This window comes from Pseudomonas sp. W4I3 (assembly GCF_030816195.1).
Lineage (GTDB): Bacteria > Pseudomonadota > Gammaproteobacteria > Pseudomonadales > Pseudomonadaceae > Aquipseudomonas.
The window spans coordinates 1-115,343 of record NZ_JAUSXS010000001.1; the positions used below are offsets into that span (position 1 = coordinate 1).

Consider the following 115,343-nt stretch of genomic DNA (forward strand, 5'->3'; position numbering starts at 1 on the left):
TATTTTTCGACCACCCAAAACAAAACCCCTGTCTGCGTTAGCAAACAGGGGTTCTGGAATTTAATCTTGACGATGACCTACTCTCACATGGGGAAACCCCACACTACCATCGGCGATGCATCGTTTCACTGCTGAGTTCGGGATGGGATCAGGTGGTTCCAATGCTCTATGGTCGTCAAGAAATTCGGGTACTGAGTCGTGGCCAGACGGCCTCGCTTCAGCAAATTGGGTATGTAATAGAATTTGGTGTTTGTAAGCGTCGAACTTTCGGTTCATCTCGTCTTCACACACCGCAATCTGGTCTCTCTCGAGTCGCAAATTGCTTGGGTGTTATATGGTCAAGCCTCACGGGCAATTAGTATTGGTTAGCTCAACGCCTCACAGCGCTTACACACCCAACCTATCAACGTCGTAGTCTTCGACGGCCCTTCAGGGAACTCAAGGTTCCAGTGAGATCTCATCTTGAGGCTAGTTTCCCGCTTAGATGCTTTCAGCGGTTATCTATTCCGAACATAGCTACCCGGCAATGCCACTGGCGTGACAACCGGAACACCAGAGGTTCGTCCACTCCGGTCCTCTCGTACTAGGAGCAGCCCCTCTCAAATCTCAAACGTCCACGGCAGATAGGGACCGAACTGTCTCACGACGTTCTAAACCCAGCTCGCGTACCACTTTAAATGGCGAACAGCCATACCCTTGGGACCGGCTTCAGCCCCAGGATGTGATGAGCCGACATCGAGGTGCCAAACACCGCCGTCGATATGAACTCTTGGGCGGTATCAGCCTGTTATCCCCGGAGTACCTTTTATCCGTTGAGCGATGGCCCTTCCATACAGAACCACCGGATCACTAAGACCTACTTTCGTACCTGCTCGACGTGTCTGTCTCGCAGTCAAGCGCGCTTTTGCCTTTATACTCTACGACCGATTTCCGACCGGTCTGAGCGCACCTTCGTACTCCTCCGTTACTCTTTAGGAGGAGACCGCCCCAGTCAAACTACCCACCATACACTGTCCTCGATCCGGATAACGGACCTGAGTTAGAACCTCAAAGTTGCCAGGGTGGTATTTCAAGGTTGGCTCCACGCAGACTGGCGTCCACGCTTCAAAGCCTCCCACCTATCCTACACAAGCAAATTCAAAGTCCAGTGCAAAGCTATAGTAAAGGTTCACGGGGTCTTTCCGTCTAGCCGCGGATACACTGCATCTTCACAGCGATTTCAATTTCACTGAGTCTCGGGTGGAGACAGCGCCGCCATCGTTACGCCATTCGTGCAGGTCGGAACTTACCCGACAAGGAATTTCGCTACCTTAGGACCGTTATAGTTACGGCCGCCGTTTACCGGGGCTTCGATCAAGAGCTTCGCGTTAGCTAACCCCATCAATTAACCTTCCGGCACCGGGCAGGCGTCACACCCTATACGTCCACTTTCGTGTTTGCAGAGTGCTGTGTTTTTAATAAACAGTCGCAGCGGCCTGGTATCTTCGACCGGCATGAGCTTACGGAGCAAGTCCTTCACCCTCACCGGCGCACCTTCTCCCGAAGTTACGGTGCCATTTTGCCTAGTTCCTTCACCCGAGTTCTCTCAAGCGCCTTGGTATTCTCTACCCAACCACCTGTGTCGGTTTGGGGTACGGTTCCTGGTTACCTGAAGCTTAGAAGCTTTTCTTGGAAGCATGGCATCAACCACTTCGTCGTCTAAAAGACGACTCGTCATCAGCTCTCGGCCTTAGAATCCCGGATTTACCTAAGATTCCAGCCTACCACCTTAAACTTGGACAACCAACGCCAAGCTGGCCTAGCCTTCTCCGTCCCTCCATCGCAATAACCAGAAGTACAGGAATATTAACCTGTTTTCCATCGACTACGCTTTTCAGCCTCGCCTTAGGGACCGACTAACCCTGCGTCGATTAACGTTGCGCAGGAAACCTTGGTCTTTCGGCGTGGGTGTTTTTCACACCCATTGTCGTTACTCATGTCAGCATTCGCACTTCTGATACCTCCAGCAAGCTTCTCAACTCACCTTCACAGGCTTACAGAACGCTCCTCTACCGCATCACTTACGTGATACCCGTAGCTTCGGTGTATGGTTTGAGCCCCGTTACATCTTCCGCGCAGGCCGACTCGACTAGTGAGCTATTACGCTTTCTTTAAAGGGTGGCTGCTTCTAAGCCAACCTCCTAGCTGTCTAAGCCTTCCCACATCGTTTCCCACTTAACCATAACTTTGGGACCTTAGCTGACGGTCTGGGTTGTTTCCCTTTTCACGACGGACGTTAGCACCCGCCGTGTGTCTCCCATGCTCGGCACTTGTAGGTATTCGGAGTTTGCATCGGTTTGGTAAGTCGGGATGACCCCCTAGCCGAAACAGTGCTCTACCCCCTACAGTGATACATGAGGCGCTACCTAAATAGCTTTCGAGGAGAACCAGCTATCTCCGAGCTTGATTAGCCTTTCACTCCGATCCACAGGTCATCCGCTAACTTTTCAACGGTAGTCGGTTCGGTCCTCCAGTTAGTGTTACCCAACCTTCAACCTGCCCATGGATAGATCGCCCGGTTTCGGGTCTATTCCCAGCGACTAGACGCCCTATTAAGACTCGCTTTCGCTACGCCTCCCCTATTCGGTTAAGCTCGCCACTGAAAATAAGTCGCTGACCCATTATACAAAAGGTACGCAGTCACCCAACAAAGTGGGCTCCCACTGCTTGTACGCATACGGTTTCAGGATCTATTTCACTCCCCTCTCCGGGGTTCTTTTCGCCTTTCCCTCACGGTACTAGTTCACTATCGGTCAGTCAGTAGTATTTAGCCTTGGAGGATGGTCCCCCCATATTCAGACAAAGTTTCTCGTGCTCCGTCCTACTCGATTTCATGACTAAGAGATTTTCGCGTACAGGGCTATCACCCACTATGGCCGCACTTTCCAGAGCGTTCCGCTAATCTCAAAGCCACTTAAGGGCTAGTCCCCGTTCGCTCGCCACTACTAAGGGAATCTCGGTTGATTTCTTTTCCTCAGGGTACTTAGATGTTTCAGTTCCCCTGGTTCGCTCCATACACCTATGTATTCAGTGTAAGGTAACCATCTTATGATGGCTGGGTTCCCCCATTCAGACATCTCCGGATCAAAGTCTGTTTGCCGACTCCCCGAAGCTTTTCGCAGGCTACCACGTCTTTCATCGCCTCTGACTGCCAAGGCATCCACCGTATGCGCTTCTTCACTTGACCATATAACCCCAAGCAATCTGGTTATACTGTGAAGACAACATTCGCCGAAAATTCGAATTTCTCAGTTAAGAGAACTCACAAATTTTACCTTAGCCTGATCCGTTACCAGTGAAAGTAACGTTCAGTCTATCTTTCTATCACATACCCAAATTTTTAAAGAACGAACTAGTCAAAGACTAGAAATCAACATTCACCATCACAACGATGGAATGCTCATTTCTAAGCTTTATACCGACAGAAGCAGTAGTGGTGGAGCCAAACGGGATCGAACCGTTGACCTCCTGCGTGCAAGGCAGGCGCTCTCCCAGCTGAGCTATGGCCCCGTATTTCTACAGGCGTTTCCCACACAAAATTGGTGGGTCTGGGCAGATTCGAACTGCCGACCTCACCCTTATCAGGGGTGCGCTCTAACCAACTGAGCTACAGACCCAATTTCGGGCTGCTTCTTTCGTCTTCTTCAATGAATCAAGCAATTCGTGTGGGAACTTATGGAGCAGCTGATGTCGTCGATTAAGGAGGTGATCCAGCCGCAGGTTCCCCTACGGCTACCTTGTTACGACTTCACCCCAGTCATGAATCACACCGTGGTAACCGTCCTCCCGAAGGTTAGACTAGCTACTTCTGGTGCAACCCACTCCCATGGTGTGACGGGCGGTGTGTACAAGGCCCGGGAACGTATTCACCGCGACATTCTGATTCGCGATTACTAGCGATTCCGACTTCACGCAGTCGAGTTGCAGACTGCGATCCGGACTACGATCGGTTTTGTGGGATTAGCTCCACCTCGCGGCTTGGCAACCCTCTGTACCGACCATTGTAGCACGTGTGTAGCCCAGGCCGTAAGGGCCATGATGACTTGACGTCATCCCCACCTTCCTCCGGTTTGTCACCGGCAGTCTCCTTAGAGTGCCCACCATTACGTGCTGGTAACTAAGGACAAGGGTTGCGCTCGTTACGGGACTTAACCCAACATCTCACGACACGAGCTGACGACAGCCATGCAGCACCTGTCTCAATGTTCCCGAAGGCACCAATCTATCTCTAGAAAGTTCATTGGATGTCAAGGCCTGGTAAGGTTCTTCGCGTTGCTTCGAATTAAACCACATGCTCCACCGCTTGTGCGGGCCCCCGTCAATTCATTTGAGTTTTAACCTTGCGGCCGTACTCCCCAGGCGGTCAACTTAATGCGTTAGCTGCGCCACTAAGAGCTCAAGGCTCCCAACGGCTAGTTGACATCGTTTACGGCGTGGACTACCAGGGTATCTAATCCTGTTTGCTCCCCACGCTTTCGCACCTCAGTGTCAGTGTTGGTCCAGGTGGTCGCCTTCGCCACTGGTGTTCCTTCCTATATCTACGCATTTCACCGCTACACAGGAAATTCCACCACCCTCTACCACACTCTAGTCAGTCAGTTTTGAATGCAGTTCCCAGGTTGAGCCCGGGGATTTCACATCCAACTTAACAAACCACCTACGCGCGCTTTACGCCCAGTAATTCCGATTAACGCTTGCACCCTCTGTATTACCGCGGCTGCTGGCACAGAGTTAGCCGGTGCTTATTCTGTCGGTAACGTCAAAACAATCACGTATTAGGTAACTGCCCTTCCTCCCAACTTAAAGTGCTTTACAATCCGAAGACCTTCTTCACACACGCGGCATGGCTGGATCAGGCTTTCGCCCATTGTCCAATATTCCCCACTGCTGCCTCCCGTAGGAGTCTGGACCGTGTCTCAGTTCCAGTGTGACTGATCATCCTCTCAGACCAGTTACGGATCGTCGCCTTGGTGAGCCATTACCTCACCAACTAGCTAATCCGACCTAGGCTCATCTGATAGCGCAAGGCCCGAAGGTCCCCTGCTTTCTCCCGTAGGACGTATGCGGTATTAGCGTCCGTTTCCGAACGTTATCCCCCACTACCAGGCAGATTCCTAGGCATTACTCACCCGTCCGCCGCTCTCAAGAGAAGCAAGCTTCTCTCTACCGCCCGACTTGCATGTGTTAGGCCTGCCGCCAGCGTTCAATCTGAGCCATGATCAAACTCTTCAGTTCAAACATCTTTGGGTTTTTAAGAAACCCTAAACTTGGCTCAGCAATCGTTGGTTACATCTTTGATTTCTCGCGGAGTAACTTGTGATGCTGATAATCTTGTTGACTATCAGTCTGACTCCACAAGCACCCACACGAATTGCTTGATTCAGTTGTTAAAGAGCGGTTGGTTAAGACCTTTCGTCTCAACCGAGGCGCGCATTCTACAGCAGCCTCATTTGCTGTCAAGTGGTTATTTTCAGAAGTTTTCGAAGAATTCTTCAACAACTTCAACCACTTGCGCTTGCGATCTCTCGTAAGCGGGAGGCGAATTCTACAGCGTTACACGCTGCTGTCAACACCTTTTTTTCAACTTCCTTTTGGCTTCGATGAACTGAAGCAACCTGCTGCCGAAACCTACTTAACTCATTGTTTACCAAGGAGTTTTCCGTTTCGACTGCGCCGGAAGTGGGGCGAATTATAGAGAGATATAATTCGCCGTCAAGCACTAATTGAAGACTTATTCGGATTTGAGCGTAATACGCGCAAATGCCTTCTTCCCCGCCTGGCAAACGTGAGTCGCGCCTAGCTCGTATATAAAGGTGCGATCAACCACCTCACCATCTATACGCACACCGCCCGAACCGAGAAGATCACGCGCAACCGCTGAGTTCTTCACGAGGCCCGCCTTATTAAGGACGGCAGCGATCGGCATTGCTTCAGCCGCAGTCAGCTCGATCTCCGGGAGGTCGTCCGGCAACTCGCCATCCTTCATCCGATTACCCGCCGCACGGTGAGCATTGGCCGCAGCCTCTTCACCATGAAAGCGCGCCACGATCTCTTCGGCCAGCTTGATCTTCACATCACGCGGATTGGCACCCGCCTCGACATCAGCACGCAACGCATTGATCTCATCCATCGAGCGAAAGCTCAGCAATTCGAAGTAACGCCACATCAACGAATCCGGAATGGAAACCAGCTTGCCGTACATCACGCCAGGCGCTTCCTGAATACCTACATAGTTACCCAGGGACTTGGACATCTTCTTGACGCCATCCAACCCCTCCAGCAACGGCATGGTCAAAATGCACTGAGCCTCCTGACCGTATGCACGCTGCAGCTCACGCCCCATCAGCAGGTTGAACTTCTGATCCGTGCCACCGAGCTCAACGTCCGCACGTAACGCCACCGAGTCATACCCCTGGACCAACGGGTACAGAAACTCATGGATCGCGATCGGCTGGTTGGTGGAGTAGCGCTTGTCGAAGTCATCGCGCTCAAGCATGCGCGCGACGGTGTACTGCGACGTCAGGCGAATGAAATCCGCTGGCCCCATCTGGTCCATCCAGGTGGAGTTGAATGCTACCTCGGTCTTGGCCGGATCAAGAATTTTGAATACCTGGGTCTTGTAGGTCTCGGCGTTATCGAGGACCTGCTCGCGAGTCAGCGGCGGACGGGTTGCGCTCTTGCCGCTCGGGTCGCCGATCATCCCGGTAAAGTCACCGATAAGAAAGATGACCTGATGACCCAACTCCTGGAACTGACGCAGCTTATTAATAAGCACGGTATGGCCAAGGTGCAGATCCGGCGCGGTTGGGTCGAAGCCAGCCTTAATACGCAGGGGCTGGCCACGCTTGAGCTTTTCGACCAGCTCAGCCTCGACCAACAGTTCTTCCGCACCACGTTTTATCAGCGCTAGCTGCTCTTCAACCGACTTCATAACAGACCCGCAAGGCTCAGATTCAAAAGGGAACCAACCATACAAGATCAGGGACTAATTACAAGTTTTGCCCTGCGCACGGACACCATTGCGCAAGCCCAGCGTTCGCGAGCTTGCACCACAGATGATTTGGTTATATTTTATACAGTTATTTCATCTTCATCATGTCATTCATCTTTTCCATTTCATCTTCAAAGTCAAAATACCTATGACCACTGAACCGTCTAAAGCGCCGCCGCTTTACCCGAAGACCCACCTGCTCGCCGCAAGTGGTATCGCCGCCCTACTCAGCCTGGCACTCCTGGTATTCCCTTCCAGTGACGTAGAAGCCAAACGAACATCCCTAAGCCTCGACTTGGAAAGCCCTGTTGAGCAACTGACACAAGATCAAGACGCTTCAGACGCGCAACAAGCCACAAATACTCCTAGCGAGTCTCCGTTCGCGCAGATCGAAAACACGCCCGAGGCAACTCAGGAAGCCATCCAGGAAAAGCCCGCAGAAGTCGCTAGCAAGAACCCTCAGCATCGCGAAGTCATCGTTAGCAAAGGTGACACACTCTCAACGCTGTTTGAAAAGGTCGGATTGCCCGCGGCCACCGTCAATGACGTCCTGGCCACCGATAAGCAAGCCAAGCAATTCACCCAGCTCAAGCATGGCCAGAAGCTTGAGTTCGAGCTGACGCCCGACGGCCAGCTGAACAACCTGCACACCAATGTCAGCGACCTTGAAAGCATCAGCCTGAGCAAGAGCGCCAAGGGTTTTGCCTTCAATCGCATCACCACCAAGCCGGTCATGCGCTCCGCCTACGTACATGGCGTGATCAATAGCTCACTGTCGCAGTCCGCCGCCCGTGCAGGTCTGTCCCACAGCATGACCATGGACATGGCCAGCGTCTTTGGCTACGACATCGACTTCGCCCAGGACATTCGCCAGGGTGATGAATTCGATGTGATCTACGAACAGAAAGTCGCCAATGGCAAAGTCGTTGGCACAGGCAACATTCTCTCCGCGCGCTTCACCAACCGCGGCAAGACCTACACCGCAGTGCGTTACACCAACAAACAGGGCAACACCAGCTACTACACCGCTGATGGCAATAGCATGCGCAAGGCGTTCATCCGTACGCCAGTGGACTTTGCTCGTATTAGCTCGCGTTTCTCCATGGGTCGCAAGCATCCAATTCTGAACAAAATTCGCGCCCACAAAGGTGTCGACTATGCCGCACCGCGTGGCACGCCAATCAAGGCAGCGGGCGACGGCAAGGTCCTGTTGGCCGGGCGTCGCGGCGGTTATGGCAATACGGTGATCATCCAGCACGGCAACACCTACCGCACCCTGTATGGCCACATGCAAGGATTTGCCAAGGGCGTGAAAACCGGTGGTAACGTGAAGCAGGGTCAAGTGATCGGCTATATCGGCACGACCGGCCTCTCCACCGGGCCGCACTTGCACTATGAATTCCAGGTCAACGGTGTACACGTTGATCCTCTGGGTCAGAAACTGCCAATGGCCGACCCGATCGCCAAGGCAGAGCGGGCGCGCTTCATGCAACAAAGCCAACCGCTGATGGCCCGCATGGATCAGGAACGCACCACCCTGCTGGCTTCGGCGAAGCGTTAAGGCATGCCGCGCTATATCGGTGTGATGTCCGGGACCAGCCTCGATGGCCTGGATATCGCCCTCATCGAGCAGAATGCGGCGATCAGCCTGATCGCCACTCACTACATCCCGATGCCTGTCGCCCTGCGCGCCGAGCTGCTGAGTCTGTGCGCCAGCGGCCCGGATGAAATCGCCCGTTCGGCAATCGCCCAGCAGTCGTGGGTGGCACTCGCCGCTCAGGGCATCCATGCCTTGCTGGAACAGCAAAACCTCAAGCCCGAGAACATCCGCGCGATTGGCAGCCATGGGCAGACCATCCGCCATGAACCTGCACGGGGCTTTACGGTGCAGATCGGCAACCCGGCGTTGCTCACCGAGCTGACCGGCATCACCGTGGTCAGCGATTTCCGCAGCCGCGACGTCGCCGCAGGCGGTCAGGGCGCGCCCTTGGTGCCAGCCTTCCACGAGGCACTGTTCGGTGAAAGTACCGGCCACCGCGCCGTGTTGAATGTCGGAGGGTTCAGCAACCTGAGCCTGATAGAAACCGGCAAGCCTGTATCGGGCTTCGACTGCGGCCCTGGCAATGTGTTACTGGACGCGTGGATTCATGACCAGCGCGGTGAGCACTTTGATCGTGACGGGCAATGGGCGGCCACTGGCAAGGTTCAGCCGCAGTTACTCAACGCGCTGCTCAGCGACCCTTTTTTCGCGACCAAAGGCCCGAAGAGCACCGGACGGGAAGTTTTCAACCTGCGCTGGCTGCAGCAACACCTCGGCGCGCTGCCGGCGTTTCTTCCTCAGGATGTGCAAGCCACATTGCTGGAGCTGACCTGCCTGACCATCGTCGAATCGTTGCAAAGCGCTCAACCCCACACCGAAACCCTGTTGATCTGCGGCGGTGGCGCCCATAACGGTACGCTGATGAAACGATTGGCCGCGCTGCTACCGTCCACACGGGTGAGCAGCACTGCGGTTTATGGCGTAGACCCGGACTGGGTGGAAGCGATGGCCTTCGCCTGGCTGGCCCATTGCTGCCTCGAAGGCATCGCCGCGAACCGCCCCAGCGTCACAGGTGCTCGCGGGCTGCGCGTGCTGGGCGCGATCTACCCCGCTTGATCCCAGACAGCAAAACGCCGCTTGGCCTATCAAAGCCAAGCGGCGTTTTTGTCTGCGTACTGACCAGGCTTTCGATCAGATCGAGAACGAAGACCCGCAACCACAGGTCGTCGTGGCGTTAGGGTTCTTGATCACGAAACGCGACCCCTCAAGCCCTTCCTGATAATCCACCTCAGCGCCAGCCAAGTACTGGAAGCTCATCGGATCCACAACCAGGCTCACGCCCTCGCGCTCAACGATGGTGTCGTCATCGGCCACATCTTCATCGAAGGTAAAACCGTACTGAAACCCTGAACAACCGCCGCCCGTAACGAATACGCGCAGCTTCAAGCGATCATTACCCTCTTCATCGACCAGGCTCTTCACCTTGTGCGCAGCACCGTGGGTAAATTGCAAAGCCGTGGGGGTGAAGGATTCAACGCTCATGCTGATAATCTCCCGGCGTAACGCCGCCATATGCGTAATGGCCGGTATTATCCGCTTCTCCTAGAAAAGCGGTCAACTATTATGGGGGACAGTGGCAAGCTTCAAGCTTTTAGCTTCAAGCTTGGCGCTGACGACTTGAAGCTTGCCGCTGCCCTTAAGGCAACATACCCGCGTGGGACAAGCCCAACTTCTCATCCAGACCAAACAGGATGTTCATGTTCTGCACCGCCTGGCCCGATGCGCCCTTGACCAGGTTATCGATCACCGACAGCACCACCACCAGGTCGCCATCCTGCGGACGATGTACCGCAATCCGGCATACGTTGGCACCGCGCACGCTGCGGGTTTCAGGATGGCTGCCTGCTGGCATCACGTCGACGAACGGCTCGTTGGCGTAACGCTTTTCGAACAATGCCTGCAGGTCTACCGAGCGGTCGACAATGGTCGCGTACAAAGTGGAGTGAATCCCGCGGATCATCGGCGTCAGGTGCGGTACGAAGGTCAGACCCACGTCCTTACCCGCAGCACGGCGCAGCCCCTGACGAATTTCAGGCAGGTGGCGATGCCCTTTGACGGCATAAGCTTTCATGCTTTCCGACGTCTCGGAGTACAGCGAGCCCACCGCAGCACCGCGACCGGCGCCGCTGACGCCCGACTTGCAGTCCGCGATCAAACGCGAGGCATCCGCCAAGCCGGCTTCCAGCAGCGGCAGGAAACCCAACTGGGTCGCAGTCGGATAGCAACCCGGCACCGCAATCAGGCGCGCCTGCTTGATCTGCTCACGGTTGACTTCCGGCAAGCCGTACACAGCCTCCCCCAGCAACTCCGGCGCGCCGTGCGGCTGGCCGTACCACTTGGCCCACTCATCGGCATCCTGCAGGCGGAAGTCCGCGGACAGATCGATAACCTTGGTGCCCGCCGCCAGCAGCTCACCGGCCAACGCGTGCGCAACCCCGTGCGGCGTGGCGAAGAACACCACATCACAGGCGCCCAAGGTGTTGATGTCAGGCACACTGAACGCCAAGCCGTCGTAGTGGCCCCGCAGGTTCGGGTACATATCGGCCACGGCCAGGCCAGCCTCGGAGCGTGAAGTGATGACCACCACCTCAGCCTGCGGATGCTGAGCCAACAGACGCAGCAATTCGACACCGGTGTAACCCGTGCCGCCGACGATACCGACCTTGACCATAAACCTGCCCTCAACGAACCCACTGGAAAGCCGTCGATAATAGGGGCCGCATCGTCCTGCGACAACCGCCAACGTGACGTATGGGCGCATGAACTACTACTATCTTCGCTACCGTGAACCTGGGAATAACTAAAAATGCTTTATCTATGGGTCAAAGCCTTTCATATCGTCAGCATCGTCTGCTGGTTTGCCGGGCTGTTCTACTTACCACGCCTGTTTGTCTATCACGCGCAGAGCGAAGACACCGTCAGCAAGGAGCGTTTCAGCGTCATGGAGCGCAAGCTGTACCGCGGCATCATGGGCCCGGCGATGGTTGCCACACTGGTCTTCGGCATCTGGATGCTGGCGCTCAACCCCGGCATTTTCCAATCGGGCGCGTGGATCCACGCCAAGCTCACCCTGGTCGTCCTGCTGATCGGTTACCACCACATGTGCGGTGCCCAGGTGAAACGCTTCGCCCGTGGCGAAAACACCCGCAGCCATGTCTTTTATCGCTGGTTCAATGAAGTGCCCGTTCTGATATTGCTGGCTATCGTAATTTTGGTCGTGGTCAAACCGTTTTAACGTCACTTACTCGGGGAACTTCCAATGTCGCTGCCTGCCCTGCTTGAACAACGTCTGCGCCTGCCGGTGGTGGCTGCGCCGATGTTTCTGATTTCCAACCCGCAACTGGTATTGGCCTGCTGCCGTAACGGAGTGGTCGGCAGTTTCCCGGCGCTCAACCAACGTGAAAGCAGCGGCTTCAAGGCCTGGCTGGAGGAAATCGAAGCGGGCCTGGCGCTGCTGGATAACCCCGCACCTTATGCCGTGAACCTGATCGTGCACAACAGCAACCCACGGTTGGAAGCCGACCTGGCTATCTGCGTGGAACACAAAGTGCCCATCGTCATCACCAGCCTCGGCGCGGTGAAGGAACTGGTCGATGCCGTGCACAGCTATGGGGGCCTGGTATTTCATGACGTCACCACGCGTCGCCATGCGGAAAAAGCCGCTGAAGCGGGCGTCGATGGCTTGATTGCAGTCGCTGCCGGCGCCGGTGGTCATGCCGGCACCTGGAGCCCCTTCGCGCTGGTTGCCGAGATACGCCAGTTCTTCGACAAAACCTTGCTGCTGGCCGGCTGTCTCAACCACGGCCGGGAAATTCTCGCCGCCCAACTGCTCGGCGCGGACCTGGCGTATTTCGGTACGCGCTTTATCGGCACTACCGAAAGCCACGCACCGGATGCGTATAAAGAGATGCTGCTCACATCGCGCGCCGCCGACATCGTGCACACTCCGGCTGTTTCCGGCGTACCTGCAAGCTTCATGCGTCAGAGCCTGGAAAATGCCGGTTTTGATCTTGCTGCCCTTCAAGGAAAAGGTGAGGTCAATTTCGGCTCCAAGCTCAAACCGTTGAGTGATGAGGCCAAAGCATGGAAGACTGTATGGTCTGCCGGCCAAGGCGTCGGTGAGATCCATGATTTGCCCGGCGTGGATGAACTCGTTGCGCGCCTGGATGCGGAATACCGCAAGGCACGCGAAACCGCGGCGCAATTGCGCTGGCCACGTTGACCCGAATGCCAGGCCTTCTGATTGGAAGGCCTGTATACCCCCTCCCTGATTAGTGACAAGGATGCCCGCATGAGCGACAGCCGTTTCAAGATTGTGTTTGATGGAGCCTTGCGCCCGGGTGTCGAAAGCACCACTGCCAAACTGAACCTCGCCGAGCTGTTCAAGAGCGATGTCGACGCGATCGAAAAACTTTTCACCGGCCGCCCGGTCGCGCTCAAGCGCGATCTGTCCCGCCCGGACGCCGAAACCTATCTCACCGCCTTGCAGAACGCTGGTATCGAGGCACGTATCGAAGCCGAACAACCCGTAGCTTTCAGCCTGGCCGAAACCCACGAAACCGGCTCGTCTGCCTCGGACTTCTCGCGCGACGCCGCATCGCCTTATGCACCGCCACGCGCCGCCGTCGGTGAGGACTTGCCAGAGCACTCCACGCTCAAGGTCTTCACCATCCACGGGCGTATCGGCCGCCTGCGCTATCTCGCCTGGACACTGGCACTGACCGTCGCGATGCTTGTAGCTGCGGGCATCATCAGTACCGTGGGGTTCGCGGTGGCCACGGCCTCCCCGACGATTGCGATCATTCTCGGCTCGCTGCTGGGTTTCGCGCTGTTTGTTGCGCTCGTCGTCGTGAGCGTGCAAATCGGTGTGCAGCGGCTGCATGACCTGGGCTGGTCTGGCTGGCTGTACCTGCTGAACCTGGTTCCACTGGTAAACAGCGTTTTTCCTCTTCTGCTGCTGGTATTGCCGGGTAACACCGGCGCCAACCAATACGGTGCCCCGCCTCCGCGCAACTCCACCGCCGTTAAAATCCTCGCGTCGTTGTGGCTGGCGTTCATCCCATTGATGCTCATCATCGTGGTAACCCTGGGCATGAACGGCTACCTGGACCAGCTCGAAGCCAACATGGACAGCGGCTATGAAAGCAGCTCCATCACCACCGATGAAGATGGCGACCAAAGCGTCATCGTCGATGAAGAAGCCGCGCAAAGTGCTGACGATGCGGCCGAACCTGTAGACTCTCCAGAACAGTGAAGAAACGCCCGCCGCCTGTGACGCCTCTGTCACAGGCCCGGCGGCGTTGCGATGGAGAAAGGCATGACCCGTTACGCTCTGATCACCGGTGCCTCCAGCGGTATCGGCCTGGCTCTGGCCGAAGCCCTGGCTCGCCGTGGCCGCAGCTTGATTCTGGTGGCCCGCCAGCGTGATCAGTTGGAAAGCATTGCGATCGAATTGACTCAGCGTTTCGGCGTCGAGGTGCTGTTTCGTGCCTGTGATCTGGGCGAGCCGCTGCGGTTGTCAGGCTTTTTGCTGGAACTTGAGGAAGGTGAACGGCAGATCGACCTGCTGGTCAACTGCGCCGGTATTGGCACCAGTGGGCCGTTCCTGGCTCAGGACTGGATGACCGAGCAGGACCTGATCGAAGTCAACATCCTCGCCCTGACCCGCATGTGCCATGCGCTGGGCAACGCCATGGCGCTGCAGGGCGGCGGGCAGATCCTCAATGTGGCTTCGGTCGCAGCTTTCCAGCCAGGCCCGTGGATGAGTAGCTATTACGCGAGCAAAGCCTATGTACTGCACTTCTCCGAAGGCTTGCGCGAGGAACTGAAAACCTGCGGCATCAAGGTCTCGGTACTGTGCCCAGGCCCCACGCGCACCGCCTTCTTCGGTACCGCGCAGATGGACACGGCGAAACTCGACCGCAGCCAACAGTTGATGAGCCCCGAAGAAGTCGCGCTCTACACGGTGCGGGCGCTGGAAAAGAACAAGGCGATCATCATTCCCGGGCGCCGCAACCGCTGGCTGACCTTCAGCCCACGCCTGAGCCCGCGCTGGCTGACCCGCAAAATTGCCGGCGCCATCAACAAGGCCTATTGCCCGCGTTGAGCGCCTGAGTACACTCACCCTCACTTTCACAATGGAGAAACAGCTGTGGATACTCTGTTCACCAAGATCATCAACCGGGAAATACCCGCGAACATCATCTATGAAGATGACCAGGTACTCGCTTTCCACGATATCGCCCCGCAGGCGCCGGTGCATTTTCTGGTTATCCCGAAAAAACCCATTCGCACCCTCAATGACCTGACCGAAGACGACAAAGCCCTGGCCGGGCATATTCTGTTCACGGCCCAGCGCCTGGCAGTGGAGCAAGGCTGCGAAAAAGGCTTCCGCGTGGTGATGAACTGCAACGAAGACGGCGGGCAGACCGTTTACCACATTCACATGCATGTGCTGGGTCAGCGCCAGATGAACTGGCCGCCGGGCTGAGTGCACCGGGGCAAATTGACTCAGCGCAAACGCGACGTCCTCTCTTGCGGTAAACTGACCACCGAGATTCTTCCCGGAGGTCAGCATGACTACCCAACGTCACTACTCGCCGATTGACCGTCTGTTACTGCAAGCCGATACGGCCATGCGTACGCTGCTGCCGTTCAGTGGCCAACCGTACCGTCCGTCACCCGCCATCGTGCAGCCAGAGGCACAGATGAGCGAGACCGAGACCCGCCATGTCGCCGGCCTGATGCGCATCAACCATACCGGTGAAGTCTGCGCCCAGGCGTTGTACCAAGGCCAGGCCCTGACCGCCAAGTTACCGCAGGTACGCGCGGCCATGGAGCATGCGGCCGAGGAAGAGATTGACCACCTGGCCTGGTGTGAACAACGCATTCGCCAGCTCGGCAGTCATCCCAGCGTGCTGAACCCGCTGTTTTATGGTTTGTCGTTCGGTATTGGCGCCGCTGCCGGCCTGATCAGCGACAAGGTCAGCCTTGGATTTGTCGCAGCGACCGAGCGTCAGGTCTGCAAGCACCTGGACGAACACCTTGAACAGCTGCCGGCCGAGGACGAAAAGTCCCGGGCCATTCTTGAGCAGATGCGCAGTGACGAAGAACACCACGCTGAAAGCGCACTGGATGCCGGCGGCTTCCGTTTTCCTGCGCCGGTAAGATTCGGTATGAGCATGCTGGCCAAGGTCATGACCAAGAGTACTTACCGCATCTGAAGCTTCACCCTCTGTAGGAGCGAGCTTGCTCGCGAAAAACCTGAGAACGTCGCGTAAAATCAGACACGCTGCGTTTTCGTTAACGCTCTTCGCGAGCAAGCTCGCTCCTACAGGGTTTTCGTCGATCAGTCGAGCTCGATGATCTCGTAATCATGGGTAATGGCCACACCGGCCGCGCCCAGCATGATCGACGCCGAGCAATACTTCTCGGCCGACAGCTCGATAGCCCGCTTGACCTGCGCTTCCTTCAGCGCCCGACCCTTGACCACAAAATGCATATGGATCTTGGTAAATACCTTGGGATCTTCAGTCGCGCGCTCGGCCTCAAGAAAGGCTTCGCAGCTTTCCACAGCCTGGCGGGACTTTTTCAGGATACTGACCACATCGAAATTGCTGCAACCGCCAACACCCAGCAGCAGCATTTCCATCGGGCGTACACCCAGGTTGCGGCCACCGGCTTCCGGCGGGCCGTCCATGACCACTACATGGCCACTGCCCGATTCACCGAGGAACATGGCTTCGCCCGCCCATTGGATGCGTGCCTTCATCGCCCAGACTCCACTGCTAAAAAAGGGTCGCCAGCTTAGCACAAGGCCCCGCAGCAGCAGCGCACGGCATGAAAACGATCAATAACAGCGTTTGCCGGTGAAATACGCTAATCGAGTCAGAATGTGTCTGGTAAGCTGGCGCCAAATCAATGGCGCATTGCCATCGTTCGTACAGCGTGCCTCAATGCCGGCGTCGCTGATAAAAACAAATCCAACCACATCGTGCAGTCTTTCGGGATACAACCATGGTTGCTCTTACTCCCACGCCCAAGATCAAGAACCTCGACAAGCTGCTGATGCATTGCCAGCGCCGGCGTCATCCGGCCAAGCACAACATCATTTGCGCGGGCGAGCGCTCCGAAACACTGTTCTTCATCATCAAGGGCTCGGTCACCATTCTGATCGAGGACGAAGACGGTCGCGAAATGATCATTGCCTACCTCAACACCGGGGATTTTTTTGGCGAGCTGGGGCTGTTCGAACAGGCCGGCAAGGAGCAACAGCGCAGCGCCTGGGTGCGTACCAAGGTGGAATGCGAAGTGGCCGAGATCAGCTACACAAAATTTCGCGAACTGGCCCAACATGATCCGGACATTCTGTACGCCTTGAGCGGGCAGATCGCCCAGCGCCTGCGCGATACCACGCGCAAGGTCGGTGATCTGGCGTTCTTCGATGTGACCGGGCGTGTCGCTCGCTGCCTGCTGGAGCTGTGCAAGCAGCCCGACGCCATGACTCACCCCGATGGGATGCAGATCAAGGTCACGCGCCAGGAAATCGGACGCATCGTAGGCTGTTCGCGGGAAATGGTCGGTCGTGTGCTCAAGGATCTGGAAGAGCGCAACCTGGTGCACGTCAAAGGCAAGACGATGGTGGTGTTCGGCACCCGTTAGCCTGGCAGGAAGCCTGCCAACATCTGACGGTACAGGGTGTCGAGCCGGCCCATCGCGTCCGGCACGGCAAAGGCTTCGTGCAGCGCGATATGGCTCTCGGCGCGCACGCGCTGTTCCAGGCCACAGGCTTGATTGAAACGATTGACCGCCGTAATCAACGCGTCGCGATCGTTATCCAGCAGTAAAGCACCGTGCACCAACCCTACCGGGCGACCACCGCTCTGCCGCCAGCGCTGGGCCGTGCCGACCATTTTGCGGCCGTTAAGATTGACGTTGTAACGACCGTCGCAGAACGCACCGTCGATTTCACCGACAGATGCCTCTCCGCCCAATTCAATCAGCAAGTCGCAGATAGGCTGGCACAAGCGCTGATAGCCGGTTTCGATACGCCCTTGATCACCCTCACTGCGCGGCGGCGCGTAGACCAGGGCGATATTGACCGTCGCGGCGGACTGCGGCACCGGCTCGCCGCCGGTTTCGCGCAACAACACCGGCCAGCCGGCCTCTGCCGAAACTTGGCTGGCCGCTTCAAAGGCCGGCAATCGGCTCAAACGGCGCGGCATGACCAGGGCTTGATCGTTGGGCTGCCAGAACAACAGCCCGAATTCCCGCTCGCCCGCGCAGACGGCGGCCAGCAAATCCTGCTCGGCGGCAAGGCCTGCTTCGACGGTCAACGACATTGGCTGGATCACTGTGCACCCACCTAGCTGAATAAACACAAAACCAAATGTGGGAGGGGGCTTGCTCCCGATAGCGGAGTGCCTGTCAGTACATCGACAACTGATACACCGCAATCGGGGGCAAGCCCCCTCCCACATATTGATCACATTTCAAATCAGTTCAGTCGAGAGTCGAACCGCTGACCGCCACACCACGCTCCGGGAAGAACAGACGCTGCAGTTCCGCCCCTGGGTTCTCGGCGCGCATGAACGTTTCGCCGACCAGAAAGGAATACACTTCGCTGATTTCCATCAGTTCCACATCGGCGCGGTTGACGATGCCACTCTCAGTGATCACCAGGCGATCACGCGGAATGCGTGGCAGCAGGTCGAGGGTGGTTTCCAGGCTGACGTCGAAGGTGTGCAGGTTACGGTTGTTGACGCCTACCAGCGGTGTATCGAGGGTTTTCAGCGCACGTTCCAGCTCGTCGCCGTCATGCACTTCGACCAATACATCCAGACCGACACTTTTGGCAACGGCTGCCAGCTCGGCCAGCTTCACGTCGTCCAGTGCCGAAACGATCAGCAGCACGCAATCGGCGCCCAGGGCGCGCGCTTCGACGATCTGGTAGGGATCAACCATGAAGTCCTTGCGAATCACCGGCAACTTGCACGCGGCGCGTGCCTGCTGCAGGAACAGGTCGGAACCCTGGAAGTAATCGATATCGGTCAGTACGGACAGGCATGTCGCCCCACCCTTCTCATAGCTGACGGCGATTTCCTGCGGCACGAAGTGCTCGCGGATCACGCCTTTGCTCGGTGAGGCCTTCTTGATCTCGGCGATCACCGCCGGCTGCTTCTTCCTGGCCTGATCGAGCAAGGCCTTGGCAAATCCTCGCGGGGCATCAGCTGCTTTCGCTTGGGCTTCCAGCTCGGCCAGGCTCACACGGGCGCGGCGCTCGGCGACTTCTTCGGCCTTGCGCGCCAGGATTTTCTCCAGAACGGTCGGAACACTCATGCTTCATTCTCCATCTTGAATACGGCGGTGAATGCTCCGAGTTCTTCAAGTTTCTCGCGAGCCAGACCGGTGTGCAGCGCATCGTGGGCCAAGGCGACACCTTCTTTAAGACTATAGGCGTGGTCGGCTGCGTAAAGTGCCGCGCCAGCATTCAGCACAATCATCTCTGCGGCTTTTTGACCGTTCTCGGTCTTGCGCCGCCCCAACGCATCGCGAATCAATTCCAGCGAGGCCGCCGGGCTTTCCACCGCCAGGCCGTGCAGGCTCTGGCTCTTCATGCCCAGGTCTTCGGGCTCGACCCAGTACTCGGTGACCTGGTCATTCTTCAACTCCGCCACGAAGGTCGGTGCCGCCAGGCTGAATTCGTCCAAGCCATCTTTGGAATGTACCACCAGCACATGCTTGCTGCCCAAGCGCTGCAGCACTTCGGCCAACGGCCGGCACAGCGCCTGGCTGAATACGCCGACGACCTGATGCTTCACACCGGCCGGATTCGTAAGCGGGCCGAGCATATTGAACAGGGTACGCAGGCCAAGGTCCTTGCGCGGGCCGGCCGCGTGTTTCATCGCGCCGTGGTGGGACTGGGCAAACATGAAGCCAATACCGACACTGTCAATGCAGCGTGCCACCTGTACCGGCGTCAGGTTCAGGTAGATCCCGGCGGCTTCCAGCAGGTCGGCGCTGCCGCTTTTGCCCGAAACCGCGCGGTTGCCGTGCTTGGCCACGGTGCAACCCGCCGCTGCAACCACAAACGAGGATGCTGTCGACACGTTGAAGATGTTCGCACCGTCGCCGCCAGTGCCGACCACATCGACCACGCCGTCGAGGGTCTTGAGTTCGACCTTGTCCGCCAGCTCGCGCATCACCGACACGGCGCCGACGATTTCATCGATGCTTTCGCTCTTCATGCGCATGGCCATCATAAAGGCGCCGATCTGCGCGTCCGAGCATTGACCGGTCATGATCTCGCGCATCACATCGCTCATTTCAGCGGTGCTGAGGTCCAGGTGGCCGACGATACGACCCAGGGCAGTCTTGATATCCATGGAAAGTCCTTAGCGCGTGCCGCCGCTCTGCTTGAGAAAGTTGGCGAACAGCTCGTAGCCCTGCTCGGTCAAGATTGATTCAGGGTGAAACTGCACCCCTTCGATGTTCAGTGTTTTGTGGCGCAGGCCCATGATCTCATCGACCGAGCCGTCTTCCAGTTGGGTCCAGGCCGTCAGTTCCAGGCACTCGGGCAGAGTGTCGCGCTTGACCACCAGCGAGTGATAACGGGTCACGGTCACGGGCAGGTTCAAGCCGTGGAAGACACCCATGTCCTTATGGAATACCGGGCTGGTCTTGCCGTGCATCACCTGGCGCGCGCGCACCACGTCACCGCCAAATGCCTGGCCAATGGACTGATGACCAAGGCATACGCCCAGAATCGGCAGCTTGCCGGCAAAATACTGAATGGCTTCCAGCGAGATACCCGCTTCGGTCGGCGTGCACGGGCCAGGCGAAACCACGATGCGTTCCGGGTTCAGCGCGGCGATCTGGGCGACGGTCAGTTCGTCGTTGCGCACGACCTTGACCTCGGCACCCAGCTCGCCCAGGTACTGCACAACGTTGTAGGTAAAGGAATCGTAGTTATCAATCATCAGCAACATGTGGGTTCAAACCTCTTGAATTCACTGATTTCGGATGACCGCCTTCCAAACGTGTGGCCCGCCGCCAGACGCACGTTCCGGTTGCCGGGCTAAGCCGGCAAGGGGCGTCAGGCAAGGGTGAAGAAGGCAAATCGGTACAGGTCCGGCCAGGCCGGCAGAGAAAAATGTCAGGCGCGCCAACGCCAACGGGCGTGTGCCTTGACTACTCGCATCAAGAGTTTGCTGATGATCAACACGGGGAGGGTCTCATTCATACGTTCAGGCACAGTAACGTAGCCTCGCCAGCGGTGCAATATGGCGCCGCAAATACGGGGAAGACTGCCTGACTGATAATTGGCGTCAAAACTTTCAGAACACTTTAGGCAGCGCTACAGTCTCTTGTGCAGACAAAAACAAAATCATGGATGGACTCATGCTCAAGACTTCGTATTTCACCCCTCTCGCCGGTTGCTTGTTGACACTGGCCTGCTCCCAGGCCCTTGCAGCCCCCTCGCCCTATTCGACCATGATCGTATTCGGTGACAGCTTGGCAGATGCAGGAACATTCGCCGACCCCGGCGCACCCGGCTCGACCTATCGCTTCACCAACCGCACCGGCCCACGGTATTTCGACGGCAGTGGCGAAAGCACTTCGCTGATTTCCTCGACTTTGCTGGGCAACAAACTGGGTGTCGCTCCTGGCGACCTGAATGCGTCCACCTCGCCGGCGCGCGCGGCGCAAGGTCAGGCTGACGGCAGCAACTGGGCGGTGGGTGGGTACACCACCGCGCAGGTCCTTGACTCCATCACCGGAAACTCGACCGTCACCAACTCCGACAACGGCGACGTGCTGCGTACCCGCCCCGGTTATCTGGCAGCGACGGGAGGGCGGGCCGACCCCACGCGCGCTGTATTTCCTCTCCGGTGGCGGCAACGACTTTCTCGATGGCCTGGTGCTCGACGCGCCGAGCTCGGCTGCCGCTGCCGGTCGCCTGGCTGACAGCGCCCAGGCCCTGCAACAGGCAGGCGCCCGCTATGTGATGGTGTGGATGCTGCCAAACCTGGGCCTCACGCCCGCCGTCAATGGCACCCCGCTCCAGGGGCCCACCACGGCGTTGAGCAATGTGTTCAATCAAACCCTGGTGCAGCGCCTGTCGCAGATCGATGCACAGATCATCCCGCTGAACATTCCGCTGCTGCTCAATGAAGCCTTCGCCGACCCCGGGCGCTTCGGCTTCGCCACAGACCAGAACCTGAACCAGACGTGCTTCAGCGCTGCCGCGTGCAGGAACCCTGTGTATGGCGTCGGCGGTACCAATCCAGACCCTACCAAGCTGATTTACAACGATACCGTTCACCCCACCGAAGCTGGCCAGCGACTGATCGCCGACTACGCCTATTCGCTGCTCGCCGCCCCGTGGGAAATCACCCTGCTGCCGGAAATGGCCCAAGGCACGTTGCGCGCCCATCAGGATGAGTTACGCAACCAATGGCAGGCAGACAACGGCAACTGGCAAGCCGTAGGACAATGGCGAGCGATCGTGGCAGCAGGTGGCCAGCGTCTTGATTTCGATGACCAGAACAGCTCGGCCAGCGGTGATGGCAGTGGCTATAACCTCAACGTCGGCGGCAGCTACCGACTCAACGAGGCCTGGCGCGTGGGTGTTGCCGCAGGCCTGTATCGCCAGACACTGGAAGCCGGCGCCAGCGATTCGGACTACAAGCTCAACAGCTACATGGGTACGGCGTTCGCCCAATACCAGCAGAATCACTGGTGGGCCGATGCCGCCTTGACCGGCGGCAAGCTGGACTTTGACAACCTCAAGCGCAAATTCGCCCTGGGCGTCAGCGAGGGTTCGGAAAAAGGTGACACCGATGGCTGGCTCTGGGCCTTGAGCGGTCGCGTGGGTTATGACATCGCCGCGCCGGGCAGCGACTGGCACCTGTCGCCGTTCATCAGCGCTGATTACGCGCGGGTCGAAGTGAACGGCTACTCGGAAAAAGACAGCCGCTCCACCGCCCTGACCTTCGATGACCAGCAGCGCGACTCCAAGCGCCTGGGCGTCGGCTTGCAAGGCAGCTACCGCATCACCCCGCAAACCCAGGTGTTCGGTGAAGTGGCCCATGAGCATGAGTTCGAGAACGACACTCAGAAGGTCAAGCTCTCGCTCAACAGCGTGCCAGGGCTCGACTTCAAGCTGGACGGGTACACGCCGCGCAGCAATTCGGACCGGTTGAGTCTTGGGGTGAGTCACAAACTGACGCAGGAACTGGCGCTAAGGGCGGCGTACAACGTGAGGAAGGATGACAATCTGACCCAGCAAGGGGTCAGTGTCGGTGTAAGCCTGGATTTCTAACGGAACCTTACAACCAACACAAAACCCATGTGGGAGGGGGCTTGCCCCCGATTGCAGTGTGTCAGTCTCAGTATCTCAAACTGAACCACCGCTATCGGGGTAAGCCCCCTCCCACATTTTTTATCGGCGCCAGCCGTTAATCCTGCGGCGTTTGCTCAGCCAACGCCACCGCACGGAACATTGCCCGGCGCTTGTTCAAGGTTTCCTCCCACTCCAGCGCAGGCACCGAGTCAGCCACAATTCCGCCACCGGCCTGCACGTGCAGCTCGCCGTCCTTGATCACCGCCGTACGGATGGCAATGGCGGTGTCCATGTTGCCATTCCAGGCGAAATACCCGACCGCCCCACCGTAGACGCCACGCTTGACCGGTTCCAGCTCGTCGATGATCTCCATCGCGCGAATTTTCGGCGCGCCCGACAAGGTACCGGCTGGCAGGATGGCGCGCAGCGCGTCCATCGCGGTCAAACCGGCCTTCAGCTCACCGGTGACGTTGGACACGATGTGCATCACGTTGGAATACCGCTCGATGACCATCTTTTCGGTCAACTTCACCGAACCGACCTCCGAGACACGCCCCGTGTCGTTACGCCCCAGATCAATCAGCATCAGGTGCTCGGCGATTTCCTTGTCGTCGCTCAACAGGTCTTCTTCCAGCGCCAGGTCCGCTTCTTCGGTGGCGCCACGTGGGCGCGTACCGGCGATCGGGCGCACGGTGATCAGGTTGTCTTCGACACGCACCAGCACTTCCGGCGAACTGCCCACCACGTGGAAGTCACCGAAATTGAAGAAGTACATATACGGCGTCGGGTTGAAGCAGCGCAGCGCGCGGTACAGGTCAATCGGCGCCGCCTTGAAGTCGATGGACATCCGTTGCGACGGCACGACCTGCATGCAGTCCCCCGCAAGAATGTATTCCTTGATGGTATCGACTGCGCGCTCATAGTCCGCCTGGGTGAAACTGGAGCGAAACACCGGGTCGGCGGCGGGTGGACGGCTGAGGTCCAAGCCACGGCGCGGCGTGATCGGCTGGCGCAGTTTTTCCAGCAGCGCTTCGAGGCTGGCATGGCCTTGCTCGAAGGCGTCCGCCTGGGAAGGGTCGGCCAGCACAATCGCATGCATCTTGCCGGCCAGGTTGTCGAACACCACCACGGCGTCGGAAACCATCAGCAGAATGTCCGGCACGCCCAGCGGGTCCGGATTCGGGCATTTGCCCAATCGCTGCTCCACGTAGCGCACGCAGTCATAACCGAAATACCCCACCAGACCACCGTTGAAACGCGGCAGGCCAGGGATGGTCGGCACGTTGTAGCGAGCCTTGAAGGCTTCGACGAAGGCCAGTGGGTCTTCTACGTCGTGGCTTTCAATCTCGATACCGTCATGAGTGATGCTGACATGATGGTCGTGCACCCGCAGTACCGTGCGGCACGGCAGGCCGATAATCGAATAGCGGCCCCACTTCTCGCCGCCCTGCACCGACTCCAGCAGATAGGAGTTCGGCTCGTCGGCCAGTTTCAGGTAGATCGACAGCGGTGTGTCGAAGTCGGCCAGGGTTTCACGGGCCATGGGGATACGGTTATAGCCGGCAGCGGCCAAACGCAGGAATTCTTCGCGGATCATCAGGTGCCTCGTGGTGTGAGGGTCAATCGGTCAGGTAGGCAAACGTGCCGCAGCGCGGCGAGGATCAGTCAGGCGCGCCAACGCCAGCGGGCCAGGGACTTGATGACTTTCATCCAGAGTTTGCGAGTGACCACCACGATGGCATTTCCAGTAGGGGACGGGTCGATGTCGGGCAACGTTATCTCAGCGCCCGCGCCCAAGCAACCGGGGATTAACAGGCGCAGGTCATCGATGACCAGCGCTGGCGATTCTTCTGCAATCGGCCGGCCGTGGTTGTAGCCGTAGCTCAAGGCCACGCACTGCACCCCCGCGGCTTTTGCCGCCAGCACATCGCTGCGCGAATCGCCGACGAACAGCGATTGGGACGCCGGAATATTCGCCATTTTCATCACGAAGAACAGTGCCGCCGGGTCGGGCTTCTTCTGCGGCAGGGTGTCGCCGCCGATGATCCAGCGAAAATACCGGCCGATCTTCATCTGGTCCAACAGCGGCGCGACGAAGCGCTCCGGCTTGTTGGTGATCAAGGCCATTTCCACGCCCTGCTTGCTCAACCACTTAAGGGTGTCACGCACGCCGGGATACACCACCGTCAGTTCGTGGCTGCTTTCATAGGCGGCGTTGAACAACTCCAGGGCGTGCTCGGCTTCCACTTCATCCACGCCGGTGGCGTCGATGTTGCCTGCCAACGCCCGCCGCACCAACATCGGTGCGCCGTTGCCGACCCATTCACGCACCGCCTCGATCCCCGCAGGCTTGCGCCCCAGTTTGAGCAGCATCTGGTCCACCGCCGCCGCCAGGTCGGGCACCGAGTCGATCAAGGTACCGTCCAGATCGAACATCACCAGCCGTGGCAATTTGCCGGGGAACAACTGCTCAAAGCCGCTCATGGACGCGCCAGCGCCAGTTCGGCATGCATCTTGGCGATCACTTCCTGGTAGTCAGGGGCGTTGAAGATCGCCGAGCCGGCCACAAAAGTATCGGCGCCCGCCGCTGCGATTTCACGGATATTGTTCACATTGACCCCGCCGTCGATCTCCAGGCGGATGTCCCGGCCCGACGCATCGATCAGCGCCCGCGCTTCGCGCAGCTTGTTCAGGGTGCCGGGGATGAACTTCTGCCCGCCAAAGCCTGGGTTGACGCTCATCAGCAAGACCATGTCGACCTTGTCCATCACGTACTCCAGCACGCTCAAGGGCGTGGCCGGGTTGAACACCAGGCCCGCCTTGCAGCCGCCCTCGCGGATCAACTGCAGGGTACGGTCGACGTGCAACGTGGCTTCCGGGTGAAAGGTGATGTATGTCGCGCCGGCGTCAATGAAGTCGCCGACGATGCGGTCCACCGGGCTGACCATCAGGTGTGCGTCGATGGGCGCGGTAATTCCGTACTTGCGCAGCGCCGCACACACCATCGGGCCGATGGTCAGGTTGGGCACGTAGTGGTTGTCCATGACGTCGAAGTGCACGAAGTCGGCACCGGCGGCCAGTACCTTGTCCACTTCTTCGCCCAGGCGGGCGAAGTCGGCGGAGAGAATCGATGGAGCAATGACGAAGGGCTGCATGACGCACCTTTTTGAGCTAAATCACGATGGCGCGCATTGTATACCTCATGCTTTGCCCTGCGCACCGTGACCTAACTCAACGGCTAGTACGCAGCGCGGTAGATTTTCTCGATATCAGCCGCGCTGAGCTGGCGCGGGTTGTTGCGCATCAGGCGCTCGATACCCGCGGCCTCGGCGGCCATCGCCGGGATAGCCGCCTCAGGCACGCCGAAACTGCGCAGGCCCGAAGGGATCTCCACCGCGGCGCACAGGCGCGTCATCGCCTCAACGGCCTGGTCGGCGGCATCGTTGACGCTCAGCGCGCTGACATTCACACCCATGGCCTGGGCAATGTCGCGCATACGCTCGACACAGGCCAGCTTGTTCCAGTGCATCACATAGGGCAGCAACAGTGCGTTGCTCACGCCGTGGGCGATGTTGAAACGGCCGCCCAATGGGTAGGCCAGCGCATGCACCGCGCCGACGCCGGCGTTCCCGAAGGCCATGCCGGCCATCAGGCTGGCGGTGGCCATATCGTCACGGGCCTGCAGGTTGGCCGGGTTGGCGTAAGCCTTGGGCAATGCCCCGGCAATCAGCTTGATCGCGCCAATCGCCAAGGCATCGGTGATCGGCGAGGCGTTCAGCGACAGGTAGGACTCAATGGCATGCACCAGCGCGTCGACGCCACTGGCGGCGGTGACGCTGCGTGGGCAGGTCAGGGTCATTTGCGGGCTGATCAGCGCGACATCCGGCAGCAGGTAGTCACTGACAATGCCTTTTTTCAGCTGGGCGACCTTGTCCGAAAGAATCGCCACATTGGTCACCTCCGAGCCGGTGCCGGCGGTGGTGGGGATTGCAATCAGCGGCGGGCCCTTGCGCGGTACCTGGTCGACGCCGAACAAATCCGCCAGTTCGCCGTGGTAACCAGCGTAAGCGGCCACGCTCTTGGCGATGTCGATGGCACTGCCGCCGCCCAAGCCAATCAGGCCGTCATGCCCGCCCTCGCGGTAGGCTTGCATGCAATCTTCGACAATGGCGATTTCCGGGTCGGGCAGCACGCGGTCGAAGATTTCGTACGCGCGCCCGCCCAGATGCTCAAGCGCCAGTGCGACCGTGCCGGACTTGACCAGCACGGCATCGGTGACGATCAGCGGGTTGTCCACATCCAGGCGCGTCAACTCGGCGCCGAGTTGCTCAATGGCGCCAGCGCCGGTCAGCAGTTTGTGGGCGATCTTGAATGAGGAAGTACTCATGTGCGCGGCCTCTTATTGAGAAATGGGCTGGCACAAGAGTAGCTCGGGATTTTGGGTTGCCTAGCATTCAGGATCCGAATAGTGATTTGCGCACCAATACAAATCCAATGTGGGAGGGGGCTTGCTCCCGATAGCGGTGAGTCAGTTGATGAATAAATCGACTGACAGACTGCTATCGGGAGCAAGCCCCCTCCCACATTTTGATCTTCAACAGGCTTTAGATTTAGATTTGGGCAGTGCGCAGCTTTTCGCTGCGGCCGCGCAGCCATTCCAGGGTCAGTAACAGCACCACCGAAAACCCGATCAGCAAGGTCGCCGCCGCCGCAATCGTCGGGCTGAGGTTTTCACGGATGCCGCTGAACATCTGCCTGGGCAACGTGGCTTGCTCTGGCCCGGCCAGGAACAGCGTCACCACGACTTCATCGAACGAAGTGGCGAAGGCAAACAGCGCGCCGGAAATCACCCCCGGCGCGATCAGCGGCAAGGTCACCCGACGAAACGCAGTCAACGGCGATGCGCCCAAGCTGGCCGCCGCCCGCACCAAGTTGTGATTGAAACCCTGCAAGGTCGCCGACACCGTGATGATCACAAACGGCACGCCCAGCACCGCATGCACCACGATCAGCGAGAAAAAGCTGTTGCCCAGGCCCAGCGGGGCAAAGAACAGGTAGCTGGCCACGCCGATGATCACCACCGGCACCACCATCGGCGAAATCACCAGAGCCATTACCAAGGCCTTGCCGGGGAAGTTGCCACGGGTCAGGCCAATCGCCGCCAGCGTTCCGAACACCATGGCCAGCAGCGTGGCCGCCGGGGCGACGATAATGCTGTTCTTCAGGGCGCGCATCCATTCGGCGGACGCGAAGAAGTCCTGATACCACTGCAGCGAAAAGCCCTGCAACGGGTACACCAGAAAACTGCCGCTGTTGAACGACAGCGGGATGATCACCAGCACGGGCAGGATCAGGAACAGCAGGATCAGGCCACACAGAATCCGCAGGCTGTAGAACCACAGCCGCTCCACCGGGGACATATAAGGGCTCAGCATCGCAAGGTCTCCTCAGCTCAGGCGCAGGCGGCTGGCGCCCACCAGCCGGTTGTAGATCAGGTACAGCAGCACCGTCGCCAGCAGCAGCAAGCCGCCCAACGCCGTGGCCATGCCCCAGTTGATGCTGGTGTTGGTGTAGAAGGCCACGAAGTAGCTGACCATCTGGTCGTTCGGGCTGCCCAGCAAGGCCGGGGTGATGTAGTAACCAATCGCCAAGATGAACACCAACAGGCAACCGGCGCCGACGCCGGCGTAGGTTTGCGGGAAATACACGCGCCAGAAGCTGGCGAACGGATGGCAGCCCAGGGAAATCGCTGCACGCATGTACGTCGGCGAGATGCCTTTCATCACGCTGTAGATCGGCAGAATCATGAACGGCAGCAGGATATGCACCATCGAGATATACACGCCGGTACGGTTGAACACCAACTCCAGCGGCGCATCGATCAGGCCCATGCCCATCAGCGCACTGTTGATCAAGCCACCGGATTGCAGCAATACGATCCACGCCGCCACCCGTACCAGAATCGACGTCCAGAATGGCAGCAGTACCAGGATCATCAGCAGGTTGCTTTGGCGCGCCGGCAGGTTGGCCAGCAGGTAAGCCAGGGGATAGGCCAGCAGCAGGCAGATGACCGTAATGACCAGGCCCATCCAGAAGGTGCGGGCGAAGATATCCAGATAGATCGCCTGGTCGGGCGTGGCCGGCGCGATTTCGCCGAGGTCGTCGATACGGTGATCGACGGCCGCCAGCAGGTAGTAAGGCGTCAGGTTGCTGGTATTGCGCCGGATCGCCTGCCAGTACGCCGGGTCGCCCCAACGCTCGTCGAGGCTTTCCAACGCAGCTTTATAAGAGGCCGGCGCTTCGGTAAACGGCAGCGCCCGCGCGGTTTTGGTCAGCAGGCTGCGATAACCGGCCAGTTCCATGTTCAAGCGTTTGGACAGATCGCCCAACGTCTGGTTTTTGCGCGCTTCGCCCAAGTCTTCAGTAAGCGCCTGGTACACCGACTCGCCGGGCAGGCCACGGCCATCCCAGGCGGTCACCGCCACCACCGTACGCGGCAAGCCGCCCACCACCTCCGGGTTGCCGACGCTTTTGTAGAGCAGCGCGATAATTGGCACCAGGAACACCAGCAGCAAAAACAGCACCAATGGCGCAATCAAGGCCTGGGCCTTCCAGCGGTTGAGCCGCTCGGCACGGGCCAGGCGCTGCTTGAGGGTGGGAATGGCGAGGGCCATGGCTGAACTCCGAATCTTGGAAATAAATGCAGATCCCTTGTGGGAGGGGGCTTGCTCCCGATGGCGGTGGTTCAGCCAGTACATGTGTCAGCTGACAGACCGCCATCGGGGGCAAGCCCCCTCCCACATGGGTTATTTAGCCGCCCATGAATTGAAGCGCTGCTCAAGTTGCTCGCCGTTATCGGCCCAGAAGCTCACATCGATCTGCACCTGGTTGGCGATGTTTTCCGGGGTGGTCGGCATGTCCTTGAGCACGTCTTTGGCCAGCAACGGGACGGCCTGGGTGTTGGCCGGGCCGTAGGCGATGTTTTCGGAGTAGGTCTTCTGCTGCTGCGGCTGCACCGAGAAGGCGATGAATTTCTTCGCCGCTTCGGCGCGATCCTTAGCCAGGCCCTTTGGAATGGCCCAGGCGTCGAAGTCGTAGATGCCGCCGTTCCACACCACTTTGAGGTTGCTTTCTTTCTGCACGGCGGCAATGCGGCCGTTATAGGCCGAACTCATCACCACGTCGCCCGAAGCGAGGTACTGCGGTGGTTGTGCGCCGGCCTCCCACCATTGGATCGAGGCTTTGAGTTCATCAAGCTTCTTGAACGCGCGGTCCTGGCCATCTTTGCCGGCCAGCACTGTGTAAACGTCCTTGGGCGCTACGCCGTCGGCCATCAAGGCGAACTCCAAGGTGTACTTGGCGCCTTTGCGCAGGCCACGCTTGCCCGGGAATTTCTTGGTGTCCCAGAAATCCGCCCAACTGGTGGGTGCGGAGGCCAGCTTGTCGGCGTTATAGGCCAATACCGTCGACCATACGAAGAAGCCTACGCCGCACGGCTGGATCGCACCTTTGACGTAGTCTGCGGTGTTGCCGAACAGTTTCGGGTCCAGAGGCTCGAACATGTCCTCGTCGCAGCCACGGGAGAGCTCAGGCGACTCCACTTCCACCAGGTCCCAGGACACGCTCTTGGTGTCGACCATGGCTTTGACCTTGGCCATCTCACCGTTGTATTCGCCAGCGATGATCTTGCCGTTGCCCGCGCTTTCCCACGGTGCATAGAAGGCCTTGACCTGCGCCGCCTTGTTCGCGCCGCCAAAGGAGACGACGGTCAGGTCCGGGCCTGCCATGGCCTGTGTCGCGCCGATCAAGCCGATAGCCAGGGCCGAAAACTTAAGGGATCTCAACATTGTTGTGCTCTCCACGTGCAGGGTTGGTGAAGCCAGGGGGCGATCAATTCGCCTCTAGAAGTGGGTCGAGTGCGCGAACGTGCTCGACTTGCCAGCCAATCGGTACTACGTCGCCGACCGCCAGGGCCGGGTCCAGCTCGGCAATCGGTTGTTTCACGAAAAAATCGCTCTTGCCGCAGACTTCCAGGCGCACGCGCACGTGGTCGCCCAGGTAGATGAACTCCGCCACCCGCCCGGAAAAGCGGTTGATGCAGCGGTCACTCGCGCCGTTGAGGCTGACGCGTTCCGGACGAACCGACAGGGTGACCGGGCCGCCGACCTGGCCGACGTTCACCGCCAGCGCCTCGACCTTCTCGCCCCGCGCCAGCTCCACCACACAGCGCTCGCCGGTGTGGCTGTGCAGGCGGCCGTTGAGGCGGTTGTTTTCGCCGATGAAGTTGGCCACGAAGGTGTTTTTCGGTTCTTCATAGAGGGTACGCGGCGCAGCGATCTGCTGGATTTCGCCCTGATGGAACACCGCCACGCGGTCGGACATGGTCAAGGCTTCGCCCTGATCGTGGGTTACGTACACCACGGTGACGCCGAGGCGCTGGTGCAGGTGCTTGATTTCCATCTGCATGTGTTCGCGCAGTTGCTTATCGAGTGCGCCGAGGGGTTCGTCCATCAGCACCAGTTGCGGCTCGAACACCAGCGCCCGGGCCAATGCCACCCGCTGTTGCTGGCCGCCGGACAGTTGCGCCGGGTAGCGCTGGGCGAAGGCGTCGAGCTGGACCATGCTCAGCACGCGCTTGACCCGCTCGCTGATATCGGTCTTGCTCAAGCCCCGTACAGACAAGGGAAATGCGAGGTTCTCGGCCACGGTCATGTGCGGGAACAGTGCATAGTTCTGGAACACCATGCCGATATCACGCTTGTGCGGCGGCACATTGTTGATCGAGCGCCCGGCCAGCTGGATTTCACCGGCGGTGGGCGTTTCAAAGCCGGCCAGCATCATCAGGCTGGTGGTCTTGCCCGAACCGGACGGCCCGAGCAGGGTGAGGAACTCGCCCTTGCGAATCTCCAGGTTGAGGTCTTTGACGATCAGGTTCTCGCCATCGTAGCTTTTCTGCACGCCACGAAAGCTGACCAGCACATCATTTGAATCCACCTCGCTCATACCCGCACCTTTGTGTTTTTGGACTGCTGTGTCACAAGCGTAGTCCAGCCGCGAGGCCCCGGAAATCGGGGGCCAGGAGAGAATCGCATCAGCCGGATGGAAGGTTCGGGGTAGGGATCGCCCTACACGGATGGCGGGCATTGGACTGTGCAGCGGCAAAGGGCGAGCTGCAGGCGCCAAGCCTGGGTTTGACGGCCCTTATGAAGTGTCGCTAATGGATATGCCGCTACAGCAGCTTGTGTTCCATGGCGTACTTCACCAGCTCGGCCAGGGAGGTGATATTGAGCTTTTGCATCAGCCGCGCCTTGTGGGTGCTGATGGTTTTGCTGCTCAGCGCCAGTTGCAGAGCGATGTCGTTGACGTTGGCACCTTGCGCCAGACGCTCGAATACCGAGAATTCGCGTTCCGACAGCAGTGAATGCAGCGGTCGCGAGTCCGTCAGGCCGACTTCGAAGACCATGCGGTCTGCCAGGTCCGGGTCGATATAGCGCCCACCCGCTGCCACCTTGCGAATCGCCATCAACAGCAATGCCGGGTCGCTGTCCTTGGTGGCATATCCGGCGGCGCCAACCTTCAGGGCACGGGCGGCCATTTGCGCTTCATCGTGCATGGACAGCACCAGGATGGCTGGCGGATGACTCAGCGCACGAATGCGTGCAATGGCCTCCAGGCCATTCACGCCCGGCATTGAGATATCCAGCAACACCACCTCGCAGGGCACATGACGCAACGTCTCCAGCAACTGCTCGCCATTGCTCGCCTCACCCACCACCAGCAGGTCTTTGGCCAGGCCGATCAATTGCTTGATGCCTTCTCGGACAATGGTGTGGTCTTCGGCTACCAGTACGCGGATCACGGGGATTTCCTTTTATTGTTATGCATTCAACGGCACCGAAACGCTCAGGGTGGTGCCCTCCCCCAACTCGCTGACCAGGGATAACTGCCCGCCCATGATCAACACCCGCTCGCGCATGCCGACCAGGCCAAAGGATACCGGTCGCCCTTGCGCCTGCACGAAACCGATGCCGTCATCGCTGATGGTCAGCCGCAGGTCCGGGCCGTCCACCTCCAGCGTCAGCTCAACAGTATGCGCCTGGGCATGGCGCATCACATTGGTCAGTGCCTCCTGCAGAATGCGGAACAGGCCGATGGCCTTGGCATCGCTGAGCACCGGCGAATTTTCCGGGACTTTGACCAGGCAAGGAATCTGCGTGCGCGCTTCGAAGCGCCGCGCCTGCCATTCGATAGCCGAGGCAATGCCGGCGTCGAGAATCGGCGGGCGCAGCGCGGTGGCGACATCCCGCACCAGTTGAAAGAGCTGGGCGATCAGGCGCTTCATGCTGTTCAAGCGTTCGTTCAGGCCTGGGTCGAGTTGCGCATAGGCCAGTTCGCACATGGACGTTTCCAGTTTGAGCACGGTGAGCATCTGGCCGAGTTCGTCGTGCACTTCGCGAGCGATACGCGCCTTTTCTTCTTCGCGCACCGTTTCCAGGTGGGCCGACAACTCGCGCAACTGGGTCTCGCTTTGCAGCAAGGCGGCCACGTAGCGACGACGCTCGGTGACGTCAGTCAGGTAGACCACCAGGTACTCGGCCTCGGCAAAGCGCAGAAAGCTCAAGGACACGTCGGCGGGCAGGATGCTGCCGTCGGCGCGCAGGCAATCGGTGGCGAAAGTCTGCGCGCCCTCTTCACTGGCACGGGCGCGTTTCCACAGGTTGAGCCAGCGGTCCATGCTCAGGGCCGGGTCGAAGTCGATCAGCGGTCGCTCGATCAACGCGCCAGGACCATAGCCGAGCATGCTTTCGGCAGCGCGGTTGGCATAACGCACGTGACTGTCCCAGTTCACCCACAAGATGCCGACCGTACTTTGATCGATGGAAAACTGCGTCAACCGCAGGGCTTCGGCGCCGGCGGCGCGCGCGGCGCTCTCTTCCCGCGCCGCCAGCAGATCGTGTTCCAGGCTGCGCTGCTGGCGACGCTGCCAGAACAACCCCGCCAGGCTGGCACACAGCATCAGCCCCAGCAGCAGGCTGAGGTTTTTCCACACGCTCATTGATTCCGACAAGCGCGGGTATTTAGGTTGCAGCCAGCGGCTGTGCAACTGGTCGAGGTCACGCGCGGGTATCGCCCGCAGGGCACTTTGCAGGATGCTCGCCAGTTCCGGCCATTCGCGCCGCGTGGCCACCCGCAACAGCTGCGGCAGGCCGATATCGCCGACCACCGCCAGCCCGGCGAACTCCGCCTCGCCAGACAACCGGCTCAATTGAGCCTCATCCACCACCGCATAGCGTGCCTGCTGGCTCACCAGTAACTGCAGGGCCTGGCGCTCCATGGGCACGCCTTGCAGGTTGAGTTTGGGATACGTACTGCGCAGGTAGTCGGCCACCGCGCTGGGCATGCGCACTGCGATGCGCGACTGTGCGTCGAGTTTTTCCAGCTCCACGGCGCCGCCGCCTTCGCGAACGCCGACGATACGCTGAGGCACACGCATATACGGGTCGCTGAACAACCACAGGCGCAAGCCAGCCGGGGTTTGCTGCAGCCCGGGAGCCATATCTACCTCGCCGTCACGCACGGCGGCCTCAAGCTGCTCCTGATCGGGAAAGTTACGCCAGGTCAGTTCGATGCCCAGCGCCTTGGCCAGCCACTGCATCAACTCGACATTGGCCCCGGACAATCGCTGTAGCCGTCGGTCGTATTGAGCGTAGGGTGCCTGCAGTACCACGCCCACGCGCAACTCCGGGTGCAGCGCCAGCCACTCGCGCTGCTGCGCATTCAGTTGTGCCTGGGGAGTGGCGGGCGCAGGCGCGGCGTTCGCCATCAAGGCCACGCACAGGCAGCCGATAACCAGCAGGAAGCGAAAAGCCATGATCCACGTCTCACATCACTGACAAATACTGATCAACCCATTAGGCTGCTGGAATCACTTCTGGCCGGGATTTAACGATGCCACCTCGAAACCGTTCGGCACTGCCAGCATTGTGCCTGTCGCTGCTATTTACCAGCGCCTTTTCTGTTCAAGCCGATGACGCGCCTGCGCCAGCGGCCGAAAAACCCGCCGAGCGCCAGCCATTGCTCGAGCGCAGCCAGGCCGAAGCCAGCGCGCTCGAACGCCAGGTGGCGCAGCAGGAGCAACAACAACTACAGGCCGGCAGCGATTCGTTTCTGGCCCTGTGGAAGCCCGCCAACAGCGCCGAACCCCAGGGCGTGGTGATTATCGTGCCAGGTGCTGGCGAAAATGCTGACTGGCCGCAAGCCATCGGCCCGTTGCGCCGTAAATTGCCGGATGCGGCCTGGGGCACCCTCAGCCTGTCATTGCCGGACGTCAATGTGGACACTTTGCCGCCACGCGTGATCGAACCGCCCAAGGCGGCGGTCGATACCAGCAGCAAAGACGGCAGCACGGTGGCCAAACCCGTCGAACAGGCCGCCAGCGCGGAAGCCGAAGGCACTGACCCGGCGGTGGTACCGGGCGCGGATGAACAGGACAAGACCGACGCCAAGCGCATCTTCGATCGGATCGACGCGGCCGTCGCCTTCGCCCAGACCCAAGGCGCGCGCAGCGTAGCGCTGCTCGGGCATGGCACCGGCGCATGGTGGGCGGCGCGTTATCTGAGCGAGAAACAACCTGCCCAGGTGCAAAAGCTGGTGATGGTGGCCGGCAAGACACCCGCCGCTCGCCAACCGGACCTGCAGCAATTGGCACCGGCGTTGAAAGTCCCTACGGCAGATGTGTTCTATCAAGACGACGCCCAGGACGGCAAAAACGCATTGGCGCGTAGCCAGGCGGCCAAACGCGGCAAGAATGACGGCTACAAGCAGGTGCAACTCAAGGCGTTGCCCGGCAACGACGCCGCCGAGCAGGAGCAGCTATACCGGCGAGTTCGCGGGTGGTTGAGCCCGCAGGCCGAAAAAGGCTGAACACAGTGTCCGCCAATGCCACAAAACCACTGTGGGAGGGGGCTTGCTCCCGATGGCGGTGTGCCAGTCGGTACATTTTAAACTGACAGACCGCTATCGGGGGGCAAGCCCCCTCCCACATCGGATCGGTCCCAGGGCAGTCCCCTCAGCGAAAATCCCGTCGCTCGCGAATCAACGCATAGGCGTTGTGCAATTCACGGGTTCGTTCGGTGGCCTCGCGCACCTGAGCCGGGCTGGCGCCACTGCCAGCGATCTTGTCCGGGTGGTGGCGGCTGAGCAGGCGGCGATAGGCACGTTTGATCACCGAGGGCTCAGCGGTCGCCGTCACCCCCAGAAGCCGCAACGCTTCCTGATAACCACCACTTCGATTGACCAATGGCTTGCGCGCCGGCGTGTAATCGGCGGCCAGGGCGCGGATTTGTTGCGGCGTCCAGCCCAGCCATTTGCCCCACAACTCGATCAGGTCACGCTCGGCATCATCCGCCCGACCGTCCGCCCAGGCCATGCGCCAGCAGGCACGTAAAACACCCTCGGCGGCATGGGGCTGCGCCTTGAGCGCGCGCAAATAAGTGCGTACCCGGTCGGTACCGGACTTGCCTCGATTAAACGCCAGGATGGCCCGGCGCTGGGCCGGTTCGGTCATCTCCAGCGCGCGCATTTCCTGGCGCGCCTGCTGGATATGCCCATCCACAATCCGGCCATTGCTTTTGGCCAGGCGCCCCAGCAGCACGAACAACAATTCATCGTTGCGCAACGCCGGGCGCCCGCCGAGGCGTTCACGCAACTGTGCCCAACTGTGCAATTGCAGGCGCCGGTCCAGCGCCTGCCCCAGCAATGCACCCAACAAAGCCCCCGGAATACTGGCAATCGCAAAGCCAGCTCCGGCGCCAATCAGCGTCCCTGGCCACAACATCCTACGGCCTCGCTGTCAGCAAGGTTTCGACCTGCGCCAGACGCTCAAGCGTTCCGACATCAACCCAGCGTCCTTTCATGTGCTCACCCGTTACCAGACCTTTGGCCATCGCCGCCCGCAACAGCGGCGCCAGCTTGAAGGCACCCGCACTGCAACCCGCAAACAACTGGGGGTCGAGCACGGAAATGCCACTGAAGGTCAGGTTATCGGCACCGGGCGCCGCATCATGAAGCAACCCGTCGCTCAGATAGAAGTCGCCACCGCAGGGGTGATGCGCCGGGTTGTCGACCATCACCAGATGGGCCAGGCCCTGGAGCGGCCGCTTCAATTGGCTGAAGTCGTAGTCGGTCCAGATATCCCCGTTGACCACCAGAAACGGCTCGTCACCCAGCAACGGCAACGCCTGGAAAATCCCGCCGCCGGTTTCCAACGGCTCGCCTTCGGCTGAATAGCGGATGCGCAAGCCGAACTGGGCACCGTCGCCCAAGTAGCTTTCGATCTGTTCGCCGAGCCAGGCATGGTTGATCACAATCTCGCTGAAGCCGGCCTTGGCCAGCGCTTCCAGGTGATATTCGATCAGCCGTTTGCCGCCGGCCTGCACCAGCGGCTTGGGCGTGTGCAGCGTCAGCGGGCGCATGCGCTCGCCCTTGCCCGCTGCCAGGATCATCGCCTTCATACGCAGGCCTCGGGCCGGTTGGCGCAGGCTGGCAAGCAGTTCGCCCAGGTCGCTCAACTCAGGACGGTCGGCGAGCACCGCTTCTATATAGGCAAAGAAGCGCGGCACATCGGCCAGGTAGCGAGGCTTGCCATCGCGGTGGCAAATTCGCGCGAAGATACCGATGACCTTGAGGTGGCGCTGCACGCCCATCAGGTCGCTGGCGCGCAGGAAGTCTTCAAAATCGTCCTGCACGGGGATCCCCAACCCCCCGGCGCGCTCCCAGTAGCCGCGCTGCCACTGGCGCACGCGAGCCTGGGGCCAACTGAGGAAGGCGTCCTTGAACAGGCAGGTGATGTCGTAGGTCACCGGGCCGTAGACCGCATCCTGAAAATCCAGCACGCCGGGGTTGGGCTCGCTGATCATCAAGTTGCGCGGCATATAGTCACGGTGCACCAGCACTTTCGGTTGGGCGAGGGCGCTGTCGATCAACAATTCGCTCGCGCGTTGCCAGAGGGCCTGCTGCTGAGTATCCAACTCGATACCCAAATGACGGCGCACGTACCATTCCGGGAACAATTCGAGTTCGCGGCGCAATAACGCGGTGTCATAACTGGGCAGCGGCGCATCCATCGGCAACTGCTGAAAGGCCAGCAACGCGTCGATGGCATCGGCAAACAACTGGTCGGCGTTTTGCTCGTCAATCACGTCCAGGTAGGTTTTTCGACCCAGGTCATTGAGCAAAAGAAAGCCACGCGGCAAATCTTCTGCATAAATTTTCGGCACATTGATTCCTGATTTCGCGAGCAAATGCGCGATATCGACGAAAGGTTTGCAGTTTTCCTGGGGGGGTGGCGCGTCCATCACCACGAATGTATGCGCCCCGCCCTCCCATCGGAAGTAACGCCTGAAACTCGCGTCGCTGCTGGCCGCGGTCAATGTGGCCGGGGGTACAGCGCCCCAGTCCTGAGCGTTGAAGAGGATCGGCAACTGCTCATCCAGCCAGACTTCCAGCTGTTGTAAACGTAGATCGTGCTCGGGCATTACAAGGGTCTCCGACGGCGCTAGCCGTCAAGCGGGGCATGCTTTATTATCACGCATCTTTTTCAGACCATCGAGAGGCGTGCGGCCCAAACCGCGGGCAGATGGCACGCAGGAAGCCCGGACTAATAAGATGGCATTGAAATCCCCCGCGTTTCGTAGAAAATTTCCGTTGCTGGTAACCGGCAGTCTGCTGGCCTTGCAACCTTTCGCCACCTCATTCGTGGTCGCCGCGGAACAGTATGACTGCTCAGTCTCTGCTTCGGGTGCCTGGGACTGCGCGCCGAAGACCGCCGCCGCCCCATTGCCACCGCGCCCGGTGCATGACGGCTCTGCCGTCAGCTCGGCCAACAGCACGCCGCAAGGCGAAGCTGGCGGCAGCGTCGACGCCGAGCCCAAGACCATGCTGGTCACCGAAGCCAAGGGCCGAGGCCTGCGTTCGCGCAGCAAAGACTACAGCCACCTGGACTGGGTGCCTCGCGAGAAGCTCACCGCAGCACAGCTGGCCGAAACCGGCCCTTACTGCGGCGGCGCCTACATCGAGCCGACTCGTCCTGGCATGAACGACAAGACGAACAAGAGCGATGCGCCGACCTTCATCGGTGCCAAGGCCTCTCGTTACGAGCAGGAACAGCAGGTCGCCACACTGGCCGGTGACGTCGTCATGCGCCAGGGCAGCATGCAGCTGGAGTCCGAGGAAGCCAGCCTGTACCAGGCCGAGAACCGTGGCGAGCTGAACGGCAACGTGCGTCTGCGTGACAACGGCGCACTGATCGTGGGCGACCATGCCCAGGTCCAGCTCGACACCGGCGCCGCCCAGATCGACAACGCCGAATACGTGATGCACAAGTCGCGCATCCGCGGTAACGCGCTGTACGCCAAGCGTGCCGAGAACGCGATCATCCGTCTCAAGGACGGTACGTACACCACCTGCGAGCCAGACAGCAACGCCTGGCAGCTCAAGGGCAACAACATCACGTTGAACCCGGCCACCGGTTTCGGTACGGCCACCAACGCGACGTTGCGGGTCAAGAACATTCCGATCCTGTACACCCCTTACATCTATTTCCCGATTGACGACCGTCGTCAGTCCGGCTTCCTGCCGCCAAGCTTCAGCACCGGCAGCGAGACTGGCTTTACGCTGGTGACGCCGTACTACTTCAACCTGGCGCCGAACTACGACGCCACGTTGTACCCGCAATACATGACCAAGCGCGGCTTGTTGATGGAAGGCGAATTCCGCTACCTCACCAAGTCGAGTGAAGGGCAGTTTGGTGGGGCGTATCTGAATGATGATAACGATGAGCGGAGCAAACAGACCGACTCCGAAAAAACTCGCTATATGCTCAATTGGCAGCATAAAGGTGGCTTGGATTCACGCCTGACGACGCTGGTTGACTACACCAAGATCAGTGACCCTTACTACTTCCAAGACCTGAAGTCTTATGAAGAAGGGGTGGAAAGTCGCGACTTCGTCAACCAGCAGGGCTCCCTGACTTACCGCGGTGATACGTACCAGGCCCGTTTAAACGTTCAGGCCTACCAACTGGCGACGGTATCGGAGTTCACCCCATACGACCGTTTACCACAGATTACTTTCAACGGTGCGCTGCCTTACCATCCTGGCGGACTGGACCTCGCTTACGAAACAGAAGCAGTGAGGTTCGACCGAGATCTTCAGAACGGCTTCTACACTGACAAGGACGGAGTAGTTTCCTCTCGCCTCGACAACAATGTCCTCGGGTTGAGCCGTGCCAACGGCACTCGCCTGACCGCAGCACCAAGCGTCTCCCTGCCGCTGAATTGGACCTACGGTTTCATTACACCGAAACTCAAATATGTCTATACCAAGTACGACCTTGACTTGGATAACACCGGCAAGAATGATCTCCTAGTCAATAGACTGGGCGCTTCAGCTCTGGGCGAGACCTTCAATAGCTCTCAAAATCGCTCCGTCCCCATTGCCAGTATCGACAGCGGCCTCTTCTTTGACCGTAATACCCAATGGTTTGGTCGTAATTACCAGCAAACCCTGGAACCACGCATGTTCTATCTCTATGTACCAGAGAAAGATCAGAAAAATATTCCAGTGTTTGACACTAGCGAAACTCCATTCAGCTTCGACTCGCTGTTCCGTGACAACCGTTTCACCGGTGGCGACCGTATCGGCGACGAAAACAAACTGTCGCTGGGCTTGACCAGCCGCTGGATACAAGACGATGGCCTCGAGCGTCAACGCATCAGTATTGGCCAAGCTGTGTACTTCAAGGACCGCGAAGTACAGCTGCCAGGTGTAGACGCTACAACGCGTGATGACGCCCATGAAGACGTATCGCCGATCGCCTTGGACTACTCCTTCCGCTTCAACCGCGACTGGCGTGCAACGGCCGACTATAACTGGGACCCTACCAGCCACGCTCCACGCTCCGGCAGTGCAATGTTCCACTACCAGCCGGAAGACAACCCAAATAAAGTCATCAACGTTGGCTATCGCTACCGTAATGACCAGGTCGTCTACAACCAGTTAACCGGCAAATGGCAATTCGGTGGTGACTATGGCAGTGAAGGCAACCCGAACTTCATTAAGGATTACTACAAAATCCAACAACACGATTTCTCGATGATGTGGCCGATCATTCCACAGTGGAACCTGATTACCCGCTGGCAGTATGACTATGCACGCAACCGTACCCTGGAAGCCTTCGGTGGTTTCGAGTACGACAACTGCTGCTGGAAACTGCGCGTCATCAACCGTTACTGGGTTTCCAACGACGAATACAGCCAGATCGCCCCGCTTAACGAAAAGGGTGACCACGGGCTCTTCTTCCAGATCGTCCTCAAAGGACTCGGCGGCCTGACCGGCGCCAAGGTAGAGAGCTTCCTCGACAAAGGCATTGAAGGTTATCGTGAACGTGAAGACAAAGCTTTCTGAGTGCTTGCGCCCGCTCGTGCTGGGCGCGCTGTTCCTGGGTGCCGCCTCGGCGCATGCCGCGGTGCAACAGCTGGATAAAGTCGCAGCCATCGTCGATAACGACGTGATCATGCAGAGCCAACTGGACCAACGGGTCAAGGAAGTTCAGCAAACCATCGCCAAGCGTGGCGGCGGTGTGCCGCCGACCAGCGTCCTGGAACCCCAGGTGCTGGAGCGCCTGATCGTCGAAAACCTGCAGCTGCAGATCGGCGAACGCTCCGGTATCCGGATTTCTGACGAAGAGCTGAACCAGGCGGTCGGCACCATCGCTCAACGTAACAACATGAGCATCGATCAGTTCCGCGCGGCCCTGGCCCACGATGGTCTGTCCTATGAGGACGCGCGTGACCAGATCAAGCGCGAAATGATCATCAGCCGTGTACGCCAGCGTCGCGTAGCGGAGCGGGTTCAGGTGTCGGAGCAGGAAGTGAAGAACTTCCTGGCCTCGGACCTGGGCAAGATGCAGCTTTCCGAAGAACTGCACCTGGCCAATATCCTGATCCCGACGCCAGACAGCGCCAACGCCGAGCAGCTCAATGCTGCTGCCGCCAAAACCCAGGCTATCTATGATCGCCTCAAGGCCGGCGCTGATTTCGCCCAGATGGCAATTGCCCAGTCCGGTAGCGACAACGCGCTCGACGGTGGTGACATGGGCTGGCGTAAAGCCGCTCAACTGCCCCCTCCATTCGACCGTGAGCTGAGCGCGATGAACGTGGGTGACATCACCCAGCCGGCCCGTACGCCAGGCGGGTTCATCATCCTCAAGCTGCTGGGCAAGCGCGGCGGCGAGACCTCGCTGAAAGACGAAGTGCACGTTCGTCACATCCTGGTCAAACCAAGCGAAATCCGTACCGAGGCACAAACCAAGGAACTGGCCCAGAAGATCTATGACCGCATCGAAAGCGGTGAAGACTTCGCCACCCTGGCCAAGAGCTTCTCGGAAGACCCAGGTTCTGCCCTCAACGGCGGCGACCTGAACTGGATCGATCCAAAAGCACTGGTGCCCGAGTTCCAGCAGGTGATGGCCGATACGCCGCAAGGCGTGCTGTCCAAACCGTTCAAGACTCAATACGGCTGGCATGTGCTGGAAGTTCTTGGCCGTCGCGCCACCGACAACACCAACCAGGCCCGCGAACAGCAAGCCCTGACCGTACTGCGTAACCGCAAATACGATGAAGAGCTGCAAACCTGGTTGCGTCAGATCCGTGACGAAGCCTACGTTGAAAACAAGCTGCCAGGCGCCGAGCAAACAGGCACCGACCAGGCAGCCCAGTGAAACCCCAGCGTTTCGCCGTGACACCCGGCGAGCCGGCCGGCATTGGTCCAGACCTGTGCCTGCTGCTCGCCTCGCAACCCCAGCCACATCCCCTGATCGCCATTACCAGCCGCGACCTGCTCCTTGAGCGGGCCGCGCAGTTGGGTGTGGCTGTCAACCTGCTGAGCGTCGCACCGGGCAACTGGCCCGACCTGCCGGCCCCGGCAGGCAACCTGTATGTGTGGGATACCCCGCTGCAAGCCAAGGTCGTCGCCGGGCAACTGGACAAGGCCAATGCGGCCTTCGTGCTGGAGACCCTGACCCGCGCCGGCCAAGGCTGCATCAACGGCGATTTCGCCGGCATGATTACCGCGCCCGTCCATAAAGGCGTGATCAATGAGTCCGGTATAGCCTTTTCCGGCCATACCGAGTTCCTTGCCGAGCTCACACACACCGAACAGGTCGTGATGATGCTGGCCACCCGCGGCCTTCGCGTCGCGCTGGTCACTACGCACCTGCCGCTGCGCGCTGTCGCCGACGCCATCACCGCCGAGCGCATAGAACGCGTTACGCGCATCCTGCACGCCGACCTGCAACAAAAATTCGGCATTGCCCAACCGCGCATCCTGGTCTGTGGGCTCAACCCGCACGCCGGTGAAGGCGGTCATTTGGGCCATGAAGAAATCGACATCATTGAACCGACATTAGAGCGTCTGCGCCGAGAAGGCATGGACCTGCGCGGCCCGTTGCCTGCAGACACTCTGTTTACCCCCAAATATCTGGAGCACTGCGACGCAGTGCTGGCGATGTACCACGACCAGGGGCTGCCCGTGCTGAAATACAAAGGCTTCGGCGCCGCAGTCAACGTGACGCTGGGCCTGCCGATCATCCGTACCTCCGTCGACCATGGCACCGCCCTGGACCTGGCAGGCAGCGGCAAGATCGACACCGGCAGCCTGCACGTGGCCCTGGAAACCGCCTATCAGATGGCCGAGACCCATATATGACTGAGCATTACCAACACCGGGCGCGTAAGCGTTTCGGGCAAAACTTCCTGCACGACGCTGGGGTGATCGACCGCATCCTGCGCTCCATCCATGCCAAGCCCGAAGACCGCCTGCTGGAAATCGGCCCGGGCCAGGGCGCATTGACCCAAGGCCTGCTGGCCAGCGGCGGTCAATTGGACGTGGTTGAATTGGACAAGGACCTGATCCCGATCCTCAACCAACAGTTTGCCGACAAATCCAATTTCAACCTGCACCAGGGCGACGCGCTGAAGTTCGACTTCAACAGCCTCAATGCCGCGCCTAACAGCCTGCGGGTGGTGGGTAACCTGCCGTACAACATCTCCACACCGCTGATTTTCCACCTGCTGAACAACGCCGGAATCATCCGCGACATGCACTTCATGCTGCAAAAGGAAGTAGTGGAGCGCTTGGCCGCCGGGCCGGGTGGTGGTGATTGGGGCCGTCTGTCGATCATGGTTCAGTACCATTGCCGCGTGGAACATCTGTTCAACGTGGGCCCAGGCGCATTCAACCCGCCGCCGAAGGTCGACTCGGCCATCGTGCGCCTGGTACCGCATGCCGTGCTGCCGCACCCGGCCAAGGACCACAAACTGTTGGAGCGCGTCGTGCGCGAAGCCTTCAACCAACGCCGCAAAACCCTGCGCAATACGCTCAAGGCACTGCTGAGCAATGCCGAAATCGAAGCCGCCGGCGTCGACGGCAGCCTGCGCCCCGAGCAACTGGACCTGGCCGCGTTCGTGCGCCTGGCCGACCAGCTTGCCATCCAGCCAGCGCCCGCAGTGGAATAAGGCATCAGGAAAAATGTGGGAGGGGGTTTGCCCCTCCCCTGTTTGAACTGCTTCATACCACACAGCATGTCTGGCCTAGTGCCCACCTCTTGGCCTAGACTGGCCCGCATCTGCTGTCCTCCGCATTTGCTTTTAAGGCCTCTTGCATGTCCGATCCTCGCTACCAGATCGACGTCAGCGTCGTCACCCGCTTCCTGGCGGACCAATCGCAACCTGAACACAACCGCTTTGCCTTTGCCTACACCATCACGGTGAAAAACAACGGGCTGGTGCCGGCCAAGCTGCTGTCACGCCATTGGGTGATCACTGATGGTGACGGTCAGGTCGAGGAAGTGCGCGGCGCGGGTGTGGTTGGCCAGCAACCGTTGATCGACATCGGCGCCAGCCACACCTACAGCAGCGGTACGGTAATGACTTCCAAAGTCGGCACCATGCAAGGCTCGTATCAAATGAAGGCGACCGACGGCAAACTGTTCGACGCGATCATCAAGCCATTCCGCCTCGCCGTACCCGGAGCATTGCACTGATATGGCAACGTATGCCGTCGGTGACCTGCAAGGCTGCCTGGAGCCCCTCAAGTGCCTGCTCGAACGCGTGGCTTTCGACCCGGCAAACGATCGCCTGTGGCTAGTCGGTGACCTGGTCAACCGTGGCCCGCAGTCTCTGGAAACCTTGCGCTACCTCTATAACCTGCGCGACTCACTGGTCTGTGTGCTGGGCAATCATGATCTGCACCTGCTCGCCGCCGGTCGTAACATCGAGCGCCTGAAAAAAGGCGACACCCTGCGGGAAATCCTCGAAGCACCGGACCGCGCCGAGTTGCTGGAATGGTTGCGCCGACAGAAGCTCCTGCATTACGACGAGGCCCGCGACATCGCCCTGGTCCATGCCGGCATCCCTCCGCAATGGACAGTGAAAAAAGCTCTCAAATGCGCCGCCGAAGTCGAAAGCGCGCTGGCCGATGACAACCTCTACAGTGCCTACCTTGATGGCATGTACGGCAACGAGCCGGTGAAGTGGGACAACGACCTTACCGGCGTCGCTCGCCTGCGAGTGATCACCAACTACTTCACGCGCATGCGCTTCTGCACGGCGGAGGGCAAACTGGACCTCAAGAGCAAGGAAGGCGCCGACACTGCGCTGCCTGGCTATAAGCCCTGGTTTGCTCACAAGGAACGTAAAACCCGCGACACCAGAATCGTTTTCGGCCATTGGGCCGCCCTTGAAGGCAAGTGCGAAGAACCCGGCGTGTTCGCCCTCGACACCGGTTGCGTGTGGGGTGGCGCCATGACCTTGATGAACATCGACACCGGCGAGCGCATCAGTTGCCAGTGTGAATCCCCCGAACCCCCTACACAGACGGCCGTCGCCAAGCCCTAGGAGCCTGCCATGTCAGAATTCAAACGTATCCCACCCGAACAAGCCCAGGCCCTGCGCGAGCAAGGCGCTGTGGTCGTTGATATCCGTGACCAGCCAACCTACGCCGCTGCCCATATCAGCGGCGCCCAGCATCTGGACAACGTCAACATCGCCGACTTCATCCGCGCCGCCGACCTCGACGCCCCCCTGATCGTCGCGTGCTACCACGGCAATTCGAGCCAAAGCGCAGCGGCCTATCTGGTCGGCCAAGGTTTCTCCGACGTCTATAGCCTGGATGGCGGCTTTGAGCTGTGGCGTGCGACCTATCCTGCAGAAATTTCCTCAGGCGATTCGCAATAATTTTTTTCACACCCCGCTACCCCGCGTGACGCTTGGGCTTGCGCCGTTTCTGACGAACGGCGCAGCCAAACTAATTACGCATCGCGCCTTGACCTCCCCGATTCCGAACTATCCTTAAGCGCAGGCCATCCAAATCAGGGGAGAGCCGGTACACCGGCGCGCGGGTCATCGGTAGCGTTTCAGGGTGTTCTGGGGGGAAACAGCCATTGGCGAACGTCAAGGGCTGCCAGCATCGACTGATTGATCCGGCGTCGGCTCCACGTATCGAGCGAGGTGACGACGTCATGAGTATCTTTAGCCACTTCCAACAACGTTTCGAGTCCACACAACAGGAAGAACTCACGCTTCAAGAGTATCTCGAGTTGTGCAAACGGGACCGCAGTACCTATGCGTCTGCCGCCGAGCGCCTCCTGCTGGCGATTGGCGAGCCGGAGCTGGTAGACACCTCGAACAATTCGCGCCTGTCGCGGATATTCTCCAACAAGGTGATCCGCCGTTATCCGGCCTTTGAAGACTTCCACGGCATGGAAGAATGCATCGACCAGATCGTCTCGTACTTCCGCCATGCCGCCCAAGGCCTGGAGGAAAAGAAACAGATTCTCTACCTGCTCGGCCCGGTTGGCGGCGGCAAGTCGTCCCTGGCTGAAAAACTCAAGCAACTCATCGAGAAAGTGCCCTTCTACGCGATCAAGGGCTCGCCAGTGTTCGAGTCGCCCCTGGGCCTGTTCAACGCCACCGAAGATGGCGCGATCCTCGAAGAAGACTTCGGCATCCCACGGCGCTACCTCAATACCATCATGTCGCCCTGGGCCACCAAGCGCCTGTCCGAGTTTGGCGGAGATATCAGCCAGTTCCGCGTGGTCAAACTCTACCCTTCGATCCTCAACCAGATCGGTGTCGCCAAGACCGAGCCGGGCGACGAGAACAACCAGGACATTTCCGCGCTGGTGGGTAAGGTCGATATCCGCAAACTGGAAGAATTCCCACAGAACGACGCCGACGCCTACAGCTACTCGGGCGCGCTGTGCCGGGCCAACCAGGGCCTGATGGAGTTCGTGGAGATGTTCAAGGCGCCGATCAAGGTGCTGCACCCTCTGCTCACGGCCACCCAGGAAGGCAACTACAACAGCACCGAAGGCCTGGGCGCGATTCCGTTCACCGGGATCCTGCTGGCGCACTCCAACGAATCGGAGTGGCATACCTTCCGCAACAACAAGAACAACGAAGCCTTCATCGACCGTATCTACATCGTCAAGGTGCCGTACTGCCTGCGGGTCAGCGATGAGATCAAGATCTACGACAAACTGCTGTTCAACAGCTCCCTGGCTAAGGCTCATTGCGCACCCGACACCCTGAAGATGCTCGCCCAGTTCACCGTGCTGTCGCGCCTCAAGGAGCCGGAGAACTCGAACATCTACTCGAAAATGCGCGTGTACGACGGCGAAAACCTCAAGGACACCGATCCCAAGGCCAAATCGATCCAGGAATACCGCGACACGGCGGGCGTCGATGAAGGCATGAACGGCCTGTCGACGCGCTTCGCGTTCAAGATCCTCTCCAAGGTCTTCAACTTCGACCCTCACGAAATCGCCGCCAACCCGGTGCACTTGCTGTATGTGCTGGAACAGCAGATCGAACAGGAACAATTCCAGGCCGAAACCCGCGAGCGCTATCTGCGCTTCCTCAAAGAATATCTGGCGCCACGCTATATCGAGTTCATCGGCAAGGAAATCCAGACCGCGTACCTTGAGTCCTACAGCGAATACGGCCAGAACATCTTCGACCGCTACGTGCTGTACGCCGACTTCTGGATTCAAGACCAGGAATACCGCGACCCGGAAACCGGCGAAATCCTCAACCGCGTGGCGCTCAACGAGGAACTGGAGAAGATCGAGAAACCCGCCGGCATCAGCAATCCGAAGGATTTCCGCAACGAAATCGTCAACTTCGTGCTGCGCGCCCGCGCCAACAACAACGGCAAGAACCCAACATGGCTCAGCTACGAGAAGCTGCGCGTGGTGATCGAGAAGAAAATGTTCTCCAACACCGAAGATCTGCTGCCGGTTATCAGCTTCAACGCCAAGGCCAGCAAGGAGGATCAGCAAAAACACAACGACTTCGTCACACGAATGGTCGAGCGCGGCTACACCGACAAACAGGTACGACTGCTCTCCGAGTGGTACCTGCGGGTTCGCAAATCGCAGTAAGGCAGCGACAGGCGGCGACTGCCAGGCATCCGGCCCGGCAGGCGACCGCTTGTCCCTAAGCTTCCAGCTCGCGGCTTGAAGCTTGTAACGTGAAGCTGCCCGGAGGGCTCCCCATGAGCTATGTGATCGACCGACGCCTCAATGGTAAGAACAAGAGCACGGTAAACCGCCAGCGTTTCCTGCGGCGTTACCGCGACCACATCAAAAAGGCCGTTGAAGAGGCCGTCAGCCGCCGTTCCATCACCGACATGGAGCACGGCGAACAAATCAGCATTCCCGGACGGGACATCGACGAACCAGTGCTGCACCACGGCCGGGGCGGCAAACAGACTGTCGTCCATCCGGGCAACAAGGAATTCACCACAGGCGAACACATTCAGCGCCCGCAGGGGGGCGGCGGCGGCAAGGGTGCGGGCAAGGCCGGTAATTCCGGCGAAGGCATGGATGAGTTCGTGTTCCAGATCACCCAGGAGGAGTTTCTCGAATTCATGTTCGAGGATCTGGAGCTGCCCAACCTGGTCAAACGCAACCTGACCGGCACCGACACCTTCAAAACCGTGCGCGCGGGTATCAGCAACGAAGGCAACCCGTCCCGCATCAACATCATCCGCACCCTGCGCTCGGCCCACGCTCGACGTATCGCCCTGTCGGGCAGCAGCCGTGCAAAATTGAAGCAGGCCAAGGAAGAGTTGGCGCGGTTGAAGCGCGAGGAGCCGGATAACTTTGGCGATATTCAGGAAATCGAGGCAGAAATCGAGAAGCTCAGCGCGCGCATTCACCGTGTGCCCTTTCTCGATACCTTCGACCTCAAATACAACCTGTTGATCAAACAGCCCAACCCCAGCTCCAAGGCCGTGATGTTCTGCCTGATGGACGTGTCCGGCTCCATGACCCAGGCTACCAAGGACATTGCCAAGCGCTTCTTCATCTTGCTGTACCTGTTCCTGAAGCGGAACTACGACAAGATCGAAGTGGTGTTCATCCGTCATCACACCAGCGCCCGGGAAGTGGACGAAGAGGAATTCTTCTACTCGCGCGAAACCGGCGGCACCATCGTTTCCAGCGCGCTCAAGCTGATGCAGGAAATCATGGCCGAGCGCTACCCGGCCAATGAGTGGAATATCTATGCCGCCCAAGCGTCCGACGGTGACAACTGGAATGATGACTCGCCGATTTGCCGCGACATCCTGATCAACCAGATCATGCCTTTCGTGCAGTACTACACCTACGTTGAAATTACCCCCCGTGAGCACCAGGCACTGTGGTTCGAATACGAACGCATCGGCGAAGCCTTCGCCGATACGTTCGCCCAACAGCAATTGGTCTCGGCCGGCGATATCTACCCGGTCTTCCGTGAACTCTTCCAGCGCAGGTTAGTGACATGACCGCCAAAAAAGAGCATAAGCGTCAACCTATCTCCACCGGGTCCGAGTGGACCTTTGAACTGATCCAGGCCTATGACCGGGAGATCAGCCGCATCGCGGCCGGTTATGCGCTGGACACCTACCCCAATCAGATCGAAGTGATCACCGCCGAACAGATGATGGATGCCTACGCCTCCGTTGGCATGCCGCTGGGTTATCACCATTGGTCATACGGCAAACACTTCCTCAGCACGGAGAAATCCTACACCCGCGGCCAGATGGGGCTGGCCTATGAGATCGTGATCAACTCCGACCCGTGCATCGCCTACCTGATGGAAGAAAACACCATCTGCATGCAGGCGCTGGTGGTGGCCCACGCGTGCTACGGGCATAACAGCTTTTTCAAGGGTAACTACCTGTTCCGCACCTGGACCGACGCCAGTTCGATCATCGATTACCTGGTGTTCGCCAAGCAGTACATCATGCAATGCGAGGAGCGCCACGGCATCGACGCGGTAGAGGACTTGCTCGACTCCTGCCACGCCTTGATGAACTACGGCGTCGACCGCTACAAACGGCCTTATCCGATTTCGGCCGAAGAAGAACGGCTGCGCCAGGCGGAGCGTGAGGAACACCTGCAGAAACAGATCAACGATTTGTGGCGTACCATTCCAAAACGCGCCGGCAAAAACAACGATAAAGACAATGCACGCTTCCCCGCCGAACCGCAGGAAAACATCCTCTATTTTCTGGAAAAACACGCGCCACTGCTGGAGCCATGGCAGCGGGAAATCGTGCGTATCGTGCGCAAGATCGCGCAGTATTTTTATCCACAGCGCCAGACTCAGGTGATGAACGAGGGTTGGGCGACGTTCTGGCACTACACCCTGATGAATGACCTGTACGACGAAGGCCTGGTCACCGACGGCTTCATGATGGAATTCCTCACATCCCACACCAGCGTGGTGTTCCAGCCCGGTTTCGACAGCCCGTACTACAACGGTATCAACCCCTACGCACTGGGCTTTGCGATGTACCGTGACATTCGGCGCATGTGCGAGCACCCCACCGAGGAGGACCGTCGCTGGTTCCCGGAAATCGCCGGCAGCGACTGGCTCTCCACGATCAAGTTCGCCATGAGCAGCTTCAAGGACGAAAGCTTCATCCTGCAGTACCTGTCGCCTCAGGTTATTCGCGACCTCAAGCTGTTCAGCATCCTGGATGACGACCTCAAGGACGACCTGGTTGTGCCGGCCATCCATGACGAGCCTGGCTACCGGACTATCCGCGAGACCCTGGCAGCGCAATACAACTTGGGTAACCGCGAGCCCAACGTACAGATCTACAGCATCGACGTGCGCGGTGACCGCTCACTGACCTTGCGCCATCAACAGCACGACCGCAAACCCCTGGGCGAATCCACCGAGGAAGTGCTCAAGCACCTGCACCGGCTATGGGGCTTCGATATTCACCTGGAAACCCTGCAGGGCGACCAAGTGATGAAAACCCACCATGTGCCACCGCGTAGCGACCATAACGACAACGACTACGGCCGCCTGGACCTGGCCGTCGTGCATCTCTGAAACAGCAAAGCCTCCATTGGCCAGGCACAGGCGTTATCCTGTGCCGCTAATGGAGGCTTTTTCATGAAAATCTACAAAGTCGGCGGTGCCGTGCGTGATCGCCTGTTGGGCATCGAGGTCACCGATATTGACCGCGTCGTCGTCGGCGCCACCCTCGAAGAAATGCAGGCCAAAGGCTTCAAGCCGGTCGGCGCTGACTTCCCGGTGTTCCTGGACCCAAAAAACGGCGATGAATACGCCCTCGCCCGCACCGAGCGCAAAAGTGGCAGGGGCTATGGCGGCTTCGTGTTTCACGCCAGTCCCGACGTCACGCTGGAAGAAGACCTGATACGCCGCGACCTGACCATCAATGCCATGGCCGAAGACGACGAAGGTAACCTGACCGACCCCTACCACGGCCAACGTGACTTGGAAGCCCGTATTTTACGTCACGTTTCGCCCGCGTTCGCCGAAGATCCCCTACGAGTGCTGCGCGTTGCTCGGTTTGCCGCACGGTATGCGCACCTGGGATTCACTGTCGCGTCGGAGACTCTTGAGCTGATGCATCAACTCAGCGAGTCCGGTGAACTGGAAGCGCTGACACCAGAGCGCAGCTGGAAAGAAATTTCCCGGGCCCTGATGGAAAACCAGCCCCAAGTGTTTATCCAGGTGCTGCGCGACTGCCATGCGCTGAAAACCCTGATGCCGGAAGTGGACGCGCTGTTCGGCGTACCGCAACCCGAAGCCCATCACCCCGAGATAGATACCGGCATACACACGTTAAGCGTGCTGGAGCAGGCAGCCGCACATAAGCAGCCGTTGACCGTACGCTGGGCCTGCCTGCTGCACGATTTGGGCAAGGGCCTGACACCTGTGGATAAGTTACCGCAGCATATTGCCCACGAGCACCGGGGTTTGAAGCTGATCAAAGCGGTGAATGAACGCTTCAAGGTGCCAAAGGATTGCCAGGAACTGGCGCTGCTGGTGGGCCAGTACCACACCCACGGGCATCGAGCCCTGGAGCTGAAGGCTTCGACGTTGTTGGAGCTGCTGCACAGTTTTGACGTCTATCGTCGACCGCAACGCTTCGAGGAGTTTGTGGTCGCCTGCGAGATGGATGCGCGGGGCCGAAAAGGCCTTGAACAACGCAGTTATCCACAGGCGGACTATTTGCGCGGCGCGGCGAAGACTGCGCGCGAAGTGGCAGTGGCGCCACTGCTGGAGAAAGGCTTCAAAGGCCCGGAGTTGGGCGAAGCCCTGAAACGTGAACGGCTTAACGCACTGAAAGCCTACAAGGAACGACAAAGTTCATTGTAGGAGCGAGCTTGCTCGCGAAAAACCTGAGAGCGCTGCGTTATCGTTCACGCTCTTCGCGAGCAAGCTCGGCTCCTACAGAAGCACGTCTGGCGTGAGTTGCCGGCCCCGCCACTCAAACGCCACGGGCGCAAGCACCTGGTCGATCCGGGCATCACGCCACAGCGCCGCCATGGTCTTGCCCGTTTCAGGATGCACACGATCCGGCGCCATCATCGACAGCGGCCACAACACGAACGCGTTTTTCAGGATTTCCGCGCGCGGCAGGACCAAGCCGTCGAAATTACCCACCAGTTCGCCATAGAGCAGCACGTCGATATCCAACGGCAGCCCTTTACGATCCGGCGCATAGCGGCCGTTGTCGGCCTCGATAAATTTCAACCGGCGGTCCAACTCCATCAACGACAGGTCGGTAAAGGCCGACACCACCAGATTGAAGAACGGCCCGCTCTTGATGCCCACCGGCTGGCTTTCGAACACCGCCGAACAGCGCATGTCCGTCAAAAAGCTCGCCAGCGCATCGAGCCCCGCACATAAATTGAGCTCACGCTCGATATTACTGCCAAGGCCAAGGTAAACCTGAGTCAGCGACATCCGCGCTCGATCTCCACGCCCACGCCCTTGGCCGCCGGCACGGCACCCGGCTTGGTCAACTTGAGGTACAGCCAGGGAATCTGGAATTCGCTCATCAGCACTTGGGCCAGGCGTTCAGCGAAAGTTTCCACCAACTGGTATTGGGACTGCTCGGCAAAGGCCTGGATACGCGCGGACACGCTGGCGTAATCCAGCGCCAGGGTCAGGTCGTCACCGGCGGCGGCCGGACGGTTATCCCAGGCAAAGCTCAGGTCAAGGCGCAGGCATTGACGGATTCCGCGCTCCCAGTCGTAGGCGCCGATCACGGTGTCGACTTCCAGGCCTTCGATAAACACTCTGTCCAAGCACTCTTCTCCGCAGCACGACAAGGGCGCAATGCCCCGTTAGAATCAGGGCGTCCTCGCCCGGAATAGTTAGCATGTTTTGGTCACTGGCGATTCTCGCCTACCTGCTCGGCTCGCTGTCCTTTGCCATTTTGCTCAGCCGCCTGACCGGAAACCCCGATCCGCGAATGAGTGGCTCAGGCAATGCCGGCGCCACCAATATGCTGCGCCTGGCCGGCAAGAAACTTGCCGTGCTGACGCTGCTGGGCGACCTGTGCAAGGGCTTGCTGCCCGTACTGATCGCCAGCCTCGCCGGCCTTACCCTGCAACAGCAGGCCTGGGTGGGCGTCTGCGCCGTCCTGGGCCATCTGTTCCCCTTGTACTTCCGCTTTCGCGGCGGCAAAGGCGTCGCCACGGCGGCCGGCATGCTGTTGGGGATTTACCCTCCGGCAGCCTTGCTGGCGGTGCTCGCCTGGCTGTTGACGTTCTACCTGACCCGCACCAGCTCCCTGGCTGCGCTGATCGCCACGCCGCTCACCCTGCCATTGCTGGCCTGGCAGGCTCCGGCAGCATTGCTGCCCATGAGCGTGCTGACCCTGCTGATCGTGTGGCGCCACCGCGGCAATCTACGCGACCTGTTTGCCGGGCGCGAACGGCATTTTTAAATAGCGTCCACGCTAACCCTTACAACGGCGACAACTGCTCCATGGGCCAGCGCGCCTGCACGCTGATCGCCAGGCTTTCGTGTTGCCCGGCCATCAGACGCTGACAGCCGGCATAGGCGATCATCGCGCCATTGTCGGTGCAGAACTCTGGGCGCGCGTAGAACACCTCCCCCTTCATCTCGCCAAGCATCTTCTCCAACGAGCTGCGCAAGGCCTTGTTGGCGCTGACGCCGCCAGCAATCACCAGCCGCTGCATGCCGGCCTGCTTCAGGGCGCGCTTGCACTTGATGGTCAAAGTCTCTACCACGGCCTGCTGGAACGCCAGCGCGATGTCGCAACGGGCTTGCTCACCGTCGTCCCCGGCGCTGACGCTCTGCTGCCAGGTATTCAACGCGGAGGTTTTCAAGCCGCTGAAGCTGAACATCAAACCAGGGCGATCGCACATCGGCCGAGGGAACGTGTAACGGCCGGCCACGCCTTTTTCGGCGAGGCGGGCGATTTCCGGACCGCCGGGGTAATTGAGCCCCATCATCTTCGCGGTCTTGTCGAATGCTTCGCCGGCGGCGTCGTCCAGGGACTCGCCCAACAGCGTGTATTGGCCGATGCCATCGACCTGAACCAGCTGCGTATGCCCCCCCGAAACCAACAAAGCGACGAACGGGAACGCCGGCGGTGTTTTTTCCAGCATCGGCGCCAGCAAATGACCTTCCATGTGATGCACACCGAGGGCCGGAATGCCCCAGGCGAACGCCAGCGCCTGGGCACAGGAAGCCCCAACCAGCAGGGCTCCGACCAATCCAGGGCCTGCGGTATAGGCAATCGCATCGATCTCGGTCGGTACGCAACCGGCCTCATTCAACACCTGGCGAATCAATGGCAGCATACGTTTGACGTGATCACGGCTGGCAAGCTCCGGCACCACGCCGCCATAGGCGCGATGCAGGTCGATCTGACTGAACAGCGCATCGGCCAAAAGCCCGCGTTCACTGTCGTAAAGTGCGACACCGGTTTCGTCGCAGGAGGTTTCAAGTCCCAGTACTAGCATGGGTTTGCGCCTTGTAGAGGCTGAATTCGAAGGCGCGCATAATAGTCGCCACTCCCCCTCCCGACTAGCGGTTTTCGATTAGAGGCTTTGCATTCCTGCCAATGAGGGGTTAACATCCGCAACCCTTAAAAACCGACGACCTCAGCCGCGAATTTTTTGCGACGAGAACGTTGATCCCGGTAATGAAAGAAGGTAGCTCTGGATGCCAGCCGTCAAAGTAAAAGAGAACGAACCCTTCGACGTAGCTCTGCGTCGTTTCAAGCGCTCCTGCGAAAAAGCCGGTGTTCTGGCTGAAGTTCGTAGCCGCGAATTTTATGAGAAGCCAACTTCTGAGCGTAAGCGTAAGGCAGCAGCCGCTGTTAAGCGTCACGCCAAGAAAGTTCAGCGCGAACAGCGCCGCGCCGTTCGTCTGTACTAATACACAGACGTTCGTAGCAAGCTTCTGCCAAGCCCGGCCCTCAGCCGGGCTGTTGGCATTTGCGGATATCGCTTGATGCTTCATCGTCGACGCCGCACACGCGACCGAGACACTGCTTCAAACGTCAGGACTGGCTCTTTTGCCAGCGGTGCACGTCTCTTCTGACGAGCCTAACAAGGCTACTGACGAGCACACCCTATTCTTCAAGCAGACGATCAACTGTGTCGACTGTGCCCATTGATGAGCCTCCGAGACCGCCCACAGGTCAAGACCGGACTCACGGGCAACTTTTATTCGTCGAACACTGATAGAGACTAACGTCAGCGAATGTTCGGCAGATACACTTCCTGACACCCCATGCAGACGATAATGATCGAGCACCCAACGTGCGCTTGAACATTTCACGGGCCCTCATTTACACGCAGTGATGACGAGAACGCCATGGCCGGGCTGATTCCCCAGAGCTTTATTGACGACCTTCTGAACCGCACCGACATCGTCGATGTCGTCAGCTCACGCGTGCAATTGAAAAAAGCCGGCAAAAACTACACGGCCTGCTGCCCGTTCCATAAAGAAAAAACCCCGTCATTCAGTGTCAGCCCGGACAAGCAGTTCTATTACTGCTTCGGATGCGGCGCTGGCGGCAACGCCCTCGGCTTCCTGATGGACCACGACAACCTGGATTTCCCCCAGGCCATCGAGGACCTGGCGAAAGCCGCCGGCATGGAAATCCCCCGCGAAGAAAGTGGCCGCGCGCACAAGCCGCGACAACCCACCGACTCACCGCTGTATCCGCTGCTGACCGCCGCCGCCGAGTTCTACCGGCAGGCGCTTAAAAGCCATCCGCAGCGCAAAGCCGCTGTCGATTACCTCAAGGGCCGCGGCCTTACCGGTGAAATCGCCCGGGACTTCGGCCTCGGCTTTGCGCCGCCCGGCTGGGACAACCTGTACAAGCACCTGAGCAGCGATACGCTCCAGCAGAAAGCCATGATTGACGCCGGCCTGCTGGTGGAAAACGCCGAGACCGGCAAACGCTATGACCGCTTCCGTGACCGCGTGATGTTTCCGATCCGCGACAGCCGCGGCCGCATCATCGCGTTCGGCGGCCGCGTGCTGGGAGACGACAAGCCCAAGTACCTTAACTCTCCGGAAACCCCGGTATTCCATAAAGGCCAGGAACTCTACGGCCTGTTCGAAGCGCGCAAGAACAACCGCAACCTCGACGAGATTATCGTGGTTGAGGGTTATATGGATGTGATCGCCTTGGCCCAGCAGGGCCTGCGCAATGCGGTGGCGACGCTTGGCACCGCCACCAGCGAAGAGCACTTGAAGCGCCTGTTTCGCGTCGTGCCCAGCGTGTTGTTCTGTTTCGACGGCGACCAGGCCGGCCGCAACGCCGCCTGGCGCGCACTCGAAGCTACACTGTCGAGCCTGCAGGATGGGCGCCGTGCACGCTTCCTGTTCTTGCCCGAAGGCGAAGACCCGGACACCCTGGTGCGCGCCGAAGGCACCGACGCGTTCCGAGCACGCATCAATCAACACGCACAGCCGCTGGCAGACTACTTCTTCCAGCAGTTGACCGAAGAAGCCGATCCGCGCTCGCTTGAGGGCAAGGCCCATATGGCCACCCTCGCAGCGCCGCTGATCGACAAGGTCCCGGGCGCCAATTTGCGCACCCTGATGCGCCAGCGCCTGCTGGAAATCACCGGGTTGAGCGGCGAAGCCGTGAGCCAGCTGGTGCATAGCGCCCCTCAGGGTGCGCCGCCCGCCTACGACCCAGGCATGGATTACGATGCCATGCCGGATTATGCCGACTTCCACCAACCGCAGGAGGCGTATACGCCCCAGCAGGAGTGGACGCCGAAAAAGCCCGGTGCAGGCGGCAAGAAATGGGACAAGAAGCCCTGGAGCAAGAATGGCAAACGCGGCGATCGCGACGAGGCCTACGCCCCACGCACGCCGGTTGCCGTAGAAGCGCCGACGCTGATTGCCTTGCGCACGCTCATCCATCACCCGCAATTGGCGGGCAAGGTTGAAAGCGCCGATCATTTCGCCAACGAGAGCAACACCTATGCCCAGGTGCTTATCGCCTTGATCGAGGCCGTGCAGAAAAATCCTAAGCTAAACTCAATTCAGCTGATGGCTCGCTGGCATGGCACAGAGCAGGGCCGCCTGTTGAAGGCACTCGCGGAAAAGGAGTGGCTAATTGACGGCGACAACCTTGAACAACAGTTTTTAGACACCATTAATAGGTTATCCGCGGGTCAGCACACACAGACCCTCGATGAGCTCATTAAACGAGCAAGGCAGCCGGGATTGTCGGCTGAAGAGCAAATTCAGATAGCAAAACAGATGCGCGACCTCTTAAAACAGAACGTTTGCACATCAAACCCGACCTCAGCTGGCGTGTGAGGTCATAGCTCGGGTATAATCCTCGGCTTGTTTTTTGCCCGCCAAGACCTTCAGTGGATAGGGTGTTATGTCCGGAAAAGCGCAACAGCAGTCTCGTATCAAAGAGTTGATCACCCTTGGTCGTGAGCAGAAGTATCTGACTTACGCAGAGGTCAACGACCACCTGCCTGAGGATATTTCAGATCCAGAGCAGGTGGAAGACATCATCCGCATGATTAATGACATGGGGATCCCCGTACACGAGAGTGCTCCGGATGCGGACGCCCTTATGTTGGCCGACGCCGATACCGACGAGGCAGCCGCTGAAGAAGCCGCTGCCGCGTTGGCCGCGGTGGAGACCGACATCGGTCGCACGACTGACCCTGTGCGCATGTATATGCGTGAAATGGGTACCGTCGAGTTGCTGACACGTGAAGGCGAAATCGAAATCGCCAAGCGTATCGAAGAGGGCATCCGTGAAGTGATGGGCGCAATCGCGCACTTCCCTGGCACGGTTGACCACATTCTCTCCGAGTACACTCGCGTCACCACCGAAGGTGGCCGCCTGTCTGACGTCCTGAGCGGTTATATCGACCCGGACGACGGCATTGCGCCGCCTGCCGCCGAAGTGCCGCCGCCCGTCGATCCGAAAGCACCGAAAGCGGACGACGACTCCGACGACGAAGAAGCTGAAGCCAGCTCCGACGACGAAGAAGAAGTTGAAAGCGGTCCAGACCCGATCATCGCTGCCCAGCGTTTCGGTGCGGTTTCCGATCAAATGGAAATCACCCGCAAGGCGTTGAAAAAGCATGGTCGTGCCAACAAGCAGGCAATTGCCGAGCTGCTGGCCCTGGCCGAGCTGTTCATGCCGATCAAGCTGGTACCGAAGCAATTCGAAGGCCTGGTTGAACGCGTTCGTAGCGCCCTTGAGCGTCTGCGTGCACAAGAGCGTGCGATCATGCAGCTCTGTGTCCGTGATGCGCGCATGCCGCGTACCGACTTCCTGCGCCAGTTCCCAGGCCACGAAGTTGACGAAGCCTGGAGCGATGCCCTGGCCAAAGGCAAGGCGAAATACGCCGAAGCCATCGGTCGCCTGCAGCCGGACATCATCCGTTGCCAGCAGAAACTGAGCGCACTGGAGGCTGAAACAGGCCTCACGATTGCCGAGATCAAGGACATCAACCGTCGCATGTCGATCGGTGAGGCCAAGGCCCGCCGCGCGAAGAAAGAGATGGTTGAAGCGAACTTGCGTCTGGTGATCTCCATCGCCAAGAAGTACACCAACCGTGGCCTGCAATTCCTCGACCTGATCCAGGAAGGCAACATCGGCTTGATGAAGGCTGTGGACAAGTTCGAATACCGTCGCGGCTACAAGTTCTCGACTTATGCCACCTGGTGGATCCGTCAGGCGATCACTCGCTCGATCGCCGACCAGGCCCGCACCATCCGTATTCCGGTGCACATGATCGAGACCATCAACAAGCTCAACCGTATTTCCCGGCAGATGTTGCAGGAAATGGGTCGCGAACCGACCCCGGAAGAGCTGGGTGAGCGCATGGAAATGCCTGAGGATAAAATCCGCAAGGTATTGAAGATCGCTAAAGAGCCGATCTCCATGGAAACACCCATTGGTGATGACGAAGACTCCCATCTGGGTGACTTCATCGAAGACTCGACCATGCAGTCGCCAATCGATGTCGCCACTGTTGAGAGCCTTAAAGAAGCGACTCGCGACGTACTCTCCGGCCTCACTGCCCGTGAAGCCAAGGTACTGCGCATGCGTTTCGGCATCGACATGAATACCGACCACACCCTTGAGGAAGTCGGTAAGCAGTTTGACGTGACCCGCGAGCGGATCCGTCAGATCGAAGCCAAGGCGCTACGCAAGCTGCGCCACCCGACGCGAAGCGAGCATCTGCGCTCCTTCCTCGACGAGTGATACCAGAACCCCCGGCCCAGGCCGGGGGTTTTGCTTTGTGCACATTGCTTTGCACAGATTAACTGCCCCGCAACGCCCCGCTCTCGCAATGCCCGTCTACACTCGAGACATTCCCCGTGCCATAACGAGACCGTTATGCCCAGATTGCCGACCGTGATACTGCTGTCGCTGCTGACCTGGACCGCAACGGCTGGCGCGTTGACTCTCACTGATGATGAGCGTAGCTGGCTGACGGACCATCAGGAGCTGCGCCTTGGGGTGGATGCGTCTTGGCCACCCTTCGAATACCGCGATGAAAATGGCCGCTACCAGGGCCTGGCCGCTGACTACGTGCGCCTGATCCAGGATCGCCTGGGCGTCAGGATCAATCTGATCGAACCGGCAAATTGGACCGCTGTGCTCGAACAAGCGCGCAACAATCAGCTCGACCTGCTCCCCGGCATCATGTCCACCCCGGAACGCCAGAGCTTCCTGGCCTTCACACGCCCCTATCTCGACTTCCCCATCGTCATATTGGCCCATGAAGGCGGTGCGAAGCCGCGCAACCTCAAGGACCTGTACGGACTGAAAATCGCCGTGGTGGAAAACTATGCGCCTCATGAACTGCTGCGCACCCATCATCCGGACCTCAATCTCGTCGCGATGCCTAACGTCAGCTCCATGCTGCAGGCCCTGGCCACCGATGAAGTGGATGCGGTAGTCAGCGACCTGGCTTCCAGCGTCTGGAGCCTGCGCCAGCTGAAACTCGATGGTTTGTACGTCAGCGGCGAAACGCCCTACCGCTATCAGTTGGCAATGGGCGTGCCCCGCGATGAGAAAGTACTGGTGGGGATCCTGGATAAAGTCCTCGCCGACCTCAGCCCGGCCGAAACCGATGCGATCCAGCAGCATTGGGTCGGCAGCTTCAGCGATCACCGCACCTTCTGGACAGATTTGTTGCTGTACGGCCTACCCGCAGTGTTGCTGCTGAGCACCGTGCTGGTCATTGTGATTCGAATCAATCGCCGGCTCAGCTCGGAAATTTCCCGCCGAGTGGCCCTTGAGCAAAAACTGCGTAGCAGCGAGTACCACTATCGCGGCCTGGTGGAGAGTCTTTCCGCCATCGCCTGGGAAGCCAACATCAGCGACTTCACCTACAGCTACGTGTCGCCCCATGCCGAAGAATTGCTTGGCTACCCCCGCGCCCATTGGCTGATCCCTGGCTTCTGGCGCAACATTATTCACCCTGCCGACCTGATCCGCACCGAAACCTATTGCCTGCGCGAAACCCGCGCCAACCGTGATCACAGCATCGACTACCGCGTTATCACCGCTGATGGCCGCTGCCTATGGGTACGCGACATCGTCAGCCTGATCGAGCACGGCCATGAACCGGTGCTGCGCGGCCTGATGATCGACATCAGCGAAGCCAAACGTACAGAAGAGGCACTGCAACTGTCGGAGCAGAAGTTTGCCTCCGTGTTCCAGCAATGCCCGGACATATTGGTGATCGCACGCCTGTCTGACGGATGCCTGCTTGAAGTCAACAAGGCCTTTGAAGACCAGATAGGCCTTGGCGCCGCAGACGTGGTGGGCAAAACCGCCACCGAGCTGAATATCTGGGGGGTTCAGGGCGTCGGCCCGGATTTGTTGCAGCGTGTGCAGACCACCAGTATCCGCAACCTGGAAATGACCTTCCTGCGCAGCAATGGCCAGGCATTTATCGGGCTTATTTCGGCCGAGCCGTTCCAACTCGATACCACCGAGGCCTTGGTGGTTGTAGTGCGAGACATCACCCAGCTCAAGGAAACCCAACAGCAGTTGCAAACCTCCGAAGAAAAGTTTGCCAAGGCCTTTCACGCCTCCCCCGATGGCTTGCTGCTAAGCCGTAAAAGCGATGGCCTGCTGATAGAAGTGAACGAAGGCTTTAGCCACCTGACCGGTTACACCAGCGCCACATCGCTGGATCAGTCTGCCTTGGACCTCGGCATTTGGGTTGACCTCAATGAGCGCAAGCACATGCTGGAGTTGATGCAGCGCGACGGCTTTGTCCGCGATTTCACCTGCCATATACGCCGCGTCGATGGCCAGGTTCGCCTCTGCGAACTGTCCAGCCGCTCGCTGCCCATCGGCGAAGAAGACTGCATGCTGACCATCGCCCGCGACATCACTGAACGCCAGCTGATGCAGGAAAAATTGCAGCAAGCCGCCACGGTGTTCGAAAGCACCGCCGAAGGCGTATTGATCACCGACACTCGGCAGAACATCAGTGCCGTTAACCGCGCCTTCAGCGAAATCACCGGCTACAGTGAGGCCGAAGCGCTGGGCCATACCCCGCGCCTGCTCGCCTCCGGCCTGCATGACAGCGCCTTCTATGCGGCGATGTGGCATCAGTTGACGACCCAGGGCCACTGGCAGGGCGAAATTTCCAACCGTCGAAAGGACGGCGAGCTGTACCCCAGCTGGCTGACCATCAGCGCTGTGCGCAATCGCGACCAGTTGGTCACCCACTTCGTGGCGGTATTCGCCGATATTTCCAGCCTCAAGCTCGCCCAGGCGCGCCTCGACTATCAGGCCCATCACGACCCGCTGACCGGCCTGCCCAATCGCACGTTGTTTGAAAGTCGACTGCAGGCCGCCCTCAACGGCCAGCAGGAAAGCGGTAATCAAGGCGCTGTGTTGTTTCTCGACCTGGACCGTTTCAAACACATCAACGACAGCCTGGGCCACCCGGTCGGCGACCTCCTGCTCAAAGACATTGCCGTGCGCCTTAAGGAACAACTGCGCGACATCGACACCGTCGCCCGCCTGGGCGGCGACGAATTCATCATTCTGCTGCCCGGTCTGCAACAGGCCAGCGACGCCCAGTACTTGGCAAATAAACTGCTCGACTGTTTCACTCCGCCCTTCCAGGCCGGCGAGCACGAGTTCTTTATCAGCGCGAGCATCGGCACCAGTCTGTACCCGCAGGACGGCACCGATGTCGCCACTCTGGTCAAAAATGCCGACGCCGCGATGTACCGCTCAAAAGCCAATGGCCGCAACCGTGTTGAAAGCTACACCCGCGACTTGACGGCCCAGGCCAATGAACGCGTGGCCTTGGAGCATGAGCTGCGCCGCGCCATCGAACGTGACGAGTTGAGCCTGTATTACCAACCCAAACGCAGCTTGATCACTCAGGAGCTGATCGGCGCCGAGGCCTTGATTCGCTGGCACCACCCAACCTTTGGCGATGTGCCACCCGAACACTTCATCGCCTTGGCCGAAGAAAACGGCACGATTCTGCAAATTGGCGATTGGGTACTGGAACAGGCCTGCCGACAGATGCAGGCCTGGAGAGGCACTTTCGATGATTTCGGCCCGCTGTCCGTCAACCTCGCCGGCGCGCAGCTGCGTCACCCCAACCTGCTGTCACGCATCGAACAACTGCTGCGCGATTACCGTCTGGAACCCGGCTGCCTGCAACTGGAGATCACCGAAAACTTCATCATGAGCCAGGCCGAAGAAGCGCTGGAGGTGCTGCACCAACTCAAAGGGCTGGGCGTACAACTGGCGATCGACGATTTCGGCACCGGTTATTCTTCCCTCAGCTACCTCAAGCGCCTGCCGCTGGACTTCCTCAAGATTGATCAGTCCTTTGTGCGCGGCCTGCCCGACGACCCCCACGACGCCGCCATCGTGCGCGCCATCATCGCCCTCGGCCACAGCATGCAATTCACCATCATCGCCGAAGGCGTGGAGAACCCCGCCCAGCAAGCCTTCCTCGCTGCAGAAGGCTGTGAACAGATGCAAGGCTACATCGTCAGCCTGCCCCTGCCACCGGAGCAATTTGCCGTGACCTTCCTTCGCACGAGACTGGAGGATTTTTCGGATGGCACAGTGAACAAACCATCGTTATAATCCGCGACCTACTGAGGGCCTATAGCTCAGTTGGTCAGAGCAGAGGACTCATAATCCTTTGGTCCACGGTTCAAGTCCGTGTGGGCCCACCAACTCCAAAGCCGCGCATTGCGCGGCTTTCGCGTTTCTGGAACCCTGAAAGAAATACGTATGGGCGCTGCCTCAAACTGATCGTTTGCTGAAGGCAAGCCGTGCCGCGAAAAGGACGAAAATCAAGCCAGTCGTGCGGTCCATCCAGGTGATGACTTTCTCGCTGCGCAATACTTTTGCCAGGGGCTGGGTCGCGGCAATCAGGATGATCGACCACAGAAACCCAATAACGACGTGAATACTGACCAAGCCAAACGTCCAGGCGATCAATGGCTGCCCTTGCGGAATGAACTGGGGGAGAAAGGACACGTAGAAGACGCCGATCTTGGGGTTCAGCACGTTACCCATCAGGCCTTTGAAGAACCAGTTTGGCACTTTCTTTTGAGCGCCCTCGACAGATGACAATGACGTGCGAGGCCGCAACAGCATGTTTAGCCCCAGCCAGGCCAGGTAGGCCGCGCCGCAATATTTCAAAATATCGAACGCCAGCTCTGAGACAGCAATCAGGGCTCCAAGTCCAAAAGCGACGGCGGCGCCCCACAGGAAGCAGCCTGCGTTGATGCCCAAAGCCGCGCGCAGTGCCTGTCGCTTACCTTCCACCGTGGCCGTGCGCAAAATCAGTGCAGTGTCGAGGCCAGGCGTCAGCGTGAGCAGGGTCGCGGCGAAGGCAAAGGCAATAAGGTTGTCAGAAAACGGCATAGGTGGGTCTCAGCCAGATGTAGCCGGCAGATTAACCTTTAAATACGCGCTATCAAATCCCCACGGGCTACATGCCGATGTTCGCGCGGTGACGCCCTCGACGGTTCAAGCCAGTGTCTGGTGCAGCGGTTCTGTAAGCCCGACCAAGCCTGTAACATACCTGCCCACCGCACCCTCGCACTGGAGCTTGACCCTTGCCCGCCCTTGACGACATTGACCGCCAACTGATCGCCGCCTTGCAGCTCAATGCTCGCGAAAGCGTGGCCATGCTTGCCCGGCAGTTGGGGATCGCGCGCACCACGGTCACTTCGCGCCTGGCGCGCCTTGAGAAAACCCAGGTGATTACCGGTTATGGCGTGCGCCTGGGCCAGCGCGTGGCGGATGGTGGTTTGCAGGCGTATGTGGGCATTACCGTGCAGCCGCGATCGGGCAAAGAAGTGCTGCGCAGGTTGAGCGCGATGGCCCAGGTACAACAGCTGTGCGCGGTGAGCGGCGAATTTGATTACGTGGCGTGGCTGCGCACTGAGTCGCCGGAGCAGCTTGATCAGTTGCTGGATCAGATTGGCAGCGTCGATGGCGTGGAAAAAACCACCACATCCATCATCCTTAGTAACAAGTTGGACCGCGGGCAACCTATCTGACCAAAAACATCGTCATATTGACTGAAACGAATTCAATCCGACGACACATTGCGTCTTATTAACGAGCGCAACGCTCTCTAAACTGGCTGCCATCTTTTTCTATACTCAACGGGCCCTATCCCGCCGAGTCGTCAGTAAGGTCAGCCATGAGCATTCCGTCCAGCACCATCAGCAAGACCAATCGACACCCCGCCGACGGTAAAAAACCCATCACCATCTTCGGCCCGGACTTCCCGTTTGCCTTTGATGACTGGATCGAACACCCCGCTGGCCTGGGCAGCATTCCTGCCGCCAACCACGGCGCCGAAGTGGCGATCGTGGGCGCTGGCATTGCCGGGCTGGTAGCTGCCTACGAACTGATGAAGCTGGGCTTGAAACCCGTGGTATACGAAGCCTCGAAGATGGGCGGTCGCCTGCGTTCACAGGCTTTCGAAGGTGCCGAAGGCATCATCGCCGAGCTGGGCGGGATGCGCTTTCCGGTGTCGTCCACCGCTTTCTATCACTACGTGGACAAACTGGGCCTGGAAACCAAACCCTTTCCCAACCCGCTGACGCCGGCTTCTGGCAGCACCGTTATTGATCTGGAAGGTCAGACGCACTACGCGCAAAAGCTCTCCGACCTGCCGGTGCTGTTCCAGGAAGTCGCTGACGCCTGGGCCGACGCGCTGGAAGCCGGTTCGCAGTACGGCGATATTCAGCAAGCGATCCGCGACCGCGACGTGCCGCGTCTCAAGGAATTGTGGAACAAGCTGGTCCCCCTGTGGGACGACCGCACCTTCTACGACTTTGTCGCCACCTCCAAGTCCTTTGCCAAATTGTCGTTCCTGCACCGCGAAGTGTTCGGCCAGGTCGGTTTCGGCACGGGCGGTTGGGACTCGGACTTCCCCAATTCCATGCTGGAAATCTTCCGCGTGGTGATGACCAACTGCGACGACCATCAGCACCTGGTCGTCGGCGGCGTGGCCCAGGTGCCCATGGGAATCTGGCGTCACGTGCCGGAGCGCTGTGCCCATTGGCCCGCCGGCACCAGCCTGAGTTCACTGCACCGAGGCGCGCCACGGGCGGGCGTGAAGCGCATTGCCCACGCCGCCGACGGCCGCTTCGCCGTCACCGACAACTACGGCGACACCCGCGAATACGCCGCCGTGCTGACCACCTGCCAAAGCTGGCTGCTGACCACCCAGATCGAATGCGACGAAACCCTGTTCTCGCAAAAGATGTGGATGGCCCTGGACCGCACGCGCTACATGCAGTCATCCAAGACCTTCGTCATGGTCGACCGCCCCTTCTGGAAAGACAAAGACCCGGAAACCGGCCGCGACCTGATGAGCATGACCCTCACTGATCGCCTGACGCGCGGCACCTACCTGTTCGACAACGGCGACGACAAGCCGGGGGTGATCTGCCTGTCCTACTCTTGGATGAGCGACGCGTTGAAAATGCTGCCCCAGCCCATCGACAAGCGGGTCAAACTGGCCCTCGACGCACTGAGTAAAATCTACCCGAAAGTCGACATCAAGGCGCGCATCATCGGCGACCCGATCACTATCTCCTGGGAAGCCGACCCGCATTTCCTCGGGGCCTTCAAAGGTGCGTTGCCCGGCCACTACCGGTATAACCAGCGCATGTATGCGCACTTCATGCAGAAGGACATGCCCGCCGAACAGCGTGGAATTTTCATCGCCGGCGACGACGTTTCGTGGACTCCGGCCTGGGTGGAGGGCGCGGTACAAACCTCGCTGAACGCGGTATGGGGCATCATGACCCACTTCGGCGGCAGCACCCACCCGGAAAACCCGGGTCCCGGCGATGTGTTCGACGAGATAGGGCCAATCGCCCTGCCCGAATAAGGAGCCAGACATGCGTGTTGCCCTGTACCAATGCCCGCCACTGCCGCTGGATGTCGCCGGTAACCTCAAGCGTCTGCAGCAGCTGGCGCACGAAGCATCGGGTGCCGATGTGCTGGTGCTGCCGGAGATGTTCCTGACCGGCTACAACATCGGCGCCGAAGCCACTGGCGCCTTGGCCGAGGCTCGGGATGGCGAGTCGGCGCAAAGCATTGCCGGCATCGCGCAAAGTGCCGGGCTGGCGATTCTATACGGTTATCCGGAGCGCGCCGAGGACGGCCAGATCTACAACGCCGTGCAGTTGATCGACGCCCATGGCCAACGCCTGTGCAACTACCGCAAGACTCACCTGTTTGGCGATCTGGACCGCGCGATGTTCAGCGCCGGTGAAGACGATTTCCCGCTGGTGGAATTGAACGGCTGGAAGCTGGGTTTCCTGATTTGCTACGACCTGGAGTTCCCGGAAAACACCCGGCGCCTGGCCCTGGCCGGCGCCGAACTGATCCTGGTGCCCACCGCCAATATGGTGCCGTTCGACTTTGTCGCCGACGTCACCGTGCGGGCACGGGCGTTCGAGAACCAATGCTTCGTGGCTTACGCCAACTATTGCGGGCACGAAGGCGATATTCACTACTGCGGCCAAAGCAGCATCGCCGCGCCCGATGGCCAGCGCATCGCCCAGGCGGGCCTGGATGAAGCGCTGATCGTCGGTACGCTGGATCGGCAATCGATCCTCGACGCCCGCGCCGCCAATCATTACCTGCAAGACCGCCGCCCCGAGCTTTACGGCGCACTGCACAAGCCCTGATCCACCGGGTTTGCTAGCATAGGCGCTTCCCCCGTTTCGGAAGTGCCCATGCCTGCGCCGGTTCATCCTCGCCCCCTGCACCTGACTCTGGCCAATGGCCTGCACCTTTGCCTGCGTCATGCGCCGCGCTTGAAGCGCTGTGCGGCTGTCTTACGCGTGGCGGCGGGCAGTCATGACGCGCCATTGGCGTGGCCGGGGCTGGCGCACTTCCTTGAGCACCTGCTGTTTCTGGGGACCGAGCGCTTTCCCGCGGGCGAAGGGCTGATGGCCTACGTGCAGCGCCATGGCGGGCAAGTGAACGCCAGCACCCGCGAGCGCACCACGGAGTTCTTTTTTGAGCTGCCGGTTTCAACTTTCGCCGATGGGCTCGTGCGATTGGCCGACATGCTTACCCACCCTCGCCTGACCATTGACGATCAACTGCGCGAACGCGAAGTGCTGCATGCCGAATTTATTGCCTGGTCCCAGGATGCCAAGGCGCAGCAACAAGTGGCCTTGCTGCAGGGTTTGGCCGCCGACCATCCGCTGCGCGGTTTTCATGCGGGTAACCGCGACAGTCTGCCCGTGGAGCGTGAGGCGTTTCAGCAGGCGTTGCGGGAATTTCACCAGCGTTTCTATCAGAGCGGTCAGATGACGCTCAGCCTGGCCGGCCCACAGTCGCAGGAAGATCTGGAAGCGTTGGCACAGCAATTCAGTGCCCAATTGATCGGCGGGCCGCTGCATCCCCAGGCCGAACCACCGGCACTGATGGCCGGGCACGCCAGGGGCTATCAACAGGTTGCCGGCCAACATCTGCATCAGGTCATCACCGGTGACGCACCGCGCGAAGCGCTGGCGTTTCTCTGTACCTGGCTCAACAGCTCAGCGCCGGGTGGCTTGCTCGCCGAACTCAAGGCGCGGCGCCTGGCGACTGCATTGCACGCCTCGGTGCTGTATCACTTTGCCGGGCAAGCCGTGCTGGATATCGACTTTACCCTTGACGCCCAAAGCGGCTCTGCGACAGAGATCGAGGCGTTGCTGCACGACTGGCTGAGTTTTTTCGCACAGAGCGACTGGACACCGCTACGCGAAGAATTCGCGTTGCTCAAGGCTCGCCAGCAACAGGTGCAAAGCGCCCTGGCGCTGGCACGCAACGACGAAGAAGACTTATCGGAACAAGGCGTCGCAGCCCTCAAGGCCATGCTCGACGCACAGCATCTGCCGCCCGCCAAACACGCGTGGCAGCTTCCACCGAACAACCCCTTCCTTCGTCCAGCCGCCAAAGAAGAACGTGCCGGCCTGATTCGCGGCCAGACCAGCGCCCACCGTGGCTTGCGCACCTTCGCCCAGGACCGCTCACGAGGCCGACGGGACATGTCGGCACTGACATTCAACCAGGCCTTGGCAAATGACAACGAAGAAGGCGCCCTTTACCTGCGCTGGCGCTTTGACTGCGCCGTGCCTGCTGGCCTGGACAGCGTGCTGCTGCCGTTGCGCGAAAGTGCCGGCCAGGCGGGCGTCGAATTGAGTGCCGAAACCATCGGCAATGACTGGCAAGTAAAAATGCTCGGTCTCCACGAGCCCATGCCCGCCGTACTCGAGGCGCTGACGCGCTGCTTGGGCACGGCCGATGAACACGTGGCACCAACGCCCGCACTGCCGATGATTGCCGTCCGCGAATTGCTCAAGGCATTGCCCACTTGCTGTGCCGGTGTCCAGCCTATGCCCCAAGAGACGCCGGCCTCATGGGCCAGCGCCCGCTGGCAAGGGATGGGCTCAGGGTTACCGGCCGCCTGTGAAACGGCGATCAAGACCGCCGCTGCACGATTGCCTGGCCAGCCCGCACATTTCCAATGCCAGCCTCAAGCGTTCAACGAACAGCATCTCTGGCACGACGTAAGTACCGAGTCCAGCGAAGCGGCAGTGCTGTTGTTCTGCCCGACACCGACACAAACCCTGGCCGATGAAGCGGCCTGGCGCTTGCTCGGTCATCTGCTTCAGGGACCGTTCTACCAGCGCCTGCGCGTCGAGCTACAAATCGGCTACGCCGTGTTCAGCGGCATCCGACAGGTCGATGGGCAAACCGGCCTGCTGTTCGGCGTGCAATCCCCCAGCGCGTCCCTGAGTGAGATCGTCGAGCAAGCGAAGGCCTTTCTGGCGCAACTGCCGTCGTTGATCGAGCGCAGCGCAGACATGGGCAACACGGCCCTGGCGCAGCAATTCGCGGCCCAGTCGCTGCCTATCGGCCAAGCCGCTGATCTTGTGTGGCACGTCCACTTGGCGGGCCACGCAGCGGATTACCTGGAGCAATTACAACACTTGATACAAATCTGCTCGCCTGCCGATATGCAGCGCGCCGCCCAGCAACTGAACGACGCCACAGGCGGCTGGCATTGCATCGCCAACGGCCCATGCATCGGTGGGCACTGGCAGTCGGCGGGTTGATCGTTGCCAACCGTGCAACAGCCTTTTTCGTTCAAGACAGCGCTAACTCGAAAAGAATTGCGTAATATTCACACGCAATATCTGAACATCTCCCATGGGAGGTGGACTATATGTACTACTTGGTAGTGAACATCCCGTCCCTTGATAGGAGTATGAATATGACCTGGTCCAAACCTGCTTACACCGATCTGCGCATCGGTTTCGAAGTCACCATGTACTTCGCCAGCCGCTAATCCGCTGGGTAATACAACGCCTCGGTTCGCCCGGGGCGTTTTTGTTTTGAGCTTTGCTGATGGAGCGACCATGTTTGTCCAGATTCTAGGTTCCGCCGCCGGCGGCGGCTTCCCGCAGTGGAACTGCAACTGCGTGAACTGCGCAGGTTTTCGTGATGGCAGCCTGCGGGCCCAGGCGCGCACCCAGTCGTCCATCGCGATTTCCGACGATGGCGTGAACTGGGTGCTGTGCAATGCCTCGCCGGACATCCGCGCGCAACTGCAGGGCTTCGCGCCAATGCAACCCGGCCGCGCCCTGCGGGACACCGGTATCAGCGCAATCATCCTGATGGACAGCCAGATCGACCACACCACTGGCCTGCTGAGCCTGCGCGAGGGCTGCCCGCACCAGGTCTGGTGCACCGACATGGTCCATGAAGACCTGAGCACCGGCTTTCCGCTGTTCACCATGCTCACCCATTGGAACGGTGGCCTGGCCTGGAACCGTATCGAGCTGGACGCCAGCTTCACCGTCCCGGCCTGCCCCAACCTGCGTTTCACGCCACTGCCGCTGCGCAGCGCCGCACCGCCCTACTCGCCGCATCGCTTCGACCCGCATCCCGGCGACAACATCGGCCTGATTGTCGAAGACCTGCGCACCGGCGGCAAACTGTTCTATGCCCCGGGCCTGGGCAAGGTTGATGCGCCGTTGCTGGACATCATGGCCGGCAGCGACTGCCTGCTGGTGGACGGCACGATGTGGGACGACGACGAAATGCAGCGCCGGGGCGTCGGCACCCGCACCGGCCGTGAAATGGGTCACCTGGCGCAGAACGGCCCCGGCGGCATGCTCGAGGTGCTCGAGCAGTTGCCAAAGCAGCGCAAAGTGCTTATCCACATCAACAACACTAACCCGATCCTCGACGAAGACTCTCCAGAGCGAGCGGAACTGGTGCGGCGTAATGTCGAAGTAGCCTACGACGGCATGAGTATCGAATTGTAGGAGCAGGCGAAATGACTGACACACCGTTGACCACCACCGAATTCGAAGCCGCCTTGCGCGCCAAAGGCGCCTTCTACCACATCCATCACCCGTACCACGTGGCGATGTACGAAGGCCGCGCCACCCGCGAGCAGATCCAGGGGTGGGTCGCCAACCGCTTCTACTATCAGGTGAACATTCCCCTCAAGGACGCCGCGATCCTGGCCAACTGCCCGGACCGCGAGATCCGTCGCGAATGGATCCAGCGCCTGCTCGACCACGACGGTGCACCCGGCGAAGACGGCGGCATCGAAGCCTGGCTGCGGCTGGGCCAAGCCGTCGGCCTCGACCCGGACCAGCTGCGCTCCCAGGAACTGGTGCTGCCCGGCGTCCGCTTTGCGGTAGACGCCTACGTCAACTTCGCCCGCCGCGCCAGCTGGCAGGAAGCCGCCAGCAGCTCCCTGACCGAGCTGTTCGCGCCGCAGATCCACCAGTCGCGCCTCGACAGCTGGCCGCAGCATTACCCATGGATCGACCCGGCCGGCTACGAGTACTTCCGCACCCGTCTGGGCCAGGCCCGGCGTGATGTGGAGCACGGGTTGGCGATCACCCTGCAGCACTACACCACCCGCGAAGGCCAGGAGCGCATGCTGGAAATCCTGCAATTCAAACTGGATATCCTGTGGAGCATGCTCGACGCCATGAGCATGGCCTACGAACTGAAACGCCCGCCGTATCACAGCGTGACCGAGCAGCGGGTCTGGCATAAAGGGATCACCCTATGAGCTTTGATCGCAGCAGAAAACCGACCTGGCGCCAGGGCTATCGCTACCAATACGAACCCGCGCAAAAAGGCCATGTGTTGCTCTACCCTGAAGGCATGATCAAGCTCAACGACAGCGCTGCGTTGATCGGTGGCTTGATCGACGGCGAGCGTGACGTCGCCGCAATCATCGCCGAGCTGGACAAGCAATTTCCCGGCGTGCCGGAGCTGGGTGATGACATCGAGCAATTTATGGAGGTCGCCCGTGCTGAGCACTGGATTACCCTTGCCTGAAAAGCCGCCAATTGGCCTGCCCTTGTGGCTATTGGCCGAGCTGACTTACCGCTGCCCGTTGCAGTGCCCGTACTGCTCCAACCCGCTGGATTTTGCCGAGCAGGGCAAGGAGCTGAGCACCGAGCAATGGATCAAGGTATTTCGCGAAGCCCGCGAGATGGGTGCGGCGCAACTCGGGTTTTCCGGCGGTGAACCGCTGGTGCGCCAGGACCTCGCCGAGCTGATCGGCGAGGCGCGCAAACTGGGCTTCTACACCAACCTGATCACCTCAGGCATTGGCCTGACCGAACAGAAGATCAGTGACTTCAAAAAAGCCGGCCTGGACCATATCCAGATCAGCTTCCAGGCCAGCGACGAACAGGTGAACAACCTGCTGGCCGGCTCGAAGAAAGCCTTCGCGCAAAAGCTGGAAATGGCCCGAGCGGTGAAAGCCCACGGTTACCCGATGGTGCTGAACTTCGTCACCCATCGGCATAACATCGACAAGATAGACCGCATTATCGAGCTGTGCATTGCGCTCGAGGCGGACTTTGTCGAGCTTGCCACCTGCCAGTTCTACGGCTGGGCACAGCTCAATCGTGTGGGGCTATTGCCGACCAAGGAACAACTGGTACGCGCCGAACGCATCACCAACGAGTACCGCGCCAAGCTCGAAGCCGAGGGCCACCCGTGCAAGTTGATTTTCGTGACGCCCGATTACTACGAAGAGCGTCCGAAAGCCTGCATGAATGGCTGGGGCAGTATTTTCCTGACAGTCACACCGGACGGTACCGCCCTGCCCTGTCATGGTGCCCGGCAGATGCCGGTGCAGTTTCCCAATGTGCGCGATCACAGCATGCAGCACATCTGGTACGACTCGTTCGGTTTCAACCGTTTTCGCGGCTACGACTGGATGCCCGAGCCGTGCCGTTCATGCGATGAGAAGGAAAAGGACTTCGGCGGCTGCCGTTGCCAGGCCTTCATGCTCACGGGAGACGCGAGCAATGCCGACCCGGTGTGCAGCAAGTCCGAGCAGCACGGCATCATCCTTCAAGCGCGGGAAGAAGCCGAACAGGCCACCCAGACCATCGAGCAACTAGCCTTTCGCAATGAGCGCAATTCACGCCTCATCGCCAAAGGCTGACACCCTCAGCGCTTGGCGATGATGTACACGGCATGGATGATGCCGGGGAAGTAACCGCACAGGGTCAGCAGAATGTTCAGCCAGAACGCGCCGCCGAATCCTACTTGCAGGAACACACCCAGTGGCGGCAGCAGAATGGCGATGATGATACGAATGATGTCCATGGGTCAGCTCCAGAAAATCGGCTCGTGTGAGCCGTGTAGCTAATCGACATTGGCGCTTCGCTAGGGTTCAGTGGTTTCTGGCATTGGGCCATCTCAGGCCAGAATCTGCAGGCCATGTTTTTGCACAATGCTCAATAACTTAAGCGCCATGCCGCTGGGTTGTTTTTCGCCGGATTCCCACTGTTTTACAGTCGAGGCACTCGTGTTCAGGTAGCGAGCGAACACAGGTTGGCTGACGTGGCTGCTTTCACGTAGGTATTTGATCTGTTCGGCTAGCATTCGAGCAGGAACCGCTGCCAGACACGCTTCGTCGAACTCACGAAGCGTGGTTTTGCTGATGGCGCCAATTGTATGAAGCGCTTCAGCAGATTGGTGAATGGACTCGAACGCCTCACTTTTATAATTTCTGGTCATGATGTATCTCCACAAGCTCTGTTAAATCAAGCAATTGCTGAATCTGTGCATCGTTTAAATTTTCATAGATCTTCGCCAGCGACCGAAACCCATCCAGTTCACTCTGACTGATATTGCTTTGACTCTGCTTGGAGAAAAGTAATTGATACACCCAGTAGTGACCTCCTTTAGCCAGGACAATCGAACGATGGCGATTGTGGTTCAGCCGTTTCTTCCATACGCCGCCTCCCAAATTGTCCGCCTGCCCATTAAGCAAATCGCTGAATGCTTCTTTTAACTCCACATCGCTTATCCACGCCTTGCTGGCAGCCTTCGCAAAAATCCGGGTTTTGAACAACCTAAGCTTCATAGAGATCCTTTCCGATAAACATACCACCCAGTGGTACAGCTTAGAAGAGGCGCACTAAGCACCCATCGACAATCCTTGCCGAGCTCGCTAAAAAGCCATCGTTTCCAATGACGCACAAGCATCCTTTTCAGTCCAAAAATTACGCACGCAAAAAAACGCCCCCAGCCAAAAGAATCAGGCTGGAGGCGCCGCGTACTCCGCGAGACGGTTCAGAAATTCGTATCAGACCGCGATGCCCTTGCGGCATTGCAATTGGGCGGTACGCACCCGAGAGAAGGCGCGGGCGAGGCGCAGGAGCATTTCGTCGATGTGGTTTTTGCTGACGTTCAGGGCGGGCGTGAAGCGCAGGCAATCAGGCTGCGCGGCGGTAAGGATCAAGCCTTCGTGCAGCGAGGCTTTTACCACGGCAGCTGCGGAATCGTCCGACAGGGTCAAACCCCATATCAGTCCATTGCCGCGCAGTTGCCCGTGTTCGTAACGGTAAGCCAGGCGGGCGAGGCCTTCTGCCAGGTACAGGCCGGATTCTCGTACCTGTTCGAGAAAGCCGTTTGCCAGCACGGCATCGAGTACCGCATTACCCGCGCACGCCATCAGCGCATTGCCGTGATGCGTACCGTCCAGCTCGCCCGCTTCGAAGCAACAGGCCGTGCCGCGCGCCAGCAACCCCGCCAAGGGCACGCCACCGCCCAGGCCTTTGCCGAGGGTAATGATGTCAGCGCGCACGCCGTATTGCTGTTCGGCAAGCAAGCTGCCGCACCGGCCGATCCCGGTTTGCACTTCGTCAAGGATCAGCAGGATCCCCAGTTCACGGCACAGGCGTTCCACGCCTTTGAGGTAGTGTTCGGTCGCGGGGATCACACCCGCGGCGCTCTGGATGGGCTCCAGCATGATGGCCACGGTGTGTGCATCGACAGCGGCGTGCAGCGCCGGCAGGTCGTTGAATGGCACATGACTGAAGCCCGGCAATTGCGGTTCAAAACGGTTCTCGCAGGCAACGGCCGAAGCCGGCAACGTTGCCAGACTACGGCCATGACAGCCGTTGCTCACCGTAATGATGTGATGGGCGCCGCCGCGATGCAGCTGGCCCCATTTGCGCGCCAGTCTGATGGCGGCTTCACAGGCCTCTGCCCCGCTGTTGAGCAGGTAGGCCTGGTCGCTGCCAGTGTGATGGCACAGGCGATCAACCAAATCGAGCTGAGCGCGATTGTGCAAGCCCATCCCAGGGTTGATCACGGTCTGCATCTGTTCGGCAATGGCGTCGCGCACGGCTTGTGGACTGTGGCCGAGGCTATTGGCGCCGCCGCCCTGGCTGAAATCCAGGTAGGCACGGTTGTCATTGTCTGAAAGCCAGGAGCCTTGGCCCTGCACGAAAACCTCAGCGGGCCGTGCGGCAGTGGGCATCAGGCTTTCGCTGGAAATATCATGACGTGGGGCATCCAGCACAAGGTCATCAAGACTCGGCGCATGACGCCGGAACAGGTTCACAATTGGCCCCCGAGAGCAACCGGACCTTGGTCGACAACGGGTACTGGTAGTGTGCTGAGGTTTTTTGCCTTGCCTATGTAAACGCCATTACCCAAAACGTTATTCATTGCCCGATCCGGCCCTGTAAGCCCTGCGAATAGGCGCTAGACTAGGCGTCTCGGGGGCCAACGGCCATTTCGATTTTCCAGCTTTTTCGATAAGCCAAACTTATGGATTTCAAGCAACTGCGTTATTTCGTCGCGGTGTATGAAGAAGGCCACGTCGGCCGTGCCGCGGAGCGTCTGTCAATCTCGCAGCCGGCCCTGTCGCAGCAGGTTCGCCAACTGGAGCAGAACCTGGACGTGAGCCTGTTCGAACGCAGCAGCAAGCGCCTGCTCCCCACGCTGGCCGCCCACACCCTATACAACCATGCCTTGCCCCTGATCGACGGCATGCAGCAAGCCGTGGAGGCGTTGCGCAATTTCAAGGGCCAGGCGATGCGCACGCTGGCCATCGGCGTGCTGCAAACCGTGCACACCAGCCTGGTGCCGCAGATGCTGGAACGGGTGCGCAAGGCCCAACCCCACTTGGTGGTGCAGATCTACGAATTGACCGGAATTGAAATCGAGCGGCGCCTGCTCAACGGTTCGCTGGACATCGGTATCAGCTACCTGCCACCGCGCCAGCCGGGTCTGCATGGCGTGCTGTTGTATGAAGATGAGTTGAAGGTGGTCATCCCAGAGCAACACCCGTTGCGGGAATTCAAGAAGGTCTCGCTGAAACAGGCAGCCGAGTTGCCGATGTTGCTGCTGGGCGAGGAGTTTCAAGTGCGCCAGATCTGGCAGGGTCAGTTGGCCAACCTGGGGCGGCGTCCGCAGGTGCAGGCGGAGCTCAACACCATGGTGGGAATTCTCGACAGCCTGCCCCACACCCAGTTGGCCACGGTGTTGCCGGGGCGCTCCCAGGACGAGCACAACAGCCAGTCGCTGCTGTGGAAGCCCTTGAGCGAGCCCAGGGTGCCGTTGAAAGTGGGCTTGGTATGCCGTGACGTGCAGCGTCAGCAAGCGACGGTGGCGTTGCTGCGCACGTTGCTCGAAGACGTGATGAATGCCCCGCAGGCAGGCGCCTGACTTTTTCGCGGGCAAAAGAAAACCCCGCCGAAGCGGGGCTTTGCAGACTGTTTCCCTGACATCCATTTCACTCCGCCGTCCTGGCAGAATCCTACGTGTCCGTGTTGTTGCTTTTGCGCTTCCTGCGCGACGTCCATGTGAAGTAGATTATCCGTGGATCCAATGTGGCGATAGAGGACGATTAGCAGCACGTCGTGTAAGAGAATGCTTACACGCACGCCACGCCCTTAGAACAATGCCTCATCCAGCAAAAACAGCGACTCGCTACCGGCTTTTACCGACGCGCTCAACGAATGAATACGCGGCAACAAGCGTGCAAAGTAGAAGCGCGCGGTGCCCAGTTTGCTGGCATAGAAATCATCTTCAGCCTCTTTGCCCCACGCGGCCTTGGCCATGCGCGCCCACATGTAGGCATACGCCATGTAACCAAACGCATGCAGGTACTCCACCGAGGCCGCACCAATTTCATTCGGGTTGGTCTTGGCACGGTCCAGTACCCAGGCGGTCAATTCATCCAGGTTGTCCACCGCTGCGGCGAGCGGACGGGTGAATTCGCCCAGTTCCGAACCTGCACTGGCGATGAACTGGCGGATCTCGTCGGCGAACAAGGTGTAGAACGCGCCGCCGCTGCCGACGATCTTGCGCCCCATCAGGTCCAGCGCCTGGATACCATTGGTGCCTTCGTAGATCTGGGTGATGCGCACATCACGCACCAATTGCTCCTGGCCCCACTCGCGAATGTAGCCGTGGCCACCAAACACTTGCTGACCGAGTACCGTGGTTTCCAGGCCCAGGTCGGTTAGGAATGCCTTGGCGACCGGCGTCAGCAGCGCCACCAGGTTATCGGCGCGCTCGCGGGCAGCCGCGTCTTCGCTGAACTTGGCGATGTCCAACTGCGTCGCCACGTAGGTGGAAAACGCTCGGCCACCTTCGTTCGCCGCCTTCATGGTCAGCAGCATGCGGCGCACGTCCGGGTGCACGATGATGGGGTCAGCGACTTTGTCCTTGGCTTGAGCGCCCAATGGGGAGCGGCTCTGCAGGCGGTCCCGGGCGTATTCGATTGCGTTCTGATAGGAACGCTCGCCGGATGCCAGCCCCTGGATACCAACGCCCAGGCGCTCGTAGTTCATCATGGTAAACATCGCCGCCAAGCCACGGTTAGGCTCGCCCACCAGATAGCCCACGGCTTCGTCGAAGTTCATCACGCAGGTTGCGGAGGCCTGGATGCCCATCTTGTGTTCGATCGAGCCGCAGGTCACCGGGTTGCGAGCGCCGAGGCTACCGTCGGCGTTCACCATGAACTTCGGCACCAGGAACAGCGAGATGCCTTTGGGGCCCGCCGGTGCATCCGGCAGTTTGGCCAGCACCAGGTGGATGATGTTGGCGGTCAGGTCGTGTTCGCCGCCGGTAATGAAAATCTTGGTGCCGCTGACCTTGTAGGAACCGTCCGCCTGCGGCTCGGCCTTGGTGCGAATCATGCCCAGGTCGGTGCCCGCATGGGCTTCGGTCAGGCACATGGAACCGGCCCATTCGCCGGAATACATCTTCGGCAAGTAGGCGGCCTTGAGTTCCTCACTGGCGTGGGTGTTGATCGACACGCACGCGCCCGAGGTCAACATTGGGTACAGGCCGAACGCCAGGCTGGACGAGTTGATCATCTCTTCGACCTGCGCCGACACCGCCTTGGGCATGCCCATGCCGCCGTACACCGGGTCGCCACCGACACCCACCCAGCCCCCTTCGGCGTAGGTCGCATAGGCCTGTGGGAAACCGTCCGGCGTGCTGACGGCATTGTCCGCCCAGCGGCAGCCCTGCTCATCGCCGCCACGGCTTAATGGCGCGATGGATTTGGCCGTGACCTTGCCGGCCTCTTCGAGGATCGCTTCAACGGTTTCGGCGTCAACCGTGTCTGCCAGGGCAGGCAGTTGGGCCCAAGTCGTGGCGACTTCAAAAACTTCGTTGAGGACGAAGCGCATATCACGCAACGGCGCTTTGTAATCAGCCATGGCAAACCTCGTGAGAACGTGAAAAGTGATTCGATAGGATCGGTTTTACAGGCTCCGAGTGTACCCGAACAACTTTTCAGACACATAGGGTCCGTTCGTGACTATTAAGTATTTATAAGTCACGAAAGACCTGTTCCACCTACAACGCAAACGCCTGCGCCGGCAAGCTCATCAGGCATTCGCTGCCCGCCTCCACCGCCGCCCGGTGCGTCGCGGTGCGCGGCAACAGGCGTTTGAAGTAGAAGTCGCACGTTGCCAGTTTGGCTTGGGCAAACCCTGGGTCGTCGTGCCCTTGCGCCGCAATCGCCATGCGCAGCCACAGGTAGGCAAGGATGATGTAACCGCTGTACATCAGGTAATCCATGGCTGCCGCCCCCACCTCGTCGGGGTTTTTCATCGCCGCCGTGCCGACCTTCAGCGTCAGCTCACCCCACTGCTGGTTCAACTGGTTGAGCTGATCTACATGGGCCTTGAGTTGTGCGTGTTCGGCATTGGCGGCGCAAAACTTATGCACAATTTTGGTAAAGCCGCGCAGCAGCTTGCCCTGGCTGCCCAGCACCTTGCGTCCCAGCAAGTCGAGGGCCTGGATACCGTTGGTGCCTTCATAGATCGGCGCAATCCGCGCGTCACGCGCCAACTGCTCCATGCCCCACTCGCGAATATAGCCATGGCCGCCGAACACCTGCATACCGTGGTTGGTCACCTCCAGCCCGGTTTCGGTCATGAAGGCTTTGCAGATCGGCGTGAGGAAGGCCAGCAGGTCTTCCGCCTCCTGGCGCTGGCCGGCATCGGCGCTCAGGTGCGCAGTGTCGAGCAACTGGGCGGTGAAATAGGTCAGCGCACGATTGCCTTCGTTGAAGGCTTTCATGGTCAACAGCATGCGGCGTACATCGGCGTGCACGATGATCGGGTCGGCGGCTTTCTCCGGGGCCTTGGCGCCGGTCAGCGAACGCATCTGCAGGCGGTCGTTGGCGTAGTTGACCGCACCCTGGAAGCTGGCCTCGCCATTGCACAAGCCCTGCATCCCCGTGCCCAGGCGCGCATGGTTCATCATGGTGAACATGCAGTTGAGGCCTTTGTTCGCCTCGCCAATCAGGAATCCCTTGGCGCCGTCGAAGTTCAGCACGCAGGTGGCCGAGGCCTTGATGCCCATCTTGTGTTCGATGGCGCCGCAGTGCACCGCGTTGCGCTCGCCGGAGTCGGCGTGAAACTTGGGCACGATAAACAAAGAGATGCCTTTGGTGCCCGCCGGCGCATCCGGCAGTTTGGCCAGCACCAGGTGGATGATGTTTGCACTCATGTCGTGCTCGCCGGCCGAGATGAAGATCTTGCTGCCGGTGACCGCATAACTGCCATCCACCTGGGGCACGGCGCGGGTTTTGATCAACCCCAGGTCAGTGCCGCAGTGGGCTTCGGTCAGGCACATGGTGCCGGTCCATTCGCCAGCGGTGAGCTTGTGCAGGTAAGTGGCTTTCTGTTCTTCGGTGCCGTGGGCGTGGATCGCCGACATTGCACCGTGGGTCAGGCCTGGGTACATGCCCCAGGACGTATTGCTTGACCCGATCATCTCGCTCAGCACCAGCCCCAGGGACTGCGGCAAGCCCTGGCCGCCGTAGGCCGGGTCCGCCGCCACGCCGTGCCAGCCGCCTTCCACGTACTGAGCAAAGGCTTGCTTGAAGCCCTTGGGCGTGGTCACTACCCCATTATCGAAATGGCAACCCTCTTCATCGCCGCTGCGATTGAGCGGCGCGAGCACGTGTTCGCAGAACTTGGCGCCCTCTTCGAGAATGGCACTGACCATGTCGGGGCTGGCGTCCGTCGCGCCCAGGGCAGCGTAGTGGCCATGGAAATCGAACACGTTGTCGATCAGAAAGCGCATGTCGCGCAGGGGAGCTTTGTATTCAGGCATGGCGATGTCTCCGGCAGCAGATGGTCTCAACCTACTGCCGGCCAAGGCCCCGGACAATCACTGTAGCGCTGCTGAATACAGCACCATTACTCAACCGGCAGCGCTTTGCATGCGCACGGCACCGCGACGGTTCTGCCCGGATGCAATCACGCAGTTGCGCCCGGCGCCCTTGGCGGCGTACAGCGCCTGGTCGGCGGACTTGAGCACTTCTTCAGGGCTACGCTGCTCGGCCTGGCGCTCGGCCACGCCGATGCTGACGGTCACCGACACACTGGACGCGCCGCTGCCGGCCCGGCGCTGGCGGCCTTGATGGTCGTCATTGGGGCGGTCCGGGTTGCGCAACTTGATCGCATAGTTGGCGATGATCTCGCGGATTTCCTCCAGGTGCGGCATGCATTCATCCAGGGTCTTGCCGGCGAACACCACGGCAAACTCTTCACCACCGTAACGGTAGGCGCGCCCGCCGCCGCTGACCTTGGACAGTTTGCTCGCCACCAGGCGCAGCACCTGGTCGCCTACGTCATGGCCATGGGTATCGTTGAAACGTTTGAAATGGTCCACGTCGCCCATCGCCAACACGTAGTTGCGCCCCAGCCGCTGCATGCGCTCGTTAAGGGCGCGGCGACCCGGCAAGCCGGTCAGCTCATCGCGAAACGCCATTTGATAGGCCTCGTGCGCCACGCCGGCAGCGATCATCAGCATGACCTGGCTGCACATGATGTTGAGGGTGAACGGCAAAATGAAGGTTTGCGGCAGCATCCAGAACATCCCCAGCAGCCCCACTAACTGCGCGGCGTGCAGCGGGCGCGGCTGATACCAGTACTGGGCGGCCAGGGTGAGGAAGCCAATCAGAAACATCGGGTACGAAAGCTGGATCAGGCTCATCCAGGCGCCATGCAACGCCGGCCAGCGAATTTCGGCTAACCAGTTCAGCACACCCTGGGGATAACTTTGCTCCAGCGCCAGTGCCACGCTACCGATGGCCAGCAGCACTGCGCAGCGTGCGACAAAGTCGCGGAACAGGTGGGTCTTTTCCTGCCACAGCGCATACACACTGAACAGCAAGGGCAGCAGCAGGCAGACCAGGTGGAACACCACGGCGGCGTCTTCACGCACGCGGCCATTGTCGCGATAGAAGTCGGTCTGGGTGTCCAGCAGGAAATACGCGACATACACCGTGATCATCAGGAACAGCTCGCGCTGGCGTCGATACACCGCGCAGTAAGCACCGCCGAGCAACAGCACCAGGGTCGGCAGCACGTTGAACAGCGAGGTGAAGAAGACGTTGAGGTCCTTGAGATAGGCAGCCGAAAGCCCGGCCAGTAACAGCAGCAGCGAGGGCAGAAAATGACTGAACCGTACAGCGGACGCGCGTGACAAGGGTAAAGCTCCGACCCGCAAAAAGTAATGGCATAGTGCCTGTGCGTGACCAGTTAAACACAACCAGACCAACGTGCATCACATTGCCATCACTGTAACGGCACCGCCCATCAATCCCTTAACGCCAGAGTGCATTTTAATAATCGACACAGGCCGAATGTGGGAGGGGGCTTGCTCCCGATAGCGGTTAGTCAGCTACAGAGAAGCTGACTGATGCACAGCTATCGGGGGCAAGCCCCTCCCACATGGACCGCATTGCCAATCTCGGGCCAGTGGCGCCAGACCTGCAAAAAAAAAACCGCCACCCTTGAGGGGTGGCGGTTTTAGATGATTTCGGTGCGGCTTAGTAAGCCAGGCCGAAGTCCTCTTCTTTCATGTCCATCAGGTTGCTGGCGCCCGACAGCATGGTTGCTACGTGGGTGCGGGTACGCGGCAGGATGCGCTGGAAGTAGAAGCGCGCGGTCTGCAGCTTGGCGGTGTAGAACGCCTCTTCGGAGGTACCGGCAGCCAGTTTCTCAGCCGCCAGGCGCGCCATGTCGGCCCAGAAGTAAGCCAGGCACGCGTAACCGGAGTACATCAGGTAATCCACCGAGGCGGCACCGACTTCTTCACGGTCTTTCATCGCGGCCATGCCGACCTTCATGGTCAACTCGCCCCACTCTTTGTTCAGCGCCGCCAGCGGTGCAACGAACTCATTGACCGCGTCATTGCCTTCGTTGGCCTGGCAGAACTTGTGGACGATCTTGGTGAAGCCCTTGAGCGCTTCGCCTTGAGTCATCAGCACTTTACGGCCCAGCAGGTCGAGCGCCTGGATACCGGTGGTGCCTTCGTACAGCATCGAAATACGGCTGTCGCGAACGTTCTGCTCCATGCCCCACTCGGCGATGAAACCGTGGCCGCCGTAGATCTGCACACCGTGGTTGGCTGCTTCAAAGCCGACTTCGGTCATGAATGCCTTGGCGATCGGAGTCATGAAGGCCAGCAGGCCATCGGCCTGTTTCTTGGCTTCGTCGTCGGTGCCGTACTTGACGATGTCCACTTGCTTGGCGGTGAAGTACACCATCGCACGGTTGCCTTCGGCGAAGGCTTTCATGGTCAGCAGCATGCGGCGCACGTCTGGGTGCACGATGATCGGGTCGGCGGCTTTGTCCGGCGCTTTCGGGCCAGTCAGGGAGCGCATTTGCAGGCGATCGCGAGCGTATTTCAGGCCACCCTGGAAACCGATCTCGGCGTGGGCCAGGCCTTGCAGCGCAGTACCCAGGCGAGCGGTGTTCATGAAGGTGAACATGCAGTTCAGGCCTTTGTTCGCCGGGCCGATCAGGTAACCGGTGGCCGCGTCGAAGTTCATCACGCAGGTAGCGTTGCCGTGGATGCCCATCTTGTGTTCCAGGGAGCCACAGGTTACCGCGTTGCGCTCACCGATCGAGCCATCGGCGTTCGGCAGGAACTTGGGCACGATAAACAGCGAGATGCCTTTGGTGCCGGCCGGTGCGTCGGGCAGGCGGGCCAGTACGATGTGGACGATGTTGTCGGCCATGTCGTGTTCACCGGCCGAGATGAAGATTTTGGTGCCGGAGACTTTGTAGGAACCGTCGGCCTGAGGTTCGGCCTTGGTGCGCAACATGCCCAGGTCGGTGCCGCAGTGCGGCTCGGTCAGGCACATGGTGCCGGTCCACTCGCCCGAGACCAGTTTGGTCAGGTAGGCCTCTTGCTGCTCAGGCGTACCGTGCTCGGAAATGGTGTTCATCGCACCGTGGGACAAGCCTGGGTACATGCCCCACGACCAGTTGGCTTCGCCAACCATTTCACTCACGGCAAGGCCCAGGGATTCCGGCAGGCCTTGGCCGCCGTGCTCAACGTCGTGGGCCAGGCTTGGCCAGCCGCCTTCGACGAACTGTTTGTAGGCTTCCTTGAAACCCGCAGGGGTTTTAACGCCTGACTCGCTCCAGGTACACCCTTCGATGTCACCCACGCGGTTCAGCGGTGCCAGCACTTGCTCACAGAACTTGGCGCCTTCTTCGAGAATGGCGTCAACCATGTCCGGCGTAGCGTCCTGGCAAGCCGGCAGGCTTTGATAGTGCGCTTCATAGCCGAGCAGTTCGTCACGAACGAAGCGAATATCACGCAAGGGGGCCTTGTAGTCAGGCATAGCGATAAACCTCTGCTGATGTATCTGGGATGAACAACCGCGTGGATGCGTCAGGGCGGTCAAACAGGTGTTTGAAACATACGTTTACGACCTGGGGTTGTCAAGCGTCGGCCCGATGCCGTTTGTCTTGATACGGGTCAATGGCGCGCACGGCAACGCCTGTGGCGTGATGCCACATGATTAAGAAGTACTAAGCGTTCAGCAGGAAGGCACAAAACAAATGTGGGAGGGGGCTTGCTCCCGATGGCGGTAGGTCAGCTATGAATAAGCTGACTGATAAACCGCTCTCGGGGAGCAAGCCCCCTCCCACGCTTTGAATTGCATAAGGCAGAAGGGTCAGGCGTAGGTGTCGATCAGCGTACCGAGCATTTCGTCCGAAGCCTTGGCGACTTTCGCGCCCAGCTCCACTTGAAACTTGCCCTGGGCCATCTCGACCATATTGCTCGCCGAGTTGGACGCCTGAGCGCGATCGTTGGCCTGCAGACGGTCGCTTTGCGCGGCCGATGGCTGGTTCGTTGCGGCGCTGGCAATGTTGCCGGCGGCCTGGTCGACACGGTTCTGCCCGGCCTGAATCGTACTCAGGCCCGAATAAAACGCGCTGCTTCCAGAGATTTCCATGGCGTAAGCCTGCCTTTAGAGAATCGTGAAGGTGGATTGAAGCAGACATCCTGGCAAAAGGCCCGTCAAAAACGCTAATGGCATATTGCCTTAGCGATAGCCAAAATCAGTCAAGCAGGTCCATTTCCAGGTATGCCGCCACAGCGCTTGCCCCGGCATGCTTGAGTTTCGGCACGCGGCCCAGGCAAGGCGCCGGCAAACGCTCGGCCAACGTGGCGAGGTTTTCTTCCAGACGAGAGGTCTTCGGGTCGATGATATTGGCCACCCAACCGGCCAGCGGCAAACCATCTCGTGCGATCGCTTCGGCCGTGAGCAGTGCATGGCTGATACACCCCAAGCGCACGCCCACCACCAGAATCACCGGTAGCTTGAGCGCAATGGCCAGGTCCGACAGATTGGACTGGTCGGCCAAGGGCACGCGCCAACCGCCGGCGCCTTCGATCAAGGTGAAGTCGGCGTTATGCGCCAGGATCCGCTGCATCGGCTTGAGCAGCGATTGTACCGTCAGCGCGACACCCGCCTCACGGGCGGCCAGGTGCGGCGCAATCGCCGGCTCGAACGCCACCGGGTTGACCTCGGCATACGTCAACGGCAATGAACATTCAGCGAGCAGCGCCAAGGCATCGGCATTGCGCAACCCCTTGGGCGTTATCTGGCAGCCCGACGCTACGGGTTTTCCCGCCGCCGTGCTTTTGCCGGCTTGGCGCGCAGCATGCAGCAGGCCGGCGGCGACGGTGGTCTTGCCCACATCGGTGTCGGTACCGGTGATGAAATACGCAGCGCTCATCGCGGTTTCTCCAGTACGGCGTACACCACCTGATAGGTGGCGGGCAGGCCTTGGGCCTGGCGGAACTGCTCGTAAGCCTGCACCAGCGCCGCAACCCGTGCGCGGCCCGTCAACCCTCCCGGGCGACCCGGGTTGAGGTTATGCGCACCCAAGGCTTTCAACTCGTGCGTCAGGCTGCGCACGTCCGGGTAATGCAGCACATGGGCTTGCCGCTCCAGGCTCTTCACCCGAAAGCCACTGGACGCGCACAGCTGCTGATAAGCCTCGAAACCGCGGAAGCGGTTGACGTGAACCAGGCCATCCGCCGCACGCCAGCTGTCGCGTAATTCCTCCAGGGTCCCGACGCACAGGCTCGCGAAAGCCATCACTCCGCCCGGTTGCAGTACGCAAAAGGCTTCACGAAGGACCGCGTCAAAGTGCGCACACCACTGCACGGCAAGGCTGGAGAAGAGCAGTTCGAAGCTGCCCGTCTTCAGCGGCAAGCGTTCTGCATCGCCGGCGACAAAGTGCTGCGCGCCGCCTGAAGGCCGCGCATGCTTGAGCATCCCCTCGGCAATATCCAGCGCGGTGCCTTGGCTGGCGGGCAGCCGCTCACTCAGTACGCGACTGAAGTAACCCGTGCCACAGCCCAGGTCGAGCCAGCGTTGTGGCGCGAGGCCCGCCGGTAAACGACTCAGCAGTTCATGCCCGACCGCCCGCTGCAACTCGGCCACGCTGTCGTAACTGGCCGCAGCTCTGGAAAACGAGGCCGCCACCTGGCGTTTGTCGGGCAGAGCACCAGGCAAGGGAGGATTGGAGAGATCAGTCATCAACGCACTCATGCAAAAAAGCCTGGATGGCCCCCGCTACACCGTGGGGGTCCTCCAGAAGAAAAGCGTGACCGGCCTGTTCAATCAGGCCGATTTCCACATCGGGCAGCAGCGCCAGCAGGTCACTGGCGGCCTCGGCCGGCACCAGCCCGTCCTGCCCGGCAAACAGGTGCAACTGGGGTCCGCGAAACGCCTGCAAGGCAGCGCGGGTGTCCAATTGGGCGAGCAACTCAAGGCCAGGCATCAGCACGCTGGGCGAAGTGTTCGGCGCCCCGCTGACCAACAGACGCGACAGCCCGCGTGGGTCGACGGCGCCCTTGGCGCACAACAGGCCAAAGCGCTTGAGGGTGACTTGCGAGTCAGCATGGCAACCGGCGAGGAACGCGTCGAACGTTTCAGGGGGCATTGCGTGCGGCCAACCCTCATGGGCGACGAAACACGGGTTGCTCGCCAGGGTGAGCAGGCCGCAGCAACGCTCGCCACGGCGTGCCGCCAGCTCTGAAGCGAGCAGGCCGCCCAGGGACCAGCCGCCGAGCCAGACATTGTCCGGCAGCGTGGCATCCAGTTCGTCGAGCCATTCGGCCAGCTCGCTGGAATCCAGCGCCGGCAGCGGTTCGACCTGCACGCGCAGGTGTTCATTCAAGCCGTGCAACGCCGCGGCCAGCGGCTCCAGCGGTGATACCCCCAGGCCCCAGCCGGGCAGCAATACCAGTCGATCACGCATGCTCGGGCTCCGTAGCGTTTAACATCCGGAAACACGCCTCCAATGCGTTTAACAATAGCTGCACCTGCGCCGCGCTGTGGGCCGCCGTCAACGTCACGCGCAAACGAGCGCCGCCGGCGGGCACGGTGGGGGGGCGGATCGCGGTCACCATCAGCCCGCGCTCGCGCAGCATCTGCGACAGGCGCAGGGCACGTGCGCTGTCGCCAATCAGGATCGGCTGGATCGGCGTGAAACTGTCCATCAGCGCCAGGCCGATCTGCTCGGCGCCCTGGCGAAACTGGCGGATCAAAGCGTTGAGGTGCTCGCGTCGCCAATGCTCGGTGCGCAGCAGCTCCAGGCTTTTCAAGGTGGCGCAGGCCAATGCCGGCGGCTGGCTGGTGGTGTAGATGTACGGCCGGGCGAATTGGATCAGGCTTTCGATCAACTCTTCACTGCCCGCCACAAAGGCCCCGGCGGTGCCGAACGCTTTACCGAGGGTGCCGACCAGTACCGGCACGTCGTCCTGGCTCAAGCCGAAATGCTCGACGATCCCGCCGCCGTTGGCTCCCAGCGGGCCGAAGCCATGGGCGTCGTCCACCATCAACCAGGCGCCCTTGGCCTTGGTTTCACGGGCCAGCGCCGGCAGATCGGCCAGGTCGCCATCCATGCTGAACACGCCGTCGGTGACCACCAGCGTATTACCGGTGGCTTTCTCCAGCCGCTTGGCCAGGCTGGCGGCGTCGTTATGCAGGTAACGGTTGAAACGCGCACCGGACAACAACCCGGCATCGAGCAACGAAGCATGGTTGAGACGGTCTTCCAGCACCGTATCGCCCTGCCCCACCAGCGCCGTGACCGCACCGAGGTTGGCCATGTAACCGGTGGTAAACAGCAAGGCCCGTGGGCGCCCGGTCAGGTCGGCCAGTGCTTCCTCCAGTTCATGGTGCGGCGTGGCATGGCCCACTACCAAGTGCGACGCACCACCACCCACGCCCCAGCGCGACGCACCGGCGCGCCAGGCCTCGATCACTTGCGGATGGTTGGCCAGGCCGAGGTAGTCGTTATTGCAAAAGGCGAGCAGCGGCTTGCCGTCCACCACCACGTCCGGGCCTTGTGGGCTCTGGAGCAAGGGACGATGACGGTAGAGGTGTTCGGCACGGCGGGCAGCGAGGCGCGCGGCGAGATCGAAAGACATGCAGGCCTCGATTTAACAGGTTCAGCTCGGTCAATGTGGGAGGGGGCAAGCCCCCTCCCACATTGGGATTGGGGTTGAGTCAAACAGCGGCGTTGTAGAACTGCTCGCTGCTCTTCTGCTCCACCAGGGCCTGCTCAATCGCTGCCTGATGCACTTCGTCGGCATGCTCTTCACGCGCCTCCGGCAGAATCCCGAGGCGCGAGAACAGTTGCATGTCCTTGTCCGCCTGAGGGTTGGCGGTGGTCAGCAGCTTGTCGCCGTAGAAAATGGAGTTGGCGCCGGCGAAAAACGCCAGGGCCTGCATCTGCTCGTTCATCGCCTCACGGCCAGCCGACAGGCGCACATGGGACTGCGGCATCAGGATGCGCGCCACCGCCAGCATGCGGATGAAGTCGAACGGGTCGATGTCCTCGGCGTTTTCCAGCGGCGTGCCGGCCACCTTGACCAGCATGTTGATCGGCACCGACTCTGGATGCTCCGGCAGGTTGGCCAACTGGATCAGCAGGTTGGCGCGGTCGTCGAGGGACTCGCCCATGCCAAGGATGCCGCCCGAGCAGATCTTCATCCCCGACTCACGCACGTAAGCCAGGGTTTGCAGGCGCTCGCTGTAGGTGCGGGTGGTGATGATCGACCCGTAGAACTCCGGCGAGGTATCGAGGTTGTGGTTGTAGTAATCAAGGCCGGCCTGGGCCAACGCGGCGGTCTGGTCCTGATCGAGACGGCCAAGGGTCATGCAGGTTTCCAGGCCCATGGCTTTCACGCCTTGGACCATCTGCAGCACGTAGGGCATGTCTTTGGCCGATGGATGTTTCCACGCGGCGCCCATGCAGAAACGCGTCGAGCCGATGGCCTTGGCGCGGGCGGCCTCTTCGAGGACCTTCTGCACTTCCATCAGTTTTTCTTTTTCCAGGCCGGTGTTGTAGTGACCGGACTGCGGACAATATTTGCAATCTTCCGGGCAGGCGCCGGTCTTGATCGACAGCAGAGTGGAGACTTGCACGCGGTTGGCGTCGAAATGCGCGCGGTGCACGGTCTGCGCCTGGAACAACAGGTCATTGAACGGCTGCACGAACAGGGCTTTGACTTCGGCCAAAGACCAATCGTGACGCAGGGTGGCAGAGGTGCTGGCGCTCATGGGCGATTCCTTGATTATGCTTTGGCTAACGCTGCGGGAAGGGCAATACCCACAGGCACGACACGGATGCTCGGCATATTTAAGGAAGATTCATGCACTGTCAACCAAGCCACCAACACCAGGTTTACATCTGGTTAAAAAACGTACAAACCTGCTTGATCTGCGATGAGCGGCATGAAAGCCTCGATTGCGTGTGTAACGCCTGCGAAACCGAGCTGCCGTGGCTGACGGAGCAGTGTGAGATTTGCGCCTTGCCTTTACCCATGGACGGGCTGGCCTGCGGCCAATGCCAGAAACAACCGCCCGCTTATCAACACGTCATTACACCTTGGACTTACAGCTTCCCGGTAGACAGCCTGATCAGTCGGTTCAAGCACCAGGCAAACTGGCCGCTGGGGCACCTGCTCGGACGCCTGCTGGGGCGATTCCTGCAACATCGCTTTGAGAATACCGAGCTCACTCGCCCCGATTGCCTGCTGCCAGTACCGATGCCACCCAAACGCCTGCGCCAGCGTGGCTATAACCAAGCCGCGATGTTGGCGCGCTGGCTCAGTGTCGACCTGAATATCCCCTACGATGAACAGCTGTTGTTACGTCCCCATGAAACCATTGCGCAACAGGACCTCGACGCCAAGACGCGCAAGCGCAACCTGCGCAATGCCTTTGCGCTGGCGCCCGGAGCCCGAGTGCAGGGGCGCCACCTGGCGCTGGTCGATGACGTGCTGACTACCGGCGCCACCGCCCACAGCCTGGCGCGGTTATTGGTCAAGGCCGGTGCACGCCGGGTCGATGTGTATTGCCTGGCCCGCACGCCAAAACCCGGCACCTGACTTGACTCCCGTGCCGGCGGGCGGCAACGTCGGCTCACCCCAGCCAAGCGTATCCCCATGTCCCTGACCTCGCCGCTCAGCCAGCACATCATCCGCCGCCCCCAGCGCATTGCCCTGCTGGGGCATATCGCTGAGCAGGGTTCCATCACCCGCGCCGCGAAAAGTGCCGGGTTGAGCTACAAGGCCGCCTGGGACGCCATCGATGAACTGAACAACCTGGCGCAAAAACCGCTGGTGGAGCGCAGCGTCGGTGGCAAAGGCGGTGGCGGCGCCAGGCTGACCGCCGAAGGTGAGCGCGTGCTGCGCCTCTATCAACGCCTGCAAGTGCTGCAAGCCGAAGTACTCGCCACGCAAGAGGCGGCCAGCGACTTCAGCCTGCTGGGCCGCCTTATGTTGCGCACCAGCGCGCGTAACCAACTGCACGGCCGGGTCAGCACGATTGAGCGCCATGGGCGTAATGACCGGGTCCGCCTGGAATTGGCGGGGGGCTTGTACCTGGATGCACAGATCACCCATGACAGCACGCAACGGCTGGAGTTGGAGGCCGGCGTGGAAGTGGTTGCGTTGATCAAGGCCGGATGGCTGGAGTTACTGGCCGTCGGGCAAGCCGCAACACTTGGACACAATTGCATGAGCGGTGTGCTCGAGACGATTCTCGACGCTGAAGACGGCCCCAGCGAGGTGCGTATCGGCCTGCCCAACGGTCAGGTGCTGTGCGCCCTGGCGCCGCCCGCCGCGCTTGCCGCACTCAACGCCGCGCCAGGCCAGCCCATCCAGGTGCAGTTCGCCCCGGCCAATGTATTGCTCGGTACCCCGGTGTAGCCGGCACGCGCCATCAAACTGCAACAATTTCGTCACGCCCGCTCCTTATGGTGTCTGCAAAAACCGTAGGGAGCCTGAGATGAGCCTATTAGAAGAACACCAAGCCACCGACCTCGAACAGATGGTCGGCCTCACCCGTCGCCGCTTTATCGGCGCCGGTGCCCTGTGCGGCGCTGCGATGTTCCTGGGCGGCAACCTGCTCAGCCGCAGCGCGCTGGCCGTGAACGCCGCTTCCGCCAGCCCCTTGCTGGGGTTTGCCAGCATCGCCGCCGCCACCAGCGACACTATTACCCTGCCGCCCGGCTACAGCGCCTCGGTGCTGATCAGTTGGGGCCAGCCCTTGAGCAAGCGTGCGCCGGCGTTCGACCCCTCGGGCAATGGCACGGCCGCGGCCCAGGAGCAGCAGTTTGGCGACAACAATGACGGCATGAGCCTGTTTCCATTTCCAGGCGACGAGCGCCGCGCCCTGATGGCGATCAACAACGAATACACCAACTACCGCTACCTCTACGCCCACGGCGGCGCGCCGCAATCGGCCGAAGACGTGCGCAAGGCGTTAGCCAGTGAAGGCGTTTCGGTTATCGAAATACTGCGCAAGGGTGATACCTGGCAGTTCGTCCAGGACTCACGCTACAACCGGCGCATCCACGGCAACACGCCAATCCGCCTGAGTGGCCCGGCCGCCGGCCACGACTGGTTGAAAACCAGCGCCGACAAAACCGGCAAGAAAGCCCTGGGCACCTTCCAGAACTGCGCCAACGGCAAGACACCATGGGGCACTTACCTCACCTGCGAAGAGAACTTCACCGACTGCTTCGGCAGCAGCAACCCACAGCAAACCTTCGATGCCGGGCAAAAACGCTATGGCGTGGTCGCCGCCAGCAAGGACATCCACTGGCACACCCACGACCCGCGCTTCGACTTGGCTAAGAACCCCAACGAGCTCAACCGCCACGGCTGGGTCGTGGAAATCGACCCGTTCGACCCGCAATCCACCCCGGTCAAGCGCACCGCCCTGGGCCGCTTCAAGCACGAAAACGCCGCCCTGGCAGAAACCCGCGACGGCCGCGCCGTGGTGTACATGGGCGATGACGAACGCGGCGAGTTCATCTACAAGTTCATCAGTCGCGATCCGATCAACCACAACAACCCGAAGGCCAACAAGGATCTGCTTGATCACGGCACCTTGTACGTCGCGATCTTCGACGCGGGCGATGGCGATGCCGATCATCCCAAGGGCAAAGGCCAGTGGGTTGAGCTCACCCATGGCAAAAACGGCATCGATGCCAGCAGCGGCTTTGCCAGCCAGGCCGAAGTGCTGATTCATGCGCGACTGGCCGCCAGCGTGGTGAAAGCCACGCGCATGGATCGCCCGGAATGGATCGTGGTCAGCCCCACCGACGGCCAGGTCTACTGCACCCTCACCAACAACGCCAAGCGCGGCGAAGACGGCCAGCCGGTGGGCGGGCCCAATCCACGCGAGAAGAACGTGTATGGCCAGATCCTGCGCTGGAAAGCCGACGCCGATAACCACGGTGCCACGGACTTCACCTGGGACCTGTTCGTTGTCGCCGGCAACCCCGGCGTACACGCGGGTTCGCCGAAGGGCGGCTCGTCCAACATCAACCCGCAGAATATGTTCAACAGCCCGGACGGCCTGGGCTTCGACAAGGCCGGCCGCCTGTGGATTCTCACCGACGGCGACTACAGCAACGCTGGCGATTTCGCCGGGATGGGCAATAACCAGATGCTCTGCGCCGACCCATCCACGGGAGAAATTCGCCGGTTCATGGTCGGGCCGGTGGCGTGCGAAGTGACCGGGATCAGCTTTTCGCCGGATCAGAAAACCCTGTTCGTGGGCATTCAGCATCCGGGTGAAACCGGAGGGTCGACGTGGCCGGAGCATCTGGCGAATGGCAAGCCGCGTTCGTCGGTGATGGCGATTCGGCGCGATGATGGCGGGATTGTCGGCGCCTGATCGACCGCCATCGGGGGCAAGCCCCCTCCCACATTTTGGACTGCGAATACATTCAAGTGTGTGGAGGGCATGCCCCCTAGACTGTTCCCTGTTACCCACATTTGATTTGTGAACACATTCAACGTGTGGGAGGGGGCTTGCCCCCGATAGCAATGGCACAGACGCCCCCTATCTCAAGCCCGGTGCGTTACCATACCCGGCCGGACGCGGCGCCCTGCTGCGCGCAGGAGTTCGCATGGCCCACCCGTTTGAAACACTCACCCCTGACCTGGTGCTCGACGCCGTCGAAAGCATCGGCTTTCTCAGCGACGCCCGCATATTGGCGCTCAACAGCTACGAAAACCGCGTGTATCAGGTGGGCATCGAAGATTCCGAACCGCTGATCGCCAAGTTCTACCGGCCGCAGCGCTGGACCAACGAGGCGATCCTGGAAGAACACCGCTTCACCTTCGAGCTGGCTGAATGCGAAGTGCCGGTGGTCGCGCCGCTGATCCACAACGGCGAAAGCCTGTTCGAACATCAGGGTTTCCGCTTCACCCTGTTTCCACGCCGTGGCGGCCGGGCGCCAGAGCCGGGCAACCTCGACCAGCTCTATCGCCTCGGGCAATTGCTTGGCCGTTTGCACGCCGTGGGTTCCACCCGCCCGTTCGAACACCGCGAAGCGCTGGGCGTGAAGAATTTCGGCCACGACTCCCTGACCACCCTGCTCGAAGGCAACTTCATTCCCAAGAGCCTGTTGCCGGCCTACGAGTCCGTGGCCCGCGACCTGCTCAAGCGCGTGGAGGAGGTATACAAGGCCACCCCGCACAAGAACATCCGCATGCACGGCGACTGCCACCCCGGCAACATGATGTGCCGCGACGAGATGTTCCACATTGTCGACCTGGACGACTGCCGCATGGGCCCGGCGGTGCAGGACCTGTGGATGATGCTGGCCGGCGATCGCCAGGAATGCCTGGGCCAACTGTCGGAGTTGATGGACGGTTACCAGGAGTTCCACGACTTCGATCCACGTGAACTGGCGCTGATCGAGCCTTTGCGCGCCCTGCGCCTGATGCACTACAGCGCCTGGCTGGCGCGGCGTTGGGATGACCCGGCATTTCCCCACAGCTTCCCCTGGTTTGGCAGCGAGCGTTACTGGGGCGATCAGGTGCTGGCGTTGCGTGAGCAGTTGTCGGCACTCAATGAAGAACCGCTGAAACTGTTCTGACCGCTTTCGCTTTATGTGGGAGGGGGCTTGCCCCCGATGACGGTCTACCTGTCAGCCTATCTTTAGCTGACACACTGCTATCGGGGGCAAGCCACCTCCCACATAGAGCAAAGCAGGTCCCACTGCCTGGCAAATATCCTTACAATTGCCCTTTGTTAGCTGCCTAAGCAAGGACTCTGCAATGCACGCCGCCAACCCTCGCAAGGGGTACATCCTAGGCCTGAGTGCCTATGTCATCTGGGGTCTGTTCCCGCTCTATTTCAAAGCCATCGCCAGCGTGCCCGCCGCCGAGATCATCGTGCATCGAGTGCTGTGGTCGGCGCTGTTCGGCGGTTTGCTGTTGATGGTATGGAAACACCCGGGCTGGTTTCGCGAGCTACGCGACAACCCCCAGCGCCTGGCGATCCTCGCCCTCAGTGGCTCGCTGATCGCCGCCAATTGGCTGACCTACGTGTGGTCGGTCAACACGGGGCGCATGCTTGAAGCGAGCCTGGGTTACTACATCAACCCGCTGGTGAATGTGTTGCTGGGCATGCTGCTGCTCGGCGAACGCCTGCGTCGTCTGCAATGGGTGGCCGTGGGTTTGGCGGCGGCCGGTGTGGCGCAACAAGTGTGGCAAGTCGGCAGCTTGCCGTGGGTGTCGCTGGCGTTGGCGCTGACGTTTGGCTTCTATGGTTTGATCCGCAAGCAGGCGCCGGTCAAGGCGCTGCCGGGGCTGGTGGTTGAAACCTGGATGCTGGTACCGATCGCCATCGCGTGGTTGTTGTTCAACCCCACAGCGCACAGTGCACAAATGGCCTTCTGGAGCACCTCCGAGGCGTGGTGGCTGGTGGCCGCAGGGCCCGTCACGCTGGTCCCGCTGGTGTGTTTCAACGCCGCCGCACGGCATTTGCCCTACACTGCCTTGGGCTTTTTGCAGTACGTCGCGCCAACCCTGGTGCTGCTGGAAGCCGTGTTGCTGTTCGGCGAGCACCTGGCGCCCAGTACGTTGACCGCCTTCGCCTTCATCTGGGCCGGCCTGGTTATCTACAGCGTGGACGCCTGGCTGAGCGTGCGCAAACGCTGATCAAATAACGTACAACCCTCTGCAAGCCACAGCCGTCGTGGCTTGCAGCGATTCACCCCAAGGTTATCCACAACCTGATCCCCGCCATTTGTGCACAAGCGATTGAAACTGCTCGTTTTTTGCTCAGCTGGCGAAGAAGCCCGGCCGACGTGGCCTGGCGTCGTGTCTCTACAGGTTATCCACAGGCCCATGCAAGATTTCCATGCATAACCCTGTGCGTGGCTATTCTTCGTTGTGCAGTTCCACCATCAGGTCGTCCGCCAGGGTTTCCAGGGAGGCCTGCAAGGTTTCCAGGGACAGCGTGGAAGGCACCTGCAATAAGGCCTCGGCGCTGAACAGCGGATCGCCGCTCATCGGGGCCGGGCGCACCTCGGTGCTCAGGCGCTCCAGGTTGACGCCCTGCTTGCTCAACAGCGCAGTAATCTCGCGCACGATGCCCGAGCGGTCGTTGCCTACCAGGGTCATCACAATCGGCTTGGAAGCCGACGCCTGCCCGGAGCTGCCCTCCCCCACCAGCACGCGAATGCCGTGTGTGGATAAATCCTCCAGTGCTCCCACCAAAGCCTGACGACTCTGCGCCGGCACACTGACCCGCAGGATCCCGGCGAACTGCCCAGCCATATGCGCCATGCGGCTTTCCAGCCAGTTGCCACCGTGGGCGGCGATGTTCTGCGCGATGCGTTCAACCAGGCCGGGTTTGTCGGCGGCAATAATTGTGAGTACAAGATGGTCCATGGCGAAGCCCTCTGGAAGTCAATCTACAAGGTGGACCCGGGAGCCCTCGAAAACAAATCGTGTACCATTTTTATATTTATCTGGAACAATCCAATAGTTTTTTGAGAACATCCGGTTCTCCGCTGTGACCGTACGACCAAAGTGGGTCGCTAAACGACGTATTTAGTCTAATTTTCACAACCGCAAGTCATCATGTAGTATGCCCAACCGTGCACTACATAATGAAAATCTGAAAAAGCGCATAAGCTCCGCAGAGTGAGGCAAGCAATGACTGAACACGTTCAAGTCGGTGGCCTGCAGGTCGCCAAAGTCCTGTTCGACTTCGTGAACAACGAAGCCATTCCCGGTACCGGCATTACTGCCGACCAGTTCTGGGCCGGTGCCGACAAGGTCATCCACGACCTGGCCCCGAAGAACAAAGCCCTACTCGCCAAACGCGACGATTTCCAGGCGCGGATCGATACCTGGCACCAGACCCATGCCGGCCAGGCCCACGACCCGGTGGCCTACAAAGCCTTCCTTCAAGACATTGGATACCTGCTGCCAGAAGCCGCGGATTTCCAGGCCTCGACGCAAAACGTCGATGACGAGATCGCACGCATGGCCGGCCCCCAGCTGGTGGTGCCGGTGATGAATGCGCGCTTTGCCCTCAACGCTTCGAATGCGCGCTGGGGTTCGCTGTACGACGCGCTCTATGGCACCGACGCCATCAGCGAAGCCAACGGCGCTGAGAAGGGCAAGGGCTATAACAAAGTGCGCGGCGACAAGGTCATCGCCTTCGCCCGTGCGTTCCTCGACGAAGCCGCGCCGCTGAGCGCGGGCAGCCACGCCGAGTCCACCGGCTACAAGATCGTCGACGGCACGCTGATCGTCAGCCTCAAGGGCGGCAGCAACAGCGGCCTGCGTGACGACGCGCAGTTGATCGGCTTCCAGGGCCCCGCCGCAGAGCCGATTGCGATCCTGCTCAAGCACAACGGCCTGCACTTCGAGATCCAGATCGACGCCAGCACCCCGGTCGGCCAGACCGACGCCGCCGGCGTCAAAGACGTGCTGATGGAAGCCGCACTCACCACCATCATGGACTGCGAAGACTCCGTGGCCGCCGTGGATGCCGACGACAAAGTGGTGATCTACCGCAACTGGCTCGGCCTGATGAAGGGCGACCTGGCCGAAGAAGTGGCCAAGGGCGGCAAGACCTTCACCCGCACCATGAACCCTGACCGCGTCTACACCGGCGTGGACGGCAACGACGTCACCCTGCATGGCCGTTCGCTGCTGTTCGTGCGCAACGTTGGCCACTTGATGACCATCGACGCCATCCTCGACAAAGACGGCAACGAAGTGCCGGAAGGCATCCTCGACGGTTTGCTCACCAGCCTGGCGGCGATCCACAGCCTCAACGGCAACAGCACGCGCAAGAACAGCCGCACCGGTTCGGTGTACATCGTCAAACCGAAAATGCACGGCCCCGAAGAAGCAGCGTTCACCAACGAGCTGTTCGGCCGTATCGAAGACGTGCTTAACCTGCCGCGCAATACGCTGAAAGTCGGGATCATGGACGAGGAACGCCGTACCACGGTCAACCTCAAGGCCTGTATCAAGGCGGCCAGCGAGCGCGTGGTGTTTATCAACACCGGCTTCCTCGACCGCACCGGCGACGAAATCCACACCTCCATGGAAGCCGGCGCGATGGTGCGCAAGGCGGCCATGAAAGCCGAAAAATGGATCGGCGCCTATGAGAACTGGAACGTTGATATCGGCTTGAGCACCGGCCTGCAAGGGCGTGCGCAAATCGGTAAAGGCATGTGGGCGATGCCCGACCTGATGGCCGCGATGCTCGAACAGAAAATCGCCCACCCTCTGGCCGGCGCCAATACCGCCTGGGTACCTTCGCCCACGGCTGCCGCGCTGCACGCGTTGCATTACCACAAGGTCGATGTGTTCGCCCGCCAGGCCGAGTTGGCCAAGCGCGAACGCGCCTCGGTGGACGACATCCTCACCATTCCTCTGGCCAGCAACACCGATTGGTCCGAAGAAGAAATCCGCAACGAACTGGACAACAATGCCCAGGGCATCCTTGGCTATGTGGTGCGCTGGATCGACCAGGGCGTGGGTTGCTCGAAGGTGCCGGACATCAACGATGTGGGCCTGATGGAAGACCGCGCCACCCTGCGTATCTCCAGCCAGCACATCGCCAACTGGTTGCGCCATGGCATCGTCAACGAAGCCCAGGTGATGGAAAGCCTCAAGCGCATGGCGCCGGTGGTAGACCGTCAGAACGCAGGGGACGCGTTGTACCGTCCGCTGGCGCCGGACTTCGACAGCAACATCGCGTTCCAGGCGGCGGTGGAGTTGGTGATTGAAGGGACCCAGCAACCGAATGGGTATACCGAGCCGGTGTTGCATCGCAGGCGTCGGGAGTTCAAGGCTAAGAACGGCCTGTAAATGAAAAAAGCCCTGATCGAGAGATCGGGGCTTTTTTTGGTTTGTAGGGTGGCCGAACTTGCCCCCGATGAGGCCATCCCAACCACCCCAAACTCAGGAAACCATCCCCAACTCCCGCTTCACCAACTTCGCCAGCTTCGCGCTATCGATCGGCTTGAGCAAAAAGTCCACCACACTCAAATGCATCGCATCAATCACATCCAGGGCTTCGGCATCGCCGGACATGATGATGATCGGCAGCGCCGCACGGGTCGAATCGCGCACTTTTCGGATCAACTCCAAACCGTTGCTCGGCGCCATGCGCAGGTCGGTGATCAATAAACCGATGGAGCTAGTGGACGTCAACAAATCCCACGCTGTCTCACCACTGTCAGCCGTCATGCAGCGAATGCCGTCCAGCCCCAGGATTTCCGCCAGCAGTTCACGCGCATCCTTGTCGTCGTCCACGATCAACACACGTTGGGGCGGTAAATCAGGCTCCAGCATCACGGCGCTCAGCGCCTCGCGCTCGGCATCACTTAAAATATCGTGGTCGGACATACGTTTCTCAGCAGTTCTCATCAAGCTCCCAGCACACTCGTCAGACATCTGCGGGAGGGGGAACAATGTGCACTTCGTCGGAAAGTTTGCCTAGTGGGTGTTCTACGGGTTTTGGACGATAGTCATGTAAGGTTTTTCCCTAGTTTTGCCCAGGTCTCACCAACCTAGACTTACGTCCAATGGGCACCCGCGGTGCAGGAGTCGACCATGCAGCACGATAACGACAAAAAAACTGCGGTCACTGTTATGAGTAAAGCTGATGCTTTCACGCAGGCGGGTAAAACCGCCGTGTTGCAGAATATCCACGGCACCCTGCAATTCCTGCAACGCTTCCCGCCGTTCAACCAGATGGAAAACGCGCACCTGGCGTTTCTGGTGGAACAGTGCCAACTGCGCTTCTACGGCCCCGGCGAGAGCATCCTCAAACCGTCGGGCGGGCCGGTCGAGCATTTCTATATTGTCAAGCAGGGCCGCGTGGTCGGCAAGCGGCCGGACTCCACGGACACCACGTTCGAAATCACCACCGGCGAGTGCTTCCCCCTCGCCGCCTTGCTCGGTGAACGCGCCACCCGCACCGAGCATAAAGCTTGCGAAGACACCTTCTGCCTGCAACTGAACAAGATGGCGTTCATCAAGCTGTTCGCCCTTTCCAGCCCGTTTCGTGATTTCGCCTTGCGCGGTGTCAGCAGCCTGCTCGACCAGGTCAACCAGCAAGTGCAGCAAAAAGCCGTGGAAACCCTCGGCACCCAATACTCCTTGAACACGCGCCTGGGCGAACTGGCCATGCGCCACCCGGTCACCTGTAGCCCGGACACGGCGCTGCGCGAAGCGGTAACGCTGATGCATGAGCAGCAGGTCGGCAGCATTGTGATTGTCGATGAGCACAAGGCGCCGCTGGGCATCTTCACCTTGCGCGACCTGCGCCAAGTGGTGGCCGATGGCACCGGTGATTTCAGCCAGGGCATTGATCGCCACATGACCCAGGCGCCGTTCTTCCTGACCCCGGACCACAGCGCGTTCGACGCGGCGATCGCGATGACCGAGCGACATATCGCCCACGTGTGCCTGGTCAAGGACCAGCGCCTGTGTGGGGTGGTCTCGGAGCGCGATCTGTTTTCCCTGCAGCGTGTCGACCTGGTGCACCTGGCGCGTACCATCCGCAACGCGTCCAGAGTGGAGCAGTTGGTAGCGATCCGCGGCGAAATCGGCCAACTGGTCGAACGCATGCTGGCCCACGGTGCTTCGTCTACGCAGATCACCCACATTATTACCTTGCTGAACGATCACACCGTGTGCCGCGTAATCGAGCTGACCCTGGCGGAAAAAGGCGACCCCGGCGTGCCCTTCAGTTGGCTGTGCTTTGGCAGCGAAGGCCGCCGTGAACAGACGCTGTACACCGACCAGGACAACGGCATCCTGTTCGAAGCCCGCGACGCGGTTGAAGCCGCCGAGATTCGCGAGCGCCTGCTGCCCCTGGCGCAACAGATCAACCAGAGCCTGGCGCTGTGCGGCTTCAGCCTGTGCAAGGGCAATATCATGGCTGGCAACCCGCAGCTGTGTCTGTCACGGGCCGAGTGGGCCCGGCGGTTTGCCGCCTTCATCCGCGAAGCCACGCCGGAGAACCTGCTGGGCTCGAGCATCTATTTCGATTTGCGGGTGGTGTGGGGCGACGAACAAGGTTGCGAGCAGTTGCGCCAAGGCATTCTCGATCAGGTGGCGGACAACCGCTTGTTCCAGCGCATGCTGGCCGAGAATGCCCTGCGCCAGCGCCCGCCTGTAGGGCGTTTTCGCGAGTTCGTGCTGACGCGCAAAAGCGGTGAGAAGGCCACCCTGGACCTCAAGGTGCAAGGCCTCACGCCATTTGTGGACGGGGCGCGCCTGCTCGCCCTGGCCAACAACGTGCACGCCAACAACACCCTGGAGCGGCTGCGTCAGTTGGTCGCCAAGGAAGTGATCGAGCCGCTGGACGGTGCCGCTTATGAAGAGGCCTATCACTTCATCCAGCAAACCCGCATGCAGCAGCACCAGGTGCAGACGCGGGAAAACCTGCCCTATTCCAACCGCGTCGATCCCGACAGCCTCAACCACCTGGACCGTCGCATCCTGCGCGAATCCCTGCGTCAGGCCCAGCGCCTGCAAAGCAACCTGACCTTGCGGTATCAGCTGTGAGTCTGTTCGGTTGGCTGCACGCCAGAAAACCCAGGCTCGACGCGGCGCAGCAGCAACGCCTGGCCCAACTGCGCGCGCCCGCAGCGCTGGGCAATATCCCGTTGCGCAGCCAGCGCTGGGTGGTGGTCGACCTGGAAACCCAGCGGCCTGCACCTCAACCGTGACCAGGTGCTGTCCATCGGCGCCGTGGTGATCGAAGACGGCGCGGTGGATTTCTCGCAGATGTTCGAACGCACCCTGCAGCGCACCGCCACCAAACTCAGCCCCAGCGTGTTGATCCACGGCCTCGGCCCGAGTGCAATCGCGGCGGGCAGCGACCCGGTGGATGCGCTGCTGGATTTCATGGAATTCGTGGGCGACAGCCCGTTGCTGGCCTTCCATGCACCGTTCGATCAACACATGCTGTGCCGGGCACTCAAGGACAGTCTGGGATATCGCCTGGCCCATGTGTTTCTGGATGTAGCCGATATCGCCCCGCTGCTCTGCCCCGAAGCGAACATCCGTGAGGCCGGGCTGGATGACTGGATCAACCATTTCAAGCTGCAGGTAGGCGAGCGCCACCACGCCAGCGCCGATGCGCTGGCGACGGCGGAACTGATGCTGATCCTGTTCAGCCGGGCGCGCCAGCAACACATCGACACGCCCCAGGCGCTGCAAGAGCGCTTGAGCCAATGGCGGCGGCGTAAGCACACGCCGTCGTTCTAGGGACGCGGAGCGTCCGGGGCTGCATTCCCACGCGGAGCGTGGGAACGATTGCGCGGCGATCGCCCGACAGACGCCAATTGCGCGTACATCACGCCTCTGACACAATCGCGAATAATTCTCGTTAGTTTAAACTTTATTCGGTGATGCCTTGTCGTCGGTCCAGACCCCACACAGTGAGCTTGTTGGCGCGTTGTATCGCGACCATCGTGGCTGGCTGCTGGCCTGGCTGCGGCGCAACGTAGCCTGCCCGAGCCGCGCCGAAGACTTGAGCCAGGACACCTTCATGCGCCTGCTGGGCCGTGACGGGCTGCGCGAACCCCGCGAGCCGCGTGCCTTTCTGGTGGCCGTCGCCAAGGGCTTGCTGTTCGACTACTTCCGCCGCGCCGCGCTGGAACAGGCCTACCTCACCGAATTGATGCTGATCCCGGAAAGCGAACACCCCTCGCCCGAAGAACAGCAACTGATCCTTGAAGACCTCAAGGCCATCGACCGCCTGCTCGGCACCCTGTCGAGCAAAGCCCGCGCCGCGTTCCTCTATAACCGCCTCGACGGCCTGGGCCATGCAGAAATTGCCCAGCGCCTGGGTGTGTCGGTGTCGCGCGTGCGCCAGTACCTGGCTCAGGGCATCCGCCAGTGCTACATCGCGCTGTATGGCGAGCCGTCGTGAGCGCGATCAGTTCCAAACCGGTGTCGGCCCGCGTGCTGGACGCCGCGATTGCCTGGCAACTGTCCCTCGACGCCGGCGACCGCAGCGTGGTGGCACAGGAAGAGTTCGCCAAGTGGCTGGCCAGCGATGAAGAACACGCCCGCGCCTGGCGCCAGTTGGGCATGCTCGACCAGCGTTTCAGTGTCGCCTCTGGCCCTGCGCGGGCGGCATTGCTGCAGTCGCGCAATAGCGTTCGCCAGCGTGTACGCAAGCTGGGCCGTGGCCTGGCGAGCATCGCGCTGGTGTGCGGCCTGGCGTTGTTTGCCGGTGAGCGGTATGTGCCGATCCACTATTGGCTGGCCGATCAGCGCACCGCCACCGGCGAGCAGCGCACGATCGAGCTGGCGGACGGCACCCGGATCAACCTCAATACCCACAGCGCCATCGACGTGCGCTTCGACGAGAAGCGTCGATTGATCGTGTTGCAGGAAGGCGAAATCCTCGTCGAAACCGGCCACAACGATGCGCGGCCGTTTTCTGTACAGACCCGCGACGGCAACCTGCGGGCGCTGGGTACGCGGTTTATCGTCAGGCGCGAAGACGACGCCACGCGCCTGAGCGTGCTGCAATCGGCCGTGGCCGCCCAGCCCCAGGCGCTGCATCAGGAGCAGATATTCAAGCAGGGCCAGCAAGTGCTGATGCGCAGCGACGGCCTGGGCCCGGTGCTTGCCGTGCCTGCGGCCAGCGACGCCTGGACGCGCGGCATGCTGGTCGTCGACAACGCCCGCCTGGGCGATGTGGTGGCGGAACTCGGCCGGTATCGCACCGGCCATCTGGGGGTGGACAGCAACGTGGCCGACCTGCGCATCACCGGCAGCTTTCCACTGCAAGACACCACCCTGGCGCTCAATGCATTGCTGCCGACACTGCCGGTGCAGATCGAGCAGCACACGCCGTGGTGGGTGACGGTCAAGGGTAAGCCTTAGGGTTTGAGGTGCCTGGTAGATCGCTATCGGGAGCAAGCCCCCTCCCACATTTAACAGCGTTCACAATTCAAAATGTGGGAGGGGGCTTGCTCCCGATGAGGCCCTCAAGCCCGCCCCAATAAAATATTTACACCCCGCCCTATCACTTTTCGATTCTCGTCCGGCACCTAGGCAATTGAGAAATATTTCCATTCAGGAGCCACCCATGTCCCGCACGCTAGATACTCTGTTGCGCCCCAGCCTGTTAGCCGTGGCGATTGCCCTCGGCGCTCCGCTGGTCAGCACCACGCTGATCGCCGCCGAACAGGCCTCCAGCGTGCGCGCCTACAACCTGGCGCCAGCGCCACTGGCAAGCACCCTGAACCAGATCGCCAGCCAGGCCGGCCTCGCCCTGACCCTCAATCCATCACTCGCCTCGGGTAAAACCTCGTCACCGGTCAAAGGCCAGTTCGATGCACAAGGTGCGCTGCGTGAGGCATTGCGTGGAACGGGGTTGCAGTTGGAGCAGAGCAGCGCGGGGACGTTTACGCTGGTGGCGGTTCCGGAGGGGGTTGTGGCGTTGCCGGAGACCAGCATTATTGGTCAGGGTAGTTATGAGAGCGCTTGGGGGCCGGCAGAAGGTTATCTGGCCAAGCGCACCGCTGCCGGCACCAAGACCGACACGGCCCTGGTCGAAGCCCCGCGCTCCATCTCCGTGGCGACCCGCGAGCAAATGCAGGATCGCAACGTGCAGAACCTCGACGACGCCGTCAAATACATGCCAGGGATCGTGTCCGCCAGCTACGGCAGCGACACCCGCTACGACTGGATGCGTGTACGCGGGTTCGAACCCACCCAGTTCCTCGACGGCCTGCCACTGCCACGCGGCGTGTACGCCAACCCAAAAGCCGAAACCTGGAACCTCGACCGCCTCGCCCTGCTGCGCGGCCCAGCCTCGTCGGTCTACGGCCAGACCCCGCCGGGCGGCTTGCTGGACATGGTCAGCCGCCGTCCCAGCGCGGAATCGAGCAGCGCTATTCAGGTGCAATACGGCAGTGACAATTACCGCCAGATCAACTTCGCCAGCACCGGCAAGATCGATGACGAAGACCAGTTTCTCTATGGCCTCAGCGGCGTGGTGCGCGATGCCGGTACCCAGGTCGATCACATCGACAACAAGCGCTACAACATCGCGCCCAGCCTGACCTGGAATATCGATACCGACACCAAGCTGACCTTTCTCTCGCAGTTCACTCGCGACGATACCGGCGCTACCAGCCAGTTCCTGCCGATTCAGGGCACCAAGATCAAATCGCCATTGGGTGATATACCCCACCATAAAAACCTGGGCGATCCGGATTACGAGTTCTACGACCGAACCTACTACGCGCTGGGTTATGCCTTCGAACACCGTTTCAATGACACCTGGCAGTTCAAGCAGAACCTGCGCTACACCAAGTCGGAACTGGCTTTCCAGCAATTGACCGTGGGCTCGTTCGCCTACTCGCCAGCGGACGCGGCCGGCAACATCAGCCGCTCATCGACCAACGTGAACGAGGACATCAGCCAGTTCGCGGTGGATAACAATTTCCAGGCGGATTTCGCCACCGGCGATATCACCCACACATTACTGCTGGGCCTGGATCACCAGCGCACCGATACCTCATACCTGTCGATTTTTGGTAGCGCCGGAACAATCAACATCTTCAACCCGATCAATACCCAGCCGGTCGTGCGACCAGCGCGCTCCACGGCGTTCTATGACTACAACCAGAAAACCGTGCAGACGGGGCTGTACGTCCAGGACCAGATGGCCCTCGACAACTGGCGCCTGACCCTGGGCGGTCGTGAAGACTGGGTGCACCAAGGCACTACGTACTTCAACAAGAACGACGCGACCAACACCGACCGTAGCAAGAACTTCAGTGGCAACGCGGCGCTGAGCTATGTGTTCGACTCGGGCTTCGTACCCTATATCTCCTACGCCGAATCGTTCCAACCGGCGAGCAACGCCAGCGTCTCTCCTACAGAGTCGTATAAGCCTACCGAGGGCAAGCAGTGGGAGTTGGGGGTCAAGTACCAGCCGCCGGGCTCGAACACACTGCTGAGTGCCGCGGTGTATGACCTCACCCAGAAGAACGTGCTGGTCACCAGCTTCCAGTCCGGTGGCGTGTCACTCACCGACCAGACCGGCGAAGTGAAGGTCAAGGGCCTGGAGCTGGAAGCCATCTCTGACGTGACCGAAAACCTCAAGGTAATCGCGGCGTATACCCTGGCCAAATCCGAAGTGCAAAAGGGTGACTTCAAAGGCAACCGCCTGCAATTGATGCCCAACCAGCAAGCCTCCCTGTGGACAGACTACACCTGGCACAGCGGGGCACTCGATGGCTTTGGCATCGGCTTTGGCGCCCGCTACACCGGCAATACCTATGGCGACCAGGCCAACACCTGGTCGGGCAAAGCCGACGCCTACACCGTCTTCGACGGCGCCGTGCACTACGACCTCGGCCGCCTGGACAACAGCCTCAAGGGCGCGTCGGTGAAAGTGAACGCGACCAACCTGTTCAACAAGGACTACATCTCCACCTGTGACGGTTCCTACTGCTACTTCGGCGACCAGCGCAGCGTCGTTGCCAGCGCCACCTACCAGTGGTAATCGGCTGAGTTAACAACCAGGCCGTCCTGAAAGGGCGGCTTTGGTGTGTCTGAAGGCTAGAAAATGAAAAGCAAAACCATCCGCCGCTGGTCCTTCATCCACATCTGGACCAGCCTGATCTGCACCGTATTCCTGCTGATGCTCGCCCTCACCGGCTTGCCGTTGGTGTTTCACCACGAGATCGACCATCTGCTGGGCAACGAACCCGAACTCAAGCAAATGCCCGCCGATACGCCGCAGCTCAACCTGGAGCAACTGGTGGCCAAGGCCCAGGCCCATCGCCCGGGCGAGGCCATGCAGTACCTGGCCTGGGATGAGGAAGACAAGAATGGCGTGATCGCGATCATGGCCGCCACGGCCGGCACCGAGCCGAATTCGTCGCATACCTTCATGCTCGATGCCCGCACCGGTGAAACGGTGGAGATGCCGTCGGCCAATGGCGGGCTGACCCTGTTCCTGCTGCGCCTGCACGTGGACATGTTCGCCGGGCTGCCCGGCAAGCTGTTGCTCGCGTTCATGGGCCTGTTGTTCGTGCTGGCGATTGTTTCGGGCACGGTGCTGTACCTGCCGTTCATGCGCCGCTTGAAATTCGCCACCGTGCGCCAGGACAAATCCACGCGCCTGCGCTGGCTCGACCTGCACAACCTGATCGGCGTGGTCACCCTGACCTGGGCATTGGTGGTGGGCGTGACCGGAGTGATCAGCGCCTGTGCCGACCTGATCATCGCCGCCTGGCGCCAGGACGCCTTGAGCGCCATGATCGAACCCTATAAAAACGCCCCGCCGCTGACCCAGCGCGCGCCGGCAACCGAGCTGCTGAGCATTGCCGCCCAGGCCGCGCCGGGCATGGAGCCAGATTTTATTGCGTTCCCCGGCACGCGCTTCTCCAGCGAACATCACTACGCCGTGTTCATGAAGGGCAGCACCCACCTCACCTCCCATCTGCTCACACCGGTATTGATCGACGCCCGCACCCTGGCCGTGACCGCCATCGCCGAACGGCCCTGGTACATGGACGCCATGGGCATGTCCCAGCCGCTGCACTTCGGTGATTACGGCGGCATGCCGATGAAGATCCTCTGGGCGGTGCTGGATGTGCTGACCATCATCGTGCTGGTCAGCGGGATCTACCTGTGGATCGTGCGGCGCAAGGCGGGCAAGGCATGAAGCCCAGGCAGTCGAGTTTCTGGAAGGTGTTTGGCATTCCGCTGGGGATCGGCCTGCTCAGCGCGGCCGGGTTGTTTGCGGCGTTGCTGGGGGACGGGTGGTGGGATTCGTTGAGCTGGGTCGGGTTGGGTATTCCGGCGGCGATTGGTGCTAGAGCATTAGTGAGGAGGCGCGGCTGAGGGCGCTATCGGGGGCAAGCCCCCTCCCACATTTTGATTTGTGAATGCCTTCAACTGTGGGAGGGGGCTTGCCCCCGATGAGGCCTTCAAATCCTGCGAAAATCCCCCTCGCCAGCCACGGCACAAGCCTCTAGTCTAGCCACAACCCATTTCGAGGAATGCCCATGTCTGCGCCCAGCATGACCTTGTTCCACAATCCCGCTTCACCGTTCGTGCGCAAAGTCCGCGTGCTGCTGATCGAGACCGGTCAACAGGACCGTGTCGCCCTGCACGCCTGCATGCCCACCCCGGTCAACCCGGACGCGGACGTGGTGCAAGGTAACCCGGTCGGCAAGATCCCCGCCCTGCGCCTGGCCGACGGCTCGGTGCTGCATGACAGCCGGGTGATCCTCGACTACTTCGACCACCAGCACGTCGGCAACCCGCTGATCCCCCGCGACGGCTCGGCGCGCTGGCGTCGCCTGACCCTGGCCTCGATGGCCGACGGGATCATGGATGCCGCCGTGCTGGTGCGCTACGAGACCGCGATGCGTCCGGTGGAGAAACACTGGGACCAGTGGCTGGACGAGCAGCGCAACAAGATACGTCGCGCACTGGCTGAGCTGGAGGCCGAAGCGATTGCCGAATTGACCAGCCACTTCGACATCGCCGCGATCAGCGTGGCCTGTGCCCTGGGCTACCTCGACTTCCGCCACCCCGACCTGCAATGGCGCACGGATAACCCCAAGCTTGCCCAGTGGTACGCCGAGGTCAGCCAGCGGGCGTCGATGCAGCAGACCCAACCACCCGTTTAACGGCACCCCTGTAGGAGCGAGCTTGCTCGCGAAAATCGTCAACGATAACGCGGGGCACTTGGTTAAACGCGGCGTTCTTGCATTCTTCGCGAGCAAGCTCGCTCCTACAGTGGACGGTGGCGTTGATGAGGAAGTTGACCATTCTGGCCTTCATTTGCTGATCTTCGCGCAATCCGATCATTGCACCGCCTCCACCTTGCGCTTGCCCACGCCATACCAGTCCAGTTTGCGCGTCAGCACCATCACCGTACCCAGCAGGCCGAACAGCAGCAGCGAGCCCATCAGCAATGCGTAATCCTCGGCACTCAGCAGCCCGTACAACAAACCGTACAACGCCGCCAACCCCACCGAAAACCCCAGGCCATGGGCCACGCTGCGCAGCACATGGCACACGTAGAAACCGATCAACACGACGCAGGCACTGGCCGATATCAGGTAAGCCATGGCAAACCCCAGATGCTCGGACAGCGACAACAGCAACAGGTAGAAGAACGCCAGCGCAACGCCCACCAACGCATACTGGATGGGGTGCACCGCCAGGTTCTTGAGCACTTCGAACAGGAAGAAGCCGGCAAAGGTCAGGGCGATGAACAACAGCGCGTATTTGATCGCGCGGTCGCTTTTGAGGTACTGGTCCACCGGGTCGATGAAGTTCACGCCGAAGCTGCGATTGTTGAAGTCGTCACAGCCTTGGCGGTCCAGGCAGGTTTGCAGGGCCTGTTCCAGGTTGGTGGAGAAAAACGAGGTCTGCCAGTGAGCGGTAAAGCCCTTGTCGGTGACGTCCCGCTGCGTCGGCAGGAAGTTGCCGATAAAGCTTGGGTGCGGCCAGTTGGAGGCGAGCGATACCTGGCTGGTCTTGCCCACCGGCACCACTTGCAGTTGTTCGGTGCCCTGCAGGCGTAGGTCGAAAGCGAAGTCCAGGGCGACGGGTTTCTTGCTGTCCTGATCGGGCAGCATCACGTGCACCCCTTCCCCCAGCCAGTCCACCTGGGAGCCAGGCGAAAACTCCAGGCGCTGCTCGCCCAGCTCCAGCTTCAACGCATTTTCGATGCCACGTATATCGCTGATGCCCACCGCCAGAAATGCCGGCTCGAAACGGTAGTCGGCGAAGTTCTCCGTGATGCCCAGTTGGGCAGGCAACTGGAAACGCCCGCTGATGCGGTTGTCGGCATGGAACAACCGCGCCTGGTAGATGCCCCGTGCGCGCAGCTCGGTCTGCACCTGGCCGTCGAGCGCGAAATGCTCCGGCAGGAAGTACAAGCGGCCACGCTCCTCACGGGTTTCTTCGTAGCGTTTGTTGAGTTTTTCATTGAGCTTCCACTCGCGCACCGTCTTGCGATAAGGCACCACCATCACCGGCCCGGTGAGGCGTTGGGCAAAGCTTGAACTTCGGGCGATGTCCATCAATACGCCGTCGCGCAGTTGTTGGCGGTCGCTGATGATGCCGTTGATCATCAGCAACGGAATCAGCAACAGCAGAATCAGTAGCGCAATCGCGCCGAGTTTGAAAAGCAGGCTGCGGTTCATGGGGCTCTCCCTGTTTTGATGAGGAGAGTCTGGGCAGCCTGTGTGGGGGATTTATGTGGGCAATGTGGAGACTGTGTGGAGATGCAGCACCACCTGCACGCCGCCAGGCACGTTGCCGATCTGCAGCGCGCCGCCATGCAGCTTCATCACTTCCTCGACAAAATTGAGGCCCAGGCCCGTGCTTTTGCGCCCGCTGGCCGGGCGTGGCAGGGAATAGAACCGCTCGCTCAGGCGCGGCAAGGCGTAATCCGGGATCGGCGCGGCCTGGTTGAACAGGCTTACTTGAACGTCGTTGTGCTGCACCTGCGCGCTGAACCGCAGCGCGCCGCCGGGCGGGGTGAAATCCAGGGCGTTGTCCAGCAGGTTGCCCAGGGCCTGGCGCAGCAGGAACGGTTCGCCAAACACCTTCACCTCGGCGCCAATGCGTTGTTCGACGCGCAGGCCGGCGCTTTCGATCCGTGCGCACTGCGCCATCAACACTTCGTCGACCAAGCCCGCCAGCGCCATACTCGTTTGCTCTTCCAGCCCCTGGCGCTGCTCCACCTGCGCCAGGTTCAACAGCCGCTCGATCAGCTGCTGCAGACGCGCGCTTTCGCTGTCGATATTGCCCACGAAGCGCTGCTGCTGTTCGCGGGTCATATCGCCCTGCAGCAACTCCGCCGCGCCGCGAATGGCCGCCAGCGGGCTTTTCAGTTCGTGGGTCAGGGTGTGCACGTAATGTTCGACATAGGCCTTGCCTTCTAACTGCGTGCGCATGTGCTCGACGGCGGTGGACAGTTGCTTGAGCTCGCCGCCCCGGTAATGAGGCAACTCGGCTCGGCGCCCTTCGCTGACGGCCTGGGCGTAGGCGGTCAAGCGCTTGAGGGCGACGCTCAGCCACCACGACAACAATGCGCCCAGCAGCAGGCCCAGAATCACCAGCCCGGCGCCGTACCACAGCAGGCGTCGCTCGGTGCGGTCGACGTAGGGCTGCAACGAGCTGTTGGGCTTGGCCACGGTGACCACGCCGATAATGCGGCCGTCGTCGCGAATCGGCGCGCCCACGTGCATCACCGATGAGTTCGGGTCATCCGCTTCGCTGCGGCTGGACCGCGCGCCATATTCGCCGCGCAGGGTCAGGTACACGTCGTTCCACTTCGAATAGTCCTGGCCCACGGCCTCACCGGCGGAGTCGAGCAATACCGTGCCCTTGGCGTCGGTGACATAGATGCGGTGGTTGACCTGATTCTTCGGCAGGCCCCAGATGACCGCCCCCGGCTGGCGATTGCCGTAGGCCTTGAGCAGCTCGGGCCAGCGGCTCTGGCCGAGGGTGCCGTTTTTCACATCATCGCGCAGGATTTCGGCGAGCAGGTTGGCGGTGTCCACCAGGGTTTCTTCGGTGGACTGGCGCACGCCCGGGCGGATTTCCTTCATTACCGTGTTGAGCACGAAATAGCCGGTCAAACCGATGAACAACGCGTACACCAGGAAGATCCGCAGCCCCAGGCGCATCAGCTATGGCTCGGGCTGTAGCTGTAACCCAGGCCGCGATGCGTCTGGATCGGTTCGGCATCGGCGGCCACGCTGCGCAGTTTGCCGCGCAGGCTTTTGATATGGGTGTCGATATTGCGCTCGTAGCCGGCGTCGGCCGGTACGCCCACAGCGTCCAGCAGTTGCTCGCGGCTGAACACCCGCTCGGGTTGTTCCAGCAGGCTTTGCAGCAGGCGAAACTCATGACGCGTCAGGCTCAGTGGCTGGCTGCGATACAGGATCTGCATGCGTTCCAGGTCGACCTGAAACACCGCAGGCGCCACAGTCGGGCCGACACGCTTGAGGATCGCCCGCACCCTGGCCGCCACTTCGCGCGGGCTGAAGGGCTTGACCACATAATCGTCGGCGCCGATTTCCAGCCCTACCACCCGGTCGATCTCGCCATCGCGCGCGCTGAGGAACATCACCGGCACTTCGCTGAACCGGCGCAGTTGCTTGCAGGTTTCAAAACCGCTGATGTCGGGCAGGCCGATGTCGAGGATGATCAGGTCGGCCGGGGTTTGGCGCTGATGCTCCAGCGCCGCCTGGCCGAGGCTCAGCCAGGTGGTGGTAAAGCCCTCGCCTTGCAGGGCAAAAATCAGCGTGTCGGCTATTGCCGCTTCGTCTTCGACAATCAGGATATGCGGCATGGGGGTCCGTCAGCAGTCCGGTTTGTCGGCAGTGTAGCGACGCGCCGGGTTTACCGCTGCACCGAATTCACGCAAGGCCTTGGCGCCGATCAGCAGCGGGTAGTTGAAACTGCTGCGGTCGGTGAGGTTGACCTCGACGGTACGCTTGACGTCACCCAGGCACATCTCCAGGTCGATCACCGGGCGCTTGGCCACGCTGGCTTCGTCCTTGTCGTCATCTTCGTCGGCGCGGCTCTTGATCTTGCTGATGCGCGAGACCTTGTGCTCGTAGACTTTGTTGTCGGCGTCCTTGCCGCCGAGACGGAAGCGCACCCAGTCATCACCATCACGGGTGAAGGTTTCGATGTCGCGGGCCGACAGCGAGGCGGTCAGCGCGCCGGTGTCCATCTTGGCCTTGAAGGTCTGGCCGATTTCCGGCAACTGAATGTATTCGTAGCGACCGTAGAGGGTCGGTTCGGCAGCCATCACGGGCACGGCGGCCATCATCGGAAAAACTAGGGCGAACGCGGCAAGGGGCAATTTCACGGCATGATTTCCTCGAAAGAAGTGACGGATTCTAGACCGCACGCACAGCACTTAGTTGGACGACCGAGCATAACCGGGCCATTGTGAAACATTCGTGCGGCCATTTGCGATTTGGCCTCTAGACTCACCTTGCTTATCATTGCCCGCCCACAGAATTCCAAGAGTTGCTTATGCGCCGCCTGCTCACCGGCTGTTTGGTCACCCTGCTGCTGTTACTTAACACACTGATCCTGATCGGCCCCTTGATGGTCTTCGCCCTGCTCAAACTGGTGGCGCCGGGTCGCTCGCGTGACTATGCGTCATGGGCGGTGATGTGGATCGCCGAGACCTGGGCCGAGATCGACAAGCTGATCTTCGCGGCGTGCATTCCCACCCAGTGGGATATTCGTGGCGGTGAGGCCCTACGCGGTGACACCTCGTACCTGGTCATCAGCAACCACCAGTCGTGGGTGGATATTCCGGCCCTGATCCAGGCGCTGAACCGGCGCACACCGTTCTTCAAGTTCTTCCTGAAAAAAGAGCTGATCTGGGTGCCCTTCCTCGGCCTGGCCTGGTGGGCGCTGGATTACCCGTTCATGAAACGCTACACCAAGGCGTTTCTGGCCAAGCACCCAGAGCTGGCCGGGCAGGACCTGAAGATCACCAAAGAGGCCTGCGAGCTGTTCAAGCGCCAACCGGTGACGGTGGTCAATTACCTTGAAGGGACGCGGTTCAGCGAGGCCAAACGCAAACAGCAGGACTCCCCTTTCAACCGGTTGCTCAAGCCGAAGGCCGGTGGCGTGGCGTTCGTATTGGCGGCGATGGGCGAGCAGTTGGACGCCATCCTCGACGTGACTGTGGTGTACCCACAGCAAAAGATTCCAGGTTTCTGGGATTTGATCAGCGGCGCGGTGCCGAAAGTGATCGTGGATATCCGCACCCGTGAACTGGATCCGGCGTTGTGGCAGGGGGATTACGAAAACGATCCGGCGTTTCGCCAGACCGTCCAGAACTGGGTCAACCAGCTCTGGAGGGAAAAAGACGCGCGCATCGAACAGCTGCGCGCGCAGCAGCCTTAGCTGCCGGTGCCCCAGGCCTGGGCCAGCTTGCCCAGTACCGAATCGCTGGCGCCCTGGCCGCCCAGGTATTGCAGGATCACCGGGGCAAACTGGCCGATCATGCCGCTGTCCATGCCCAGGGCGCTGAACGCGGTATTCAAGTCGTTGGTGTTTTTCACGTTACCCAGCAGGCCGTCCAGGCCGCTGGTCTTGCTGCCACCGGTCTGGCCGAGCATCCCGCTCAAGGCACCGAGGCTGCCCAGCGCGTTGTCGCCGGACAACTTGTCCAGCCCAGGCACGCTCTTGGCCAATTGCGAATAGTCATTGCCGCCCAACTGGTTCTTCGCCAGGCCCAGCATCGCGCCTGTGCCGCCGACGGCTTGCTCGGGGGTGATATTGAGTTGAGAGGTCAGGGCCGTCAGCAGGCCGGCGGTCTCCGATGTCGGTGCGGCCGCGGCGGCTTTGTTGTTGCCGCCCTGCATGCCGGAGATGGCATTGGCTGCATCGCCAAGGCTGAAACCTGCGGCGAACACCGGAGCCGAGGCCACGGTCAACAAGCAGGACAGGGCAAAACCGCGTGAAATCTTCATCAAGACAACCTCTGAATGTAGGAGCTAAAAAGCAGGCGTTTGACTGGCGGTCTGGAAGGATGTTCCCACCCGTACGTTAGTTCAGAAAACACTGCATCCAAATGTCCCGCCCCCACGTATATCCCACACGTGCGCCCCGGAGCTGGATGGAATGAATGCCCAAGCTGGACTACCCTCTGCCTACCGTGCGCCGTCCCGCCGCCCTCGCTCGGGGGCTTGGAGAAAGCCTATTTCCACCCACGACACTGACCCGTTGCGGCCGTTACTGGCCCAATGCGCCCTGGGCAACCGCCAAGCGTTCGAAACCCTCTATCGCGGCGTTTCACCGCGCCTGCACGGCGTGGCCTACCGTTTCATGGGGCGTTCGGACTTGGCCGAAGAAGTCCTGCAGGAAGCCTTCGTACGCATCTGGTACAACGCTTCGCGCTACGAATCGCACCTGGCCTCGCCGATGACCTGGATGGTCAACATCACGCGTAACCTGGCCATCGACCAGTTGCGCAAACACCGTGAACAACCCCTGGCCGACGGGCA

Annotated in this window: 96 protein-coding genes, 3 tRNA genes, 3 rRNA genes and 4 pseudogenes (1 of these 106 running past the window's edge); 55 read left to right on the forward strand and 51 right to left on the reverse strand. The window is 60.3% G+C overall.

Annotated elements, in window-relative coordinates; translation table 11 throughout:
• Nucleotides 1–64 precede the first annotated feature (64 nt).
• From rrf to tyrS, 6 genes are all read right to left on the reverse strand, one after another.
• Nucleotides 65–180, reverse strand: a 5S ribosomal RNA gene (gene rrf / locus QF045_RS00005).
• A gap of 154 nt (nucleotides 181–334) precedes the next feature.
• Nucleotides 335–3,226, reverse strand: a 23S ribosomal RNA gene (locus tag QF045_RS00010).
• A 247-nt stretch (nucleotides 3,227–3,473) separates the two neighbouring features.
• Nucleotides 3,474–3,549, reverse strand: a tRNA-Ala gene (locus QF045_RS00015).
• A 30-nt stretch (nucleotides 3,550–3,579) separates the two neighbouring features.
• Nucleotides 3,580–3,656 (reverse strand) — tRNA-Ile (locus tag QF045_RS00020).
• A gap of 81 nt (nucleotides 3,657–3,737) precedes the next feature.
• Nucleotides 3,738–5,274: ribosomal RNA gene (locus tag QF045_RS00025) — 16S ribosomal RNA — on the reverse strand.
• The 16S, 23S and 5S rRNA genes sit together here with 2 tRNA genes alongside, the layout of an rRNA operon.
• 496 nt (nucleotides 5,275–5,770) lie before the next feature.
• Nucleotides 5,771–6,970: a tyrosine--tRNA ligase gene (tyrS, locus tag QF045_RS00030; protein ID WP_124364620.1), complete on the reverse strand. Its 1,200-nt coding sequence runs from the start codon at nucleotides 6,968–6,970 to the stop codon at nucleotides 5,771–5,773.
• Nucleotides 6,971–7,178: 208 nt separating this feature from the next.
• Between tyrS and QF045_RS00035 the strand changes: the two genes are divergently transcribed.
• Nucleotides 7,179–8,591: a peptidoglycan DD-metalloendopeptidase family protein gene (locus QF045_RS00035; protein ID WP_306490561.1), complete on the forward strand. Its 1,413-nt coding sequence runs from the start codon at nucleotides 7,179–7,181 to the stop codon at nucleotides 8,589–8,591.
• Between the two features lie 3 nt (nucleotides 8,592–8,594).
• Nucleotides 8,595–9,686, forward strand: coding sequence for an anhydro-N-acetylmuramic acid kinase (locus tag QF045_RS00040; protein ID WP_306490562.1), 1,092 nt, complete (start codon nucleotides 8,595–8,597; stop codon nucleotides 9,684–9,686).
• A gap of 75 nt (nucleotides 9,687–9,761) precedes the next feature.
• Here the strand turns inward: QF045_RS00040 and erpA are convergent, their stop codons facing one another.
• Both erpA and argC read right to left on the reverse strand, forming a co-directional pair.
• Nucleotides 9,762–10,112, reverse strand: coding sequence for an iron-sulfur cluster insertion protein ErpA (gene erpA / locus QF045_RS00045; RefSeq protein ID WP_003176443.1), 351 nt, complete (start codon nucleotides 10,110–10,112; stop codon nucleotides 9,762–9,764).
• Nucleotides 10,113–10,266: 154 nt separating this feature from the next.
• On the reverse strand, nucleotides 10,267–11,301 hold the full coding sequence (gene argC / locus QF045_RS00050; RefSeq protein WP_306490563.1) for an N-acetyl-gamma-glutamyl-phosphate reductase: 1,035 nt from the start codon (nucleotides 11,299–11,301) through the stop codon (nucleotides 10,267–10,269).
• Between the two features lie 135 nt (nucleotides 11,302–11,436).
• Here argC and hemJ point away from each other — a divergent pair, with 135 nt between their 5' ends.
• From hemJ to coq7, 6 genes are all read left to right on the forward strand, one after another.
• Nucleotides 11,437–11,865, forward strand: a complete 429-nt coding sequence (gene hemJ, locus QF045_RS00055) for a protoporphyrinogen oxidase HemJ (RefSeq protein ID WP_056784039.1) — start codon at nucleotides 11,437–11,439, stop codon at nucleotides 11,863–11,865.
• 24 nt (nucleotides 11,866–11,889) lie between these two features.
• Entirely contained in the window at nucleotides 11,890–12,852 is a 963-nt protein-coding gene (locus tag QF045_RS00060) for a nitronate monooxygenase family protein (RefSeq protein WP_306490564.1), read from the forward strand.
• A 69-nt stretch (nucleotides 12,853–12,921) separates the two neighbouring features.
• Nucleotides 12,922–13,884: a DUF805 domain-containing protein gene (locus QF045_RS00065; protein WP_306490565.1), complete on the forward strand. Its 963-nt coding sequence runs from the start codon at nucleotides 12,922–12,924 to the stop codon at nucleotides 13,882–13,884.
• 63 nt (nucleotides 13,885–13,947) lie between these two features.
• Complete coding sequence (locus tag QF045_RS00070) at nucleotides 13,948–14,736, forward strand: SDR family oxidoreductase (protein WP_306490566.1); 789 nt, start codon at nucleotides 13,948–13,950, stop codon at nucleotides 14,734–14,736.
• 45 nt (nucleotides 14,737–14,781) lie between these two features.
• Nucleotides 14,782–15,120: a histidine triad nucleotide-binding protein gene (locus QF045_RS00075; RefSeq protein WP_065885529.1), complete on the forward strand. Its 339-nt coding sequence runs from the start codon at nucleotides 14,782–14,784 to the stop codon at nucleotides 15,118–15,120.
• Nucleotides 15,121–15,205: 85 nt separating this feature from the next.
• The gene (gene coq7, locus QF045_RS00080) at nucleotides 15,206–15,853 is read left to right on the forward strand and encodes a 2-polyprenyl-3-methyl-6-methoxy-1,4-benzoquinone monooxygenase (RefSeq protein ID WP_306490567.1); all 648 of its coding nucleotides are present in this window, start codon (nucleotides 15,206–15,208) and stop codon (nucleotides 15,851–15,853) included.
• A 125-nt stretch (nucleotides 15,854–15,978) separates the two neighbouring features.
• On the opposite strand, the gene QF045_RS00090 is transcribed toward coq7, so the two are convergent.
• Nucleotides 15,979–16,401 (reverse strand): OsmC family protein, encoded by a 423-nt coding sequence (locus QF045_RS00090; protein WP_247406559.1) that lies wholly within the window; start codon nucleotides 16,399–16,401, stop codon nucleotides 15,979–15,981.
• A 245-nt stretch (nucleotides 16,402–16,646) separates the two neighbouring features.
• Here QF045_RS00090 and crp point away from each other — a divergent pair, with 245 nt between their 5' ends.
• Nucleotides 16,647–17,291 (forward strand): cAMP-activated global transcriptional regulator CRP, encoded by a 645-nt coding sequence (crp, locus tag QF045_RS00095; protein ID WP_124364629.1) that lies wholly within the window; start codon nucleotides 16,647–16,649, stop codon nucleotides 17,289–17,291.
• On the opposite strand, the gene QF045_RS00100 is transcribed toward crp, so the two are convergent.
• From QF045_RS00100 to QF045_RS00115, 4 genes are all read right to left on the reverse strand, one after another.
• The gene (locus QF045_RS00100; RefSeq protein ID WP_306490568.1) at nucleotides 17,288–17,983 is read right to left on the reverse strand and encodes a lipoate--protein ligase family protein; all 696 of its coding nucleotides are present in this window, start codon (nucleotides 17,981–17,983) and stop codon (nucleotides 17,288–17,290) included. The two genes, crp and QF045_RS00100, sit on opposite strands and share 4 nt — an antisense overlap.
• Nucleotides 17,984–18,131: 148 nt before the next feature.
• Nucleotides 18,132–18,968 carry an indole-3-glycerol phosphate synthase TrpC gene (gene trpC, locus QF045_RS00105; RefSeq protein WP_306490569.1) on the reverse strand — a complete coding sequence of 279 codons (837 nt, stop codon included), beginning with the start codon at nucleotides 18,966–18,968 and terminating at the stop codon, nucleotides 18,132–18,134.
• On the reverse strand, nucleotides 18,965–20,014 hold the full coding sequence (gene trpD, locus QF045_RS00110; RefSeq protein ID WP_057723690.1) for an anthranilate phosphoribosyltransferase: 1,050 nt from the start codon (nucleotides 20,012–20,014) through the stop codon (nucleotides 18,965–18,967). The genes trpC and trpD overlap by 4 nt, the downstream gene beginning before the upstream one ends.
• A gap of 9 nt (nucleotides 20,015–20,023) precedes the next feature.
• Nucleotides 20,024–20,617, reverse strand: coding sequence for an aminodeoxychorismate/anthranilate synthase component II (locus tag QF045_RS00115; RefSeq protein ID WP_306490570.1), 594 nt, complete (start codon nucleotides 20,615–20,617; stop codon nucleotides 20,024–20,026).
• Nucleotides 20,618–21,029: 412 nt separating this feature from the next.
• Between QF045_RS00115 and estP the strand changes: the two are divergent.
• Nucleotides 21,030–22,953: pseudogene (estP, locus tag QF045_RS00120) on the forward strand (esterase EstP).
• A gap of 136 nt (nucleotides 22,954–23,089) precedes the next feature.
• Here estP and trpE read toward each other — a convergent pair.
• From trpE to QF045_RS00170, 10 genes are all read right to left on the reverse strand, one after another.
• Nucleotides 23,090–24,571, reverse strand: a complete 1,482-nt coding sequence (trpE, locus tag QF045_RS00125) for an anthranilate synthase component I (RefSeq protein ID WP_306490571.1) — start codon at nucleotides 24,569–24,571, stop codon at nucleotides 23,090–23,092.
• A gap of 68 nt (nucleotides 24,572–24,639) precedes the next feature.
• Nucleotides 24,640–25,458: a phosphoglycolate phosphatase gene (locus tag QF045_RS00130; protein WP_306490572.1), complete on the reverse strand. Its 819-nt coding sequence runs from the start codon at nucleotides 25,456–25,458 to the stop codon at nucleotides 24,640–24,642.
• Complete coding sequence (rpe, locus tag QF045_RS00135; RefSeq protein WP_065937054.1) at nucleotides 25,455–26,129, reverse strand: ribulose-phosphate 3-epimerase; 675 nt, start codon at nucleotides 26,127–26,129, stop codon at nucleotides 25,455–25,457. Before rpe ends, QF045_RS00130 begins: the two co-directional genes overlap by 4 nt.
• Before the next feature lie 83 nt (nucleotides 26,130–26,212).
• Entirely contained in the window at nucleotides 26,213–27,361 is a 1,149-nt protein-coding gene (locus QF045_RS00140) for an iron-containing alcohol dehydrogenase (RefSeq protein WP_306490573.1), read from the reverse strand.
• A 223-nt stretch (nucleotides 27,362–27,584) separates the two neighbouring features.
• Nucleotides 27,585–28,409: an ABC transporter permease gene (locus QF045_RS00145; RefSeq protein WP_306490574.1), complete on the reverse strand. Its 825-nt coding sequence runs from the start codon at nucleotides 28,407–28,409 to the stop codon at nucleotides 27,585–27,587.
• Between the two features lie 12 nt (nucleotides 28,410–28,421).
• Nucleotides 28,422–29,648: an ABC transporter permease gene (locus tag QF045_RS00150; protein ID WP_124388431.1), complete on the reverse strand. Its 1,227-nt coding sequence runs from the start codon at nucleotides 29,646–29,648 to the stop codon at nucleotides 28,422–28,424.
• Between the two features lie 132 nt (nucleotides 29,649–29,780).
• Nucleotides 29,781–30,821, reverse strand: a complete 1,041-nt coding sequence (locus QF045_RS00155; RefSeq protein ID WP_306490575.1) for an ABC transporter substrate-binding protein — start codon at nucleotides 30,819–30,821, stop codon at nucleotides 29,781–29,783.
• Between the two features lie 43 nt (nucleotides 30,822–30,864).
• The gene (locus QF045_RS00160) at nucleotides 30,865–31,977 is read right to left on the reverse strand and encodes an ABC transporter ATP-binding protein (protein ID WP_306490576.1); all 1,113 of its coding nucleotides are present in this window, start codon (nucleotides 31,975–31,977) and stop codon (nucleotides 30,865–30,867) included.
• A gap of 226 nt (nucleotides 31,978–32,203) precedes the next feature.
• The gene (locus tag QF045_RS00165) at nucleotides 32,204–32,833 is read right to left on the reverse strand and encodes a response regulator transcription factor (RefSeq protein ID WP_306490577.1); all 630 of its coding nucleotides are present in this window, start codon (nucleotides 32,831–32,833) and stop codon (nucleotides 32,204–32,206) included.
• Between the two features lie 18 nt (nucleotides 32,834–32,851).
• Nucleotides 32,852–34,846 carry a transporter substrate-binding domain-containing protein gene (locus QF045_RS00170; protein ID WP_306490578.1) on the reverse strand — a complete coding sequence of 665 codons (1,995 nt, stop codon included), beginning with the start codon at nucleotides 34,844–34,846 and terminating at the stop codon, nucleotides 32,852–32,854.
• A 77-nt stretch (nucleotides 34,847–34,923) separates the two neighbouring features.
• On the opposite strand from QF045_RS00170, the gene QF045_RS00175 reads away from it, so the two are divergent.
• A complete protein-coding gene (locus QF045_RS00175; RefSeq protein ID WP_306490579.1) occupies nucleotides 34,924–35,898 on the forward strand; it encodes an alpha/beta hydrolase family protein in 975 nt (324 codons plus the stop codon).
• Nucleotides 35,899–36,043: 145 nt separating this feature from the next.
• On the opposite strand, the gene QF045_RS00180 is transcribed toward QF045_RS00175, so the two are convergent.
• The 3 genes and pseudogenes from QF045_RS00180 to QF045_RS00190 all read right to left on the reverse strand — a co-directional run.
• The gene (locus QF045_RS00180) at nucleotides 36,044–36,811 is read right to left on the reverse strand and encodes a TerB family tellurite resistance protein (protein ID WP_306490580.1); all 768 of its coding nucleotides are present in this window, start codon (nucleotides 36,809–36,811) and stop codon (nucleotides 36,044–36,046) included.
• Between the two features lies 1 nt (nucleotide 36,812).
• Nucleotides 36,813–37,487 (reverse strand): N-acetylmuramate alpha-1-phosphate uridylyltransferase MurU, encoded by a 675-nt coding sequence (gene murU / locus QF045_RS00185; RefSeq protein WP_306494829.1) that lies wholly within the window; start codon nucleotides 37,485–37,487, stop codon nucleotides 36,813–36,815.
• A gap of 12 nt (nucleotides 37,488–37,499) precedes the next feature.
• Nucleotides 37,500–38,510 (reverse strand): annotated as a pseudogene (locus QF045_RS00190) (aminoglycoside phosphotransferase family protein); the annotation flags it as partial.
• 130 nt (nucleotides 38,511–38,640) lie between these two features.
• Here QF045_RS00190 and QF045_RS00195 point away from each other — a divergent pair.
• From QF045_RS00195 to QF045_RS00245, 11 genes are all read left to right on the forward strand, one after another.
• Complete coding sequence (locus QF045_RS00195) at nucleotides 38,641–41,439, forward strand: LPS-assembly protein LptD (RefSeq protein ID WP_306490581.1); 2,799 nt, start codon at nucleotides 38,641–38,643, stop codon at nucleotides 41,437–41,439.
• The gene (locus QF045_RS00200) at nucleotides 41,420–42,754 is read left to right on the forward strand and encodes a peptidylprolyl isomerase (RefSeq protein ID WP_083217966.1); all 1,335 of its coding nucleotides are present in this window, start codon (nucleotides 41,420–41,422) and stop codon (nucleotides 42,752–42,754) included. The genes QF045_RS00195 and QF045_RS00200 overlap by 20 nt, the downstream gene beginning before the upstream one ends.
• Nucleotides 42,751–43,740 carry a 4-hydroxythreonine-4-phosphate dehydrogenase PdxA gene (gene pdxA, locus QF045_RS00205; RefSeq protein ID WP_306490582.1) on the forward strand — a complete coding sequence of 330 codons (990 nt, stop codon included), beginning with the start codon at nucleotides 42,751–42,753 and terminating at the stop codon, nucleotides 43,738–43,740. Before QF045_RS00200 ends, pdxA begins: the two co-directional genes overlap by 4 nt.
• Nucleotides 43,737–44,549 carry a 16S rRNA (adenine(1518)-N(6)/adenine(1519)-N(6))-dimethyltransferase RsmA gene (gene rsmA, locus QF045_RS00210; protein WP_306490583.1) on the forward strand — a complete coding sequence of 271 codons (813 nt, stop codon included), beginning with the start codon at nucleotides 43,737–43,739 and terminating at the stop codon, nucleotides 44,547–44,549. The genes pdxA and rsmA overlap by 4 nt, the downstream gene beginning before the upstream one ends.
• Nucleotides 44,550–44,695: 146 nt before the next feature.
• Complete coding sequence (apaG, locus tag QF045_RS00215; protein ID WP_017847811.1) at nucleotides 44,696–45,076, forward strand: Co2+/Mg2+ efflux protein ApaG; 381 nt, start codon at nucleotides 44,696–44,698, stop codon at nucleotides 45,074–45,076.
• Between the two features lies 1 nt (nucleotide 45,077).
• The gene (locus tag QF045_RS00220) at nucleotides 45,078–45,929 is read left to right on the forward strand and encodes a symmetrical bis(5'-nucleosyl)-tetraphosphatase (RefSeq protein WP_306490584.1); all 852 of its coding nucleotides are present in this window, start codon (nucleotides 45,078–45,080) and stop codon (nucleotides 45,927–45,929) included.
• Between the two features lie 9 nt (nucleotides 45,930–45,938).
• Nucleotides 45,939–46,268: a thiosulfate sulfurtransferase GlpE gene (gene glpE / locus QF045_RS00225; protein ID WP_306490585.1), complete on the forward strand. Its 330-nt coding sequence runs from the start codon at nucleotides 45,939–45,941 to the stop codon at nucleotides 46,266–46,268.
• A gap of 284 nt (nucleotides 46,269–46,552) precedes the next feature.
• Entirely contained in the window at nucleotides 46,553–48,475 is a 1,923-nt protein-coding gene (locus QF045_RS00230) for a PrkA family serine protein kinase (RefSeq protein ID WP_124388444.1), read from the forward strand.
• A gap of 113 nt (nucleotides 48,476–48,588) precedes the next feature.
• A complete protein-coding gene (locus QF045_RS00235; protein WP_306490586.1) occupies nucleotides 48,589–49,860 on the forward strand; it encodes a YeaH/YhbH family protein in 1,272 nt (423 codons plus the stop codon).
• Nucleotides 49,857–51,422, forward strand: a complete 1,566-nt coding sequence (locus tag QF045_RS00240) for a SpoVR family protein (RefSeq protein ID WP_306490587.1) — start codon at nucleotides 49,857–49,859, stop codon at nucleotides 51,420–51,422. Before QF045_RS00235 ends, QF045_RS00240 begins: the two co-directional genes overlap by 4 nt.
• A 63-nt stretch (nucleotides 51,423–51,485) precedes the next feature.
• Nucleotides 51,486–52,718, forward strand: coding sequence for a multifunctional CCA addition/repair protein (locus QF045_RS00245; protein ID WP_306490588.1), 1,233 nt, complete (start codon nucleotides 51,486–51,488; stop codon nucleotides 52,716–52,718).
• A 72-nt stretch (nucleotides 52,719–52,790) separates the two neighbouring features.
• Here the strand turns inward: QF045_RS00245 and folK are convergent, their stop codons facing one another.
• Nucleotides 52,791–53,309 carry a 2-amino-4-hydroxy-6-hydroxymethyldihydropteridine diphosphokinase gene (gene folK, locus QF045_RS00250; RefSeq protein WP_306490589.1) on the reverse strand — a complete coding sequence of 173 codons (519 nt, stop codon included), beginning with the start codon at nucleotides 53,307–53,309 and terminating at the stop codon, nucleotides 52,791–52,793.
• A complete protein-coding gene (gene folB / locus QF045_RS00255; protein WP_306490590.1) occupies nucleotides 53,300–53,653 on the reverse strand; it encodes a dihydroneopterin aldolase in 354 nt (117 codons plus the stop codon). The genes folK and folB overlap by 10 nt, the downstream gene beginning before the upstream one ends.
• A 74-nt stretch (nucleotides 53,654–53,727) precedes the next feature.
• Between folB and plsY the strand changes: the two genes are divergently transcribed.
• Nucleotides 53,728–54,297 carry a glycerol-3-phosphate 1-O-acyltransferase PlsY gene (gene plsY, locus QF045_RS00260; RefSeq protein ID WP_306490591.1) on the forward strand — a complete coding sequence of 190 codons (570 nt, stop codon included), beginning with the start codon at nucleotides 53,728–53,730 and terminating at the stop codon, nucleotides 54,295–54,297.
• Between the two features lie 19 nt (nucleotides 54,298–54,316).
• Here plsY and tsaD read toward each other — a convergent pair whose 3' ends face one another.
• Nucleotides 54,317–55,342 (reverse strand): tRNA (adenosine(37)-N6)-threonylcarbamoyltransferase complex transferase subunit TsaD, encoded by a 1,026-nt coding sequence (gene tsaD / locus QF045_RS00265; RefSeq protein WP_306490592.1) that lies wholly within the window; start codon nucleotides 55,340–55,342, stop codon nucleotides 54,317–54,319.
• Between the two features lie 202 nt (nucleotides 55,343–55,544).
• Between tsaD and rpsU the strand changes: the two genes are divergently transcribed.
• The 5 genes from rpsU (at nucleotide 55,545) to QF045_RS00290 (ending at nucleotide 64,061) form a co-directional block, all read left to right on the forward strand.
• Nucleotides 55,545–55,760: a 30S ribosomal protein S21 gene (gene rpsU, locus QF045_RS00270; protein ID WP_002551877.1), complete on the forward strand. Its 216-nt coding sequence runs from the start codon at nucleotides 55,545–55,547 to the stop codon at nucleotides 55,758–55,760.
• A gap of 441 nt (nucleotides 55,761–56,201) precedes the next feature.
• Nucleotides 56,202–58,172 (forward strand): DNA primase, encoded by a 1,971-nt coding sequence (gene dnaG / locus QF045_RS00275; protein ID WP_306490593.1) that lies wholly within the window; start codon nucleotides 56,202–56,204, stop codon nucleotides 58,170–58,172.
• A gap of 67 nt (nucleotides 58,173–58,239) precedes the next feature.
• On the forward strand, nucleotides 58,240–60,090 hold the full coding sequence (gene rpoD / locus QF045_RS00280) for an RNA polymerase sigma factor RpoD (protein ID WP_306490594.1): 1,851 nt from the start codon (nucleotides 58,240–58,242) through the stop codon (nucleotides 60,088–60,090).
• 135 nt (nucleotides 60,091–60,225) lie between these two features.
• Nucleotides 60,226–63,969, forward strand: coding sequence for a bifunctional diguanylate cyclase/phosphodiesterase (locus QF045_RS00285; RefSeq protein ID WP_306490595.1), 3,744 nt, complete (start codon nucleotides 60,226–60,228; stop codon nucleotides 63,967–63,969).
• Between the two features lie 15 nt (nucleotides 63,970–63,984).
• A tRNA-Ile gene (locus tag QF045_RS00290) sits at nucleotides 63,985–64,061 on the forward strand.
• A 70-nt stretch (nucleotides 64,062–64,131) separates the two neighbouring features.
• Here QF045_RS00290 and QF045_RS00295 read toward each other — a convergent pair.
• Nucleotides 64,132–64,758: a LysE family translocator gene (locus tag QF045_RS00295; RefSeq protein ID WP_306490596.1), complete on the reverse strand. Its 627-nt coding sequence runs from the start codon at nucleotides 64,756–64,758 to the stop codon at nucleotides 64,132–64,134.
• Between the two features lie 194 nt (nucleotides 64,759–64,952).
• Here QF045_RS00295 and QF045_RS00300 point away from each other — a divergent pair, with 194 nt between their 5' ends.
• The 9 genes from QF045_RS00300 to pqqE all read left to right on the forward strand — a co-directional run bounded on the left by QF045_RS00300 (nucleotide 64,953) and on the right by pqqE (nucleotide 73,852).
• Nucleotides 64,953–65,399 carry an Lrp/AsnC family transcriptional regulator gene (locus tag QF045_RS00300; protein WP_306490597.1) on the forward strand — a complete coding sequence of 149 codons (447 nt, stop codon included), beginning with the start codon at nucleotides 64,953–64,955 and terminating at the stop codon, nucleotides 65,397–65,399.
• Between the two features lie 167 nt (nucleotides 65,400–65,566).
• Nucleotides 65,567–67,249, forward strand: a complete 1,683-nt coding sequence (locus tag QF045_RS00305; RefSeq protein ID WP_306494830.1) for an NAD(P)/FAD-dependent oxidoreductase — start codon at nucleotides 65,567–65,569, stop codon at nucleotides 67,247–67,249.
• 10 nt (nucleotides 67,250–67,259) lie between these two features.
• Nucleotides 67,260–68,054 (forward strand): carbon-nitrogen hydrolase family protein, encoded by a 795-nt coding sequence (locus QF045_RS00310; RefSeq protein ID WP_306490598.1) that lies wholly within the window; start codon nucleotides 67,260–67,262, stop codon nucleotides 68,052–68,054.
• Between the two features lie 48 nt (nucleotides 68,055–68,102).
• Nucleotides 68,103–70,478: a pyrroloquinoline quinone biosynthesis protein PqqF gene (pqqF, locus tag QF045_RS00315; RefSeq protein ID WP_306490599.1), complete on the forward strand. Its 2,376-nt coding sequence runs from the start codon at nucleotides 68,103–68,105 to the stop codon at nucleotides 70,476–70,478.
• A gap of 158 nt (nucleotides 70,479–70,636) precedes the next feature.
• Nucleotides 70,637–70,711, forward strand: coding sequence for a pyrroloquinoline quinone precursor peptide PqqA (gene pqqA, locus QF045_RS00320; RefSeq protein ID WP_003194766.1), 75 nt, complete (start codon nucleotides 70,637–70,639; stop codon nucleotides 70,709–70,711).
• Nucleotides 70,712–70,781: 70 nt separating this feature from the next.
• Nucleotides 70,782–71,693 carry a pyrroloquinoline quinone biosynthesis protein PqqB gene (pqqB, locus tag QF045_RS00325; protein ID WP_306490600.1) on the forward strand — a complete coding sequence of 304 codons (912 nt, stop codon included), beginning with the start codon at nucleotides 70,782–70,784 and terminating at the stop codon, nucleotides 71,691–71,693.
• 11 nt (nucleotides 71,694–71,704) lie between these two features.
• Nucleotides 71,705–72,457 carry a pyrroloquinoline-quinone synthase PqqC gene (gene pqqC / locus QF045_RS00330; RefSeq protein WP_122735992.1) on the forward strand — a complete coding sequence of 251 codons (753 nt, stop codon included), beginning with the start codon at nucleotides 71,705–71,707 and terminating at the stop codon, nucleotides 72,455–72,457.
• A complete protein-coding gene (gene pqqD / locus QF045_RS00335; RefSeq protein WP_025857022.1) occupies nucleotides 72,454–72,729 on the forward strand; it encodes a pyrroloquinoline quinone biosynthesis peptide chaperone PqqD in 276 nt (91 codons plus the stop codon). Before pqqC ends, pqqD begins: the two co-directional genes overlap by 4 nt.
• Nucleotides 72,671–73,852 carry a pyrroloquinoline quinone biosynthesis protein PqqE gene (gene pqqE, locus QF045_RS00340; protein ID WP_306490601.1) on the forward strand — a complete coding sequence of 394 codons (1,182 nt, stop codon included), beginning with the start codon at nucleotides 72,671–72,673 and terminating at the stop codon, nucleotides 73,850–73,852. The genes pqqD and pqqE overlap by 59 nt, the downstream gene beginning before the upstream one ends.
• 5 nt (nucleotides 73,853–73,857) lie before the next feature.
• Here the strand turns inward: pqqE and QF045_RS00345 are convergent, their stop codons facing one another.
• The 4 genes from QF045_RS00345 to QF045_RS00360 all read right to left on the reverse strand — a co-directional run bounded on the left by QF045_RS00345 (nucleotide 73,858) and on the right by QF045_RS00360 (nucleotide 76,264).
• Nucleotides 73,858–74,016 carry a YqaE/Pmp3 family membrane protein gene (locus QF045_RS00345; protein WP_003194776.1) on the reverse strand — a complete coding sequence of 53 codons (159 nt, stop codon included), beginning with the start codon at nucleotides 74,014–74,016 and terminating at the stop codon, nucleotides 73,858–73,860.
• A gap of 93 nt (nucleotides 74,017–74,109) precedes the next feature.
• Entirely contained in the window at nucleotides 74,110–74,430 is a 321-nt protein-coding gene (locus QF045_RS00350) for a DNA-binding transcriptional regulator (protein WP_306490602.1), read from the reverse strand.
• Nucleotides 74,414–74,779, reverse strand: a complete 366-nt coding sequence (locus tag QF045_RS00355; protein WP_306490603.1) for a type II toxin-antitoxin system RelE/ParE family toxin — start codon at nucleotides 74,777–74,779, stop codon at nucleotides 74,414–74,416. Before QF045_RS00355 ends, QF045_RS00350 begins: the two co-directional genes overlap by 17 nt.
• A 222-nt stretch (nucleotides 74,780–75,001) precedes the next feature.
• Nucleotides 75,002–76,264: an aspartate aminotransferase family protein gene (locus QF045_RS00360; protein ID WP_306490604.1), complete on the reverse strand. Its 1,263-nt coding sequence runs from the start codon at nucleotides 76,262–76,264 to the stop codon at nucleotides 75,002–75,004.
• 209 nt (nucleotides 76,265–76,473) lie between these two features.
• Between QF045_RS00360 and QF045_RS00365 the strand changes: the two genes are divergently transcribed.
• Complete coding sequence (locus QF045_RS00365) at nucleotides 76,474–77,373, forward strand: LysR family transcriptional regulator (protein ID WP_306490605.1); 900 nt, start codon at nucleotides 76,474–76,476, stop codon at nucleotides 77,371–77,373.
• Nucleotides 77,374–77,600: 227 nt separating this feature from the next.
• Here the strand turns inward: QF045_RS00365 and QF045_RS00370 are convergent, their stop codons facing one another.
• From QF045_RS00370 to bioB, 10 genes are all read right to left on the reverse strand, one after another.
• Nucleotides 77,601–79,379: an acyl-CoA dehydrogenase C-terminal domain-containing protein gene (locus QF045_RS00370; protein ID WP_306490606.1), complete on the reverse strand. Its 1,779-nt coding sequence runs from the start codon at nucleotides 79,377–79,379 to the stop codon at nucleotides 77,601–77,603.
• Nucleotides 79,380–79,518: 139 nt separating this feature from the next.
• Nucleotides 79,519–81,288: an acyl-CoA dehydrogenase C-terminal domain-containing protein gene (locus QF045_RS00375; protein ID WP_306490607.1), complete on the reverse strand. Its 1,770-nt coding sequence runs from the start codon at nucleotides 81,286–81,288 to the stop codon at nucleotides 79,519–79,521.
• A gap of 90 nt (nucleotides 81,289–81,378) precedes the next feature.
• A complete protein-coding gene (locus tag QF045_RS00380) occupies nucleotides 81,379–82,668 on the reverse strand; it encodes a diguanylate cyclase (RefSeq protein ID WP_306490608.1) in 1,290 nt (429 codons plus the stop codon).
• A gap of 343 nt (nucleotides 82,669–83,011) precedes the next feature.
• Nucleotides 83,012–84,817 (reverse strand): phenylacyl-CoA dehydrogenase, encoded by a 1,806-nt coding sequence (locus QF045_RS00385; protein ID WP_306490609.1) that lies wholly within the window; start codon nucleotides 84,815–84,817, stop codon nucleotides 83,012–83,014.
• Between the two features lie 336 nt (nucleotides 84,818–85,153).
• Nucleotides 85,154–85,435 (reverse strand): pyrroloquinoline quinone biosynthesis protein PqqE, encoded by a 282-nt coding sequence (locus QF045_RS00390; protein ID WP_124388469.1) that lies wholly within the window; start codon nucleotides 85,433–85,435, stop codon nucleotides 85,154–85,156.
• A 106-nt stretch (nucleotides 85,436–85,541) separates the two neighbouring features.
• Nucleotides 85,542–86,222: a dethiobiotin synthase gene (gene bioD, locus QF045_RS00395; protein WP_306490610.1), complete on the reverse strand. Its 681-nt coding sequence runs from the start codon at nucleotides 86,220–86,222 to the stop codon at nucleotides 85,542–85,544.
• On the reverse strand, nucleotides 86,219–87,031 hold the full coding sequence (gene bioC, locus QF045_RS00400) for a malonyl-ACP O-methyltransferase BioC (protein ID WP_306490611.1): 813 nt from the start codon (nucleotides 87,029–87,031) through the stop codon (nucleotides 86,219–86,221). Before bioC ends, bioD begins: the two co-directional genes overlap by 4 nt.
• Nucleotides 87,024–87,755 carry an alpha/beta fold hydrolase gene (locus QF045_RS00405; protein ID WP_306490612.1) on the reverse strand — a complete coding sequence of 244 codons (732 nt, stop codon included), beginning with the start codon at nucleotides 87,753–87,755 and terminating at the stop codon, nucleotides 87,024–87,026. The genes bioC and QF045_RS00405 overlap by 8 nt, the downstream gene beginning before the upstream one ends.
• Nucleotides 87,748–88,929 (reverse strand): 8-amino-7-oxononanoate synthase, encoded by a 1,182-nt coding sequence (bioF, locus tag QF045_RS00410; RefSeq protein WP_306490613.1) that lies wholly within the window; start codon nucleotides 88,927–88,929, stop codon nucleotides 87,748–87,750. The genes QF045_RS00405 and bioF overlap by 8 nt, the downstream gene beginning before the upstream one ends.
• Before the next feature lie 79 nt (nucleotides 88,930–89,008).
• The gene (bioB, locus tag QF045_RS00415) at nucleotides 89,009–90,064 is read right to left on the reverse strand and encodes a biotin synthase BioB (protein ID WP_306490614.1); all 1,056 of its coding nucleotides are present in this window, start codon (nucleotides 90,062–90,064) and stop codon (nucleotides 89,009–89,011) included.
• A gap of 92 nt (nucleotides 90,065–90,156) precedes the next feature.
• On the opposite strand from bioB, the gene QF045_RS00420 reads away from it, so the two are divergent.
• The 5 genes from QF045_RS00420 to rarD all read left to right on the forward strand — a co-directional run bounded on the left by QF045_RS00420 (nucleotide 90,157) and on the right by rarD (nucleotide 95,970).
• Nucleotides 90,157–90,894, forward strand: a complete 738-nt coding sequence (locus QF045_RS00420) for a ComF family protein (protein ID WP_306490615.1) — start codon at nucleotides 90,157–90,159, stop codon at nucleotides 90,892–90,894.
• Nucleotides 90,895–90,951: 57 nt separating this feature from the next.
• Complete coding sequence (locus tag QF045_RS00425) at nucleotides 90,952–91,716, forward strand: TOBE domain-containing protein (RefSeq protein WP_306490616.1); 765 nt, start codon at nucleotides 90,952–90,954, stop codon at nucleotides 91,714–91,716.
• Nucleotides 91,717–91,795: 79 nt separating this feature from the next.
• The gene (locus tag QF045_RS00430) at nucleotides 91,796–93,694 is read left to right on the forward strand and encodes a PhoX family phosphatase (RefSeq protein WP_306490617.1); all 1,899 of its coding nucleotides are present in this window, start codon (nucleotides 91,796–91,798) and stop codon (nucleotides 93,692–93,694) included.
• 235 nt (nucleotides 93,695–93,929) lie between these two features.
• Complete coding sequence (locus QF045_RS00435) at nucleotides 93,930–94,904, forward strand: serine/threonine protein kinase (RefSeq protein ID WP_306490618.1); 975 nt, start codon at nucleotides 93,930–93,932, stop codon at nucleotides 94,902–94,904.
• 181 nt (nucleotides 94,905–95,085) lie between these two features.
• Nucleotides 95,086–95,970 carry an EamA family transporter RarD gene (gene rarD / locus QF045_RS00440; RefSeq protein WP_306490619.1) on the forward strand — a complete coding sequence of 295 codons (885 nt, stop codon included), beginning with the start codon at nucleotides 95,086–95,088 and terminating at the stop codon, nucleotides 95,968–95,970.
• Between the two features lie 222 nt (nucleotides 95,971–96,192).
• On the opposite strand, the gene QF045_RS00445 is transcribed toward rarD, so the two are convergent.
• On the reverse strand, nucleotides 96,193–96,705 hold the full coding sequence (locus tag QF045_RS00445) for a glycine cleavage system protein R (RefSeq protein WP_306490620.1): 513 nt from the start codon (nucleotides 96,703–96,705) through the stop codon (nucleotides 96,193–96,195).
• Nucleotides 96,706–96,972: 267 nt separating this feature from the next.
• Here QF045_RS00445 and QF045_RS00450 point away from each other — a divergent pair, with 267 nt between their 5' ends.
• The gene (locus tag QF045_RS00450) at nucleotides 96,973–99,150 is read left to right on the forward strand and encodes a malate synthase G (protein WP_306490621.1); all 2,178 of its coding nucleotides are present in this window, start codon (nucleotides 96,973–96,975) and stop codon (nucleotides 99,148–99,150) included.
• Between the two features lie 93 nt (nucleotides 99,151–99,243).
• Here the strand turns inward: QF045_RS00450 and QF045_RS00455 are convergent, their stop codons facing one another.
• A complete protein-coding gene (locus QF045_RS00455; RefSeq protein WP_306490622.1) occupies nucleotides 99,244–99,690 on the reverse strand; it encodes a response regulator in 447 nt (148 codons plus the stop codon).
• A 246-nt stretch (nucleotides 99,691–99,936) separates the two neighbouring features.
• On the opposite strand from QF045_RS00455, the gene QF045_RS00460 reads away from it, so the two are divergent.
• The 9 genes and pseudogenes from QF045_RS00460 to QF045_RS00500 all read left to right on the forward strand — a co-directional run.
• Complete coding sequence (locus QF045_RS00460) at nucleotides 99,937–101,859, forward strand: DUF294 nucleotidyltransferase-like domain-containing protein (protein WP_306490623.1); 1,923 nt, start codon at nucleotides 99,937–99,939, stop codon at nucleotides 101,857–101,859.
• A pseudogene (locus QF045_RS00465) lies at nucleotides 101,856–102,564 on the forward strand (PolC-type DNA polymerase III). Before QF045_RS00460 ends, QF045_RS00465 begins: the two are co-directional and overlap by 4 nt.
• 148 nt (nucleotides 102,565–102,712) lie before the next feature.
• Complete coding sequence (locus QF045_RS00470) at nucleotides 102,713–103,231, forward strand: RNA polymerase sigma factor (RefSeq protein WP_306490624.1); 519 nt, start codon at nucleotides 102,713–102,715, stop codon at nucleotides 103,229–103,231.
• Nucleotides 103,228–104,196, forward strand: coding sequence for a FecR domain-containing protein (locus QF045_RS00475; protein WP_306490625.1), 969 nt, complete (start codon nucleotides 103,228–103,230; stop codon nucleotides 104,194–104,196). The genes QF045_RS00470 and QF045_RS00475 overlap by 4 nt, the downstream gene beginning before the upstream one ends.
• Before the next feature lie 205 nt (nucleotides 104,197–104,401).
• Complete coding sequence (locus QF045_RS00480) at nucleotides 104,402–106,831, forward strand: TonB-dependent siderophore receptor (RefSeq protein ID WP_306490626.1); 2,430 nt, start codon at nucleotides 104,402–104,404, stop codon at nucleotides 106,829–106,831.
• 63 nt (nucleotides 106,832–106,894) lie between these two features.
• The gene (locus QF045_RS00485; protein WP_306490627.1) at nucleotides 106,895–107,998 is read left to right on the forward strand and encodes a PepSY domain-containing protein; all 1,104 of its coding nucleotides are present in this window, start codon (nucleotides 106,895–106,897) and stop codon (nucleotides 107,996–107,998) included.
• A complete protein-coding gene (locus QF045_RS00490; protein WP_306490628.1) occupies nucleotides 107,995–108,177 on the forward strand; it encodes a hypothetical protein in 183 nt (60 codons plus the stop codon). The genes QF045_RS00485 and QF045_RS00490 overlap by 4 nt, the downstream gene beginning before the upstream one ends.
• Nucleotides 108,178–108,341: 164 nt before the next feature.
• Nucleotides 108,342–108,971, forward strand: a complete 630-nt coding sequence (locus QF045_RS00495; RefSeq protein WP_306490629.1) for a glutathione S-transferase N-terminal domain-containing protein — start codon at nucleotides 108,342–108,344, stop codon at nucleotides 108,969–108,971.
• Between the two features lie 22 nt (nucleotides 108,972–108,993).
• Nucleotides 108,994–109,083: pseudogene (locus QF045_RS00500) on the forward strand (outer membrane lipoprotein carrier protein LolA); the annotation flags it as partial.
• 65 nt (nucleotides 109,084–109,148) lie between these two features.
• Here QF045_RS00500 and creD read toward each other — a convergent pair.
• Genes creD through QF045_RS00520 form a run of 4 tightly spaced genes read right to left on the reverse strand, consistent with a single transcriptional unit; the run spans nucleotide 109,149 to nucleotide 113,182 of the window.
• Complete coding sequence (creD, locus tag QF045_RS00505) at nucleotides 109,149–110,498, reverse strand: cell envelope integrity protein CreD (protein ID WP_306490630.1); 1,350 nt, start codon at nucleotides 110,496–110,498, stop codon at nucleotides 109,149–109,151.
• Between the two features lie 51 nt (nucleotides 110,499–110,549).
• Nucleotides 110,550–111,989, reverse strand: a complete 1,440-nt coding sequence (gene creC, locus QF045_RS00510) for a two-component system sensor histidine kinase CreC (RefSeq protein WP_306490631.1) — start codon at nucleotides 111,987–111,989, stop codon at nucleotides 110,550–110,552.
• On the reverse strand, nucleotides 111,989–112,657 hold the full coding sequence (gene creB, locus QF045_RS00515) for a two-component system response regulator CreB (protein WP_306490632.1): 669 nt from the start codon (nucleotides 112,655–112,657) through the stop codon (nucleotides 111,989–111,991). Before creB ends, creC begins: the two co-directional genes overlap by 1 nt.
• Before the next feature lie 9 nt (nucleotides 112,658–112,666).
• The gene (locus QF045_RS00520) at nucleotides 112,667–113,182 is read right to left on the reverse strand and encodes an ATP-dependent zinc protease (RefSeq protein WP_373424381.1); all 516 of its coding nucleotides are present in this window, start codon (nucleotides 113,180–113,182) and stop codon (nucleotides 112,667–112,669) included.
• Nucleotides 113,183–113,352: 170 nt separating this feature from the next.
• On the opposite strand from QF045_RS00520, the gene QF045_RS00525 reads away from it, so the two are divergent.
• Nucleotides 113,353–114,240 (forward strand): acyltransferase, encoded by an 888-nt coding sequence (locus QF045_RS00525; RefSeq protein ID WP_306490633.1) that lies wholly within the window; start codon nucleotides 113,353–113,355, stop codon nucleotides 114,238–114,240.
• On the opposite strand, the gene QF045_RS00530 is transcribed toward QF045_RS00525, so the two are convergent.
• Nucleotides 114,237–114,809, reverse strand: a complete 573-nt coding sequence (locus QF045_RS00530; protein WP_306490634.1) for a DUF2780 domain-containing protein — start codon at nucleotides 114,807–114,809, stop codon at nucleotides 114,237–114,239. The two genes, QF045_RS00525 and QF045_RS00530, sit on opposite strands and share 4 nt — an antisense overlap.
• A 151-nt stretch (nucleotides 114,810–114,960) precedes the next feature.
• Between QF045_RS00530 and QF045_RS00535 the strand changes: the two genes are divergently transcribed.
• On the forward strand, nucleotides 114,961–115,343 hold the 5' portion of the coding sequence (locus tag QF045_RS00535; protein WP_306490635.1) for an RNA polymerase sigma factor. The gene runs 244 nt beyond the window's last position; 383 of the gene's 627 nt are visible here — the first part of the coding sequence; its start codon is at nucleotides 114,961–114,963; its stop codon lies beyond the right edge, outside the window.

Coding starts and splice junctions, on each gene's coding strand:
- tyrS (WP_124364620.1), bottom strand. CDS start 6,970: ATGAAGTCGGTTGAAGAGCAGCTAGCGCTGATAAAACGTGGTGCGGAA.
- QF045_RS00035 (WP_306490561.1), top strand. CDS start 7,179: ATGACCACTGAACCGTCTAAAGCGCCGCCGCTTTACCCGAAGACCCAC.
- QF045_RS00040 (WP_306490562.1), top strand. CDS start 8,595: ATGCCGCGCTATATCGGTGTGATGTCCGGGACCAGCCTCGATGGCCTG.
- erpA (WP_003176443.1), bottom strand. CDS start 10,112: ATGAGCGTTGAATCCTTCACCCCCACGGCTTTGCAATTTACCCACGGT.
- argC (WP_306490563.1), bottom strand. CDS start 11,301: ATGGTCAAGGTCGGTATCGTCGGCGGCACGGGTTACACCGGTGTCGAA.
- hemJ (WP_056784039.1), top strand. CDS start 11,437: ATGCTTTATCTATGGGTCAAAGCCTTTCATATCGTCAGCATCGTCTGC.
- QF045_RS00060 (WP_306490564.1), top strand. CDS start 11,890: ATGTCGCTGCCTGCCCTGCTTGAACAACGTCTGCGCCTGCCGGTGGTG.
- QF045_RS00065 (WP_306490565.1), top strand. CDS start 12,922: ATGAGCGACAGCCGTTTCAAGATTGTGTTTGATGGAGCCTTGCGCCCG.
- QF045_RS00070 (WP_306490566.1), top strand. CDS start 13,948: ATGACCCGTTACGCTCTGATCACCGGTGCCTCCAGCGGTATCGGCCTG.
- coq7 (WP_306490567.1), top strand. CDS start 15,206: ATGACTACCCAACGTCACTACTCGCCGATTGACCGTCTGTTACTGCAA.
- QF045_RS00090 (WP_247406559.1), bottom strand. CDS start 16,401: ATGAAGGCACGCATCCAATGGGCGGGCGAAGCCATGTTCCTCGGTGAA.
- crp (WP_124364629.1), top strand. CDS start 16,647: ATGGTTGCTCTTACTCCCACGCCCAAGATCAAGAACCTCGACAAGCTG.
- trpC (WP_306490569.1), bottom strand. CDS start 18,968: ATGAGTGTTCCGACCGTTCTGGAGAAAATCCTGGCGCGCAAGGCCGAA.
- trpD (WP_057723690.1), bottom strand. CDS start 20,014: ATGGATATCAAGACTGCCCTGGGTCGTATCGTCGGCCACCTGGACCTC.
- QF045_RS00115 (WP_306490570.1), bottom strand. CDS start 20,617: ATGTTGCTGATGATTGATAACTACGATTCCTTTACCTACAACGTTGTG.
- trpE (WP_306490571.1), bottom strand. CDS start 24,571: ATGATCCGCGAAGAATTCCTGCGTTTGGCCGCTGCCGGCTATAACCGT.
- QF045_RS00130 (WP_306490572.1), bottom strand. CDS start 25,458: ATGAGCGGCTTTGAGCAGTTGTTCCCCGGCAAATTGCCACGGCTGGTG.
- rpe (WP_065937054.1), bottom strand. CDS start 26,129: ATGCAGCCCTTCGTCATTGCTCCATCGATTCTCTCCGCCGACTTCGCC.
- QF045_RS00140 (WP_306490573.1), bottom strand. CDS start 27,361: ATGAGTACTTCCTCATTCAAGATCGCCCACAAACTGCTGACCGGCGCT.
- QF045_RS00145 (WP_306490574.1), bottom strand. CDS start 28,409: ATGCTGAGCCCTTATATGTCCCCGGTGGAGCGGCTGTGGTTCTACAGC.
- QF045_RS00150 (WP_124388431.1), bottom strand. CDS start 29,648: ATGGCCCTCGCCATTCCCACCCTCAAGCAGCGCCTGGCCCGTGCCGAG.
- QF045_RS00155 (WP_306490575.1), bottom strand. CDS start 30,821: ATGTTGAGATCCCTTAAGTTTTCGGCCCTGGCTATCGGCTTGATCGGC.
- QF045_RS00160 (WP_306490576.1), bottom strand. CDS start 31,977: ATGAGCGAGGTGGATTCAAATGATGTGCTGGTCAGCTTTCGTGGCGTG.
- QF045_RS00170 (WP_306490578.1), bottom strand. CDS start 34,846: ATGGCTTTTCGCTTCCTGCTGGTTATCGGCTGCCTGTGCGTGGCCTTG.
- QF045_RS00175 (WP_306490579.1), top strand. CDS start 34,924: ATGCCACCTCGAAACCGTTCGGCACTGCCAGCATTGTGCCTGTCGCTG.
- QF045_RS00180 (WP_306490580.1), bottom strand. CDS start 36,811: ATGTTGTGGCCAGGGACGCTGATTGGCGCCGGAGCTGGCTTTGCGATT.
- murU (WP_306494829.1), bottom strand. CDS start 37,487: ATGAAGGCGATGATCCTGGCAGCGGGCAAGGGCGAGCGCATGCGCCCG.
- QF045_RS00195 (WP_306490581.1), top strand. CDS start 38,641: ATGGCATTGAAATCCCCCGCGTTTCGTAGAAAATTTCCGTTGCTGGTA.
- rsmA (WP_306490583.1), top strand. CDS start 43,737: ATGACTGAGCATTACCAACACCGGGCGCGTAAGCGTTTCGGGCAAAAC.
- apaG (WP_017847811.1), top strand. CDS start 44,696: ATGTCCGATCCTCGCTACCAGATCGACGTCAGCGTCGTCACCCGCTTC.
- QF045_RS00220 (WP_306490584.1), top strand. CDS start 45,078: ATGGCAACGTATGCCGTCGGTGACCTGCAAGGCTGCCTGGAGCCCCTC.
- glpE (WP_306490585.1), top strand. CDS start 45,939: ATGTCAGAATTCAAACGTATCCCACCCGAACAAGCCCAGGCCCTGCGC.
- QF045_RS00230 (WP_124388444.1), top strand. CDS start 46,553: ATGAGTATCTTTAGCCACTTCCAACAACGTTTCGAGTCCACACAACAG.
- QF045_RS00235 (WP_306490586.1), top strand. CDS start 48,589: ATGAGCTATGTGATCGACCGACGCCTCAATGGTAAGAACAAGAGCACG.
- QF045_RS00240 (WP_306490587.1), top strand. CDS start 49,857: ATGACCGCCAAAAAAGAGCATAAGCGTCAACCTATCTCCACCGGGTCC.
- QF045_RS00245 (WP_306490588.1), top strand. CDS start 51,486: ATGAAAATCTACAAAGTCGGCGGTGCCGTGCGTGATCGCCTGTTGGGC.
- folK (WP_306490589.1), bottom strand. CDS start 53,309: ATGTCGCTGACTCAGGTTTACCTTGGCCTTGGCAGTAATATCGAGCGT.
- plsY (WP_306490591.1), top strand. CDS start 53,728: ATGTTTTGGTCACTGGCGATTCTCGCCTACCTGCTCGGCTCGCTGTCC.
- tsaD (WP_306490592.1), bottom strand. CDS start 55,342: ATGCTAGTACTGGGACTTGAAACCTCCTGCGACGAAACCGGTGTCGCA.
- rpsU (WP_002551877.1), top strand. CDS start 55,545: ATGCCAGCCGTCAAAGTAAAAGAGAACGAACCCTTCGACGTAGCTCTG.
- dnaG (WP_306490593.1), top strand. CDS start 56,202: ATGGCCGGGCTGATTCCCCAGAGCTTTATTGACGACCTTCTGAACCGC.
- rpoD (WP_306490594.1), top strand. CDS start 58,240: ATGTCCGGAAAAGCGCAACAGCAGTCTCGTATCAAAGAGTTGATCACC.
- QF045_RS00285 (WP_306490595.1), top strand. CDS start 60,226: ATGCCCAGATTGCCGACCGTGATACTGCTGTCGCTGCTGACCTGGACC.
- QF045_RS00295 (WP_306490596.1), bottom strand. CDS start 64,758: ATGCCGTTTTCTGACAACCTTATTGCCTTTGCCTTCGCCGCGACCCTG.
- QF045_RS00310 (WP_306490598.1), top strand. CDS start 67,260: ATGCGTGTTGCCCTGTACCAATGCCCGCCACTGCCGCTGGATGTCGCC.
- pqqF (WP_306490599.1), top strand. CDS start 68,103: ATGCCTGCGCCGGTTCATCCTCGCCCCCTGCACCTGACTCTGGCCAAT.
- pqqB (WP_306490600.1), top strand. CDS start 70,782: ATGTTTGTCCAGATTCTAGGTTCCGCCGCCGGCGGCGGCTTCCCGCAG.
- pqqC (WP_122735992.1), top strand. CDS start 71,705: ATGACTGACACACCGTTGACCACCACCGAATTCGAAGCCGCCTTGCGC.
- pqqD (WP_025857022.1), top strand. CDS start 72,454: ATGAGCTTTGATCGCAGCAGAAAACCGACCTGGCGCCAGGGCTATCGC.
- pqqE (WP_306490601.1), top strand. CDS start 72,671: ATGACATCGAGCAATTTATGGAGGTCGCCCGTGCTGAGCACTGGATTA.
- QF045_RS00345 (WP_003194776.1), bottom strand. CDS start 74,016: ATGGACATCATTCGTATCATCATCGCCATTCTGCTGCCGCCACTGGGT.
- QF045_RS00350 (WP_306490602.1), bottom strand. CDS start 74,430: ATGACCAGAAATTATAAAAGTGAGGCGTTCGAGTCCATTCACCAATCT.
- QF045_RS00355 (WP_306490603.1), bottom strand. CDS start 74,779: ATGAAGCTTAGGTTGTTCAAAACCCGGATTTTTGCGAAGGCTGCCAGC.
- QF045_RS00365 (WP_306490605.1), top strand. CDS start 76,474: ATGGATTTCAAGCAACTGCGTTATTTCGTCGCGGTGTATGAAGAAGGC.
- QF045_RS00370 (WP_306490606.1), bottom strand. CDS start 79,379: ATGGCTGATTACAAAGCGCCGTTGCGTGATATGCGCTTCGTCCTCAAC.
- QF045_RS00375 (WP_306490607.1), bottom strand. CDS start 81,288: ATGCCTGAATACAAAGCTCCCCTGCGCGACATGCGCTTTCTGATCGAC.
- QF045_RS00385 (WP_306490609.1), bottom strand. CDS start 84,817: ATGCCTGACTACAAGGCCCCCTTGCGTGATATTCGCTTCGTTCGTGAC.
- QF045_RS00390 (WP_124388469.1), bottom strand. CDS start 85,435: ATGGAAATCTCTGGAAGCAGCGCGTTTTATTCGGGCCTGAGTACGATT.
- bioD (WP_306490610.1), bottom strand. CDS start 86,222: ATGAGCGCTGCGTATTTCATCACCGGTACCGACACCGATGTGGGCAAG.
- bioC (WP_306490611.1), bottom strand. CDS start 87,031: ATGACTGATCTCTCCAATCCTCCCTTGCCTGGTGCTCTGCCCGACAAA.
- QF045_RS00405 (WP_306490612.1), bottom strand. CDS start 87,755: ATGCGTGATCGACTGGTATTGCTGCCCGGCTGGGGCCTGGGGGTATCA.
- bioF (WP_306490613.1), bottom strand. CDS start 88,929: ATGTCTTTCGATCTCGCCGCGCGCCTCGCTGCCCGCCGTGCCGAACAC.
- bioB (WP_306490614.1), bottom strand. CDS start 90,064: ATGAGCGCCAGCACCTCTGCCACCCTGCGTCACGATTGGTCTTTGGCC.
- QF045_RS00420 (WP_306490615.1), top strand. CDS start 90,157: ATGCACTGTCAACCAAGCCACCAACACCAGGTTTACATCTGGTTAAAA.
- QF045_RS00425 (WP_306490616.1), top strand. CDS start 90,952: ATGTCCCTGACCTCGCCGCTCAGCCAGCACATCATCCGCCGCCCCCAG.
- QF045_RS00430 (WP_306490617.1), top strand. CDS start 91,796: ATGAGCCTATTAGAAGAACACCAAGCCACCGACCTCGAACAGATGGTC.
- QF045_RS00435 (WP_306490618.1), top strand. CDS start 93,930: ATGGCCCACCCGTTTGAAACACTCACCCCTGACCTGGTGCTCGACGCC.
- rarD (WP_306490619.1), top strand. CDS start 95,086: ATGCACGCCGCCAACCCTCGCAAGGGGTACATCCTAGGCCTGAGTGCC.
- QF045_RS00445 (WP_306490620.1), bottom strand. CDS start 96,705: ATGGACCATCTTGTACTCACAATTATTGCCGCCGACAAACCCGGCCTG.
- QF045_RS00450 (WP_306490621.1), top strand. CDS start 96,973: ATGACTGAACACGTTCAAGTCGGTGGCCTGCAGGTCGCCAAAGTCCTG.
- QF045_RS00455 (WP_306490622.1), bottom strand. CDS start 99,690: ATGTCCGACCACGATATTTTAAGTGATGCCGAGCGCGAGGCGCTGAGC.
- QF045_RS00460 (WP_306490623.1), top strand. CDS start 99,937: ATGAGTAAAGCTGATGCTTTCACGCAGGCGGGTAAAACCGCCGTGTTG.
- QF045_RS00480 (WP_306490626.1), top strand. CDS start 104,402: ATGTCCCGCACGCTAGATACTCTGTTGCGCCCCAGCCTGTTAGCCGTG.
- QF045_RS00485 (WP_306490627.1), top strand. CDS start 106,895: ATGAAAAGCAAAACCATCCGCCGCTGGTCCTTCATCCACATCTGGACC.
- QF045_RS00490 (WP_306490628.1), top strand. CDS start 107,995: ATGAAGCCCAGGCAGTCGAGTTTCTGGAAGGTGTTTGGCATTCCGCTG.
- QF045_RS00495 (WP_306490629.1), top strand. CDS start 108,342: ATGTCTGCGCCCAGCATGACCTTGTTCCACAATCCCGCTTCACCGTTC.
- creD (WP_306490630.1), bottom strand. CDS start 110,498: ATGAACCGCAGCCTGCTTTTCAAACTCGGCGCGATTGCGCTACTGATT.
- creC (WP_306490631.1), bottom strand. CDS start 111,989: ATGCGCCTGGGGCTGCGGATCTTCCTGGTGTACGCGTTGTTCATCGGT.
- creB (WP_306490632.1), bottom strand. CDS start 112,657: ATGCCGCATATCCTGATTGTCGAAGACGAAGCGGCAATAGCCGACACG.
- QF045_RS00525 (WP_306490633.1), top strand. CDS start 113,353: ATGCGCCGCCTGCTCACCGGCTGTTTGGTCACCCTGCTGCTGTTACTT.
- QF045_RS00530 (WP_306490634.1), bottom strand. CDS start 114,809: ATGAAGATTTCACGCGGTTTTGCCCTGTCCTGCTTGTTGACCGTGGCC.